Genomic DNA, 106,991 nt, shown 5'->3' with positions numbered 1-106,991 from the left:
CTCCATATTTGTAAGGGAAGCTTCGGCTTCCCTTTTTTCTTGGCGGCGCAGGAAAGGTGGTTTGGCGACCAGCGGCCCTGTGACCAGAGATGCGACAGGGCATTGCGCGCATGCGCTGCCCGGGTTACGCTGCGACGCAGGAGTGCGTTGGGCAGCCGGCGCCCCGATGGTGAAATTGGTAGACACTGCGGACTTAAAATCCGCCGCTTTCCTGAAAAGGGGCGTGCCGGTTCGACCCCGGCTCGGGGCACCACTACGATTCAATCATGTCAAGTTACAACGCTCCCTTTGAAATCCACGTCCACGGACAAGTCCAGCTGCGCGCCGATGCCAGCTTCGACCAGCTCCAGGAGGCGCTCAAACCCTTGTGGAAGTACGCAGGAGCCCGCTCCCTGGCCGACGGCGCCGCCAGCGCCTACGAAGAAGAACCGGGCATCAAGTTCGACACGCAGGAGCACCTGCTGCAGATGTGCTGGACCGTGCGGGGGGATGAGGATTTTCGCCAATCGCTCGACGAGATGTGCATGAGCCTGAACGAGCTGGCCGAGCAGGGTGCCGCCATTGAAGTCACGTTCTACGATGCGGACTTCGACGAGGAAGAGGAAGAGCAGGACGCAGAGTCGCGCGATGATTTCGTCATGCTTTTCGTGGGTCCGACGCCTGCGGCCATCATGCAGGTGCAGCGCGATCTCCTGGTTCAGGACGTGGTGAACATGATGGAGCGCCATTTCGACGGCGCGGAACTCGGCGGCGTGGTGGCCGAGATCGACAAGCTGTTCAGCCAGCGCTTCGATGCCCTGGTGAACTCGCTGGAAATCGGCAGGCCCCCCAGGGGCCCGGGGGGCTCGGGCAGCGGACACGGTGGCGGGGGGGGGCGCCGTCCGCGCCACCTCCACTGAGCGGCCGCCGGCTTCGCATCGCTCCTCTGTTCGTGGGGCCGCAGCGGGCTCGGGCATCAGCGCGCGGTGCAAGCGCTGGCGCTGAACCGGCACCGTAGTAGCCGCCGCTGCCTCTTCGCTGTTCATGAACCATGACATCCGATCTTCCTTACCTGCGCTCCTACCCTGAGTCCCTGCAGGACCAGGCCCGCGACCTGCTCGCGCAAGGGCGCCTGGGGGCGATGCTGTTGCGCAAGTACCCCCGCGCGCATGCGGTGCGCAGCGACAAGGCGCTGTACGACTATGCGCTGGAGCTCAAGGCGCGCCACCTGCGCAACGCAGGCACGGTCAACAAGGTGCTTTTCGACAACAAGATCCATGTGGTGCGCCATGCGCTGGGCTTGCACACGGCCGTGTCGCGCGTGCAGGGCAACCGGCTCGCAGCGAAGCATGAAATCCGCATTGCCGCAATGTTCAAGCAAGCGCCGGACGAGTTTCTGCGCATGATCGTGGTCCACGAGCTGGCGCATCTGCGCGAGAAGAACCACGACAAGGCGTTCTATCAGCTGTGCACCCACATGGAGCCGCAGTACCACCAGTACGAATTCGACCTGCGTCTGTACCTCACGCACGTGGAGCATGCCGGAGAGCGGCTCTGGAGCGCGGAGCCTGCGTGAAGCGGCTCCTGGACGCCAGCGCGATGGCTACGGCCGCGGGCGGTGCGGCTCAGGAGATGATGGGCAGGCCTGCGCTGCGCGCGCTGAGGGCCTCCGAGGCGCCTGGACAAGGCACCGCAACGGTTTCGCAGCAATCCGCGGGCAGGCCCAGCCAGCGCTGCGCCGCCGCCTCGAGCATGGCCACCGGGCCGGTCGTGAGCAGGCGGATGTCCGGCGATTGCGCCGCGGTGGCGCTGGAGGGTGTGTTGAGCAATCCCGCTGTTTCCAGGAGCCGCTGCGTCTGCCGTGCCACAGGCGCGCCGGTTTCGATGAACTGGACGTCAGGCCCCACCAGCGCCCGCAATTCATGCGCCACAAAGATGTAGTGCGTGCAGCCCAGCACCAGCGTGTCGATCTGCCCGGCTGAAGCGCCGAACATGCCCATGGCGTGGATGTAGCGCTCACACAGGGCGCCGGTTTCGGTAGCACCGACGGCGCCGCCAGGTGCTGGCATGGGCTGGGCCACGCCGCGCTCGATGGCATGGGCTAGGCCGTCGCACGGCTGCACCACGAACTCCGCTTGATCCGCCAGCGAACCCAGCAGCTTGCCGAACTTGCTGCTGGTGAGTGTGCCCCGCGTTCCGATCACGCCCACGCGGCCTGTTCTGGTGGCTGCCAGCGCTGGCTTGATGGCGGGCTCCAGGCCCACCAGGGGCAGGTCGGGGTGGTTGCTGCGCACCTCGTGGATGGCCGCCGCCGTGGCGGTGTTGCATGCCACCACCAGGGCCTTGATGTGGTGCTGCCCGCGCAGGTACTGCGTGATGGCGTGGGTGCGCGCGCTCACGTAGGCATCGCCGCGCTCGCCGTAGGGGGCGTTGGCGCTGTCCGCCAGGTACACGAAACGCTCGTGGGGCAGCTCGGCCCGCAGGGCGCGCAGCACGCTCAGGCCGCCGACCCCGCTGTCGAACACGCCGATGGGTTGTTGTGGCTGCGGCGGCGTTGGCTGGATCATGAAAAAATCACTGCGATGCTGGGGGAGATGAAGTCGACAGTGTGCCGCAGTCGCGCGCAAAATGCCGCGCGGCGGGAGGCGCTCCGGGGAGCGCGTGCCTGGCGAGGGCCCGAGGAGGCCACCCACCAGGCTGCGCGGGCCGCCTGTCAGGCGGTGGCGGCGACCCCGATGCCCTTGAACTCCCCGGTGGCGATGCGCTTTTGCCACTCGGCCGGGCCGGTGATGTGCGCGCTGGTGCCGCCGGAATCCACGGCCACGGTCACGGGCATGTCCACCACGTCGAACTCGTAGATGGCTTCCATGCCCAGGTCCTCGAAGCCCACGACCTTGGCGGTCTTGATGGCCTTGCTCACCAGGTAGGCGGCGCCACCCACGGCCATGAGATAGGCACTCTTGTGGTTCTTGATGGACTCGATGGCCACCGGGCCGCGTTCGGCCTTGCCGATCATGGCGATCAGGCCGGTTTTCTCCAGCATCATGTCGGTGAACTTGTCCATGCGGGTGGCGGTGGTGGGGCCGGCGGGGCCCACGGCCTCGTCCTTGACCGGGTCCACGGGGCCCACGTAGTAGATGACGCGGTTCGTGAAGTCCACGGGCAGCTTCTCGCCCTTGGCCAGCATGTCCTGGATGCGCTTGTGCGCGGCGTCGCGGCCGGTGAGCATCTTGCCGTTGAGCAGCAGCGTGTCGCCGGGCTTCCAGCTGGCCACTTCTTCCTTGGTCAGCGTGTCCAGGTTAACCTTCTTGCTCTTGTTGTAGTCGGGTGCCCAGTTCACGTCGGGCCACAGGTCCAGGCTGGGCGGCGTGAGGTAGACGGGCCCCGAGCCGTCCAGAACGAAGTGCGCGTGGCGCGTGGCGGCGCAGTTGGGGATCATCGCGATCGGCTTGCTGGCCGCGTGCGTGGGGTACATCTTGATCTTGACATCCAGCACGGTGGTCAGGCCGCCCAGGCCCTGAGCGCCGATGCCCAGGGCATTGACCTTCTCGAACAGCTCCAGGCGCAGCGCTTCGACCTTGTCGAGCGCGGGGCCGCCGGTCTTGGCGGCTTCGGCCTTGGCCTGCAGCTCGTACATGTCCAGGTCGTCCATCAGGCTTTCCTTGGCCATCAGCACGGCCTTTTCGGCCGTACCGCCGATACCGATGCCCAGCATGCCGGGCGGGCACCAGCCGGCGCCCATGGTGGGCACGGTCTTGAGCACCCAGTCCACCACGCTGTCGCTGGGGTTGAGCATGTACATCTTGGACTTGTTCTCCGAGCCGCCGCCCTTGGCCGCCACGGTGATGTCCAAGGTGTTGCCGGGCACGATCTCGGTGAAGATCACGGCGGGCGTGTTGTCCTTGGTGTTCTTGCGGTCGAACTGCGGGTCGGCCACCACGCTGGCGCGCAGGGTGTTGTCGGGGTGGTTGTAGCCGCGGCGCACGCCTTCGTTGATGGCGTCGTCCAGGCTGCCCGTGAAGCCGTCCCAGCGCACGTCCATGCCCACCTTCAGGAACACGTTGACGATGCCGGTGTCCTGGCAGATGGGGCGCTGGCCGGTGGCGCTCATCTTGCTGTTGGTCAGGATCTGCGCGATCGCGTCCTTGGCCGCCGGGCTTTGCTCGCGCTCGTAGGCGCGGGCCAGGTGGGCGATGTAATCGGTGGGGTGGTAGTAGCTGATGTACTGCAGCGCGGCGGCTACGGATTCGATGAGATCGTCCTGGCGGATGGAGGTGGTCATGGCGGTTCGTGGGGGAGTCTTTTGTGGAGAACGCAAACGCGTTCCTGTCCTGCCCGCCGCACACGCCGCCTGTCGACCAGCGCTGGGCCGCAAACCGCGCTGCCGATGGCAGGCGGACCGTATTTTGACAGACCCCCGCTGGCGCCACCTTGCGCCCGGGCAAAGGCGGGCGCCGCCGGTCGGCCATTAGCGCCTGCACGGGGGCGCCAGATACCCCCATGGGGTGGTGTTCGGTCCGCCGTGTTCACGGCGCGCCTGTTCCCTCCCCGTCCTCCGGTTCTTCGTCGGTGTCGCTGCTGCCCGGCAGGTCGTCCGCGCTCAAGGGGGGCGCGCCGGCCTGCCGGTTGCCGCGCCCCGGCGTCTCGCGCTCGGTATCCACGGCGTCGCGTTCGTCGTCCTGCATCCCTTCATCCGGACCGCCGCCGTCACCGGGACCGCCAGCTTGCATGGTTTCCACATGGTCGGGGAGGATGTCGCGGGCGGTGGGCTGCGGGTCGGGCTCCACGCTGCCGCGCTCGCCCGTTCCAAAGCGGTCGGTGTCGCTGTCCGATTCCGTGCTGTAGGCCCCTGCGCTGTCGCTGCCGGAGTCGGAGGCGTCACTGGGCCCCAGGCTGTCGATGCCGGTGGCACTGTGGGCGGGGGGAAGGTTGTCGGCGTCGATGCCGAGAAGGCTGCTGGTGGCCATGGTCTGCTCCGATGGTTGAGGAGGGGGCGCGGGCTCCATGCGGATCCGCGGCGCGGAGGCGGAAACACCGCCGCAATGCCATCGTCGGCGTGCACGGCGCTGCCCCGCGTCAGGCAGCGCTGACATGGGTGTCGTCCATCTTCGCCGGTACCTTCCCAAGGCCTTGAAAAGGTGCCCGGGCGCTGGTTGCCGCGCTCAGAAGTCCGGCAGCGTCCCGATGACGGACGGGGTGAAATCCGCGCTGCCCACGGGCTTTTCGCCTTGTGACCATGCCAGCAGCGTGTCTGCCGGCATGGGGCGGGCGTAGAAGAAGCCCTGCAACTCGTCACAGCCCATGCCCAGCAGGATGTCGCGCTGGCCGCTGGTCTCCACCCCCTCGGCCACCACGCGCAGGCCCAGGGCATGCGCCAGGCTGACCACGGCGGCCACGACGGCGCGGGCGTCCTCGCTGCTTTCCAGGTCGTTCACGAAGCTGCGGTCGATCTTGAGTTGCTGCGCGGGCAGCTGGCGCAGGTAGTTCAGGCTGGAGTAGCCGGTGCCGAAGTCGTCGATAGAGAGGAACACGCCGATGCGCGCCAGCCCGTCGAAAGTGCGCTGGGTGGCCTTGATGTCTTCCATGGCCACGGATTCGGTGATCTCGCACAGCAGCTGCGAGGCATCCACCCCGTGGCGCAGCAGGGCCTGCCCGATGCGCTCGGCCAGCCCGCTTTCGCGCAGCTGGTGCACCGACAGGTTGATCGCCACGCGCATGCGCATGCCGCTGCGCGCCCACTCGGCGACCTGGCGGCAGGCCTCGTTGATGACCCAGTTGCCCAGCCGCCCGATCAGGCCGAAGCGCTCGGCCAGCGCGATGAACACCACCGGGCTCACCATGCCATGCTTCGGATGGTTCCAGCGCAGCAGGGCCTCCACGCCGCTGATCTGGCCGCGCGTGCCGTCGATCTTGGGCTGGTAGTGCAGGGCCAGTTCGCCCCGGTCCAGCGCCTGGCGCAGGTCGTTCTGCAGCTCCAGCTGCTCGGATGCATCGGAGCCCATGTGGGGTTCGAACAGCGCATAGCAGCCGCCACCCGCGCGCTTGGCGGCGTACATGGCGGCATCGGCGTTGGCCACGAGCTTGTTGCGGTCACCGTGGTCGGGGTGCACCACGACGCCGATGGAGCAGGCGATCTGCACCTGCTTGCCCGACACCTCGAACGGCTGCGACAGGGAGGACAGCACCCGGTTGGCCACTGTCACGCAGTCGGCCACGTCGCTCACGTCCTCCAGCAGGATCAGGAATTCGTCGCCCCCCACGCGCGCCACGGTATCGCCCTCGCGGGCTTCGCGGCGCAGCCGGTCGGCCGCGCTGCGCAGGATCACGTCGCCCGCGGCATGGCCGAACGAATCGTTGATGGGCTTGAAGCCGTCCAGGTCCACGAACAGCACGGCCAGGCGATCCTCCACGCGGTGGTGGTTGGTGCGGTCCAGGCGCAGCAGCGCGTGGATGAGGCGGTCTTCGAACAGCAGCCGGTTGGGCAGGCCGGTGAGGGCATCGGCGAATGCGCGTTTTTGCAGTTCGTCGTTGGCCGCCTGCAGGCGGGTGTTGCTGTCCTGCAGCGACCGCGTCAGACGCTCGGCCGTGGCTTGCAGCCGCGCGTCCAGGATGGAGGTGAACAAGGTGCTCACCAGCAGCATGCCGGTGGCCATGAGCACCATGGCCGTCAGGCCCGGGCCGCCGAGCTCTCCCGCGCTCAGGCACACGGAGCCCATGGCAAAGCTGGCCGCCGCCATGCCGGTGTAGTGCATGCCGCAGATGGCCACGGCCATCACGAACGATGCCGCCAGCTGGTAGGGCAGGCGCTGGCTGGGCCGCACCCGGCGCAGCAGCTTGAAGATCAGCAGGGCCGTGGCCGAGGCCAGCACCGCGATCAGCACCGACAGCGCCACCAGCGGCAGGTTCCACACGATGCCTGGCGCCATTTCCATGGCCGCCATGCCGATGTAGTGCATGCCGCTGATGCCGGCCCCCATCACCAGCGCGCCCAGCGCCAGCTGCATCCGGCCAAAGTGTGTGCGGCTTGCGAGCTGCAGGGCCATGGCGGAGGCGGCCACGGCGGCCAGCCACGACAGCAGCGTGAGCCCGCCGGCGAAGCCGATCTCGATGGGCAGCCGGAAGGCCTGCATGCCCAGGAAATGCATGGACCAGATGCCCGTGCCCATGACGATGGACCCCGCGGCCCACCACGCCAGGCCGACGCGGCGCTGCGCGGTGCGCACCCGCCGCGCCAGGTCGAGCGTCACGTACGACGCGAGCATGGCAATGGCAAAGGAGGCGGCCACCACGAACAGGTTGTAGCTGGAGGGCATGAACGTGTTCATGGTGCGAAAGGTGCTGGGGTTGGAAGGGCAGGGTGCATCGGGCGCGCGGCGCCGTCAAGGGCCTGGGCAGACATGCGGCGAAAGCCTGCAGGGCAGGGGCCGCGCGCGACGGAGTGTAGCCAGGGGCGCGAAGCCGCGCCGGAGTGGGGGTTTGCCCTGGCTGGGCCGGGTCGGGTCGGGGGGCCGGGCGGATGTCCCCAACTGCAGTGGTGGCGGTGCGGGCTGTTTCCTTCCGGGGCAAGGCTTGCCGCACACTGACTGCTCCACGCTCCCGCACGGGCCATACAAGTCTGTAAATGAGAATGGTTTGTTTTTGCATTATGCTGCCGGTCGCACCGACATTCCCCGGTCGCACCCTTTTCCGGCCAGACGCCGGCCCGCCGCCGTGGCCTTCCCGCCACGCCGGGCGTCCGGCGTCCGCCCGCCTGTTGTTTCACTTGGAGAACCACTGCCCATGACCTCCCGTACCGAACGCGACACCTTTGGCCCCATCGAGGTCCCCGCCGACAGGCTCTGGGGCGCGCAGACGCAGCGCTCGCTGCAGAACTTCGACATCTCGGGCGAGCAGCAGCCGCGCGAGATCATCAAGGCCCTGGCGCAGGTCAAGCGCGCCTCGGCCGTGGTCAACCAGGCCCTGGGCCTGCAGGACGCGAAAAAGACCGAGGCCATCGTGGCCGCCGCCGACGAAGTGATCGCCGGCAAGCACCCGGGCGAGTTCCCGCTGGTGGTGTGGCAGACGGGCTCGGGCACGCAGACCAACATGAACGTGAACGAGGTGCTGGCCAACCGCGCCAGCGAGATCCTGGGCGGCGAGCGCGGCGAAGGCCGCCTGGTGCACCCCAATGACGACGTGAACCGCAGCCAGTCGAGCAACGACGTGTTCCCCACCGCCATGCACGTGGCCGCCGTGGAAGCATTCACGCACAGGCTCCTGCCCGCCATCGCCAGGCTGCGCGCCACGCTGGCGAAGAAGGCGCAGGATTTCGACGGCATCGTCAAGATCGGCCGCACCCATTTGCAGGACGCCACCCCGCTCACGCTGGGCCAGGAGTTCTCGGGCTATGTGGCCCAGCTCGACCATGGCGAGCGCCACGTGCGCGCCGCGCTGCCCCACCTTTACGAGCTGGCCCTGGGCGGCACGGCGGTGGGCACGGGCCTGAACGCGCCCAAGGGCTATGCCGAGCAGGCCGCCGCCGAGCTGGCGCGCCTCACGGGCCTGCCCTTTGTCACCGCGCCGAACAAGTTCGAGGCGCTGGCCTCGGTGGATGGCCTGGTGCACGCCCACGGAGCCCTCAAGACCCTGGCCGCCAGCATGATGAAGATCGCCAACGACGTGCGCTGGCTCGCCAGCGGCCCGCGCAGCGGCATCGGCGAGCTGAGCATCCCCGAGAACGAGCCCGGTTCGTCCATCATGCCCGGCAAGGTCAATCCCACGCAGAGCGAGGCCGTGACCATGCTGGCCGCCCAGGTGTTCGGCAACGATGTGGCCATCAACTTCGGAGGTGCCTCGGGCAACTTCGAGCTCAATGTCTTCCGTCCCATGGTGGCGCACAACTTCCTGCAGAGCGTGCGCCTGCTGGCCGACGGCATGGTGAGCTTCAACGACCAGTGCGCCGTGGGCATCGAGCCCAACCGCGACCGCATCACCGAGTTGGTGGACCGCTCGCTCATGCTGGTGACCGCGCTCAACACCCACATCGGCTACGACAAGGCCGCCTACATCGCCAAGAAGGCGCACAAGGAAGGCACCAGCCTGCGCGAAGCTGCTGTCGCCTCGGGCCACGTCACGGGCGAGCAGTTCGACCAGTGGGTGGTGCCGGGCAACATGGTGGGCCGCTGATTCCGCCCGGGTCGGCCTGCACGCCATGGGCACGGGGGCACTGCCGTCATCTCCGCTGCTCGCGAGCTTTCGCGACAGCTACCGCGACCTGCTGCGCTACCTCTCGCACCGCACCGGCAATGCCGATGACGCGCGCGACGTGGCGCACGACACCTGGCTGCGCCTGGCCGACATGGACCTGCGCGGCGAGCAGCCCGCGCTGTGCGAGGCCGAGGCGCGGGCCTATGTATTCGCCATGGCGCGCAATCTCGTCATCGACCGGCAGCGCCACGCGGGCGTGGTGGCCCGCCATGCGCTGGCCCAGGCCCATGCGGACTCGGGCGCCGGCACGGCGGCGCGCCACGGCCCCGATGCCGCCGAGGCCCTGATGTACCGGCAGGCGGTGGACGCGGTCGAAGCCGCGCTCGCCGCCGTGCCCGAGCGCGCGCGCCAGGTCTTCCTGCGCCACCGCATCAACGGCGAAGGCCAGGGCGCGCTCGCGGCCGAATACGGCATCTCGCGCAACATGGTCGAGCGCGACATGATGCTCGCCATGGACCGCGTGCAGGCCGCCATGGAGCAGTGGCACGCGGCGGGCCGCAGCTCTCCTGTGGCACCGGCGTCGCACCACGAAGCCCGCCGCACCGGCCGCCGCCGCTCGCTGGCGGCATTGCTGAGCTTTGCCGCAATGGGCGTGGGTGGCGTGGGGGCCTGGCAATGGTGGCGCAGCGCAGTCGCGCAGTGGCAGCAGGTGGCACGCACCGGCCAGGGGCAGACGCTGCGCCACCCGCTGCCCGACGGCAGCCGCATCACGCTCGACGCGCAAAGCCGCGTGCACATGGCGTACTACGCCGGGCAGCGCCGCGTGAGCCTGCTGGCCGGGGCGGCGTTCTTCGACGTGGTGCGCGACGCGGACCGCCCCTTCGTGGTGGAGGTGCCCGGTGGCGCCGAGGGGGGCGCCGTGCGTGTGACCGTGCTGGGCACGCGCTTCGGCGTGGAGCACGGCGCCAGCGGGGTCGATGTGCAGGTGGAGTCGGGCCGCGTGCGGGTGGAGTCGCTGGGGCCGGATGGCCGGCCCCTGGCGGTGCGGGAAATCGCGGGCGGACAGGCGCTGCGGGTGCGGCCGGGCGAACCGCTCGCCCAGGCCGTCGCCCCGGTGCACGAGGCCGCCGCCTGGCGCCACGGCGTGGTGGCTTTTGCCGATGCGCCGCTGGCCGAGGCCGTGGACCGCCTGCGCCGCTACCTGCCGCGCCCGGTTCAGGTGGAGGCCGGTGCCGCCGCGCTGCGCCTGTCGGGGCAGGTGCGCATTGCACAGGCCGAGGACTTCGTGCGGGCACTGCCTTCCGTCGTGCCGGTGCAGGTGCGGCTCGTGGCGGGGCAATGGCGGGTGGCCGCGCGCTGACGGCCAGGCCGGAGGATGGGGCAGGACGCGCGACTTTGGGGAATGTTGGTGAAAGTGGCCGCCAGCGCTTGCTCCATAAGCGCTGGAAGCTATTGTTTTAATAGCTGTTTGGCCGATCGGGGCGCTGGCAGGCGCGCCGCCATTCAGGAAGTGGGAGGGCCCATTCGTTGTAGCGGGGAAAGGACTTCACCATGAACCGACAACGGCCCCGCACCCCGGCCCCCCGGCCTTCCGGCCCCGCACGCACCTCCCGTCCTGCCCGCCACGCACTCGCCGCCGCCATGCTGGCCATGGCGTCGCTGCAGATGGACATGGCCACCGCCCAGGGCGCATCCGCCCCGGCGGCCTTCGACATTGCCGCCCAGCCCCTGCCTGAGGCGCTGGCGCAATTCGCCCGGCAGTCGGGCGTGCAGCTGATCTACCCGCCCGAGCTGGTGCAGGGCCGGCATGCCCAGCCCGTGCAGGGCGCGCGCAGCCCCGAGGCGGCGCTGGCCGAGCTGCTGCGCGGCAGTGGCCTGCGCATGCGCCGCGACGGCGCCACCCTGGTGGTGGAACGCGCTCCGGCCGACGGCGCCGCCGCGCTGCCCGAGGTGCGCGTGGCCGCCGAGGCCGAGGTCGAAACCGCCACCGGCCCCGTGCGCGGACTGGTGGCCCGGCGCAGCGCCAGCGCCACCAAGACGGACACGCCGCTCATGGAAACGCCGCAGACCATCACCGTGGTCACGGCCGAGCAGATGCAGGTGCAGCGCGTGCGCGACCTGGAGCAGGCGTTCGAATACTCTGCGGGCGTGCGTCCCGTGTCCGGTTACAGCGGTTCGTACGACGCGATCTACAGCCGGGGCTTCTGGGCCGATGCGCGCAATGGCAGCCTGTTTGCCGACGGGCTCAAGGTGTCCGACAACTCCTGGGCCTCGGGCAAGCAGGAGCCGTACGGGCTGGAGCGCGTGGAGCTGGTCAAGGGCGCGGCGTCGGTGCTGTACGGCATGTCGGCGCCCGGCGGCGTGCTGGCCACGGTGAGCAAGCGCCCCACGGCCGATGCCGTGCGCGAGGTGGTGGTGGAGGCGGGCACGTATGCGCACCGGCAGGTCGGCGTGGACCTGGGTGGCGAGGTGGCACCGGGCAGCGACTGGACCTGGCGCCTCACCGCGCTGGCGCGCGACAGCGAGACACCCGTGCGTCCGCTGCAGGATGACGCGGTGTACATCGCGCCCGCGCTGCGCTGGCAGCCGTCGGCCGCCACATCGCTCACCCTGCTGATGCAGCACCAGAAGCGCCGCCTGGGCTATTCGTACCCGCTGCCGCGGGTGGGCACCCTGTTGCCCGGCCCCGGCGGCCAGCGCATCGCGCGCTTTCGCTTCGTGGGCGAGCCTGCCTACGACCGGCAGGATGTGCGGCAGACCACGCTCACCGCCTTGTTCGAGCACCAGGTGAACGAGCATGCCACCCTGCGCCAGGGGCTGCGGTTCTTCGACTCCGAGGCGGACATCTTCTTCACCAACGCCAGCGTGGACCCGGCTGCGCCCACGCGCGTGCAGCGCCGCGCCATCGACGAGTTCGAGCGCGTGCGCGGCTTCTCGTCGGACACGAGCTGGCAGCAGCGCTGGCGCAGTGGCGAGGTGGAGCACACGCTGATCGCCGGCGTGGACTACACCCGCTACCGCTCGGAATCGGAGTGGTACGCGCGCACGCTCGCCCCGCTGGATTTGTACCAGCCGCAGTACGGCGCCGTGCCCGGCGCGCCCGCGCCGATGGCGTTCTCGGACACGTCGCAGCGCTGGCAGGCGGGCCTGTATGCGCAGGACCAGATCAAGCTGGGCGAGCGCTGGGTGGTGCTGGCCGGCCTGCGGCACGACTGGAGCGACGACCGCTCGCGCCCGTTCTTCACGGCCGCGCCGTGGTCGGTGGAGCGCACCGATGCCTTCACCGGCCGCGTGGGCGTGGTCTACCTGGCGCCGGGCGGCTGGGCGCCGTTCGCGGGCTACAGCCAGTCGTTCCAGCCGCAGGGCGGCACGGACGCGCAGGGCCGGCGCTTCAAGCCCACCGAGGGCGAGCAGTTTGAACTGGGGGTGCGGTGGCAGCCCAACGGCAGCGAGGGGATGATGCTGTCGGCCGCCGTGTACGACCTGCGCCAGGACAACGTGCTCACGCCCGATCCCGCCCATCCGCAGTTCAGCGTGCAGACGGGGCAGGCACGCTCGCGCGGGGCCGAGCTGGAGGTGCGCGGGCAGGTGGCGCGCCACCTGGAGGTGGTGGGCGCCTATGCCTACACCGACCGCCGCATCACGCGCAGCAACCTGCCGGACGAAGTGGGCCGCCGTGCGGCCGAGGTGCCCTACCACCAGGCCTCGGTCTGGGGGCACTACCGCCTGGCGGCCTGGGGCCTTCCGGCGTGGACGCTGGGCACGGGCCTGCGCTACACCGGCGACATGGTCGATGGCACGGCCAGCGCCTACCGCATCCCGGGTTATGGACTCGTCGATGCCATGCTCGCCTGGCAGGACGGGCCGTGGCGCGTGGCGCTCAACGTGCGCAACCTGTTCGACAAGGCTTTCCTGATCTGCAACGGCGCCCACTGCCGGGACGGCAGCCCGCGCACGGCCACGCTTTCGGCCGCGTACCGCTGGTGATGCGCTGCGGCGGGCGGGGATGTGCGGGGCCTAGCCGTGGGGCTCGGCCACTTCCTGCTGCGCCAGCGCCTCGAGCTGCTCCTGCTGGTAGACCACGATGCTGCGCTGGTGGATGCCGATGATGCCTTCGCGTTCCATCCACTTGAGCTCCACGTTGATGCGCTGGCGCGAGCCGCCCAGGAGCTGCGCGAGCTCGTCCTGCACCAGCGACAGCCCGATGGCGCCGCGCTGGCCGGGCACGGCGGCGCGCTCGCCGAATCGGCGCAGCACGTGCAGCAGCTGCTTGGCCAGCCGCGCGCGCAGGGGCAGGGTGGCCATGTCTTCCATCATCCAGTACAGGTAGCGCATGCGGCGCGCCTGCAGCGTGAGCAGGGCCTCGCCGAACTCGGGGTGTTCGCGCAGCAGCTGGCGGAACACGCCCTCGGCCACGCTCAGCACCGTGGTGGGGCCGTGGGCATGCGCGTCGTAGGTGTTGGGGCCGCGGTGCAGCACCTCGGCCTCGCCCACCCAGATGCCGGGCTCCACGTAGGCCAGCGTCACCTGCTTGCCCGAGGGCGTGGTGCGCCGAAACCGGATGGCGCCGCTGGCGCAGGCAAACCAGTCCTGCGCCAGGTCGCCCTGCTCGACGATCATCTGGCCGTGCGTGTAGCGCGTGACGCGCCCCAGCCGGAAGATGTCGTGCCGCAGCGACGGCGTGAGCGCGGCGAACCAGCGGCCCCGGTTGATGGCTTCGCGCTCCGGCGGGCTGAGGAAGGGGCGTTGCTGGTGGCGGTCGGCCAGGGGGCTCTCGGACTCTGGCAAGGCGGTGGTGGGCATGGCGGCAGGCTGGCGTTGGGCGGGGCCGGCCTGTGCGCGGGGCCGGGCCGACAGGGCGGAGAAAAAGGCGCAGGCGCCAAGTTTAGCGATGCGCCCCGGCATGCCGGGCGCGGCGCGGCACCTGCGCGACAGCAGGCGCTCCAGGCGGGGCCTTCGCGGGCCGTGGACGGGCGCGCGGCTTGCGCAAGAAGGCCAGGAGCCTGCGCTCGGCCGCGCTCAGCCCCCGGGGCGACGCGCTGCCGCCGATGCGGTCCCACACTTCCTGCAAGCCCGGGCCGGCGTCGGATGCAAGCCGCGAGCCCAGCTCCAGCACGGCAGGATGAACGTATGACTTCTTGCACACCGCTGGGGTGTTGCCCAGCTGGCGCGCCACCTCGGCCAGGATGGTCTTGGCGCTGTAGCGCACGTTTTTGTCGGCCGCGCCGGAGGCATCGGTCTGCGCACATGCCAGGCGGGTCAGCTCCAGCGCCTGCGTGGTGCCATGCCAGGTGCGGAAGTCCTTGGCCGTGAAGTGGTCGCCGCCGGTGGCGGCCGTGCCGTGCGTGATCTCGCGCAGGTAGTCGTTCACGTCGCCCGAGCCCACGGTGCGTGGGGTGCCGTCTCCGTCCTCGTACTGGAAGAGCTCCTGCCCTGGCAGCTGCTGGCAGCGGCGCACCACCCGGGCCACGCGCGGGTCGTTCAGCTCGGCCTCCTGCAGCACGCCGCTCTTGCCCCGAAAGCGCAGCCTGAGCTGGCTGCCGTGAAGCCGCGCATGCCGGGTGCGCAGCGTGGTCAGGCCGTAGGACCGGTTGCTGCTGGCATATTCCTCGTTGCCCACGCGCAGGTAGGTGGTGTCCAGCAGGCGCACCAGCGCGGCCAGCACCAGCGTGCGCGTGAGCGGCTGGCCGCCGCGGTGCGCGGCCAGGTCGCGCGCCACGCGGGCGCGGATGCGCGGCAGCGCGCGGCCAAAGGCCTGCATGTGCTCGAACTTGCCTTCGTCGCGCTGCTGGCGCCACTGCGGGTGGTAGCGGTACTGGCGCCGTCCGCGCGCATCCAGCCCCGTGGCCTGCAGGTGGCCGTGGGGCAGGGGGCAGATCCACACATCGGTGTACGCGGGTGGAATGGCCAGGCGCTGGATGCGGGCAATCTCGTCCGGGTCACGGAGCCATTGGCCGTCGGGCAGGCGGTAGCGAAAAGTCTTGTCGCCGCCGGGCTCCCGCGTGAGGCCTGGCATGGACGGGGTGACGTACACCAGCCCCCCGGGCAGCTTCTGTGGGCGGGGGGTGGGCCGGGGTGGCGCAGGTGCGCGGGGCGATGGGCAGGGGGTGGGCATCGGGGCGAGCAGGTGATAAGGACCAGTGCGTGGCCCCGATCACACCCGTGCCCGGGCGGTGCTGGTGTAGGTGCGCTGCGTGCGCCGGGGTGAGACAGGGACCGAATCGGCAGCGCCGCCGCGCCGCCATTTGGGGTGAATAATGGCCCTTGCGCTTATTTAACAAGCGCCAATAGCTATAAAAAATGTAGCAATCTGCTCGGTCGGGCCGCGCTCAATCGGCCGCAGCCGGTTCCAGCGCAAAACCCACGCCGTACACCGACCGTATCCAGTCGCAGCCGTCGCCGCTGGCGGCCTTGAGCTTCCTGCGCAGGTTCTTGATGTGGCTGTCGATGGCGCGCTCGTTCACGTCCAGCGTGTCGTCGTAGGCCTGGTCCAGCAGCTGCGCGCGCGAGAAGATGCGCCCGCGCTGGCGCGCCAGCACCTGCAGCAGCCGGAACTCGCGCCGCGTGAGGCCCAGCGGCGTGCCGTGCAGCGTGGCCTGCCAATGCGATTCGTCGAGCACCAGCGCCGATCCGGCGGCGGGCGGCGGCTCCTGCGCGGCGGCCGTGCGGCGCAGCACGGCCCTGGCGCGGGCGACCACCTCGCGCGGCGAAAACGGCTTGCAGATGTAGTCGTCCGCGCCCAGCTCCAGGCCGATGAGGCGGTCCACCTCTTCCACGCGGGCGGTCAGCATGATGATGGGGTGCTGCGTGTGGCGCCGCGCCTGGCGCAGGATGGAGAGGCCGTCCATGCCGGGCAGCATGATGTCCAGCAGCGTGAGGTCGGGTGGCGCGGCCAGCAGGCTGGCGAGCGCGGCACGGCCCTCGGCCTGGTGCTCCACGGTGTAGCCCGCGTGGCGCAGGTAGTCGACCACGATGGCGGCGATGTCGGGTTCGTCTTCGACGACGAGGATGCGGTGGCTCATGAAGGGTTGTCCAGCAGGGGCAGTTGCAGGGTGACGCGCAGACCTCCCAGCGGGGAGGCCTCGGCCGCGAGGGTGCCGCCATGGGCCAGCACGATGGCGCGGCAGATGGCCAGGCCCAGGCCGGAGCCGCCGTGGTCGCGGTTGCGCGAGGTTTCGGCACGGTACAGGCGCTCGAAGATGCGCGGCAGCTCGTGCGCGGGCACGCCGGGCGCGCTGTCGTCCAGCTGCACGCGCAGCAGCGGCGCGCCATCGGTGGCCCGTGTTTCCCCGGCCGTGACGCGCAACTGCCCGCCCGCATCGGTGTAGCGCAGGCTGTTTTCCAGCAGGTTCATGAAGACTTGGTGCAGCTGCTGCGCGTCGCCCCGCACCAGTGGCGCGGGGGCTTGCGCGGCCAGGGCCTCCAGGCCCGTGGTGTCCACCTCGATGCTGGCCTGGGCCAGGCGCGGGCGCATGGAGGCCAGCGCCTCGGCCAGCAGCGCGAGCGGGTGCACGGGCACCTGGGCCGATGGCGCACTGGTGCCAGCGGCCTCCAGGCTGGCGCGCAGGTCTCCCACCAGCTGGATGAGGCGCATCACCTGCCGGTGCAGGCGCAGCGCGGTCTTGTCGTCAAAGGGGCGCACGCCGTCCTGCACGGCTTCGATCTCGGCGCGCATGGCGGCCAGGGGCGTGCGCAGCTCGTGGGCCACGTCGCCCAGCCACTGGCGGCGCGAAGACTCGATGCTGCTCAGTTGTTCGGCCATGGTGTTGAAGGTGCGGGCCAGTCGGGCCAGTTCATCGTTGCCGTGCACGGGCACACGGGTGTGCAGGTGGCCCTGTGCAATCTCGCGCGCGCCGGTGGCCAGGGCCTCGACCGGGGCCAGCCAGCGCCGTGCCAGCCAGCCCGACAGCAGCAGCGCCAGCGCCAGGCCGGCCAGGCCCGTCCACGCCACGAAGCCCAGGTGTTGCGCCAGAAAGGCCTGGTCGGCCTCGCTGCGCACGCCCTGCGGGGGCGCCAGCACCAGATGGCCGATGGCCTGGCCGTCGGCGCCGGTCAGGGCCACGCGCGCGCTGCCGGGCTGGGGTGCCGTGCCTGCCACCAGCTTCTGCTGCGCGTCCACCAGGCCCAGGCGGGGAAACAGGTCGTCGGGGTGGCGTTGCGCGGATGGGGGCGGGGGGCCGCTGGTGCCACGCTCGCCCGGGGGCGGGCCGCCATCGGGGGGCGGGGGCGGCGGCTGCTGCTGCATGCCGCGCTCCGACGCCGGGTTGCCGTTCGCCATCCCGGGGGGCATGCCGGGCGGCTGTCCGCTGCGGTCGCTGGGCGGGGCGTCTTCCATGCCCTGGTGGCCACCCCGGCGCGGGCTTGCGCCCGGGTGGCTGAGCTGGCCCCAGAGGCGGGGCTGGCCGCGCAACGTGTCCCAGCCGCCCGTCTGTGTGTGGTGGGCCTGCAGGCGCTCCGCGAGCCAGCCCATGCGGGCCAGTTCGATCTCGGCCACGTAGGGCCCCAGGCCTCGCTGCAACCCCAGGCGGGAGAAGCCCGCAAAGATCAGCAGCAAGGCCAGCAGCAGGGCCGCCAGGGCGATGAAGGCTTTGCGGTGCAGGGTCAGGTGGGGCATCGGTGGGGCTGCAGGTGTCGTCAGCGGGCGGGTGGCGGGCCGCCCGCACCGCCGGGGCCGCCAGGCCCGCCCGCGGGCATGGCCACCAGGGTGCCGCCCATTGTGCGGCATGTGCCCGCGAGCGATTTGCCGTCGGGCATGGTCAACGTCACGCTGGCGCCTTCGGTCTTGCCCTTGCAGGCGGCATAGGCCTCGGGCGGCGGCGCGGGCGGGTCCTGCCGGCCGTGGGGTTGCGCCAGCACGGGGGTGGCGGATATTGCAGCCAGCATGGTCGTGAGCGCCACGCGGGCCAGCCAGCGGGGACGAAGAGAGTGCATAGGCATGGTGTTTTTTCTTTCAGTGTTGTGGAGAAAAGCGTTCGGCGAGTGAGTCGCACCGCTCGCAACCGGCGCCGCCCAGGCCAGTGCACCCGTGGAACCGGCGTGGCCGGGCCACCGGGTGCGTCCCCCACCCGGGGGAAGGCGCCGAAGGCGACTCCGGGGGGCTTTCAGTCAAGCTGCGATCGAGATCGTGATGCTGGCCGAGTACCCGCCGCCGCTGTTGGCCTGCATGGTGGTCATCTCCAGCGTGGTGCCGTCGCTGAAGACGTTGTCCGTGGCGAACGACATGGAGGCCAGGTTGCGCACGCTGGCGCTGTAGCCCGAATTGGCGCTGTAGATGGTGCTGAGCAAGGCCGTGGGGAAGGCCAGCTGCGTGGTCTTGATCTTGTTGCTCGCGCTGCTGGCGGCGGCCAGGCTGCGGTACACCTCCAGGTGCATGTGGGGCATGCGGCCCGCGTAGCAGCCAGGCACGATGGTGGTGAAGGTGACCGTGCCGCTCGCATCGGTGGCCTGCACGCCGCGCAGGTAGTTGTCGGCGATGTTGCTGGAGCTGTACACGGAGTAGTTGCCGTCCTGCGTGCAGTGCCACAGGTAGATGGCGTAGCCGGACAGCGCGGCGCAGCTTGCGTTGGTGTTGGTCAGCGTGATCGTGATGGTGAACGGCACGCCGCTGACCTGTGTGGACGAACCGATGGAGCTGCGGATGTCCGAGCGCACGATACCGCTGAGCGCCAGCACGTTGTAGGTGTTGTTGCTGGCCTTGGAGCCATCGGCAGGGTAGGGGCCGGCGGTTTCCTCGGGAACAACCGAGCAGGTGGTGGTGGTGCCTGTCCCGGTGCCCGTGCCTGTTCCCGTTCCGGTCCCCGTGCCGGCGGTCTCGGTCGTGTCGCTGGCTTCGGTGTCGCTGCCCCCGCCCCCGCAGCCAAGGAGCGTGGCCACGCCCAGCGAACCCAGGGCATTCAGCGCAAGGCGGCGGTTGGAAGGGGCCTGTGCGGCGGCGGCCAGGGGCTCGGGGAAGGGGAGGCGGTCCATGGATGGCTCCTGCAAGTGGGTATGGCCTGCACTGTGCCGTCCGATTGGGGAGAAATTAGGGAGCCGCTGCTTCGTCGGAACGCTATATATTCAATAGCTATCAGCGCTTGTCCCTAAAGCGAAAAAGCGGTTTTTTGCCGGAAACCGTGGGCGCAGGATGCAAGCGCACTGCGCGGCGCCGGGCGGGCTTCGTGGGCTTACTTCGCCGCCCCGGTGGCCTCGTGCCGGCAACTGAAGGACCGGTCGCCACGCACGATGTCGTCGCTGCCGCACTGCCATTTGTGGATGTCCGTCTGCTGCTTGCGGGTGCGCAGCACGGGGGTGTAGACCAGGTGCTTGCCAGCCAGCGCCAGGTCGCCTGAGCTGTCGGCAATGGTCAGCCGCACCACGCCATTGGCCGGATCGATGGCCATGGCCTGGAAGCCGGTGGGAAGCTGCCCGGGCCGGCCCAGGCCGATGGCGGCGGCGCTGGCGGGAAAGGCGCCGGTGCTCCGGTAGTGGTTCTCCACCAGCCCCAGCACCGTGCGCGCGGCGCCGTCCAGCTGGCGCACGGCTTCGCGGCGCGGATTGGCGGGCTCCTCTCCCTGGTGCCACAGCGCCACGGCCACCATGGCCGCAAAGCTCAAGGCGGCCACCCCGCCCAGCATCACCAGCGCCTTGAGGAACCAGCTGGGCCCGCGGACCAGGGCCACGGCCTGCTGGATGGCGGTATCGCTGGCGTGGCGGGAGACCACGAACGTGCCCGTGATCGAACTGTGCAGGCCCCGCTCGCCAAACAGGGCGGTCAGCAGGCGGTGCAGCAGGAACGGCACGGCCAGCGTGAGCGCCAGGGTGAGCGAGTACTTCAGAAAGTGCCGCAGCACGGACCGCGCGATGCCGGGGCGTTCACCCGTGCGGGTCGCCACCCGCATGCCGAGCAGCCGCTTGCCCGCCGAGCCCTGGCCCAGCGCATCCATCAGCGCGGGGAGGAACAGGCCGAGGATGCCCAGCGCCAGCGCGGCCGGGTACGTGGCGCCCGGGGCGCTGTCGAAGGCGGGGCGAGCAAACACCCAGGCCAGCGCCAGCGCGACCGGAAAAGCCGCCATGCATGCGCCGTCGATCAGCGTGGCACCCAGGCGCGCCATGGTGCCCGGAAACACCTCCACCAGCCGCGCCGGCGCGGGTGCCTGGGCGGGCTGCCCCCGGCCTGCCGGGGCCCTCGCGGCGGGCATGTCCGCCACCAGCGGCGCCTGGCAGCTGAAACACTGCGTGTAGGAAGCATGGTTCTGCCAGTTGCAGCGGGGGCATTGCATGGAGGGTGCGCCTGGGGTGGGCAAGAGGCCGCGCCAGGCGGCCTCCTCGCGGGGTGGAGGCTCAGTGCCGTGCGGGCGGCGCGGTGTGCGCCATCAGGCGGTCCGTCAGCGCGATGGCCAGCGCGCTCAGCAGGAACACCACGTGGATGATGGTCTGCCACATCAGCACCTTGAGGTCGTAGTTGGCGGCGTTGATGAAGGTCTTGAGCAGGTGGATCGAACTGATGCCGATGATGGCGGTGGCCAGCTTGACCTTGAGCACCGAGGCGTTCACGTGGCTCAGCCATTCGGGCTGGTCGGGGTGGTCTTCCAGGTGCAGGCGCGAGACGAAGGTCTCGTACCCGCCCACGATCACCATGATCAGCAGGTTGGAGATCATCACCACATCGATCAGCGCCAGCACCACCAGCATGATGATGGTCTCGTTGAGCGCGGTGACCTCGAAATCGCTCTTGTAGCCGATGCTGGAGACCAGCTGCTTGAGCGCGGCGGTGTTGCCGAAGGCTGCCTCGATCAGGTGCACCAGCTCCACCCAGAAGTGGAACACGTACACCGCCTGCGCCAGGATCAGGCCCAGGTACAGGGGCAGCTGCAGCCAGCGGCTGGCAAAGATCAGCGACGGCAAGGGGCGCATGGGCGACGGGGTGGCGGGATTTGGGGGGAGGGACATGGAATGTAGGGTGGGACTTGGGTCGCGCGATTTTAGGGGTGCCGCGTGACAGCCCCTCGCGCACAGGTGCCTTCTTCCCTGCCCGGCACTGGCGATTCTGTAAGCTTCGTGCCAGTCAGTGGCTTGTAAGTGCCGCGTCCGACAGTACCGCCCAATTCCAATTCCATCAGACCCAGGAGACAACACCATGAGTGCGCCCACATCCGCGATCGAGTCCGTATTGGTTGAGAACCGCGTGTTCCCGCCCGCCGATGCGGTCGTCAAGGCTGCCCGCATTTCGGGCATGGCGGGCTACGATGCGCTGTGTGCCGAAGCCGACAAGGACTTCGAAGGCTTCTGGGCCCGCCTGGCCCGCGAGAACGTGCAGTGGACCAAGCCTTTCACGCGCACGCTGGATGAATCCAACGCACCCTTCTTCCAGTGGTTCGCCGATGGGGAACTCAACGCCTCGGCCAACTGCCTGGACCGCCACATCGGCACGCCCACCGAGAACAAGACCGCCATCGTCTTCGAGGCCGACGACGGCACCGTCACCAGGATCACCTACAAGGAGCTGCTGGCCCGCGTGAGCCAGTTCGCCAACGCGCTCAAGGCCCACGGCGTGAACAAGGGCGACCGCGTGCTGATCTACATGCCCATGACCATCGAGGGCGTGATCGCCATGCAGGCCTGCGCGCGCATCGGCGCCACGCACAGCGTGGTGTTTGGCGGCTTCAGCGCCAAGGCGGTGCATGAGCGCATCATCGACGCGGGGGCCGTGGCCGTCATCACGGCCAACTACCAGATGCGCGGCGGCAAGGAACTGCCGCTCAAGGCCATCATCGACGAGGCCCTGGCGACGGGCGGCTGCGACACGCTGCGCCACGTGTTTGTCTATGAACGCACATCCACGGCCTGCAACATGGTGGCGGGGCGCGACAAGACCTTCGCCGAGGCGCTTGCGGGCCAGAGCACCGACTGCCCGCCGGTGGCCGTGGGGGCCGAGCACCCGCTGTTCATCCTGTACACCAGCGGTTCCACCGGCAAGCCCAAGGGCGTGCAGCACAGCACCGGCGGCTACCTGCTGTGGGCCAAGCTCACGATGGACTGGACCTTCGACCTGCGCCCGGACGACGTGTTCTGGTGCACGGCCGACATCGGCTGGATCACCGGCCACACCTACGTGGCCTATGGACCGCTGGCGGCTGGCGCCACGCAGATCATCTTCGAGGGCATTCCCACCTTCCCCAACGCCGGGCGCTTCTGGCAGATGATCGAAAAGCACCGGTGCACGATCTTCTACACCGCGCCCACCGCCATCCGCTCGCTCATCAAGGCGGCCGAGGCCGACGCCGCCGTGCACCCCGCGCGGTCGGACCTGTCGAGCCTGCGCATCCTGGGCAGCGTGGGCGAGCCCATCAACCCCGAGGCCTGGATGTGGTACCACAAGAACGTGGGCGGCGAGCGCTGCCCCATCGTGGACACCTTCTGGCAGACCGAGACCGGCGGCCACGTGATCACCCCGCTGCCCGGCGCCACGCCGCTGGTGCCCGGCAGCTGCACGCTGCCGCTGCCCGGCATCACCGCAGCCATCGTGGACGAGACCGGTAACGATGTGGCCAACGGCGCCGGCGGCATCCTGGTCATCAAGCGCCCGTGGCCCAGCATGATCCGCACCATCTGGAACGATCCCGAGCGCTTCAAGAAGAGCTACTTCCCCGAAGAGCTCAAGGGCTACTACCTGGCTGGCGATGGCGCCGTGCGCAGCGCCGACCGGGGCTATTTCCGCATCACGGGCCGCATCGACGACGTGCTCAACGTGTCGGGCCACCGCATGGGCACGATGGAGATCGAATCGGCACTGGTCTCCAAGACCGACCTGGTGGCGGAGGCCGCCGTGGTGGGCCGCCCCGACGATGTGACCGGCGAGGCCATTTGTGCGTTTGTGGTGCTCAAGCGCTCGCGCCCCACCGGCGACGAGGCCAAGCAGATCGCCAACGAGCTGCGCAACTGGGTTGCCAAGGAGATTGGCCCCATTGCCAAGCCCAAGGACATCCGCTTTGGCGACAACCTGCCCAAGACCCGCAGCGGCAAGATCATGCGCCGCCTGCTGCGCAGCATCGCCAAGGGGGAAGCCATCACGCAGGACACGAGCACGTTGGAAAACCCCGCAATCCTGGATCAGTTGGCCCAGACCAACTGATCCAGGAGGTGCCGTGCATGCGGCGCCAGCGTGCAGCGCCTGCGGGTTTGGGGCCACTCATGTCGCCACAGGCGATGTGACGTGGCCACAGAATCCGGCAATCCTGGACCAGCTGGCCAAGGCCAACTGACCAGAGGGCGGTGCACCGCCGCGGGGCGCGGGCGCGCTGCGCCTGCAAATCAGCGTGGTGGGGGGCCTTGCCTGGGGGCGTGGCTGGCGTTCACCGTTCACGGGAACCTCGCCATCGGCAACGGGGTGCCGTCCAGCCCGAAGGCGTGCGCGGCCCCTTGTAGGACACCGACTGAAACCGCTCCCCCGCGGCGCGGGATGGCCCCTGCATGGGTTACAACGGCGGCATCGTGTCCCAGGCTGCATGCCTGGGCGCTGCATACCGGAGGTTTCCCATGCATCTGCGTTCCATAGTACTTTTGTTGACGGTGCTGGCCATCGCGATACTCGCGGCGCTCAACTGGCCCACCCTGGCCGCTCCCGCCCTGGTCTCCCTGGGGATCGTGGTCTTCGAGGCACCGCTGGGCCTCATCATGCTGGCCCTGACGGCCCTGCTGGGGATATTCTTCCTGGCCTACGTCCTGTCCCTCCAGGGGTCCGTGCTCATGGAGACGCGGCGCCACGGCAAGGAGATGCAAGTCCAGCGTGAACTGGCCGACAAGGCAGAAGCCTCGCGGTTCACGGAATTGCGCACCTTCCTGGATGCCCAGCACCATCAGGCGCACGCCGCCTTGCTGACCCGGCTGGACCAGCTGGAGGCGCGCCTGGCGGCGCGGGTCGCCGAATCCGACAATTCCACCGCGGCCTACGTGGGGCAGCTGGAACACCAGCTGCGCACCCGGGGCCTGGAGCCCGCGCCCGTGGTGCCGCCACTCGTCTGATCCCCGCTTGCGCGAGGCGCGGGCGGCAGGGCCCGGAAACGTTTGCGGCCGTGACAGGGATCTGGCACGGCCGCAAGGGGCGGGGAAGGGCGATGAAGCCCCCCGCCGTAAGTCCATCAAAGGCGCATCACTTTTGCGTCAGCACCCAGGCCGCCAGCTTCTTGGCCTCTGCATCGTTGACCTGCGCGTTGGCAGGCATCGGGACCGGACCCCATACGCCCGCGCCACCCTTGATGATCTTGGCGGCCAGCTTGTCCACGGCATCCTTCTGGCCCGCATACTTGGCGGCCACGTCCTTGTACGAAGGACCCACCAGCTTCTTGTCCACGGCGTGGCAGGCCATGCAGTTCTTCGAGGTCGCCAGGGCCAGATCGGCCATGGCGGGTGCCGCAACCGACAGCGTCATGGCAAGGGTGATCAGGGTACGCTTCATGGTGGGATTTCCTGTGGGTTGGGTTACAGTTCTTTTAATGGAATTGTAGTGAGTTGGGTTGACAGGCATTTGTCTGTCGTCAACCCGGCGTTTTCTGGAGATCGCGATGTACCTGCTGGGTCTTTCACTGGTGCTTCTGGCACTGAAGTATTTCGAGATCGGACCCGTGGCCAACTGGTCCTGGTGGTGGGTGCTGGCACCCTTTGCCGCCACGGCCCTATGGTGGGCCTGGGCGGATTCCACAGGGTATACGAAACGTAAAGCCATGGAAAAGATGGACCAGCGCAAGCAGGACCGGATCAACAAGAACAAGGAAGCCCTGGGCATGCGCCCGCGCAAGCCACGCTAGACAGTCCATTGCGTTTGTTCCTCGCACCGCCAGCGCGGATGTACAAGGCTGCGCCACAAGAAGAACCGATCACCGTTGTACATGACAAAACAGGAACAGCTCTGCCGCATGAGGGTAGAAGCCGATTTGCGACCCGAGTGCCTGATGAGCGACTACGGCATGCTGAGGATCATCCACGTTGAGGTGGTCCAATGAATGTGGCCTTTGGTGTCAGCGTGCTGGCACGTTCTATCCAGCAGGGCGGCGTGGATGGCATTGGCACCTACACTCGGGAGCTGATGGCGGCCATGCCGCAGGCGGCACGGTTGCAGCCCTATGTATTCGACGCGCCGACCAGTGTGTGGCGGGGAGCAACACCCGCGATGCCGTTTGGCTCCTTTGCTTGGCAGGCATTGGCCGCGACGCTGGTAGGGGTGGACTTTGGCCACGCACGCCGCGCACTGGGGAAGGGGACCGATCTCGTGCATGCCACCGACCACCTGGTGCCGCGCCTGCGCGGAATCCCGGTGGTGGCGACGATCTTCGATGCCATACCGCTGTCGAACCCGGAGTGGGTCAGATACCGTTTCAAGAGCCTGAAAAATGAGTTGTGGCGGCGCACGGCCTTCTGGGCGCAGCATGTCATCACGATTTCGGAGTATTCCCGCCAGGAGATCGCCATCCATTTCCGCCTGCCCGAGGAGCGGATCACCGCGATTCCGCTGGGAGTCGGGGCCCAGTGGTTCGTACCTCTGGACGCGGCCCTGCATGAGGCCGTGCGATCGCGGCATGCGCTGCCCGATCACTATTTCGTGAGCGTGGGCACCCTGCAGCCGCGCAAGAATATCGACCGCCTGCTGTCGGCGCACGCGAGCCTTCCAGAGCATCTGCAGCGCGAGTACCCCTTGCTCATCGTCGGCAAGCCGGGCTGGGGGTGCGATGACGTCGTTGCACGCTTCACGGGGGGTGGATTGAAGCATGTGCGGTGGCTTCGGCATCTGCCGGATGCGGAGCTTCAGGTCGTGATCAAGCGGGCCACCGCCCTGGTGTTTCCGTCGCTGCACGAAGGTTTCGGCTTGCCGGTGCTGGAGGCATTCGCTGCCGGCGTGCCGGTGGTGGCGTCCAACACGACATCGATCCCCGAGGTCGCGGGTGACGCGGCCTTGCTGATCGACCCTCTTCGCACCGATGAGATCGCGGATGCGATGCGCCGCATCGCGGAGCAGCCTGAGCTTGCGGCCCGGCTGGTGGCACGGGGGCGTGACCGGGTGCAGGCGTTCAGCTGGCAGGCGTGCGCCGAAAAAACCTTGCGTGTCTACGAGTCGATGGCTTGAAATATTTCTGCGATGACCACAGCGACCCACAGCCCCTCCGTCTCGGCGCGACAGCGCCAGGTTCAGCTGCTGTGGCGCGATATCCGCGGCGCCATGCTCGCATGGAGGTTCTGGTGCTTCATGGGATGGAACGATGTCGCCAAGCAGTACCGGCGCACCTTCCTGGGCCCCGTGTGGATTGCGTTGCACACGGCCTTGTTCATCATCGCTTTCGGCCTGATCGGTGCGCAGCTGTTCAAGTACCCGCCGGACTGGTACTTGCCTTATTTTTGCGCGGGGCATGTGCTGTTCGGGTATTTCAGCGCCTTGATCAATGAGGGCTGCCTGACCTACATCGGCGCGGACGCCTTCTTGAAGCAGACGCCCTATCCCAAGATGGCGTTTGTTTTTCGCACCGTGTTCCGGTGCTCCCTTCTGATGTTGCACAGCGCGGTCATCGTGCTGGCGGTGCTGCTCTGGTCGGGGCGGCTGGGGGACGTGCAGTGGTGGGCCTTGCTCGGCGCGGCTGCCTTGACGCTGGCCGTCGCCTGCTTCGTGGTCGCCATACTGGGGGGCCTAGCCACCCGTTTCCGTGATGTCACGGTGGCCACGGGCAGCCTCATGCAGGTCAGTTTCTTTGTGACGCCCGTGCTGTGGGTGCCGGACCAGTTGACCGAACGGGCCCAGTGGGTGGTGCACCTGAATCCCCTGGCCCTGTTCCTGGACCTGGTGCGCAGTCCCTTGATGGGGACCGTGCCCAGCATGCGGACCTGGGGGGCGGCCGGCGGCATGGTCGTGCTGCTGGCACTGGTTTTTTTCTGGCAGTACGTGGTGATCCGGCGCCGGATCGTGTACTGGCTGTGATGCGGGCGCTTTCGGGGTCGGAGATGGCCTACATCCAGCTGAAAGGCGTGTCGATAGATTTCCCCGTCTTCACGACGCGTTCCCGTGGCCTGCTCAATACCGTGCTGGGGTTTCCCCAGCGCGACAAGGCCCGCGTCGAATCCAGCGGATTGGGCCGGGTCAGCGTGCATGCGTTGCGCGACGTGAACCTGGCGTTGCGCACGGGGGACCGCGTCGGCTTGATCGGCTCCAACGGCGCCGGCAAGACCACGCTGCTGCGCGTGCTGTCCGGCGTGTATGAGCCCATGCAGGGCGATCTGTCTTTCCGCGGCCGTGTGGCCGCCCTCACGGACATCATGCTCGGCATGGACGTGGATGCCACGGGCTACGACAACATCATCATGCGCGGCATCGTGATGGGCCTCACGCGCAGGCAGGCGATGGAACTTGTCCCTTCGGTGGAGGCGTTCACCCAGCTCGGTGAGCACCTGCAGCTGCCGGTAAGGACCTATTCCCAGGGCATGCTGCTGCGCCTGGCGTTCGCGGTGTCCACGAGTGTGGTGCCCGATATCCTGTTGATGGACGAGATGATTGGCGCCGGCGACGCCAAGTTCTTCAGCCAGGCCAAGGAGCGCATCAACGGGCTGATCGAGCAGGTCTCCATCCTGGTGCTGGCATCCCACAACGAGGTCATCCTGCGGAGCTTCTGCAACCGCGCACTCGTACTCAGCGAGGGGCGCGTGGTGATGGATGGCAGCGTCGATGACGCCCTGGCTTTCCACAACCTGCAGCAAGGAGTGCTCCGGTGAGACTGAAATGCACGGGCCCGGCCGAGGTGCTGAAAACCATCGCGGCGCTGGGGCGTACCGAGGACGTGAGCTGGTCGCCCAATGGGCGCCGCATCGCGCTGGCCGGCATCGCGGTGGACAAGCTGCTGATTCTCGGCGTGGATTGCCGCCTGGAGGATGGGCATAAATGCATCCATGTTTCCGATGCCATGCAGGTGGTTTCCTCCAGCCTGAAGCGCCCGCACGGGGTGTGCTGGGTCAGCGACGGGACCGTGGCGGTTGCCAGCCGCGAGGGCAACGTGTCGTTCTTTGATATTCCCGCGGCGCAGCGGCCCGTGTCCGCCTGCAGGCTGCAGCCGCTGGCGACGGTTGGCAAGGGCGATACCGAACTGCTGAAGTCGCCCGGCAGCCTGTGCGCCCGGCCTCTGGGCTCCGGCCTGCTTGAACTCTGGGTGTGCAATGGCTTCGCGCACTACGTGACCCACCACCTGCTGGATGCCCGTTCCGGCTTGACCCATGTGGACGCCCAGGTCCTGATGCGCGAAGGCCTGGAAGTGCCCGATGGCGTGGCACTGGATCCTGCGGGCGATTGGGTCGCCATCAGCAACCATGACCGGCATGTAGTGGCCCTGTATCGCAACGATGCGCGGCTGGAGGCCGCCGCCAGGCCATCGGCCGAACTGCACGGGCTCAGCTATCCCCATGGCGTGTGCTTCGCGGCGGGGGGCAGCGTTTTGCTGGTCGCGGATGCGGGGACTCCGCACATCGCGTTGTTCCGCCGAGCGCCGCAGGGCTGGCCGGATGGTGCGTCCGAGCCCCATGCGCTGGTGCGGGTGCTCGACGATGCCACCTTCCGCAAGGGGCAGCACAACCCCAGGGAGGGCGGGCCCAAGGGGGTGGATGTGCATGAGCCCTGGGGTTTGCTGGTCACCACCTGTGCGGAACAGCCCCTGGCCTTTTTTGATCTTGAGGCCATCTTGCCGCCTGACCTGCGCCAGCAGGACACGCTGGCGCCCGCACAGGCCGCGGGCGAGGGGCTGCGGACCGCGATGCTTCGATTGGCGCGCGGTGTCTCCGCGCGAGAGGCGTTGCTGATGGGCGCGGTGCGCAATGAAGCGGCCCTCATGCGCGCCAGCTGGTCGTGGCGTGTGACGGCCCCGCTCAGAAGCCTGGCGGGAGGATGGCTTCGCTGGATCTCCCGGTTTCGCAAGCACTGAGGCCCCTGCGAACGGGCCGGCACGCACGTTGATGGGCTGGCCAGCGCCTTTCGGGAAACATCCGGGGCGCGTGCCCTGGGCCTCCCTGTGGTGATGCCCGCCAAGGCAAAACGCCCATGCGGGGCAGCATGGGCGCTTGTTTGTCCGGCGCGGCCCCGGGGGCGCGGCGGCCTGCCGCCAGAAAGGGCCATCAATGGCCGCTCATCCGTTCATCAATAGGCGTCCAGCACCGCACCCTTGCTCGCGCTCGATGCATTGAAGGCGAACTTGGCCTGCACGCCGCGGGTGTAGCGGGGGGCAGGGGCCGTCCAGGCGGCGCGGCGCTTGACGATTTCTTCCTCGGGCACGTTCAGCTCCAGCAGCAGCTGGCGCGCGTCGATGGTGATGCTGTCGCCTTCGTTGACGAAGGCGATGGTGCCGCCGGCCGCCGCCTCGGGCGCCACGTGGCCCACCACCATGCCCCAGGTGCCGCCGGAGAAGCGGCCGTCGGTGATCAGTCCCACGCTTTCGCCCAGGCCGGCGCCGATGAGCGCACCGGTGGGGGCCAGCATCTCGGGCATGCCGGGGCCGCCCTTGGGGCCCAGGTAGCGCAGCACCATCACGTCGCCGGCCTTGATCTTGCCGGCCAGGATGGCTTCGAGGGCCGATTGTTCGTCGTCGAACACGCGGGCGGGGCCGGTGATGACGGGGTTCTTCAGGCCCGTGATCTTGGCCACGGCACCCTCGGGGCTCAGGTTGCCCTTGAGGATGGCCAGGTGGCCCTGCGCGTACATCGGGTTGTCGATGCCGCGGATCACGTCCTGGTCGGCGCGGGGCACGTCGGGCACGTCCTGGAGCACTTCGGCAATCGTCTTGCCGCTGATGGTGATGCAGTCGCCATGCAGCAGGCCGGCGTTGAGCAGCACCTTCATCACTTGCGGGATGCCGCCCGCGCGGTGCAGGTCCACGGCCAGGTACTTGCCGCTGGGCTTGAGGTCGCACAGCACGGGGGTCTTCTGGCGCACGCGCTCGAAGTCGTCGATGGTCCATTCCACGCCGGCGGCGTGTGCGATGGCCAGGAAGTGCAGCACCGCGTTGGTGGAGCCGCCGGTGGCCATGATCACGGCCACGGCGTTCTCGATGGCCTTCTTGGTCACGATGTCGCGGGGCTTCAGGTCCATCTTGATGGCCTCGATCAGCACCTTGGCCGATTCCTTGGCCGAATTCATCTTCTCGTCGTGCGGGTTGGCCATGGTGGACGAGTACGGCAGGCTGATGCCCAGGGCCTCGAAGGCGCTGGACATGGTGTTGGCGGTGTACATGCCGCCGCACGAGCCGGTGCCGGGGATGGCGCGCTTCTCGATTTCCTTCAGGTCGAAGTCGCTCATCTTGCCCGCGGCGTTCTCGCCCACGGCCTCGAACACGCTCACGATGTTCAGGTCCTTGCCCTGGTAGTGGCCGGGCAGGATGGTGCCGCCGTAGACGTAGATGGCGGGCACGTTGGCGCGCAGCATGCCCATCAGGCCGCCTGGCATGTTCTTGTCGCAGCCGCCCACCACCAGCACGCCGTCCATCCACTGGCCGCCCACGCAGGTCTCGATGCAGTCGCTGATGACCTCGCGGCTCACCAGGCTGTACTTCATGCCTTCGGTGCCCATCGCCATGCCGTCGCTGATGGTGGGCGTGCCGAACACCTGGGCGTTGCCACCCGCTTCCTCGATGCCGGCGATGGCCGCGTCGGCCAGCTTCTGCAGGCCGCTGTTGCAGGGCGTGATGGTGCTGTGGCCGTTGGCCACGCCGACCATGGGCTTGACGAAGTCGCCTTCCTCGTAGCCCATGGCGTAGTACATGGAGCGGTTGGGCGCGCGCGACTTGCCTTGCGTGATGTTGGCGCTGCGGCGGTTGATGGGCTGGATCGGGATGGTCTTGCTGTCTGCCATGGCGGTTTTCCTGGTGGGGAGTCGTTGTAGTGGGAAGACGCCGCAGAGGGGCGCACGGGTCTTCGGCTGTCGGGGTGCAAGTATGCGAGGTTTGGAGTGGCGTTTCCAATCCCTTTCGCCTGCTTCAGTAATATATAAAACATATCACCGGATCACCACCGCTATGAAAGAAGCATTCATCGACGTGCGCGCCTGGCGCCAGTTCGTGGCCGTGGCCGAGGAGCTGCACTTCGGCCGCGCCGCGCTGCGCCTGCACATGACGCAGCCGCCCCTGACCCAGGCGATCGCGCAGATGGAGCGCTCGCTGGGCGTGGTGCTGTTCGACCGCACGCGCCGGCGCGTGGCGCTGACGCCCGCTGGCGAGGCCCTGCTGCCCGACGTGCGCGACTTTCTGGAGCGTGCGCAGGCCTTGCCGGCCCGCGCCCGCGCGGCGGCGGCCGGTGAGGTGGGGCGCGTGCGCCTGGGATTCGTCTCCACCATCGGGTTCGAGCGCCTGCCTGAATGGGTGCGGGACTTTCGCGTGTTGTGCCCCCAGGTGGCGCTGGAACTGGTAGAGGCCACGGGCGATGTGCAGCGCGAACTGTTTGCGCGCGGTGAACTGGACGCCGGGCTCATGCTGCATTCGCCGGGCTTCGCGCCGCCCGGGCTGGCGCGGCTGGTGGTGGCGCAGGAGCCGCTGGTGCTCGCCTTGCCCGAGCGCCACGCGCTGGCCGGTGCGTCGCGCCTGGACCTGGCGCGGGTGCTGGCCGAACCTTTGGTGATCTTTCCGCGCCGCATCGTGCCTTCGCTGCACGACGCGATCTTTGCGCTGTACCACGCAGCGGGCCGCGTGCCCGTGGTGGCGCAGGAGGCCATCCAGATGCAGACCATCGTCAACCTGGTATGGGGCGGCCTGGGCGTGGCCTGGGTGCCCGAGAGCGTGACCCAGTTCCGCCGCGAGGGCGTGGTCTACCGCGCGGCGGATGCGTTCGGGGCCGCGCCGGCCAGGGCCCCGGCCAGGGCCGCCAAGGCGGCGGCCGCGCCGCCACTGCCCGTGTGCGAAACCAGCCTGGTCTGGCCCGCCGCGCTCAACAACCCCGCGCTGGCGCGCTTCACTGATTTTGTGCGCGAGCGCTCGGCGGCGGGGTGAGTCAGCCCGCCGCGGCCGGCGCGGCGCGCCCGCGCGCGAACAGCAGCCCCACCGCGATGGCCAGCAGTGGCAGCATCACCGCGTTGATCGCCGTCCAGCCCACGCCAGTGAGCAGCGCGCCCGAGGCAAAGGACATGGCCGCCGCCACGGTGCCGTTGGCCAGCTGCATCAGCGCCTGCGCCTGGCCGCGCTCCTCGGGTGCATGGCTTTCGGCGAGCAGCGCTGTGCCCGAGATCACCATCAGGTTCCAGCCCGTGCCCAGCAGGAAGGAGCTGGCCAGGAATTCGGTGAACGCCATGCCCGAGAGCGCCACCGCCGCGCTGGCCGCCAGACAGGCCGCCCCCACGGCCGCCACCGGGCGGCTGCCGAAGCGGTCCACGAGCTGGCCCGCGAACAGCGCCGGGAAGAACATGCCGATCACGTGCCACTGGATCACCTGCGCGGCCGAGGCCGCCGAGAAGCCGCACACCTCCATGGCCAGCGGCGTGGCGTTCATCACCAGGATCATCAGGCCGTGGCCGATGGCCGCCATCACCACGGCGGCGCGCAGCCCGGGCCGGGCGAGCAGGGTGCGCATGGCCGCGATGCCGCCCGCCGCAGGCTGGGGCGCGGCCCCCTCGCGCAGCCGTGCCATCACCGCCCACCCGAGTGCGGACAACACCGCAATGGCCAGGTAGGCGCCCGCCAGCGGCGTGGCCAGCAGGTTGCGCGACCACAGCGCCAGCGGTGGCGCGAACACGGCGGCGCACAGGCCGCCGGCCACCACGCAGGCCGCCGCGCGCCCTTTTTGCTGCGGGTCCACCGCCTCCAGCGCCGCATAGGTGTAGTAGCCCGACGATGCCTGGTACGCGCCGATGGCCAGCGTGCCCGCGCAGAACACGGCAAAGCTGCCCCATTGCACGCCCGCCATGCTCACCAGCCCGCCCGCCACGCCAAGGAGCGCACCGGCCTGCAGCCCCGCGCGCCGCCCCCGGCGCTGCATGAACAGCGACAGCGGCTGCACCGACAGCAGGTTGCCCAGAACCAGCAGCGCCAGCGGCAGCGTGGCGAGGGTGGGCCAGGGCGCCAGCCTTGCCCCCACGATGGAGGTGAGCGTGATGCCGATGATGGAGCAGCCCCAGTAAAGGGCCTGGCCCGCGAACAGCAGGCGAACGGACGCATTGCGCAAGAGCAGCATGGATGGCTTTCGGTGGTGCGCCCCGGTGGGCGCGTAGGAAGGAAAGGGGCCGGGCCGCGGGGCGGTCAGTCCAGCGGCACACCCGCGCCAAAGCGCTGCGCATAGGCCTGCGGGCTCACGGCGCGGTGCTTGTGAAAACTGCGGCGCAGGTTCTCCGGGTGCTCGAACCCGCACAGCCGGGCCACGGTGGAGATCGATGCCTGGGCCTGCGCCAGCAGCGTGGACGCAGCTTCCACGCGCACGCGTTCCACGTAGCGGGCGGGCGTCATGCCCAGCTCGCGCTGGAACACGCGCGAGAGCGTGCGGGTGGGCATGCAGGCACGTTCGGCCAGGGCATCAAGCGACAGGTCGCCGCCCAGCTGCGTGGGAATCCATTCGAGCAGCGCGGCCAGCCGTGGGGCGTGCAGGGTCTCGGGCGCCAGCAGGGGGCTGAACTGGGCCTGCCCGCCCGGGCGGCGCATGAACATCACGAGCCGCCGCGCCACGGCCAGGGCCAGGGGACGGCCCAGGTCCGCCTCCACCAGCGCCAGGGCCAGGTCAATGCCGGCGGTGACGCCCGCCGAAGTGAAGACATGGCTGTCGTGTGGGCTGGCGGCGTCGTACGTGTGCAGGCAGTCGTGCTCCACCAGCACCTTCGGGTGGCTCTGGCGCAGGCGGTCCAGGCGCGACCAGTGGGTGGTGGCGCGCCGTCCGTCCAGCAGCCCCGCCTGTGCCAGCAGCAGCGCGCCGGAGCACACCGACCCCAGCCGCCGCACCCGCGGCTCGGCGTGGCGCAGCCACTCGCACAGGCCGGCATTGGACAGCTGCGCAATCACCCCATCGCCGCCCGCCACCAGCACGGTGTCGAAGCCAGCCGCATCCAGGGTTCCCCAGGCGCCATCGGCCACCAGCGCGAACCCGGCCGATGTGGGCACGGGCCCTGGCGCTTCGGCCAGCAGGTGCAGCGTGTAGGCCGGCGGCAGGCCATGGCCCGTGCGCTCTGCGTTCGCAGAGCCAAACACCTGCATGGGGCCGACCACGTCCAGGCTCATGACGCCGGGGTAGAGGAGGCAGGCGACAGCGCGGGATGGAGGGTGCATGGCGCCAGTGTGAGGGCTCCGTGGGTTGGCTGCAACGACAACATCCCCACAGATCTGGCCACTGGCTGGAGGGCGGCCTGGGGGACAGGGTGCTTCCGGCGGGTCGCCGGCGTTCGCACCGGGGCCGGGGCAGTCGCCAGGCGATTCAGCGCGGGGACGGCGGTGCGCCGATGCCGGGCAGGACGGCGCTCAGATCGACGGCCTCGGCCATCGCGCGGTTGCCTTCGTCGCCCGGATGCAGCCGGTCGCCTGAATCGAAGCGCGCCGCGATGCGGGCAGGGTGGGCCGGGTCGCGCAGCGCCGCATCGAAGTCGATCACCGCATCGAATGCGCCGCCGTGGCGGATCCAGTCGTTCACCTGCCGGCGCAGTGTGTCCTTGTCGGGATGGTGGTAGTTGCTGAGCGGCGTGCCAGGCAAGGCACCCTCGAACGGCGTGAGCGTCGCGCCGATCACCCTCAGTCCGTGGCCGCGTGCCTGCGCGATCAGCTGGCGGTAGCCAGCCGCCAGCGCCTGCAGCGTCGGCCGGGGACTTGCCGGGGCGAACGCGGTGCCCGGCCAGGAGATATCGTTGATGCCCAGCATCACGATGACGCTTTGCACGCCAGGCTGGGCCAACACGTCGCGCTCCAGCCGCGCCAGCGCATTGGCGCCCATGCCGTCGGACAGCAGGCGGGCGCCGGAAATGCCGGCATTGACGACCGCCACCCCGTGCGGCGCCAGGCGGGTGGCCAGGAAATCCGGCCAGCGGCGGTCATTGTCCAGGCTGGCGGTGGCCCCGTCGGTGATGGAGTCCCCGATCACGACGACCGCGCGCGCGGTCGGTGCGGCTTCCACCTGAATGCCCGCCAGCAGCGGGCGCGCCGTAGTGCTCTGCACCGCTGCGCCTCCGGCGACCAGCTCCGGGGCGGTGGCCTGGTCGCCGGGGGCGATCCAGGTGGTCTGCCGTCCGTCCCAATGGAAGGTGCTCACCGGCGTTTCATCGGGGAGGTACAGGCTCACCGCAAGCTGCGCCAGCGCGGGCACGGCCAGCCCCACGGGGTCGCTGACCAGCGACGCGCCGGGCAGGATCGTCGCCGCCTCCTGGCCGCCAAAAGTGACGGTGTGCAGGCTGTCTGCCAGCACGGCCCCACCGGGAGCTGGCCGCGCGACCGTCGCCTTGCCCAGCGCCACCGGCTGCCGGCCGTAGGCGTTGGACAGGACAATGCGCACGCGGGGCCCGCCCAGGCTGACGCGCGCCACCTGCCGCACCGTCTGGCCATGCAGCACCGGCGGAAGGTGGGTGGGGAACAGGAAGTCCGGTCCCCAGGCAGGCTGGGGGCTTGCGCCCCAGGTTGCCACCCAGGTGGACGCACGGACAGGCGCTGGAGCGTGGGGCGCGGCCGCGCCAGCCGAAAGTGCAATGGCCAGCAGCGCCGACGCCGAGAGGGCAGGGAGGGTTTTCATATTGTTGAATTCATTGGCTTTGTAAGATTCAATGATGAATTCAAAGACATGAATAAACTAGACTTCTCCCCGGAAGAACATTTGTGATTTGAATTCACCGAGGAAGCCGCGATGGCCCGTCTGGATGTCAATCGCTCCGGCGAACTGGAGGTATTTGTCCGTGTGATCGAGCTGGGCGGGTTTTCCGCGGCAGCCCGTGCCTGCGGCATGACGCCCTCTGCCGTGAGCAAGCTGGTCGCGCGCATGGAGCAACGCCTGGGCACGCGGCTGGTGAACCGCTCCACGCGGCAGCTCCAGCTCACCCCCGAGGGCTGTGCCTTGTACGAGCGTGGCGTGCGCATCCTGGCCGATCTGGACGAGGCCGAGCGCTGCGCCAATGCGCACGCCGCGCCGCGCGGGCGGCTGCGGGTGAACGCGAACGTGCCGTTCGGGCACCATTTCCTGCTGCCGCTTGCTCCGCAGTTCCTTGAGCGCTGTCCCGATGTCACCCTGGACATCGTGCTGACCGATGAAGTCATCGACATCCTGGAGCAGCGCACCGACGTGGCCGTGCGCGCGGGTCCGCTCAAGAGCTCGAACCTGATGGCGCGCAAGCTCGGTCAGACGCGCATGGTCATCGTTGGCGCGCCCGGCTACCTGGAGCGCAAGGGCATGCCGGCGGCGCCGGATGATCTGCTGCTGCACAACCGGCTGGGCACCAGCTACGTGCGCGCCCAGGCCGGCTGGCCGCTGCGGCACAACGGTGTGGACGTGGTGGTCCCGGTGGCGGGCAATGCCCAGGCCAGCGACGGTGAAGCCCTGCGCCACCTGGCGCTGGCCGGCCTGGGGCTGGCGCGCCTGGCCGCCTTCCAGGTCCGCGACGACCTGGCGGCAGGCCGGTTGCGGCCCGTGCTGGAGGAATCCAATCCGGGCGACCTGGAGGAAGTGCATGCCGTGTTCGTCGGCCAGGGAGGCTACCTGCCGCTGCGCGTGCGCGCCTTCCTGGATTTCCTTGCCGAACGGGTCGACATCGGCGCGCAGTCAGTTCGTTCATGAGGCGCGCCGCATGCTGCGGCCGGGCACAGCCTTGCCGGGATAGCAATCCCTGGAGTTGTTCTAGGCCGAAAAGGCCTTGAACAGGTTCTTACGCCGATGCCTGTGACTGCAGGTAGTTCTGCAGGCCGATCCTGTCGATCAGGCCGATCTGCTTTTCGAGCCAGTAGGCGTGGTCTTCCTCGGTGTCGCGCAACTGGGCCAGCAGCAGGTCGCGGCTCACGTAGTCGCCCACGCTTTCGCACAGGGCCATGCCGTTTTGCAGGGCGGCGCGCACTTCGTACTCGGTGGCCAGGTCCTTGCGCAGCATCTCGGGCACGGTCTCGCCGGGGGTGAATTCCTTGGGGCGCATGTCGGGGCGGCCGCCCAGGAAGAGGATGCGGCGCAGCAGCGCGTCGGCATGCTGGGTTTCTTCCTGCATCTCGTGGTCGAGACGGGTATAGAGCTTGACGAAGCCCTGGTCCTCGTAGATCCGCGAGTGCGCGAAATACTGGTCGCGCGCGGCCAGCTCGCCGCGCAGCAGATCCTTGAAATACTCGACGACTTGTGGGTTTCCCTGCATGTTCTTATCCTTGAATTTCTGGTGGGGAGTATCGCGCGGACCGTGGCCTTTGTGGGCAATGCCCCCGGCTTGCCGCTCTGCATGCGTACCGGGATCAGAAGCGTTCTCATTGGGGCGCAAATGGGGCGCGCGGCCCGCGCCGCGGCTGCCCCCACGCCCCGCGGGGCTGCCGGCTGCCCTCCGCCACGGCGCGCGGGCACAATACCGCCCAAATGCTGATCTACCCCCACATCGATCCCGTCGCCCTGCAAGTGGGCCCGCTGGCCATCCACTGGTATGGCCTGACCTACCTGGCGGCCTTCGGGCTGTTCATGCTGCTGGGCATCGCCCGGCTGCGGCACCCGCCATTCGCGTCCATCACAGGGCCCGGCGCGTGGACGCGCAAGGATGTGGAGGACATCCTGTTCCTCGGCGTGGCAGGCGTGGTGGTCGGTGGGCGCCTGGGCTACTGCCTGTTCTACAAGCCCGGCTACTACCTGAGCCATCCGCTGGAGATCTTCGCGGTGTGGCAGGGGGGCATGGCCTTTCACGGCGGGCTGCTGGGCGTGATCGCGGCGATGCTGTGGTTTGCCCATTCGCGCAAGCGTCCGTGGCTGCAGGTGGCCGACTTCGTGGCGCCCTGCGTGCCCACGGGGCTGGCGGCGGGGCGGGTCGGCAACTTCATCAACGGCGAGCTGTGGGGCCGCTTTTCCAGCCCCGACCTGCCGTGGGGCATGGTCTTCGCGCACAGCGGCTCCATGCAGCCACGCCACCCGTCGCAGATCTATCAGTTCCTGTTGGAAGGGCTGCTGCTGTTCATCCTGCTGTGGCTCTATGCGCGCAAGGAGCGCCGCCAGGGCCAGGTGGCGGCGGCGTTCCTTGTGGGCTACGGCACGTTCCGCTTCATCGCCGAGTATTTCCGGGAGCCCGACGCCTTCCTGGGCGTCCTGTCGCTGGGCATGAGCATGGGCCAATGGCTCTGCGTGCCCATGATCGTCGCCGGCGTCGCGCTGTGGCTGTGGGCACAGCGGCAGCCGGCCCCCGTGCCCGGTTTCAAGTAAAAAATACTTCTGACGCTTGATGATCAAGCGCTGGCAGCTATTGAAAATATAGCAAACAGCGGGTTGTGGCCGACTGCTCATCCCGCTGCCTGTATCGCGGGGTGGCGGGCTTGCGCACGCGGCTTCTTCCGCTGCCTTCCTCAGGGCGCTCCTTCGCGGCGGGGCCCTGGCTGGCGCCGAACCCGAACCCGTGCCATGCGCGCGGCGCGTCCTGCAGGGCCTGGGGCACCGGTTTTCCAGTGAGTCCGGCGGCCGTGCAGGCCTTGCCACTGGGGGCGGGCAGCCCCGCCAACGTCATCCCGTCGTGCGCGAAGCGCCTGGCTTCTCCGTAACCTCTTCCAGCGTGCCCCCATGGCCCGCTGAGTGCGCGCGGATGTGGTGTGGGAGCCACCGGCCCGCATTTTTTTGCGAAATTCAACGAATTGGGCGTTCCAGGCCTTGTAATTTTTCATAATTATGAGAAATTACGTAGAAATCAGAGAAAGCCCGGTATTTGTGAGCTTTTGGCGGCGTGTTGGCGGCCAAAGGCGTCAGAGAATCTGACTGTTCCGCCTCTGCCACTGGAGTTCACCCGCACCATGCGCCCGATTCCCAACTCATTGCACGACGAAGCTGCCTCGCGGCTGCGCGAGCAGATCTTCGCCGGGGCCTTGCCGCCGGGGAGTTTTCTGGACGAGGCGGCGCTGTGCGAGCGGCTGGCCATTTCGCGCACGCCGCTGCGCGAGGCGCTCAAGGTGCTGGTGGCCGAGGGCCTGCTGCGCCACGAGCCGCGCCGGGGGTGCTTCGTGGCAGAGATCTCCGAACGCGACCTGGACGACCTGTTCCCGGTGATCGCCTTGCTGGAGGGGCGGGCCGCGCACGAGGCCACCCGCAAGGCGGGCGCCGCCGACGTCGCGGCGCTGGAGGTGCTGCACGAGCGCCTGCAGCAGTGCGCCTCGGACGGACTCCTTACCGACTACTACGAAGCCAACTACGCGATCCATGAGGCCTTCATCACGCTGGCGGACAACCGCTGGCTGGCGCAGGTGATCGGCGACCTGCGCAAGATCCTGCGGCTGGCGCGGCTGCAGACGCTGCATGCGCCGGGCCGCCTGCAGCAAAGCCTGGCCGAGCACCTGGCCGTGTTCGCCGCGCTCAAGGCGCGCGACTGCGACGCTGCCGAGGAGGCCATGCGCACCCACCTGTTGCGCCAGCGCGATGCGCTGCGCGACGTTGCCCGCAACCAGCAATCGAGGCTGACACCATGATGAACAGTACCCCCGAATGGATCGCCCGCAGCGTGTCCCGCCTGCGCACCGCCGCGCCTGCCACGGACAAGGCGGCCGACAAGTCCGGCGAGAAGCCCGCGAGGGCCGCCATCGACAAGTCGGTGACGGATGTGGTGGCCAAGGTGGCCGTGCCGCGCTCCACGCACGAACGTCTGCAGGCGACGCTGCGCCGCGGGCAGGAGGCGCTGTCGCCGCGCGCGCTGCGCCGCCTGCTGGCGGACCTGCAGGAGGTGGTGGCCCCGCAGGTGAGTGAGCTCGAGGGCGGGCGCCGCGCCCAGGCGGTGGCCGAGTGGTATGCCAGGGCCGAGCCCGAGGAGCGGCGCGACATGTGGCTCCTGATGTGCGAGCAGTTCGCGCCCGACGCCACGCGCTTCAAGTCGGCCCGCCAGCGCTACGAGGCCGCGGCGGGCACGGCCGAGGAGGGGCAGGCCGAGATCAGCCTGCGCCGCGCGCTGGTGTCGCCGCGCACCCGGCTGCTGCAGCGCTTTTCCGTGTTTCCCGAGGGCATGCGCTTCCTGGTGGACATGCGGGCCGAGCTGCTGCCGCTGCTCAAGGCCGACAAGCGCCTGCTGGCGCTGGACGCGGAGCTGGAACACCTGTTCTCCACCTGGTTCGACGTGGCCTTCCTGGAGCTGCGCCGCCTGTCGTGGGATTCGCCGGCCTCGCTGATCGAAAAGCTCATCAAGTACGAGGCCGTGCATGACATCCGCAGCTGGGCGGACCTCAAGAACCGGCTCGACAGCGACCGGCGCTGCTACGGCTTCTTTCACCCGCGCCTGCCCAACGAGCCGCTGATCTTCGTGGAGGTGGCGCTGGTGGACAAGATTTCTGCCAGCATCACGCCCTTGCTGGACGAGGCGGCCGCACCGGTGGACATCTCCCGGGCCACCACGGCGATCTTCTACTCGATCAGCAACACACAGACGGGCCTGCGCGGCGTGAGCTTCGGCGATTCGCTCATCAAGCACGTGGTGGAGACGCTCACCGCGGAGTTCCCGCGGCTGCGCACCTTTGCCACGCTGTCGCCCATTCCGGGCTTCCGCTCGTGGCTGGGCAAGCACGCGGGCGCGATGCTCGAGCGCCTGGATGACAAGCGCCGCGCCGAGCTGGGTCGCGCGGTGGGCTTCGAGCCCCCGCAGCCCACGCACCTGCTGGCCGCCATCGACAAGGCCCTGGAGCTTGACGCCAAATCGCCCGTGCGCCAGATGCTGCTGGAATGCGCCGCCCGCTACCTGGGGCGCGAACTGCACGAAGGCAAGCCGGTCGACCCGGTGGCACGCTTTCACCTGGGCAACGGCGCGCGGGTTGAACGGCTGAACTGGGCGGGCGATCCTTCCGGCAAGGGGCTCAAACAGTCGTACGGGCTGATGGTGAACTATCTGTATGACCTCAAGCGCATCGACAAGCACCGCAGCCTGCTTGCGCAGGGCAAGGTGCCGGTGTCGGGGGACATCGACAGCCTGTGCCGTGGTGATTGATCCGTGCCGCCCGCGCGGCGGGCGGCACTGTTTTGGCCCTGGGCCGGTGGGCCGGGGGCCGAAAGGCGGCTGACCTGCCCGCCTGGCAGGCGTGGCGCCCGGGGGCGCGGCGTCTTCTGGTAGAAGTGCAGGCAGCAACCGGTGGCCGATGGCCGATCGCACGCCACGGACCGGTTTCCATTTTTACAACGACGACAGGAGACAAGGAAATGACAGACAACATGCGAATCGACGACCGAGCGGTGCAGCGCCGCAGCCTGCTGGCCGCAGCGGCGGCAGCGGGCCTGGGCCTGGGCAGCGGCGGCAGCTGGGCGCAGGCCTCCGCCTGGCCCTCCAAGCCCGTGAACCTGGTCGTCCCCTTTCCGGCCGGAGGCGGCACCGATGCGTTCGCGCGGCCGCTGGCCGCGCAGTTTTCCCGCGCCACCGGCAAGACGCTGGTGATCGACAACCGGGGCGGGGCGGGGGGCACCGTGGGGGCCAGTTTTGCCGCCAAGGCCGCGCCCGACGGGTACACGCTGTTCATGGGCGCGGTGCACCACGCCATCGCCCCGTCGATGTACCCCAAGCTCGACTACGACATCGAGAAGGATTTCATTCCGCTGTACCTGCTGGCCAACGTGCCGCAGGTGGTGGTGGTCAACCCGAAGAACGTGCCGGTGGGCAACTTCCAGCAGTTCATGGACCATGTCAAGCGCAACCCCGCCAAGCTCAACTACGGCTCGGCGGGCGCGGGCACATCGCACCATCTGGCGGGCGAGCTGTTCAAGCAGCAGACCAACACCTTCATCACGCACATCCCCTACCGTGGCGCGGGCCCTGCGCTGCAGGACCTGATCGGCGGGCAGGTGGACATGATGTTCGATGGCCTGGGTTCGTCGGCCGCGCATATCAAGGCGGGGCGCATCAAGGCGCTGATGGTGTCCGGCTCCAAGCGCAACGCGGCCTTCCCGGACGTGCCCTGCGCTTCCGAAGTGGGCCTGCCCGACTACACCGTGACCACCTGGTATGGCCTGTGGGCGCCCAAGGGAACGCCGGCCGATGTCCAGGCGCGCATCGTCGAGGAGATCCGCAAGCTCGGCGCGGCCGACGAGCTCAAGACCATCTGGGCCAGCAATGGCGCCGAATACGGCGGCCTCACGCAGCAGCAGTTCGCCGGCATGGTCAGCAGCGAGGTCAAGCGCTGGGCGGCGGTGGTGAAGGCTTCTGGCGCAAAACTTGATTGACCCCCTGAGGCGCTTCGCGCCATCCCCCTGAGGGGGACGCCACCCGTGGCCTGGCAGAGCCAGTTCCACGGTGGCACTGGCGATGGCGTTGCGCCAGTTGTTGTGGGGCGTGGACTTTGCAAACGTGATGGGCAACGAATATGTCAGGTGAAGTGTTGATGGATGCCGGTGAGCGTGGCGTGGTGCATGTCACCTTGCGCCATGCCGGGCGGCTGAACGCGATGTCGCGGGGCATGTGGCGGCAACTGCGCGAGGTGTTTCAAGACATCCAGCGGCGCAGCGATGTGCGCTGCGTGCTCATCGCCGGCGAGGGCGATGCCTTCTGCGCGGGGGGCGACATTTCGGAGTACCCGGGCTTTCGCTTCGACACCGCGGCCTTGCGCGATTTCCATGAGAACGACGTCTGGGGCGGGCTGAGCGCCATGCTCCTGTGCGACGTCCCCATCGTGGCCCAGATCAGCGGGGCCTGCATGGGTGCCGGGGTGGAGATCGCCAGCTGCTGCGACATCCGCATCGCGGGCGGTACGGCCCGCTTTGGTGCCCCCATCGCCAAGCTCGGCTTCCCCATGGCCCCCCGCGAGGCGCAGCTGGTGGCCGGCGCCGTGGGCGATGTGACGGCCCGGCAGATGCTGCTGGAAGCCGCCACCTTCAGCGCCGCCGACATGCTGGCGCGCGGTTTCCTGAGCCGCGTGGTGGCCGACGACAGGACGGCCACCGAGGCGGTGGGCAGCGCGCAGCGCATTGCCGCGCTGGCACCCCAGGCCGCCCGCATGAACAAACAGACATTTCGGGCATTGAAAGTGCCTGTGGCGCCTGCTGTAAATGCGCAATCAGCTATTAAATATATAGCAAACGATGTGCCTGACCCCTATGCGTACGCGGACAGCGCCGAGCACCGCGAAGGCATCACCGCGTTCCTTGAAAAACGCGCCCCCATGTTTTGATGGGCCTTGCCCATTTCCATTCCTCTTGTGGATCTGACCATTTGCAACCCCGCCCAACTGCCATGAGCCAACACAACCTCTTCAGCGCCCTGCGCGCAGCCTTTCCCTCCGACCTGGGCAGCACCGCCGTGGAAACCACGGCGCCCGACGGCACCCCGCTGCACTACAGCTGGGCCGACCTGGACCATGCCAGCGCGCGCATCGCCAACCTGCTGGCCTCGCTCAAGCTGCCCGAGGGCAGCCGCGTGGCCGTGCAGGTGGAAAAGTCGGTCGAAGCCATGCTGCTGTACCTCGCCACCTTGCGCGCGGGCTACGTGTTCCTGCCGCTCAACACGGCCTACCAGAGCGCCGAGATCGAGTACTTCATCGGCAACGCCGAGCCTGCGGTGGTGGTGTGCAGCCCGGGCAACTTCGGCTGGGTGTCGAAGATCGCCTTCACGCTGGGCACGCAGCACGTCTTTACCCTGGGCGACGACCGCACCGGCAGCCTGCTGGAGCGCGCGGCGCACCATGGCGACAGCCACACGCCCGTGCAGCGCGCGGCCGATGACCTGGCCGCCATCCTGTACACCAGCGGCACCACGGGCCGCAGCAAGGGCGCCATGCTCACGCACGGCAACCTGCTGTCGAACGCGCAGGTGCTCAAGGAGTACTGGGGCTGGACGGCTACCGGAGGGCCTGATGGCCGTGGCGACGTGCTGATCCACGCCCTGCCCATCTTCCACGTGCACGGCCTGTTCGTGGCCATCCACGGCGCGCTGATCAATGGCAGCAAGATGATCTGGTTCAGCAAATTCGACCCCAAGGCCGTGCTCGCCGCCATGCCGCGCGCCACCGTCTTCATGGGCGTGCCCACGCTCTACGTGCGCCTGCTGGGCGAGGCCGGCCTCACCAAGGAGGCGGCGAAGAACATGCGCCTGTTCGTCGCGGGCTCGGCGCCGCTGCTCATCGAGACCTTCAACGAATGGCAGCAGCGCACCGGCCACACCATCCTGGAGCGCTACGGCATGAGCGAGACCATCATGCTCACATCCAACCCCTACGCGGCCGACGCGCGCCATGCCGGCCAGACCGAGCGGCGTGGCGCCACCGTGGGCTTCCCGCTGCCCGGCGTGGGCCTGCGCGTGGTGGACGATGCCAACAAGCCGCTGCCCGTGGGCGAGATCGGCAACATCCAGGTGCAAGGCCCCAACGTGTTCAAGGGCTACTGGCGCATGCCCGAGAAGACGGCCGAGGAGTTCACGCCTGACGGCTGGTTCAAGACCGGCGACGTGGGCAAGGTGGACGAGCGCGGCTACGTGAGCATCGTGGGCCGCAGCAAGGACCTGATCATCAGCGGCGGCTACAACGTCTACCCCGCCGAGATCGAGGGCTACATCAACGACATGCCCGGCGTGGCCGAAAGCGCGCTGGTCGGCGTGCCCCACCCGGACTTCGGCGAAGTGGGCGTGGCCGTGGTCATCGCCAAGCCGGGCGTGAAGCTCGACGGCGAGGCCATCGTGGCGCGGCTCAAGTCGCAGCTGGCCAACTTCAAGATCCCCAAGCGCTGCTTCGTGGCCGACGAGTTGCCGCGCAACACCATGGGCAAGGTGCAGAAGAACCTTCTGCGCGAGCAGCACAAGGCACTGTTTTCCTGACCCCGTGGGCTGGCGGCTGCCGCAGGCGCGGCCTGCTGGCACCTGCCCGCCGCAGTCAGTGCCCGCCGCCGACCAGGGCGCGTCCGGCCGCCCGCAGGGCCTTGGCCGCGCTGTCGCCCAGCAGCAGCGCCCCGCTGCTGAACGCGCCATCCACGAGCAGCGAGAGCTGGGCGGCGGTCACGTCCGGCTTTTTCACACCGAGCCGCCGGCACAGCGCCGAAAGCCGCTTGCGCTGCTCCAGCCTGTGGCGGGCCGAGATGGCGCGGGCAGGGTGCGCGGGGTCCGCGAATTCCGCGGCCACGTTCAGCTGGGGGCATCCCCGGTAGCCCGGGCGGGCCACCCGCTCGCCCACCCACTGGAGCAGGGCGTCGAGCTCCGCCGCGGGATCGGGGCCGTGCGTTGAGACAACGTCGTCCCATTGCTGCCAGAACTCGCGGTCTTCGCGCTCCAGGAAGGCCGCGATCAGGTCATCCTTGGTGCGGTAGTAGCGGTAGAGGCTGGTCTTGGCGATCTTCGCGCGCTCGATGATCAGGTCGATGCCCACCGCGCGAACGCCCTCGTTGTAGAAAAGCTGGGAAGCGGTGTCGAGGATGCGTTGCTGCACATCGCCGGGCGGCATGGCCGCGGGCGTGGCGGAGGAGGCAGCTCGCGAGGACGGGGTGCCGTCACGGGTTCCAGGTGGTCTCATGCGCAGATTTTCCCACATCGCACGGAGATGTGATACAGACCTGTATGTTGCCGGCAGGCCTGCATGCGCCGCGTGCCTTCAGCCCGCTCCGCGGGGGCGGCCACGGCCGTGGCTCCGCCCCTGCCGTTGGGCAGGGCCCGCGTGGCGGGGCCTCTGCCCTGTGCTCAGCGCAGCACCAGCACGGGGATGTGCGAGTGCGTGAGCACATGCTGGGTTTCGCTGCCCAGCAGCAGGCGCTTGAGCCCCTTGCGGCCGTGCGATGCCATGACGATCAGGTCGCACTTGTGTTTCTTGGCGGCGGAGATCACCGCTTCCGCGACGAGATCGGATTTGGCGATGACGGCCTTCACGGCAACGCCCTGGGCGATGCCTTCGGTCTTGACGCCATCGACCATGGCCTGCGCGGCGTCGCCCCACTGTTTCTCGATGCGCTTGACGTCGCTCATGTCGACCGGCATGCCGCCTTCAAAGTAGCTGCGGGGATAGCGTGGCACGACCTTGAGGGCCACCACCGTGGCGCCCGACAGGGCTGCAAGGGACAGGCCGTGCTCCACCGCTTTGTCCGACAGGGCCGAACCGTCCGTGGCAATCAGGATGCGTTTGTACATAAAGGGCTCCTCAAAGTGATGGAACAAGCTTAGGATCAATCATGTTCCGGGGCTTGATCCAGGTCAATGTACCTGCCGGGCCCTCACGATAGGCTTGAACCATGTCAATGTTTGGACCCGGTGCGCCGGCCTCATCCCCGGTGCATCAGACAGATGCCGGGACGGACGCGTGGCCGGCGGCCGCGCCCGCTCCGCAGGCCGTGCTGCTGGACGACCCGCAGGAATGGTCGGCATTCGGCCGCCCGTGTGCTCAGGCGGGTGGTGCTCCCGCGGACCTTGCCGCGTGCGCCTGGGAATCCCAGGTGGTGCTGGAGGGCATGCACTGCGCGGCCTGCGCGCTCACCATCGAAGACGCGCTGCGCGCCGTGCCGGGCGTGCAGCAGGCCGATGTGAGCGCCGCCACGCGGCGCGCGCGCGTGGTCTGGCACCCGGCGCAGGTGCGCCCCTCGCAGTGGATGCAAGCAGTGCACAAGGCCGGCTACCGCGCCATGCCCGCCATGGACGCCTTTGCACGCGAGCAGCGCCTGCGCGAGAGCCGCCGCGCGCTGTGGCGCTGGCTGGTGGCGGGTTTTTGCATGATGCAGGTCATGATGTACGCGTGGCCGGCCTATGTGGCACAGCCGGGCGACCTCACGCAGGAGATGGAGCAGCTGCTGCGCTGGGCTTCCTGGGTCATTACCTTGCCGATGGTGGTCTTTGCGTGCGGACCCTTCTTCTCCAGCGCGCTGCGCGATATCCGGTTGCGCCGCGTGAGCATGGACCTGCCCGTGGCGCTGGGCATGGCCATCACTTTCGCGGTGAGCACGGCCGGGACCTTCGACCCCACGGGCATCTTCGGGAAAGAGGTGTACTACGACTCGCTGACCATGTTCGTCTTTTTCCTGCTCACGGGGCGCTGGCTCGAACTGCGCCTGCGCGACCGCACTGCCGGCGCGCTGGAAGCCGTGATGAACCGCCTGCCCGACAGCGTGGAGCTGCGCTCGGCGGATGGCAGTTTCGTGCGCGTGGCCACACGCCGCTTGGCCGTGGGGGACACGATCCGCGTGCTGCCGGGCGAGGCCTTTCCGGCCGATGGGCGCATCACCCGGGGCAGCACCCAGGCCGACGAATCCCTTCTGACGGGAGAGTCCACCCCGGTGGCGCGGCCCGTGGGCAGCGTGGTCACGGCCGGCAGCTACAACCTGCAGGCGCCGGTGGAGGTGCAGGTGGAGGGCACGGGCGGGCAGACGCGCTTCGCGCAGATCGTGGCCTTGATGGAAAGCGCTTCGCTGCAGAAACCCCGGCTGGCACAGCTGGCCGACCGCATCGCGCGGCCGTTCCTGGTGGCGGTGCTCGCGGCCGCGGCCCTGGCGGCCGCGTATTGGTGGCCCTCCGATCCTGGCCATGCGCTGATGGTGGCGGTGGCGGTCCTCATCGTGACCTGCCCCTGTGCACTGTCCCTGGCCACACCGGTCGCCATGCTCACGGCGGCGGGCACGCTGGCGCGCCATGGCGTGCTGGTGCGCAACCTGCAGGGCCTGGAGGCCTTGGCCCGTGTGGATACCGTGGTGTTTGACAAGACCGGCACGCTCACGCGGGACGGCATGGCATTGCAAGCCGTGCATGCCATCGAAGGATGGACGGCACGGGGCGCGCTGGCGCTGGCGTCCGCCTTGGCGCGCCAATCGATGCATCCCGCATCGCGCGCCGTGGTGGCCGCCGCTGGCGCGCAGGACGACGGGCGCTGGATCGTGAGCGGCCTGCAGGAGGAAGCCGGGCTCGGCCTGGTGGCCGTGGCGCGGGATGGCCTGGGCGCGGAGCCTGCCCGCACGTTCCGGCTGGGCTCCGCCCGCCATGCGGGCGTGGCGCCGCAGGACGGCGCCGCACTGCAGGTGGTGCTGTCGGAACAGCGCCCCGACGGGCGGGTGCTGGAACTGGCGCGCTTCGACCTGGTGGAGGCTCTGCGCGCCGAGGCCCCGGCCGTGGTGACGACGTTGGCGGATGCCGGCCTGGCGGTGCAGTTGCTGTCCGGTGACCGGGCCGTGTCGGTGCGGCGCGTGGCTGCGCAGGCGGGCATAGCGCAGGCGGCGGGGGAGTGCACGCCCCAGGGCAAGCTGGCCGCGTTGCAGGCGCTGCAGGCCGGCGGCCACCACGTGGCCATGGTGGGCGATGGCATGAACGATGGCCCGGTGCTGGCAGGCGCCCATGTGTCCTTCGCGTTTGGCCGCGCCGTGCCGCTGGCGCAGGCGCAGGCCGATTTTGTCGTGCTGGGCGACAGCCTGGCGCTGGTGCCGCAAACGGTGCTGCTGGCGCGGCGCACCCTGCGTGTGGTGCGCCAGAACCTGTGGTGGGCCGCGGGCTACAACGCCCTGTGTGTTCCATTGGCCGTGGCGGGTTTCATGCCCGCCTGGCTCGCCGGGCTGGGAATGGCGCTGAGTTCGCTGCTGGTGGTCCTCAATGCCGCGCGCCTTGCACGAGATCTTCCGCCGTTGTCTTCCTCGGGCGCAGCGCCGCTGCCGCCAGAGGGTGCTCCGGCCATTGAAATCACCAAGACAACGCTGAAGGCCGCCTGATGGACATTCTGTACCTGCTGATTCCGCTGTCCGTGGTGCTGGTCTTGATGGTTCTTGCAGGACTGTGGTGGGCGGTTCATCACGGCCAGTTCGAGAGCGTCGAGCAAGAAGGTGAACGGATTCTCCGAGACGATTGACTTGTGTCAATGCCCTGAAAAGCTGGCTGCAACAAACTCTTACTGCAATACAAAGAGGTGCCCGATGGATTCTCCAAAAACAAATGCTGCGCACTACAACGACACGGTGGTGCGGCAGTTTTCTATCATGGCCGTGGTATGGGGGGTGGTTGGCATGCTGGTGGGCGTCATCATCGCCGCCCAGCTGGCCTGGCCTGAACTCAACTTTGGCATACCCTGGCTCAGCTACGGGCGCTTGCGCCCCCTGCACACCAACGCGGTGATTTTTGCGTTTGGCGGCTGCGCGCTGTTCGCCACAAGCTACTACGTGGTGCAGCGCACCAGCCAGGTCCGGTTGTTCGCCGGGCCGCTGGCGGCGTTCACGTTCTGGGGCTGGCAGCTGGTCATCGTGGCCGCCGCCATCAGCCTGCCGCTGGGCTACACCTCCGGCAAGGAGTACGCCGAGCTTGAATGGCCCATCGACATCCTGATCACGCTGGTCTGGGTGTCCTACGCCATCGTGTTCTTCGGCACCATCGGTGTGCGCAAGGTCAAGCACATCTATGTGGCCAACTGGTTCTTCGGTGCGTTCATCCTGGCCGTGGCATTGCTGCATGTGGTCAACAGCGCAGCGATTCCCGCCGGCTTCATGAAGAGCTACTCGGCCTATGCGGGCGTGCAGGATGCGATGGTGCAGTGGTGGTATGGCCACAATGCCGTGGGCTTCTTCCTCACGGCGGGCTTCCTCGGGATGATGTACTACTTCATCCCCAAGCAGGCAGGCCGTCCGGTGTACAGCTACCGCCTGTCCATCGTCCACTTCTGGGCGCTGATCTTCACCTACATGTGGGCCGGTCCCCACCACCTGCACTACACCGCGCTGCCCGACTGGACGCAATCGGTGGGCATGGTGTTCTCGCTGATCCTGCTGGCCCCCAGCTGGGGCGGGATGATCAACGGCGTGATGACGCTGTCCGGCGCCTGGCACAAGCTGCGCGACGACCCGATCCTGCGTTTCCTGATCGTGTCGCTGTCGTTCTACGGCATGTCCACGTTCGAGGGCCCGATGATGTCCATCAAGACCGTCAATGCCCTGAGCCACTACACCGACTGGACCGTGGGCCACGTGCACTCCGGCGCCCTGGGCTGGGTGGGCCTGATCTCGATGGGGTCGCTGTACTACCTGGTTCCCCGCCTGTTCGGCCGCGAGAAGATGCACTCCATCAAGGCGATCGAGCTGCACTTCTGGATGGCCACCATCGGCATCGTCCTGTACATCGCCGCCATGTGGATCGCCGGCGTGATGCAGGGCCTGATGTGGCGCGCCATCAATCCCGATGGCACGCTCACCTACACCTTCGTCGAGAGCGTGAAGGCCACGTACCCCTTCTATGTGATCCGTGTGGCTGGCGGCCTGCTGTATCTGGGGGGCATGGTGGTCATGGCCTGGAACGTGTGGGTGACAGCGATCTCGGGCCGTTCGGTCAAGGTTGCCATTCCCGCCGTGAATGCTGCGCACGCCTGAGCCGAAGGAGATAACCCATGTCCAACAACAATCCATCTTCTTCGACCGGCTTCTCCCACGAGAAAGTCGAGACCAACAACTTCCTGATGATCGTGCTGATCCTGCTCGTGATCGCCATTGGCGGCCTGGTGGAGATCGTGCCGCTGTTCTTCCAGAAGTCCACGACCGAGGCGGTCAAGGGTGTGGAGCCCTACAACGCCATGCAACTGGTGGGCCGCGACATCTATATCCGCGAGGGCTGCTACAACTGCCATTCGCAGATGATCCGCCCCTTCCGCGCCGAGACGCTGCGCTACGGCCACTACTCGGTAGCGGGCGAGTTCGTGTACGACCATCCCTTCCAGTGGGGCAGCAAGCGCACCGGACCCGACCTGCACCGCGTGGGCGGCAAGTACAGCGATGAGTGGCACCGCATCCACCTGAACAACCCGCGCGACGTGGTGCCTGAGTCGAACATGCCCGCCTATCCCTGGCTGGAAAAGAACGCGGTGGACCCCGCGAGCGTTGCGCCGCGCATGAAGGCGCTGCGCACCGTCGGCGTGCCCTACACGGACGAGCAGATCGCGGCATCCGCGGCCGACGTCAAGGGCAAGACCGAGATGGAGGCGCTGGTCGCCTACCTGCAAGTCATGGGCCGTGCGCTCAAGTAAAGGAGGTTCGCAATGGACATCACCACCATGCGCATCGTCGCCACGCTGGCCTCGATGGCCTGCTTCGTCGGCATCTGGGTCTGGGCCTACCGGGGCCGCAACAAGGCCCGGTTTGACGAGGCCGCTCGGCTGCCCTTTGAACAAGATTGACCCCCACCAGAACGAGAACACCCCATGAGTGACTTCACCAGCAATTTCTGGTCGGTCTTTGTGACCACGCTGACCCTGGTCGGCATCATCGCCTGCGGCATCCTGCTATGGATGGCAGGCCGCAAGAAGGTGATGGCCACGGCCGACAACACCACGGGCCACGTCTGGGACGAGGACCTGGTCGAAATGAACAACCCCCTGCCGCGTTGGTGGGTCTGGCTGTTCGTCATCACCATCGTCTTCGGCTTCGGCTACCTGGCCGCCTACCCAGGCCTTGGCAGTTTCACCGGCAAGCTGAACTGGACGCAGAAGGGCGAATACGAAGCCGAGATGGCCAAGGCCAAGGCTGAACTGGAGCCGCTGTATGCCCGTTTCGCCTCGATGAAGCCGGAAGACGTGGCCAGGGACCCGCAGGCCCAGGCCATTGGCGAGCGCCTGTTCATGAACAACTGCGCTCAGTGCCATGGTTCCGACGCGCGCGGCAGCAAGGGTTTCCCCAATCTGGCGGACGGTGACTGGCTCCATGGCGGGGCGCCCGAGAAGATCCGTGAAACGATCGAGAAGGGCCGTGTGGGCAACATGCCTCCCATGGCGGCCGCAGTGGGCACGCCCGAAGACGTGCGCAACCTGTCGCACTATGTGCTGAGCCTGTCGGGCAGCCCGCACGATTCGCTGCGTGCTTCGCTGGGCAAGTCCAAGTTCACGGCATGCGCGGCCTGCCATGGCATGGACGGCAAGGGCAACCAGGCGCTGGGTGCCCCCAATCTGACCGACGACGTCTGGCTGCATGGCTGGGGCGAGGCGGCCATTACCGCCATGGTCAACAACGGCAAGGTCAACCAGATGCCGGCCCAGGCCGACAAGTTGACGGAAGCGCAGATCGGCGTGCTGTCTGCGTACGTATGGGGCCTGTCCAACGGCAAGCAGGCTGCCGCGGTGCGCTGATCCGGGCCGGGTGGTGCGCCCCCTGGCGCTGCCCCCGGTTTTTTGCCCCATTGCTGAAGACACACCAAGCCAATAGGTCGACACCACCATGAAGCCACCCAGCGGGCCAGCCCGCAAGGTCATTCCGATTGCACCGGTTGCATCCGATGCCTCGTCCGAGGGCGAGATCGTCTCCTTGTACGAAGCGCAGAAGAAGATTTACCCGCGCTCCATCAGTGGCCTGTTCGCACGCTGGCGCTGGGGCATGGTGTTTCTCACGCAACTGGTCTTTTACGGCCTTCCCTGGTTCGAGTGGGGGCAGCGCCAGATGGTGCTGTTCGACCTGGGGGCACGGCGGTTCTATATTTTCGGGCTGGTGCTCTATCCGCAGGACTTCATCTATCTCACGGGCCTGCTCATCATCTCGGCGCTGTCGCTTTTCCTGTTCACGGCCGTGGCGGGGCGGCTGTGGTGCGGTTTCGCCTGTCCCCAGACGGTCTACACCGAAATGTTCATGTGGATCGAGCACAAGATCGAAGGCGATCGCAGTGCCCGGCTGCGGCTGGACAACGGGCCCTGGACCTTCGAGAAGATCCGCAAGAAGTTTCTCAAACAGGTGGTATGGATCACCGTGGCGCTGTGGACGGGGTTCACGTTCGTGGGCTATTTCGTGCCCATCCGCGAGCTCGGCGCGGAACTGCTGGCGCTGCAGGGCAACTGGCAGATATTCTGGGTGCTGTTCTACGGCTTTGCCACGTATGGCAATGCGGGCTACATGCGCGAGCAGGTGTGCAAGTACATGTGCCCCTACGCGCGCTTTCAGAGCGCGATGTTCGACCGGGACACCCTGATCGTGAGCTATGACGTGGAACGCGGCGAGCCGCGCGGCCCGCGCAACAAGACGATCGACCACAAGGCCAAGGGCCTGGGTGACTGCATTGACTGCACCCTGTGCGTGCAGGTGTGTCCCGTGGGCATCGATATCCGCAAGGGCCTGCAGTACGAGTGCATTGGCTGCGGACTGTGCGTGGATGCGTGCAACACGGTGATGGACAAGATGCACTACCCCCGGGGGCTGATCCGCTTTTCCACGCAGAACGGCGTGGCGCAGCGCTGGAGCCAGTCGCAGATCCTGCGGCGCGTCCTGCGGCCTCGCGTGCTGATCTACACCGCCGTGCTGGTGGCACTGTGCGTGGGCATGATGGCCAGCCTGGTCACCCGCACGCCGCTCAAGGTGGATGTGGTGCGCGACCGCGCGGCCCTGTCGCGCATCGTGGCGGGCGGCAAGCTGGAGAATATCTACCGCCTGCAGATCATGAACGCCACCGAAGGCCCCCAGCGCTACCGCATCGGCGCCCGCGGCCTGGACGGGCTGGAGGTGGCCTCTGAAGCCGAGGTGGACATTGGCCCCGCGGAGTCCCGGTGGGTGGCCGTGCGCCTGCAGATACCGTATGGCTCCGCGCCCCCGGGCTCCCATGCCGTGCAGTTCGATGTGCAGGCGGTGGGCGCTGCGGCCCATGTGACCGAGAAGTCCGTATTCCTGGTGCCCCGATGAGGCGACGTGCACCCCGGTGCACGGCCCCGGGGACGTTGTATGACCGAGAAGATTTTTGAGGAGCAAGCACCCATGCCATCCAATCCAGCCATCGGCTCCGCCCCCGCCACCGCTGCGCCCTGGTGGAAATTCGGCCACGTCTGGCTGATCATCGCCGGCCCTGCCATCGTCATCGTGGCGGGCTTTGTCACGCTGTGGCTGGCGATTTCGCGGCCAGACCCCGTGGTCGCCGAGGACTACTACCGCCAGGGCATCGAAATCAACAAGACGCTGGAGGCTCCGGAGAAGAGCCTGGCCCCGGCCATGAAGGGCCGCAACCACGCGGCGACACCGGTTCAGGACCAGCCACGCTGAAACCCCTGGCCGAGCAGCGGGTCTGCGCGGCCTTACCAGGAGACAACCCCGATGTGGACGCAACGCCTGATGTGGATTGCATGGCCCGCCTTTCTGATGGCGGGCGCGATGGAGATGCTGGTTTTTGCGATGGTGGACCCGCAGGACCTGCATTGGTTCGGGCAGCCGCTGGCCCTGTCGCGCCAGGGCGTCTACACGCTCGCGTTCTTTGCGTTCTGGGCCATCACCATGGCCTCCAGCGCGTTGACCACGCTGCTGGCAATGTCGCCCTTTGAACTCAACCGCTGCCCCGTGCCCGAAGGCGAGCGCCCTGATGATTGCCGAAAGACATCATCCTGCCCTTGAACAGCGCACCGGCCGGGCTCCGGTGGCAAGGCGTTGCCGGGACGGGCGGACCTGGCTCGCCTTGCTCAGTGGCAGGCGGACTGGTTGTTCACGATGCGCTTGAGCGCGTCGGTCTCGAGGATGCGGACATGGCGCTGCTTGACTTCGACAATGCCTTCTTCCACAAACTTGGAGAAGGTGCGGCTCACGGTCTCGAGCTTGAGGCCCAGGTAGCTGCCGATCTCCTCGCGCGTCATGCGCAGCACCAGCTCGGACTGCGAGAATCCGCGGGCGTGCAGGCGCTGCACCAGATTGAGCAGGAACGCTGCCAGGCGCTCCTCGGCACGCATGCTGCCCAGCAGCAGCATCACGCCGTGTTCGCGCACGATCTCGCGGCTCATGATCTTGTGCACGTGGTGCTGCAGCGCGGTGACCTCGCGGGACAGTTCCTCGATGCGGTCAAACGGCATGACGCAGACCTCGGCGTCTTCCAGGGCCACCGCATCGCAGGTGTGGTGGTCATTCACGATGCCGTCCAGGCCGATGATCTCGCCCGCCATCTGGAACCCCGTGACCTGGTCGCGCCCGTCCTCGGTGGCCACGCAGGTCTTGAAAAAGCCGGTGCGGATGGCATAAAGCGAGGTGAACGACTCACCATTGCGAAACAGCGTGCCGCCGCGCTTCACCTTGCGGCGAACTGCAACGACCTCGTCGATGCGGTGCAGTTGCTCTTCGCTCAGGCCCACCGGCATGCACAGCTCGCGCAGGTTGCAATTGGAACAGGCGACTTTGATGGTGAGCGGGTTCATAGGCACAGGGCGGAGTTAGGTTTCGAGCATACCGCCCGATGGCCGAAGAGGGAGTCTCTTGGAGGGCGGGCAGGCGACTGACATGCATCAAATTGTCGCTGTTCCGGCCACTCCATCACTTGATTCATGTCAAGGACATGGGGGGCAGCTTACGGCACAGTCAAGGTGTACGCAAGGATTCGCCCCATGACCGCTGTTTCGCCTGACCTGCTGCGCCGTTTTGACGTACCAGGCCCCCGCTATACCTCCTATCCGACGGCCGACCGGTTTGTGGAAGCCTTCGGCCAGGAGGACTACGCCCTCGCCCTCGAGCAGCGCCGCATGGGCACCCTGACCAAGGCGCTGCCCTTGTCCCTGTATGTGCACATCCCCTTTTGCGAGTCGCTGTGCTACTACTGCGCCTGCAACAAGATCATCACCAAGCACCACGACCGGGCTGAAGTCTATCTGCGCTATCTCAGCCGCGAGATCGATCTGCACACGGCGCACTGCGGCACGGGCCAGGTGGTGAGCCAGCTGCACCTGGGCGGCGGCACCCCCACCTTCCTGTCGGACGATGGCTTGCGGGAACTCATGGCGATGCTCCAGCGCAGCTTCACCCTGGCGCCGGGCGGGGAGTACTCTATCGAGGTGGACCCCCGTACCGTCAATGCCGACCGGCTTGCCGTGCTCGCGGAGCTTGGATTCAACCGGCTGAGTTTTGGCGTGCAGGATTTTGACCCCGAGGTCCAGAAGGCGGTGCACCGCATCCAGCCCGCCGAACAGGTGTTTTCGCTGGTGGAATCCGCGCGCTCGCTCGGCTTCGAATCGATCAATGTGGACCTGATCTACGGGTTGCCGCGCCAGACGCCGGAGTCGTTCGACCGCACGCTGGCGCAGGTGGTTCAGTTGCGGCCTGATCGCATTGCGCTGTATGCCTATGCCCACCTGCCGGAGCGGTTCAAGCCCCAGCGCCGCATCCTCTCCGCCGAACTGCCCGCAGCCTCCGGCAAGGTGTCGATGCTCTCCCGTTCGCTCGACGCGTTCATGGGCGCCGGCTATGTGTATGTGGGGATGGACCACTTCGCGCTGCCGGAGGACTCGCTGGCCGTCGCCAAGCGGCAGGGCCGCCTGCACCGTAACTTCCAGGGCTACAGCACCCAGCCCGACTGCGACCTGATCGGCCTGGGCGTGTCGGCCATTGGCAGGGTCGGCGCCACCTACAGCCAGAACGCCAAGACCCTGGATGAGTACTACGACCTGCTGAACCAGGGGCGTCTGCCTGTGGTGCGTGGCCTGGCCCTGACGCGGGACGACCTCGTGCGCCGCGCCGTCATCATGTCCTTGATGTGCCAGGGAGAACTGCTGTTCGAGCCCATGGAACAGGCCTGGCTCCTCGATTTTCGGCACTATTTCTCCGCCGAACTGGCGCAACTCGACACCATGGCCGAGCAGGGGCTGGTCAAGGTGAGGCCCGACGGTGTCGAGGTCACGGCCATGGGCTGGTTCTTCGTGCGCGGCATCGCCATGGTTTTCGACCGATATCTGCAGGCAGACCGCAACCGAGCGCGTTTTTCACGCATCATCTGAATCCCATGCTTGCAACGGTTGCCTCGACTGCCTTGTTGATGGGGCTCGTTGGCGGGTCCCATTGCCTGGCCATGTGCTCGGCACCTTGTGGCGCCGTGGTGGGGCAGGGGAGCGCGGGCTGCGCATCCGCCCCGGGCGCCGGGGCGCCGGCGGAGGGGGCTCCCCCGAAGGTGCAGGCGGTGCGGTGGGCACCGCGCGGTGGCGTGGCCCGGCGGGCCGTGGCCTTTCATGCGGGCCGCCTGACGGGATATGCGCTGGCGGGCGGGCTGGCCGCCCTGGCCATGGACAGCCTGGCGTGGCTCACTCAGCAGACCATGGCACTGCGCCCGGCGTGGACCTTGATGCACGTCGCGGTGATGGCGTGGGGGCTGATGCTGATGGTCCAGGCGCGGCAGCCGCTCTGGGTGGAGCAGGCGGGCCGTGGCGTGTGGGAGCGCGTGCGGCCTCTGGTCCGTGCCCCGGGAGGCATTCTTGCCGCGGGGTTTCTCTGGGCGCTGATGCCCTGTGGCTTGCTGTATTCGGCGCTGCTGGTGGCTGCCTTGAGCGGAGGGCCCCTGGAGGGCGCATTGTCCATGGCGCTTTTTGGCATTGGCAGCGGCGTCTGGCTGGTCGGCGGGCCCTGGGCCTGGACGCGGTTGCGGGCCCGGCTCAACACCGTGCGCGCGGACTGGGGGACGCGCGCCGCCGGTGGCCTGCTCTGCGCGGTGGCAAGCTGGGCACTGTGGATGGACCTCGTCTACAAACCCTCGCTGTGGTGCCGCTAGCGTGCATTCGGGCCGCGGCGGCCTGAGGGCGCGGCGGTTTCGGTAACCCACATCCCCATGAGGGGGATTGCCCCGCCCCGCGCCTTCGGGCAGGCAAGTGTTGCCGTGCCGCCGCGGCGCGGGTGGGCTCCTTCGACAAGGCCTTCGAACTGGCGATAATCTGTGTAACTATTGGTGGCATTCACGTCTCCATGTTTCGCGCGCCCCGAAGTGAACTCCTCCATCCTCATCGATATCAGCCAACTGCGCGTCGGCATGTACATCCAGCTCGATGTGGGCTGGATGCACCATCCGTTCCCGGTGAGCAGTTTCCGGGTGGCATCGGCGGACCAGATCGCGACGTTGCGGGAACTGGGGCTCACCGAGGTGCGATACGTCCCCAAGAAAAGCGATCCGGAGCAACGGGAGCTGGTTCCGGCCGCCTGGAGCGTGCCGGAGATGACGGTGCCCTCGGCCCAGGGACCGGATGCCCCCGGCGCCACGGCCACCGTGGACCCGGAGGCGCAGCGCCGGCGCGAATTGCTGGAGGCGCAGAACCGCACCTTGGCGGCCTGCAACCAGCGGTTCGGAGAGGCCACCCGGCAGTACCAGGCACTCGAACGCGTTGCGTCCGAGCACCCGGACCAGGCCCGCACCAAGGGCGATGCGCTGGTGGCTGGCTGCGTATCGGAACTCCTCGAGAACGGTGACTCCGTCATCCGGTTGCTGTCGGAGGGCGTTGGCGAGCGCAATGCCCTGCACCCCATCAACGTGATGGTGATCTCCCTGCTGCTGGGCCGTGCCCTGGGCATGAAGAGCTCCGAGCTGCATGATCTCGGCATCGCGGCCCTGATCCATGACCTGGGCAAGCTCAAGCTGCCGCCGAACCTGCGCCAGCCCACGCCCTCGATGATCCCCATGGAGCGAACGCGCTACGAGTCCCACGTGGGCGAGTCCGTGGCATTCGCCACGCGCATGGGGCTGCCCGAAGCGGTGCTGACGGCCATTGCGCGGCATCACGAAATGGCCGATGGCAGCGGGTTCCCCCTGCGGCTGTCGGGGCCTGACCTGGGACGGGCGGGGCAGGTGCTGGCGCTGGTCAACCGGTACGACCGCATGTGCAACCCGGCCAACGGCGTGGATGCGCTCACGCCCCACGAGGCGTTGTCCGTCATCTTCGCGCAGCTCAAGGCGCGCTTCGATTCCGTGGTTCTGGGGGCATTCATCCGCATGATGGGGGTGTACCCGCCGGGCTCCATTGTCCAGTTGGTCAATGACCGCTATGCGATCGTTGCCTCGGTCAACTCGTCGCGGCCCCTGCGGCCCAAGGTCATCGTGCACGATTCCCGTGTGCCCAAGGACGAAGCACCGATCCTGGACCTGGAAACGGTGCCCGAGCTGGGCATCCGGCGCAGCCTCAAGCCCGCGCAGTTGCCGCGCGATGCGCTGGACTATCTCTCTCCCCGTCAGCGCATCTGTTACTTTTTCGAGCGTGCGGTCAGTCCCGGCAATGAAGAGGCAGGTTCGTGAGGGTTTCGCAATCCCACGGCTGGCTTGACGCGCTACAGGAAGCCGTCTGGCTTGTCGATGAGGCCAGCCTGCTCATCCTGCACGCGAATGCCGCCGCGCAGCGGCTGGTAGGGACCCCCGTGTCCGCCATGGTCGGTGCATCGGTGCTCGGCTTGGCCACCACGCCGCAGGACCAGGCGTTCTGGGGGGAGCCCGCCGAGGTGGTGGCGGGCGGCATCCATTCCCACACCCGTCTTCTGCGTGCGGATGGCACGCTGGTGCCCGTGGACCGGCAGGTAAGCCGCGTGCCCTGGGGCGCGGCGGGCGGCGATACGGTGTACATGCTGAGCATGCTGGACCGCAGTGCCCAGGAGGCCACCGAGCGCGAGCTGGAAACCCTGCTGTCCGAACTGCGCGCCACCCTGGACTCCGCGGCCGACGGCATGCTCGTCTGCAGCCTTGATGGCCGGGTGCGGGCGTTCAATCAGCGCCTTGCACAGCTGTGGAACATTCCGCGCGACCTGCTCCTTGAGCGTGACGATGGGGCGGTGTATGCCCACATGGCCACGCAGGTGAACGATGCGGCGGCCTATTCGGAGCGCCTGGCCGCGATTGCGCGCGAGCCGATGCAGGAGAGCACCGACATCCTGGTGCTGCGCAACGGCGCGGTGCTGGAGCTGCGCACGGTCCCCCAGTTCAGCCAGGGGCGGCCGGTGGGGCGTGTGTACTCGTTCCGGGACATCACCCGGCAGACCGAGATACAAGCCAGCCTGCGCCTTGCCGCCAGGGTGTTCGAATCCAGCCTGGACGCGATCTTCATCGCCGACAGCCAGCACCGGGTCCTGCGCATGAACCCGGGATGCGAGCGCCTCGTGGGCCCGTCGGCCAAGTCGTTCGAGGGCAACACGGCGGCCTCTCTCTTTGGCGGCGGCCCCGATGCGGCGTTCATGGAACAGGTGCTGCAAGGCTGGTCCAGAGAAGGCTTCTGGGAAGGCGAGCTGTGGCTTCCCCGGGACAACGGGACCTATTGCGCGGTGCAGCTGTCGTGGGTGGCGTTGCGCGACGACGAGGGGCGGCTGGTGCAGAGCATCGGCTTCATGCGCGACCTGACGCTGCAGCATGCGGCCCAGAAGCGCATCGAAGAGCTGGCGTACAGCGATGTGCTCACAGGGCTGCCCAACCGGCTGCTTCTGTCGCAGCGGGTGGACACGGCCATCCAGGGCGCCCGCCAGAGCGACACCGGTTTCGCGATCCTGTTCCTGGACCTCGACCGTTTCAAGATCATCAATGACTCGCTGGGCCATCCCTTTGGCGACCGGGTGCTGCAGCTGGTGGCCGAGCGATTGCAGGCCTGCCTGCGCCAGACGGACATGCTGTGCCGGCTGGGCGGGGATGAGTTCGTCATCTATCTGCACGGTGGGGATGCCGTGGTGGCCGAGAGCGTGGCGCGCCGCATCCTGGACGACATGCTCAAGCCCTTCATGCTCGACGGCATGGGTTTCTCCATCCAGTGCAGCATCGGCATGGCGCTGTACCCGCAGGACGGGGCCACGCTGGACGACCTCATCAAGCAGGCCGATACCGCCATGTACCGCGTCAAGGAGCGCGGCCGGGGCAGCTATGGCTTCTACCAGCCGCAAATGAACGCCAACCTGCTGTCGCGCATGCAGATGGAGCATGCGATGCGCCAGGCGCTGGGTCTGGACCGCATGGCGGTGCACTACCAGCCGCAGGTCAACATGGCCACGGGGCGCATCACGGGCGCCGAGGCCCTGATCCGCTGGACCGACCCTGAATTCGGCGCGGTCTCGCCCGGGCAGTTCATCCCCCTCGCGGAGGAGTCCGGCTACATCGTCACGCTGGGTGCCTGGGTCATGGAGCAGGCCGTGCGCGAGGCGGCGGTGTGGATGCACAGCGGCATGCCCATCATGATCTCGGTGAACGTGTCCGCGCTGGAGTTCCGCCAGCCCGATTTCGTGGACCGGATCACGCGCCTGCTGGCGGTGCACCAGCTGCCGCCCACGCTGCTGGAGCTGGAGCTGACCGAAACCATCCTGCTGCAGGATGCGCAGGAGATGGAGCAGCGCCTGCGCGTGCTGGCCGGCCTGGGCATTGGCCTCGCCATCGATGATTTCGGCACGGGCTATTCCAGCCTGGCGTACCTGAAGAAGCTGCCGATCCACAAGCTCAAGATCGACCAGTCGTTCGTGCGCGGGCTGCCCGACGACGATGGCGACCGGGCCATCGTGAGCGCGATCATCAGCATGGGGCGCGCCATGCATGTGGAGGTGGTGGCGGAGGGCGTGGAAACCGAAACCCAGCAGGCGGTGCTGCTTCAGATGCAATGCGACCACTACCAGGGTTTTCTGTGCGCGCCCGGGCTTCCTGCCCACGAGTTTCGTGCCCTGCTGGGCAAGCCGCTGCCCTTGAAGGCGCAGGGCCGGCGCAATTCCGTCCAGACCTAGGCGCGCGAGGCCAAGGGCTTCGCACCACCGCCTTGGCCACCATCTCCGCTGCCCTTGCGCCGTGGCCCCACGGCAGAGCCTCAGGAGGCCGCGATGCCCTTCCAGAGCATGTAGGCCGCCAGGCCGAAGAGCAGGGATGCGAACACGCGCTTGAGTTGCTTGACCGGCAGGCTGTGCGCCGCCCTGGCGCCCAGGGGCGCGGTGAGCACGCTGCAGGTCGCGATCACCGCCAGGGCGGGAAGCCAGATGTAGCCCAGCGATGCCGGGGGCAATCCGCTCACGTTCTGGCCGCCAATCACGTAGCCCACCACGTTGGCGAGGGCGATGGGGAAGCCGAGCGCGGCGCTGGTGGCCACGGCATTGTGGATGGGCACGTTGCACCACGTCATGAACGGCACGCTCACGAAGCCGCCGCCGGCACCCACCAGCCCCGACAGGAACCCGATCACGCCGCCCGCCGCCACCTGCCCCGCGCCGGCAGGCATCTGGCGCGAGGGGGCGGGCTTCTTGTCCAGGAACATCTGAGAGGCCGAAAAACTCACGAACAGCGCGAAGAAGATCGCCAGGAACGAGCCCTTGAGGAGCGCGAACACGCCCAGGCTGGCGATGAATCCACCGAGCACGATGCCGGGCGCCAGGCGCTTGACGATGTCCCAGCGCACCGCCCCACGCTGGTGGTGCGCGCGCACGCTGGAGATCGAGGTGAACATGATCGTCGCCATGGAGGTCGCGATGGCCATCTTCACCGCGAGGTCCGGTGCCACCTTCTGGGCACCCAGGATGTACGTCATGAACGGCACCAGCAGCATGCCGCCGCCGATGCCGAGCAGGCCGGCCAGAAAGCCGGTTGCCAGGCCCAGTACACCGAGTTCAACGATCAGGAGAGGATCCAGCATGGGGCAAAAAGGGAGAAGGGGAGGGAACAGGGGGCGGGGAGGCGGCGCCCGGTCGGCCGTTCAGCGGGAAGGTGAGGCGGTGGCGACAGCGGCATGGGGAAGGAAGAAGGTGTCTGCGATTGCCACCGGACTCTCATCCTGAACCGGGGGTTCAGGTGGGCGAGGGCAGCCAGGCGTTGGGTTCATCTGACGCGAGATGATCACGCTCACCGGGCAATGTACCAAGCCCGAGCTCGTTGAGCATTGGTTCAAGGAAATATAAAGCCCGACAGCATCGCAGACAGCCTGATTGTAGGCGCTGGCGGAGTCCGACGCCGGCGCCAGGACATGTAAAGACCGCAGGGCGGCGCGCCGGGTTCAGAGGTGCCGGGGGGCGCCGCGTCAGAGCAGGCGCCCGTCCTCGCCCAATGCCTCGTCGAGCCGCTGGACCAGGACCTTGAGGTGGTCCTCGTCCCGCTCGGGCAGGGGCAAGGCGGCCTGCGCTCCGGGCTGTGCCGCAGGCGGCGGGGAGGACTTGGCAGCCGCGCCCGCCGCCAGGTCGGCCGCCTCGCGGTCCGCAATCTCGAAAGCCAGGTTCAGCGCGGCCAGCACCGCGATGCGTTCACGGGCGCGCACCTTGCCGGCGTCGCGGATGCGGGTCATGGCCGTGTCGACGCGTTCAACGGCATCCAGCAAGCGGCTTTCATGCCCCTCGGGGCAGGTCAGCAGGTAGCTTTGCTGCAGGATCTGCACCTCGATTTGCTTCATTCGGATTCTTTCGTGACAGGGGCCGCCGCGGGCAGCCGCTCCAGCAGCGCGTCAACCCGGGCGCGGGCCGCGCTCAGGCGCGATTTGAGCGAATCCCGCTCCTGCGCGAGGGCGGCCACCTGATCGGCGAGCAGCGCGTTGGTGCGTTGCAGTTCCGCGTGCCGCAGCAGCAGGCGTTCGACGCGCTCGGCGATCTGGTCGGTGGTGGACGGTGTTGCCATACAGCTGTCGATTGTAGGGTTGGCGGTTGTAAACGGTCGTAAAATCCCATTGTTGGTGCTCGCGGTGTGGTTCACATGCCGCAGTTCAACGGGAAGCAGGGAGGTGCCGCCAACCATGGTGCGCCCAGCCTGCGCTGCCCCCGCAACGGTCAGCGGACGAATCGTTCCGATTCCCCCTTCATACACATGCCACTGGGTGCCTTGAACAAGCCCCTGGGAAGGCTTTGAAGGGTGTTCCGCCAGCCCGGATACCGGCCAACACGGTGGTTGCACGCGCCCGATCAGGGTGCGCGCAGCCGTATCACCCATTTGCTGGCGGGGAGGCCGGCGCGGGTTTTGTTTGTTGACGATGTTCCCCATGAAAATCCGTACCTCTCGTGCGCGCCTTGCTGCGCCGCTGTGCCTGCGTCCCGCGCTGGTGGCGCTGGCCGTTGTGGGCGCCTGCTCCGTGCAGGCCCAGCAGGCCGATGCCGGCGGCCCCGTGCTGCTGGCGCAGAACCTGCGCGCGCCCTCGCTGACCGAAACCGTGGTGACCGCCACGCGCACGCCCCAGCCCTTGTCCGACCTGGTGGCCGATGTGACCGTCCTGGATCGCGAGACCATCGAAACCAGTGGCGCCACCGGCCTGGCCGACGTGCTCGCCCGTGTCCCCGGCATCGAGTTCTCGCGCAACGGCGGCCCCGGCACGACCACGGGCGTGTTCCTGCGCGGCGCTGAGTCGCGCTTCACGGCCGTGTACATCGACGGCGTGCGCATCGATTCCCAATCCACCGGCGGCGCGGCATGGGAGTCGATCCCGCTGGCGCAGATCGACCGCATCGAAGTGCTGCGCGGCCCGGCGGGCGCGGTCTATGGCTCCGACGCCATGGGTGGGGTGGTGCAGATCTTCACCAAGCGCGGCGAAAACGGCACCGCGCCCTATGTGGGCGTGGGGTTCGGCAGCCACGGCACGCGCAAGATCGAAGCCGGTGTGAGCGGTGCCAGCGGCACGATCGACTACGCGCTGGGCATTGCACGCGAGGAAAGCAAGGGCTTCAACGCGCGCACCGTCGCCACGCAGAACCCCGACCGCGACGGGTATGAAAGCACCTCTGCCAACGCGCGGGTGGGCCTGCAGGTCAACGCCATGCACCGGCTGGAAGGCACGCTGCTGGTCAACGACCTCGACAGTGGCTACGACAGCGGCCTGGGCAAGGATGACCGCAACAAGCACAGGCTGCATGCCCTGGGCCTGAACTGGCAGGCGCAATGGACCCCGCAGTACAAGACGCGCCTGCAGCTGACCGATTCGCGCGACAGGTACGAAACCAAGCCCTCGGTGTACCTGAGCGATACCCACCTGCGCGGCTACCTGTTCCAGAATGAATGGCGCGAGGGTGCGCACCTGTTGACCGCCGCGCTGGAGCGCCGCGAAGACAATCTGGAAAACAAGCCCATCGACCGCAAGCGCTCGCAGGACGCCGTTGCGCTGGGCTATGGCTACAGCGCGGGCGGCCACACGGTGCAGGCCAATGTGCGGCACGACTCGGACAGCGAGTTCGGCGGCAAGGGCACGGGCAGCCTGGCCTACGGCTACGCCTTTGCACCCCAGTGGCGCGCGACGGCATCGGTGGGCACGGCCTTCCGGGCCCCCACGCTGTACCACCGCTTCAGCGAGTACGGCACGGGGTCGCTCAATCCCGAGAGCAGCCGCAATGTCGAGGTGGGCCTGCGCTGGGCCGAGGGCGGCAGCAGCTTCTCCGCCACCGCCTACCGTAACCGGGTGCAGGATCTGATCACGTTCGGGGCCGCAGGGCCTTGTCCGTCGGATTTCGGCTGCTACGTGAACACCGCGCGGGCCGAGTACAAGGGAGTGACGCTGGCGGGTTCGTACCGCCTCGGCGGCGTGCAGCTGCGCGGCTCGCTCGATCTGCAGAACCCGCGCGACCTGGCCACGGGCAAGCTGCTGGCCCGCCGCTCCAAGCGCCACGGCACACTGGGAGCCGACACGCAACTCGTTGGCTGGACGGTGGGCGCCGAGGTGCAGGCCTCTGGCCGCCGCTTCGACAACGCCGCCAACACCACGGTGCTGGGCGGCTACACGCTGGTCAGCCTGTATGCCAGCACGCGGGTTGCTCGCGATTTCACCCTGGTGGCGCGCGTGGACAACCTGGCCGACAAGCACTATGAGCTGGCCCGCACCTACGCCACCGCGGGCCGCACCGCCTACGTCGGCGTGAAGTGGGCCCCGCAGTGAAGCGCCCCCTGAGGCGCTGCGCGCCTTCCCCCCGCGGGGGGATGCCACCCGGGGCCTGGCGGAGCCAGTTCCACGGTGGCACTGGCTTCGTGCGTGCCAGTTTCATCGGCATGCCGGGAATGTGTCCCACAGGGTTGCTGAAATGACCAGGTGCCCCGCGCTGCTGATCGCCGCCCCGGCCTCCGGGCAGGGCAAGACCACCGTCACCGCCGCCCTGGCGCGCCTGCATGCGCGCCAGGGGCGGCGGGTGCGGGTGTTCAAGTGCGGCCCGGATTTTCTGGACCCGCACTGGCACCAGCTGGCCAGCGGAGCGCCGGTGCACCAGCTCGACCTGTGGATGAACGGCGAGGCGGACTGTGCCCAGCGCCTGCACGACGCCGCCCGGGCGTCGGACCTGGTCCTGATCGAAGGCGTGATGGGGCTGTTTGACGGCACCCCCAGCGCGGCCGATCTGGCGCGGCACTTCGGCGTGCCGGTGCTGGCCGTGGTCGATGCCTCGGCCATGGCGGGCACCTTTGGCGCGCTGGCCTACGGCTTGCGCCACTACCGGCCGGGCCTGCCCTGGGCCGGTGTGCTGGCCAACCGCGTGGGCAGTGCCCGCCATGCCGACATGCTGCAGGGTGGCTTGCACGACGCCGACGACTGGATGGGAGCGCTGATGCGGGTGCAGTCTGGCACTGCGCCCGCTGCGGGCAAGGCCGGTGCGGCGCTGCTGCCCGAACGCCACCTGGGTCTGGTCGCGGCGCATGAGCTGCCCGACAGCCTGCAGCGTCTGGACGCCGCCGCCGATGCCCTTGCGGCCACGCCCCTGGGCCAGATGACGCTGGAGGACCTGCAGCGCTGGGCCGTGGACTTTCCGGCTCCCGCAGTGGCAGCCGCCGTGCCGCCGTTGCTGGCGGGCCGCACCGTGGCCGTGGGACGCGACGCCGCGTTCTGTTTCATCTACGCCGCCAATGTGCAATGCCTTGAACAGATGGGCGCGCGCGTGGTGTTCTTCTCGCCGCTGCACGATGCCGCGCTGCCCGACTGCGATGCCGTGTGGCTGCCCGGCGGCTACCCCGAGCTGCACACCGCGCAGATAGCGGCCAACACCGGCATGCAGGCCAGCCTGCGCGCCCATGGGGCCGCGGGCAAACCCCTGTGGGCCGAGTGCGGCGGCATGATGGCGCTGTTTGAATCCATCACGCTGGCCGACGGCAGCACGGCCCCGCTGTGGAGTCTGCTGCCCGGCCGCGTGACCATGCAAAAACGCCTGGCGGCGCTCGGGCCGCAGCAACTGGCGGTGGCGGGGCACACCCTGCGCGGCCACACCTTCCACTACTCGACCAGCGACAGCAGCGCCCCCGTGGTGGCCCGCACCGCCCGCCCCCATGAAGCGGTTGCGCCGGATGCGGGCGAGGCGCTGTACCAGCAGGGCAGCCTCCACGCCAGCTACTTCCATGCGTGGTTTCCGTCCAGCCCCGAGGCCGTGGCGCATCTGCTGGGAGGCGTCTCGGCATGACTCCCACCCCGCACCCCATCACCACCGAACTCATCCTGGGTGGCCAGAAAAGCGGCAAATCCCGCCGCGCCGAGTTGCTGGCGCGCGACTGGCTGGCGCAATCCAGCGACCACCGCGCCGTGCTCATCGCCACGGGGCAAGCCTGGGACGACGAGATGCGTGAGCGCATCGCCCGCCACCAGCGGGACCGCGCCGAACGGGTGCCGGGTCTGCAGACGGTGGAAGAGCCACACGATGTGGCCGCTGCCGTGGCGTTGCACAGCACATCGCAGACCCTACTGGTGGTGGACTGCCTCACGCTGTGGCTCACCCACTGGACCATGCCCATGGGTGTGGAAACCATGAGTTTTGAACAAAAACAGGCTCTAGCGCTTGATTGGAAAGCGCAGGCAGCTATGTTTTTGATAGCGGTTCGGAAATCCCCCGGCCCCGTTGTTCTGGTGGGCAACGAAATTGGCCTGGGGGTCATCCCGATGGGGCGCGAGGTGCGCGCCTTCGTGGATGCGCTGGGCACGCTGAACCAGCAGGTGGCCCAGGTGTGCCCGCGCGTCACGCTGATGGCCGCCGGGCTGCCATTGACCTTGAAATGAAACTATGAAACCAACCCCCGTGCGCCGCATCCTGTGGGTGATCGCCATCCTGTTGCTGCTGGGCCTGCTCATGGCCGGGCTGGCGCGGGCGCAGCCTGTGCAGATCACCGACGACAAGGGCCGCAAGATCGCGTTGCCCCGCCCGCCCGAGCGCATCGTGAGTCTGCTGCCCTCGTTGACCGAAAGCGTGTGCGAGCTGGAGCAGTGCCACCGGCTCGTGGGGGTGGACCGCTATTCCAACTGGCCCGAGGCCGTGGTCGGCAAGCTGCCCAAGGTGGGCGGCGGGATCGATCCGAGCATCGAGGCCATCGTGGCGCTCAAGCCGGACCTGGTGCTCATGTCCGTCAGCTCGCGCGCCAGCGACCGGCTGGAGGCACTGGGCCTCACCGTCGTGCAGCTGGAGCCCAAGACCCATGCCGACGTGCGCCGCGTGCTGGGCACCGTGAGCGACCTGCTGGGCGTGCCCCGCGCGCAGGGCTCCGACCGCCTCTGGCGCGTGATCGATGCGGGTGTGCTGGCGGCGGCGCAGTCCCTGCCACCCAAGGCCAAAAATGCGCGCGTGTACTTCGAGGTGAGCCGGGGGCCATACGCGGCGGGCGAGGCGTCGTTCATCGGCGAGTCGCTCACCCGGCTGGGGGTGCGCAACGTGGTTCCTGCGTCGCTCGGTCCGTTCCCGCGCCTGAACCCCGAGTTTGTCGTGCGCGCCAACCCCGACATCATCATGATCGGCAACCGCAGCATGCAGGCCATGGTGCCGTACCCCGGCTGGGCCAGTATGCGTGCGATTCGCGACAACCGGCTGTGCGTGTTTGGCCCCGGTGATTCGGATGTGGTGGTGCGACCTGGCCCGCGCATGGCCGAGGCCGCCCGCATCATGGCGCGCTGCCTGGTGGAGAAAGCTCCATGACCAGCCTTGCCATGGATTTGCCAACAGGTTCCGCCAGCCGCCGCGCGGCATGGTGTGCCGCCTGGCTGCTGCTGGCCAGTGTTGTGCTGACCGTGTGTGGCGCCAGCGTGGGCAGCACGGGTTTTGACAGCGTGCTGCGCATGCACGGCGACCCCGTCGCCTGGCAGATCGTGTGGGACATCCGCCTGCCGCGCACGCTGGGCGCGTGGCTGGCGGGCGCGCTGCTGGGCCTGTCGGGCGCGGTGGCGCAGGGGCTGTTCCGCAACCCGCTGGCCGACCCGTACCTGCTGGGCAGCGCCTCGGGCGCCGCGCTGGGCGGGGCGGTGGCGATGGCGCTGTTCGGTGTGTCGCCGGTGGCGGCGCAGTGGCTGGCGCGCATCGGCATCACGGGCATGGCTTTCCTGGGCGCGGCGGGGGCGGTGGTGCTCACGCTGCTGCTCGCCAAAGGTGTGCAGCACACGCTGCGCCTGCTGCTGGCGGGCGTGATTGTGGGCGTGGTGCTTGGCGCGATGCGCGACCTGGTGGAGCTGGCCTCGCCCGACATCCTGCAGGCCATGCAGGCGTTCACGCTGGGCAGCACCGCCTTTGTGGGCTGGATGGCTTGTGTGCTGATGGCCGTGGCCTGGGGGCTGTGCTCGGTGGTCGCCTGGATGCTGGCGCGCGCGCTCGATGGCCTCACGCTGGGCGAGGCCACGGCGGCCAGCCTGGGCCTGCCGCTCATGCCCATGCGTGTCGGGCTGGTGGCCGCCATGGCGCTGGCCACGGGCACGGCCGTGGCGCAAACGGGGCTCATCGCGTTTGTGGGGCTGGCCGCGCCACACCTGGTGCGCTCCATCGTGCGCGTGACGCACGAGCGGCACATCGTGCTCGCAAGCCTGATGGGTGCGGTGCTGCTGCTGGCGGCCGACATCCTGGCGCGCTGGCTGCTGGCGCCGCAGGAGCTGCCCGTGGGCGTGCTCACGGCGGCGCTGGGTGGAACCTACCTGCTGTGGCTCATGCACCGGCGTACATCGCAAGGTGGTTCGCTATGAATTCAGTAGCTATCAGTGCTTGCCAGATAAGCGCCAGCATCGGAAATCGCTTGATATTGCAGGGCATTGACCTGCAACTGCCTGCCGGGCGCTGGACCAGCATCGTCGGCCCCAACGGCGCGGGCAAGTCCACCCTGCTCAAGGTGCTGGCGGGACTGTTGCCGCGCGCTGCGGTGCAGGGCGAAGTATTGCTGCTGGGCCGCCCACTCGCGCAGATCCCCGCACGCGAACGTGCCCGGCAGCTCGCCTGGCTGGGGCAGAACGAAGGCTCGGCCGACGACCTCACGAGCTACGACGTGGCCATGTTGGGCCGCCTGCCGCACCAGGCCTGGCTGGCGCCGCCGGGTGCGGCCGACCACGCAGCGGTCGAGCAGGCGCTGCGCACCACGCAGGCCTGGGACTGGCGCCACCGCCCGCTGGCGCAGCTGTCGGGCGGCGAGCGCCAGCGCGTGCTGCTGGCCCGCGCCCTGGCCGTGCAGGCGCAGGTGCTGCTGATGGATGAGCCCCTGGCCAACCTCGACCCGCCCCACCAGACCGACTGGCTGCACACCATGCGCGCGCTGGTGGACGCGGGCGGCACGGTGGTCAGCGTGCTGCACGAGGTGTCGCTCGCGCTGCAGGCCGACGACATGGTGGTGATGGCGGAGGGCCGCGTGCTGCACCAGGGCGCCTGCGATGCGCCCGATACCCACGCCGCGCTGGAGAGCGTGTTTGACCACCGCATCCATGTGCGGCATCTGGATGGCATGTGGATGGCGCTGCCCTCCCTGCAACGCAAGAACAACAACCAAGGAATGAAGGAAGTGCAAGCATGAACATCGAATCGGGTTTTTCGCAGGTCGCGCAGTCGCTGCTGTGGCCGGTGCTGGTGCTGGTGGGGCTGGCGTTTGTCTACGCGCTGTGGTCGGGCGGCGCCACGCTGATGGAAGCCTGGCAGCGCTGGCGCCAGCCGCAGTACCGCTCGCTGCGGGTGGCCCCTGGCTTGTCGATGGAAGAGCTGGAGCTGCAGCTGGTGCGCCAGGTGGAGCCCGTGCGCCTGCTCAGCCGCCTGTCGCCCATGCTGGGGCTGATCGCCACGATGATCCCGCTCGGCCCTGCGCTGCAAAGCGTGGCGGCGGGCAACGGCCAGCAGGCGCTGGCGGTGTTCAGCGGCGCCTTTGCCGGTGTGGTGCTGGCGCTGGCCGCCGCGTCGGTGGGCCTGGTGGTGTATTCGGTGCGCCGCCGCTGGCTGCTGGCCGAACTGCTGGTGGTGCGCAAGGAGCGCGGGGTGGCGCAATGACCTTGAAGCACCTGAATGTGCTGGCCGAGGACGACGACGACCCGATGCTGTCGGCCGTGAACCTGGTGGACGTGTTCCTGGTGCTCGTGGTGGCGCTGCTCACGGCCGTGGCCGTGCAGACCCAGACCAGCGCCAACGAGAGCGTCACCATCATCCGCAACCCCGGCCAGCCCGACATGGAAGTGGTGGTGCGCGAGCAGGGCAAGGAAGTGCGCTTCAAGGGCGCGGGCAGCGCGGCGCAAGGGCAGGGCGTGCGCGCGGGCGTGGCCTACAAGCTCGAAGACGGCAACATCGTCTACATCCCTGAAACGGGCGCTGCTCCTGCCGGCGCTTCGGCCGGTGGCGCGGGTGGCGCCGCCACGCCGGCACCCGCCAAGCCATGAAGGCGCTGATCCTGCGCGCGGCACTCTGGTGCCTGCTGCTGGCTGCGCCGCTGGTGCATGCCGTGCAGGCGGACAAGGCCCAGTGCGCAGCTGGCGCCAACAAGGCCGCACCCGTGCTGCTGTGGCTTACCTCCGACATCACCACAGCCACGCGCACGGCCATGGTGCAGCGCCTGGCCACCGAGGCGGGTCTGGGCTTTGTGCATATCGACTACACGTTGGGTGGCCCGGCGGTGCTGGACGCGGCCCAGGCCCAGAAGCTGGAGCGCGCGCTGGCGGGCGCTGCGCTGGTGTGGGTGGATGCGCCGCACGCCAGCGTGGAGGCACGCCTGCGCCGCATGGCGGGGGCGCAGCTCGATGCCCGTGCCACACGTTCACCCGGCCGCGTGGTCTGGGTGCCTGCGGGCACCCCCGCCGCCGACTTGACCGCGCTCGATGCGCCCGCCCGCATGGTGGCCTACCTGCAGGCCGGCGGCCCGCGCAACCTGAAGAGCGCCATCGCCCTGGCGCGTGCCACCGTGGCGGGTGTGGCCATGCCCGTTTTGCCCGCGCCGGAGATCCTGCCCACCCGGGGCATCTACCACCCCGACGCGCCCCGGCTGCTGCCCAACGCCATGGCGCTCGAGGCATGGCGCCAGGGCCAGCCCGCGTCGCTGCGCGGCCTGCCGGCGGTGGCCGTGCTGGTGCACCGCCACCATTTTGTCGATGGCAGCACCGAATGGCTCGATGCCTGGCTGCGCACCTTCCGCCAGCAGGGCCTGTTCGCCTATGCGGCCTTTGGCCAGCAGGTCACGGCGCAGACGCTGGCCGAGGTGCTGGAGCTGCCCCCCGAGAGCGGCACTGGACCCGGCCGCCTGCATGCCTCGGCCCTGGTGCTGCACCAGCTCGTGCCCCAGGCCGCCGCGCTGCAGCCGCTGCTGGCCCGCTGGGGCGCACCCCTGCTGGGCACGCAGCCCTACCGCGCGGGCGATGCCGCTGCGTGGGAGGCCAACGACACGGGCCTGTCGCTGTCCGATGTGCCGTTCTATCTGGCGCAGCCTGAGGCGGCGGGTGCCATCGACCCGGTCCTGGTCGCCGCCCACGGCGCCGAGGGCCGGGACTTCCGCCTCATCGACCGCCAGGCCCAGGCCGTGGCCGCCAAGGCGCGGCGGCTGATCGCGCTGCAGACCAAACCGGCAGCAGACAAGCGCCTGGTGGCCATGGTCTACAACTACCCGCCGGGCGGCACCAACTTCGGCGCATCGTTCCTCAACGTGCCGCGCAGCCTGGAGCAGGTGTCGGGCGGCCTGGCCCAGGCGGGCTACCGCACCGAGCGTGTGCCCGAGCAGGGCTGGATCGACGGGCTCAAGCCGCTGCTCGCCGTTTACTACCCCGGCGCCGATGTGCGCGCGCTGCTGCAAAACGGCCAGGCCGCCGCGCTGCCACTGGCGCGCTATGAGCAGCACTTGGCCACGCTGCCGAAGGCCGTGCGCGAGCGCATGAACGCGCACTGGGGCCCGCCCGAAAAGAGCCGCTACGTGGTCGAGTGGCAGGGCGAAAAAGTGTTCGCCATCCCACGCCTGCAGGTGGGCCAGCTGGCCGTGCTGCCCCAGCCCCCGCGTGAGGAAACCCTGCGCCTGGGCCAGAACCCCTTCATGCACAAGAGCAAGGCGCCGCTGTCGCACCATTACCTGGCGGTGTACCTGTGGGCGCAGCTGGAGGCCGATGCGCTCATCCACTTCGGCACGCACGGCACGCAGGAATGGGCCGGTGGCAAGGCGCGTGCGCTGGATGTGCACGACGACGCGCTGCTGCCACTCGGTGACCTGCCCGTGGTCTACCCCTACATCGTGGACAACCTGGGCGAGGCCCTCACGGCCAAGCGCCGGGGCCGCGCCGTGCTGGTAAGCCACCGCACGCCCGTGTTCGCGCCTGCAGGCTTCGAGGCGCGCATGGCCCACATGCACGAGGTGATGCACGAATGGGAAACCGTGGATGAAGGCCCCACGCGCCGCGCGCTCGAAAAGCAGCTGGTGGCGCAGTTTGTGGAGCACCAGCTGCACCGCGACCTGGGCTGGAGCGCCGAGCGCATCGCGGCCGACTTCAGCGGCTTCCTGGAAATCCTGCACCCCTATCTGGACCAGCTCGCGCAAAGCTCGCAGCCCAAGGGCCTGGCCGTGTTCGGCCGCGTGCCCGCGCCCGAGCAGCGGCGCGAGACCATCCTGCAGGCGCTGCGCAAGCCGCTGATCGAGGCACTGGGCGAAGACATCGACGAAGCCTTCCTCATCAAGCACGATGCCGTGCTGGCCGCGCGCCCCGCACGCTGGCTGGAGGTGGCGCTGACCGACGCGCAGGCCGCCAGCGTGCTGGACCTGCGCCCCGTGCTGCCAGCGCAGGTGGCAACGCCGGGTGCGGCGGGCGCATCCGACGTGGTGCGCGCCGAAGACCATGTGCCCAACCGCGCCGCGCGCAAGCCCATCGACACGCCCGCGCTGCTGCAACTGGCCCAGCGCGCACAGGAGCTGGAGCGCCTGCTGGCCACCGAAGGTGAAATGCCCGGCCTGCTGGCGGGGCTGGAGGGCCGTTTCCTCACCGCTGCGTACGGCGGCGACCCGATCCGCAACCCCGAGAGCCTGCCCACGGGCCGCAACCTCACGGGGCTGGACCCGAGCCGCCTGCCCACGCGCCAGGCCTATGCCGTGGCGCAGACGCTGTTCAACGACTGGTTCAAGGACTACCAGGCGCGCCATGGCGGCCAGGTGCCGCAGCGCATGGCGTTGTCGCTGTGGGCGGGCGAAACACTGCGCCACCAGGGGATCATGGAAGCGCAGGCCCTCGTGGCGTTGGGCATGCGCCCGGTGTGGGACGACGCGGGCCGCCCGGTGCGTGTGGAGGCCATTGCCGCAGAAGAACTCAAACGCCCGCGCGTCGATGTGCTCATGAGCATCACCGGCTCGTACCGCGACCAGTTCCCCGCGCTGATGGCGCTCCTCGACCGCGCCGTGGCCCAGGCCGCGACGGCCGAGCCCGGCAATGTGATTGCGCGCAATACCGAGCAGATCGGCCAGGAGCTGCGCAAGCAGGGTGTGCCCCGCGCGCAGGCCGAGCAACTGGCGCGCGTGCGCTCGTTCGGCAACGCGGTGGGCGACTATGGCACCGGCCTGTCCGACGCGGTGCAGAGCGACGGCCTGCAAACCAACGATGCGCGCCTGGGCCAGATGTTCCTCGAGCGGATGAGCCAGCCCTATCTGGAGGGCGAACCGGTGACGGGGGTTGCGGGCGGCACGGCCGCGAAGGCGCTGGGGGCCCACCTGCGCCGTACCGACGCCGCCATCCTGTCGCGCAGCTCGAACCTGTACGCCATGGTCAGCTCGGATGACCCGTTCCAGTACCTGGGCGGCCTGTCGGCCGCAGCCCGCGTGGCCGGCCGGTCGCAGGGGCTGGAGCTGCACGTGGCCCAGCTGCAGGATGTGAGCGAGCCCACCACCGAAACCGCGCAGCGCGCCATTGCGCTGGAGATGCAGTCGCGCTACCTGCACCCGGGCTGGCTCAAGGCGCAGAAGGCCGAGGGCTATTCGGGCACGCTGCAGGTGCTCAAGGCCGTGCAGTTCGCCTGGGGCTGGCAGGCCGTGGCGCCCGACACGGTGCGCAGCGACCATTGGCAGAGTTTCTACGACGTGCTGGTGCGCGACAAGCACCAGCTGGGCCTGCCCGAATGGCTCAAAGAGCATCCGCAGGCCTATGCCCAGTCGCTGGAGCGCCTGGTGCAGGCGCAGCGCCAGGGCTATTGGCAGGCCGATGCCGCCACGCAAAAGCAACTCGCGCAGATGTACCAGGAGCTCACGCGCGCGGCCCCGCTGGCGGCCGAGCTGCCCAGCGTGCGGCGCTGGGTGGAGCAGGCCGCGCAGGGTGTGCAAGCAGTAGAGTCCGTGCCCGCCGGGATGGCCGTGGCCACGCCGCAGTCGCCTGCCGCGCAGGCGCCACGGCCCGTGCCGCCTGCTGCCGACCTGCCTGCGCCACCCGCCCAGGCAGAAGCCTTGCCCGCCGCACCCACCGTGCCCGCCATGGGCGTGCTGCTGGAGCGCCAGCCCGAGCGCGATGCCCCCGACACCGCCCAAGAACCCAGCCCCGTGGAGCGCATGGCCGGCATCGTGGCCCTGCTGGTCATGGCCCTGGTGGTGCTGGCGGGCGCTGCGTGGCAGGCGCGCCGTCCGTTCTCACTGTCCGCCGCGCCCGGCCTGGCCCGCGCGTGAATCGACCCTTCTTGAAAGTACCCCCACCATGCAGATCGAAACCCCACCCACCGAGAAGCGCTATGAAAAGCCCGAGGGCGAGCGCCGCGGCATCGTCATCGTCAACACCGGCGATGGCAAGGGCAAAAGCACGGCGGCCTTTGGCCTGGCGCTGCGCGCCCACGGCCGGGGCAAGGCCGTGAAGATCTTCCAGTTCATGAAGGTGCCCACCTCGCGCTTCGGCGAGCACCGCATGTTCGAGCAGCTCGGCCTGCCCATCGAGGGCCTGGGCGACGGCTTCAGCTGGAAGAGCAAGGACCTGGAGCACTCGGCCCAGCTGGCGCGCGACGGCTGGGAGAAGGCGCGCGCCGCCATCCTGTCGGGTGAGCACTTCCTGGTGGTGCTCGATGAGATCACCTACCCGCTGATCTACGGCTGGCTCCCGCTGGAGGGTGTGCTGCAGACGCTGCGCGAGCGGCCCAAGGAGGTGCATGTGTGCCTCACCGGCCGCCGCTGCCCGCCCGAGATCATCGAGCTGGCCGACACGGTGACCGAGATGCAGATGGTCAAGCACGCGTTCAAGGCGGGCATTCCCGCGCAGCGCGGCATCGAGGACTGAGCACGTTCAAAGTCGCTTTGCGTCAATAATGCAACTTGGTTGCGTTATGCTTTCGCCCTTCCGCTTTTCCAAGGTCCTGTTCCATGCGCGTTTCCCTGACTTCCATTTCCCTGTGCCTCTGGTCTTTTGGCATGCAGTCACCGGCTGCGGCCGAGTCCGCCACCCTGTTGCCGGTGGAGGTGACGGCGCCGCGTGAGACGGCCGGCAGCACGCTGGGGCTCGACCTGCCTGGCACCACCGGCTCACGCCTGGGCCTCACCGCACGCGAGACGCCCGCCAGCGTGAGCAGCCTGGGCGCGGCCGACATCGCCGAGCGCAGCCTGACCCGCGCGCAGGACGTGGCCGTGCGCATGCCCGGCATCACCGAGGCGCCGGCCCCCGGCAACGGCGGCACCAGCCTGGTGGCGCGCGGCTTTGCGGGCCACAGCTCGGTGGCGCAGATGGTGGACGGCACGCGCCTCATCGTGGCCTCGGGCACCATCACCTACCCGTTCTCGACCTGGCCCATGGAGTCGGTCGAGGTGCTGCGCGGCCCGGCCTCGGTGCTCTATGGCGACGGGGCGATCGGCGCGGCCGTGAACTACGTGACCAAGCGCCCGGTCTTCGGAACGCCGCAGCGCGAGGCGTTCCTGAGCGTGGGTTCGTTCGGCAGCGTGCAGGGCGGCGTGGGCCTGCGCGGCCCCATCAACGATGTGCTGGCCTACTCGGTCTACCTCGATGCCGAAAAGAGCGACGGCTACCGCCAGTTCATGGACACGCAGCGCCACAACTACGCGCTGGCCCTGGCCGTGCGCGCCAGCCCCGACCTGAATGTGACCCTGTCGCTGGACGGTGGCGTGAACGACGATGCGCGCTACTTCGGCACCCCGCTGCGCAATGGCGTGCTCGACGAGCGCCTGCGCCGCACCAATTTCAACGTGGCCGACTCGGTGGTCCAGTACGACGACCGCATCTGGCGCGCCAAGGTGGATTACCAGGCCGCCGCCGGCGTGCGCCTGCGCAACGAGACCTACCACCTGACCACCGACCGCCACTGGCGCAATGCCGAGGCCTATGCCTTCAACGCCGCCGGCACGGCCGTGAACCGCAGCGACTACCTGGAGATCCTGCACGACCAGCAGCAGACCGGCAACCGCCTCGACGCCGCGTTCGACGGCCACCTCGGCGGCATGAAGAACCGCTTCATCGTGGGCCTGGACTGGTACCGCACCAGGCTGCTGCACACCAACAACTCCCCGTACGGCGGCGCGAGCACGGTGGACCCGTTCAATTTCGCCCCGGGCGGCTTCATCAGCCCCGTGCCCACCCTCCCGGGCCGCGCGTCCGAACTCCAGACCACCGCGCTGTTCGCTGAGAACGCGCTCGACCTCACCAAGGAATGGAAGCTCGTGGCCGGCCTGCGCAGCGACCGCATGGAGCTTGACACCACCGATCTGCGCACGGGTGTGAACCTGGTCAAGAAGTATTCGCCCGTCACCGGCCGCCTGGGCGCCGTGTGGTCGCCCAGCGAGGCGCTGTCGCTCTACGGCCAGTTCGGCACCGGCACCGACCCTCTGTCCGGCGCGCTGTCGCTGCCGGGCGGCGGCAACACCTTCGACCTCACCAAGGGCCGCCAGGTCGAGGTCGGCGCCAAGGGCGCGGTGCCCGCCGTGCGCGGGGAGTGGACCGTGGCGCTGTACAAGATCGAAAAACGCAACCTGCTGTCGCGCGACGCCGGCAATCCCAACCTCTCGCAGCAGGTGGGCCAGCAGTCCTCCACCGGCATCGAGCTGGCCTTCGCGGCCGAGCCCGTGCGCGGCTGGACCATCGACGCCAATGCCGCCTTGCTGCGTGCGCGTTACGACGCATTCAAGGAACTGGTCTCCGGCGCCCTGGTCTCGCGCGATGGCAACACGCCCACCGGCGTGCCCGAGCGCACCGCCAGCATCTGGACCACCTACCGCTTCCTGCCGCAGTGGCAGGCGGGTTTTGGCGCGCGCTACGTGGGTGCGCGCCAGGGCAACACCGCCAACACCACGCAACTGCCGTCGTATGTGGTGCTGGATGCCTCGCTGGCCTACGACCATTCGCGCAACCTCAAGCTCGGCCTGGCCGTGAAGAACCTGGCCGACCGCGACTATGCGCTGGCCGGCACGGCCAACGCGCGCTGGCTGCTGGGTGCGCCGCGCACCGTGCAGCTGACCGCGCGCGCAACGTTCTGATCGCGGCGAACCGGGCAAGGCGCGGCGCATGCTGAAGAAGCTCGTCATCTTCGTGCACAAGTGGCTGGGCGTGGTGCTGGCGCTGTTCTTCCTCATGTGGTTCGTGAGCGGGGTGGTGCTGTACTTCGTGCCGTTCCCCAGCCTCACGGCGGCGGAGCGGCTGGCCGCCTTGCCCGCCCTGACGCTGGAAGGCCCGGGATGCTGCCTTGCGGCGCAGGATGCCGCCCAGCGCGCGGGCCTGCGGCCTGCGGTGGGCGGCGAGGCGCGCCTGGGCATGCTGGGCGATGCGCCGGTGTGGCGCCTGCTGGCCACGGAAGACGCGGTGCCGGCACGCGCCGTGGCGCGTGCGCCGCAGCCCGATGCCAGGCCGCGCTGGCGCACCGTGGACGCGCGCAGCGGGACGCTGCTCGCGCCGCTGTCGCCGGACGCGGCCGCCCGGGTGGCCGAGGCCTTCAGCGGCCGCCGCGCCACGGGCACCGAGTGGGTCGAGCGCGACCAGTGGACGGTGCCGCAGGGCCTGGATGTGCACCGTCCCCTCATCAAGGTGCTGCTGGACGGCGATGACGGACTGCAGCTGTACGTCTCGCCCGGCGCGGCCGAGGTGGTGCGCGACACGCGCCGCGCCGAACGCTTCTGGAACTGGGTGGGCGCCGTGCCGCACTGGATCTACCCCACCGTGCTGCGGCAGTTCCCCAGGGCCTGGCACCACGTGGTGGTGTGGCTTTCCATCCCCGGGGTGCTGCTGGTCGCCACGGGCATCGTGCTCGGCGTCTGGCAGCTGTTCCTGAACCGCCAGCGGTGGATTCCGTACCGCAGGTTCTGGATGCGCTGGCACCACATCCTGGGCCTGGTGGCCGCGGTGTTCACGCTCACCTGGATGTTCTCGGGGTTGATGTCGATGAACCCGTTTGGCGTGTTCGGCGGCGCGGCCGTGGGGCCCCAGGCGCGGGCGCAGTGGGCCGGTGAGCCCGCCCCGCTCAGCCGGGGGCCACGGGATGCGGTGGTGCAGGCGGCGGCGCAGGGCATGGTCGTGCAGGAGCTGGATCTGCTGCGCATCGCGGGCCAGGCCTGGTACCGGGTGCGCGGCTGGGAATCCGCGGGCATTCCTTCACAATGGCTGGTGCGGGCGGATGGTCCGTCTGCCACCATGGCGCGGGCACTGCCCGACGCCATGCTGCGCGCGCGGCTGCAGATGCTGCGCCCCGAAGCACCGGCACCTGCCGTGGAGAAGATGGAGCACTACGACGACCTTTACTATGCGCGGCGCCAGGACGGCGCTGCCCTGCACACGCGGCCGCTGCCGGTGTGGCGTGCGCGCTGGGCCGATGACGGGGTGGCGGTGTATGCCGACCCGGCGTCGGGCCGCATCGTGCTGCGCACCGACGCGGGCACGGCGTGGCAGCGCGTGCTGTACCACGGCCTGCACAGCCTGGATTTCGCGCCGCTGCTCGCGCGCCCTGTGCTGCGCACCTGGCTGATCGTCGGGCTTTCGCTGCTGGGTGTCGCGCTGTGTGCCACTTCGTGCGTGATCGCGTGGCGGGTGCTGGTGCCCCGGCGGCGCGCCGCCCGCGCCCAGGGGCCGGCCCGCGATGCGGGAGGCGCATGGACGGCGTAGTCGCGGGGCTGGTTCCCGGCGCGGGCTGGGCCGCATGGCGCGTGCTCGTGTGGGTACCCGCGCTGGCCCTGGTGATCGACTGGTGGCTGGGCGAGCCGCCCGCGGCCTGGCACCCCGTGGTGTGGATGGGCAAGGCGCTGCAGCGCGGGGGCGAGCGGCTGGCCCCCACGGTGCCCGTGGCGCAGGATTGGAGATGTTTTTGGCTTGCAGCGCTTGTCTGGTGTGCGCTGGCAGCTATTGTTTTGATAGTTTCCGCGGTGTTGCAGCATGCGGCGTTCGCACTGCATGAACTGCTTGCCGCGGCCGTGCTGGCCTTTCTGCTCAAGCCCTTGCTCGCCTGGCGCATGCTGCGCGACGAGGTGCTGGCGGTGGAGGTGGCGCTGGGCCAGTCGCTGCCCGAAGGGCGCGCGCGCCTGTCGCGGCTGGTGAGTCGGGACGTGAGCGCCCTGAGCGCTGTCGAGGTGCGGGAATCGGCCATCGAATCGCTGGCCGAGAACCTCAACGATTCGGTGGTGGCGCCCCTGTTCTGGTTCGTGCTGCTGGGCCTGCCCGGTGCCGCGCTGTACCGGTTTGCCAACACGGCCGATGCCATGTGGGGCTACCCCGGCATGCGCGGGGGGCGCTACTGGCAGTGGGCGGGCAAATGGGCCGCGCGTGTCGATGATGTCCTGTCGTGGCTGCCGGCGCGCATCACCGCCTTGCTGCTGGTGGCCGGCGCACGCGGCATGCGGCTGCGCACGCTGGCGCGCCAGGCCCGCAAGACGCCTTCGCCCAACAGCGGCTGGCCGATGGCGGCCATGGCGCTGGCGCTCGGGGTGCGGCTGGCCAAGCCCGGCGTGTACACGCTGCATGGCGCGGGCCGCGCGGCCGGTCCGCTGGATACGCGGCGCGCGGCGCGCCTGGGCGGCAACGCGGTGCTGGCGCTGGTTCCGCTGCTGGCGGCCGCCCAGTTGCTGCTGGTGATGGTGTGCACGGCATGAGCGGGCCCCTGCGCTGGAGCGCGGCCGCCCCCGAGCACGGCGGGCCGGATGCGATGGGCGCCGCGCTCCATGACTTCTCCACCAACAGCAATGCCTGCGGGCCATGCCCGGGAGCGCTGCATGCCGTGCGGGCGGCCGACGCCACCCGCTACCCCGACCCGGCCTACACCGCCCTGCGCGAGGGCCTGGGGGCATTCCACGGCGTGGCCCCCCGGCGCATCGTGCTGGCGGGCGGCGCCAGCGAGTTCATCCACCGCATCACTGCGCTGGCCGTGCAGCAGGGCTGCGTGCAGGTCGCGTTGCCCGCGCACAGCTATGGCGACTACGCCCAGGCCGCGCAGGCGCGGGGCCTGGCACTGGCGCGCGCAGGCGAAGCGGGCGCGGGCCTGGCGGGCTTGCAATGGGCCTGCGACCCTTCCAGTCCCCTGGGCCGGCCAGACCCTGCCGCGCATGTTTGGCATGCGCCGGCCGATGGCGGCGTCCCCGGCGTCCTGCGCGTGCTCGACTGCGCCTATGCGCCCCTGCGGCTGGAGGGCCCGGGCGCCTGGACCGGCCGGCCCGCCACCACCCCGGCCCATTGCTGGCAGGTGTGGACGCCGAACAAGGCACTGGGCCTCACCGGCGTGCGTGCGGCCTATGCCGTGGCGCCCGCGGGTACCGAAGGGCAGGTGGACACACTGGTTGCGCTGGCTCCCTCGTGGCCGCTGGGCGCGCACGGCGTGGCCCTGCTGCAGGCCTGGCTGGACCCCGCCGTGCAGCAGTGGGTGGTGGGCAGCCTTGCCACCCTGCGCGACTGGAAAGCGCACCAGCTGGCGCTGTGCGCGGGCCTGGGCTGGGCGGTGCGGGCGGGCAGCCAGGCCAACTACTTCTGCGCCCGGCCTGACGGCGGGCCCGATCCCCAGTCCCTGGCCGAACGGCTGGCCGGGCTGCGCGGCCAGGGCATCAAGCTGCGCGACTGCACCTCGTTCGGCCTGCCGGGCCATGTGCGGCTGGGGGTGCTGCCGCCAGCGTCGCAACAGGCTTTGCTGCAGGCATGGGGGCGCTGATCCCGCGCCGCGCGGGCGCTACCATGCCGGATTCATCCATGCATCTTCCTCTCCCTATCTCTTCAGGAGGCCCGGCCCCCGTGCGAACCATCACCGTCACCCGCTACGTCACGCCGCTGCGTGAAGGCGGATCCATGCCCGCCGTGGTCGAAGGCGACGACCTCGGGCTGTACGTGCTCAAGTTCCGGGGGGCGGGGCAGGGCGTGCGCGCCCTCCTGGCCGAGCTCATTTCCGGGGGCTTGGCGCGGGCCCTGGGCTTGCCCGTGCCCGAGATCGTGCTCGCCCAGCTGGACACGGGCCTGGCCCAGACCGAGCCCGACCCCGAGATCCAGGACCTGGTGCGCGCCAGCGGCGGTCTCAACGTGGGGCTCGACTACCTGTCGGGCGCGCTCAACTTCGACCCCGCGGTGGACGAGGTTTCCGAGGACTTCGCCTCGCGCCTGGTCTGGTTCGATGCCCTGGTGGCCAATGTGGACCGCACGGCGCGCAACACCAACCTGCTCGTGTGGCACCGCAAGCCCTGGCTCATCGACCATGGCGCCTCGCTCACCTTCCACCATGCGTGGAATGGCGCGGTGGCGCAGCCCGCCAGGCCTTTCGCGCCGATTGCCGACCATGTGCTGCTGCACCGCGCCACGGCCATTGGCGAGGTGGACGGCGAACTGGCGGCGCTGCTCACGCGCGAGGTGCTCACGGGCATCCTGGCGGATGTGCCCGATGAATTCCTGGCCTTGGCCGGCGCCGAGCATGCCGAGGGCCCGCTGTCGGCCCCGGCCAGCCATCGCCAGGCCTATGTGGACCATTTCGCGGCGCGCATCGCGGGGCGCGAGGCCTGGGTGAAGGGGGCCATCGATGCACGCGGCTGAGGTGTACGACTACGCCATCGTGCGTGTGGTGCCGCGCGTGGAGCGCGAGGAGTTCATCAACGCGGGCGTGATCCTCTCGTGCCAGCGCAGCGGCTTCCTGCAGGCCGCCATCGCGCTCGACGAGGCGCGCCTGCTGGCCATCGACCCGCGGGCCGACATCGACACCGTGCGCCGCCACCTGGCGGCCATCGTGGCCATTTGCGCCGGGGACGAGGGCTGCGGGCCGATTGCGCGGCTGCCCTACCGCTCGCGCTTTCACTGGCTCACCGCCAGGCGCAGTGCCGTCATCCAGACATCGCCCGTGCACACCGGCCGCTGCACCGACGCGGCGGCGGCGCTCGACCACATCATGGACCGTATGGTGAGGCCCCTGCCTTGAACGCATCCACTTCTCCGCGCATGGCGCGCTGCGTGATGGTGCTGGGCACCACCAGCGGCGCCGGCAAGAGCTGGCTCACCACCGCGCTGTGCCGCCACTACAGCAACCTGGGCCTGAAGGTCGCGCCGTTCAAGGCGCAGAACATGAGCAACAACGCGCGCGTCGTGCCCGGCCCCGGCGGGTTGCTGGGCGAGATCGGCAGCGCGCAGTACTTCCAGGCCCTCGCGGCCCGCGCCGGGCCCGAGGTGCGCATGAACCCACTGCTGCTCAAGCCCGAGGCCGACACGCACAGCCAGGTCGTGCTGATGGGGCAGGTGAGCGCGGAGCTCACGGCCATGCCCTGGCGCGGCCGCAGCGAAAAGGTGTGGCCGCAGATCGCCGCCGCGCTCGATGCGCTGCGCGCCGAAAACGACGTGGTGGTGATCGAAGGCGCGGGCTCGCCCGCCGAGATCAACCTGCACGCGAGCGACATCGTGAACATGCGCGTCGCGCGCCATGCCGGCGCCCGCTGCCTGCTGGTGACCGACATCGACCGGGGCGGCGCCTTTGCGCACCTGTACGGCACCTGGGCGCTGCTGCCCGAGGACGAGCGCGCACTGATCCATGGATTCGTGCTCAACAAGTTCCGCGGCGATGCCCGCCTGCTGGCGCCCGCGCCGCAGATGCTGCAGGACCTGACCGGCGTGCCCACCGTGGCGACGGTGCCGATGCACTGGCGCCACGGCCTGCCCGAGGAGGATGGCGTGTTCGACGACCGCAGCACCTCGGCCGGCACCGTGCACACCACCGTGGCCGTGGTGGCCTATCCGCGCATCAGCAACCTCGACGAGTTCCAGCCCCTGAAGAACGTGCCCGGCGTGCGCCTGCTGTGGGCGCGCAGCCCGGCCGACCTGGGCGGCCTGAAGCCCACGGACTGGGTGGTGCTGCCCGGTTCCAAGGCGACGGCCGCCGACCTGGCCTGGCTGCGCGCGCAGGGGCTGGACCAGTCCATCGCGGCCCATGCCGCGCGCGGCGGGGCCGTCCTGGGGGTGTGTGGCGGCCTGCAGATGCTGGGCGAGGCGCTGATCGATACCGAGGGCATCGACGGCAATGCGCCCGGCCTGGGCCTGCTGCCGCTGGTCACCGCCTTCGCGCGCGACAAGACGGTGCGGCTCACGCGCGCGCGTTGCGGTGCGCTGCCGGGCGCCTGGGGGGCGCTGTCGGGGGTGGAGGTGGCGGGCTATGAAATCCACCACGGCCAGACCGCGCAGCACCCGGCCATGGCGGCCAAGGGCGATGTGGCGCACGAGGTGATGCCAGGCCTGGCCTGGAGCAATGCGGCGGGCAATGTGCTGGGGGTGTACCTGCACGGCCTGTTCGAGGACGGGGCGGCGCTCCAGGCGCTGTTCGGTGCGCGGCTCGCCGCGCCGGTGCCCACGCTCGACAGCGTGTTCGACGGCCTGGCGCACGCCATCGGCCCCTGTTTCACGCCCGGGGTGCTGGATGCGCTGGTGGCCGCGTAGGGCTGCCGCGGTGGCGGGCCTCGGCGCTTTACACCCGTTCGCAGTGGTATGCGAGCGTGGTGTACGGGAAGCGCACGGTGCCCTGCCCGCGCAGCGCGGGGTGGTGGGCGATGAGTGCCTCGATCCGTGCGCGCACCTGGGCCCGCTCGCTGTCGGGCAGGGCGGCGATGAAGCTCACCGACATGAAGCGGTCCATGATGACCTGCTGTGGCGGCCCCACATGTTCATGTGGCAGCCGGGTCTCGGCCAGTGGGCTGAAGCCGGGGTGCGGGAAGGGCCGGCGCCAGTCGCCCTTGTAGAAGCGCGGCGCATCGCCCTCGAAGGGCGTGATGATGTCCGTGAGTTCCGCCACCCAGTCCACCGACTCGTCGCGCACATTCCACACCAGGCCAAGCCGGCCGCCGGGGCGCAGCACGCGGTGGAATTCATCCAGAGACTCGTTCGTGGCAAACCAGTGGAAGGCCTGCGCACAGACCACGGCATCGAGCGCGCCGGACGGCAGCGGAATGGCCTGGGCCGTGCCCGCCACGGCGCGCACCGTGGGCAATTGCAGGGCATCGATCCTGGCGCGCATCGCATCCACGGGCTCCACGCCCACCACGCCGGCCCCGGTGGCCGCGAGCAGCGCGGTGAACTTGCCCGTGCCCGCGCCCACATCGGCCACCTGGCGGCCGGGGCCCAGGCCCAGGGTCTGCCCCAGCCAGGCCGACAGCGCCGCCGGGTAGTCGGGTCGGCCGCGCGCGTATGTCTGGGCCTCATTCGCATATCCCCGCTGTGCCGCTGCGTGCACGGCATCTTTCTTCGTGTTCTCTACCACCATGACCGCACCTTTCATTCTTCCACCCGTTGATGACCTCCATGATGCCGCGTTGGCCAGCCGCCTGCAGCACGTGATCGATTACAAGACCAAGCCGCTCGGCTCCTTGGGGCTGCTGGAGCGCCTGGCGCTGCGCCTGGGGCTCATCCTGGGCACCGAGACGCCCGCACTGCATGCGCCGCAGATGCTGGTGTGCGCGGGCGACCACGGCCTGGCAGCGCGGGGCGTGTCGGCGTTTCCGAGCGATGTGACCTGGCAGATGGTCGAGAACTTCCTGGCCGGTGGCGCCGCCGTGAGCGTGCTCGCGCGCCAGCACGGCCTGGGCCTGACGGTGGTGGACTGCGGCGTGGCCAAGCCCATCGCCGCGCGCGAGGCAGCGCCCGGCCAGCCGCAGTTGCTGCTGCGCAAGGTGGCGCTGGGCACGCAGGACGCTTCCGTCGGGCCAGCGATGACGGCGGCGCAGTGCGCTGGGGCCCTGGCGAACGGCGCGGAGGTGGTGCGCGGCCTGCCCGGCAATGCGCTGCTGCTGGGCGAGATGGGCATCGGCAACACGTCCGTGGCCTCGCTGCTGCTGGCACGGCTGGCCGGCCTGCCGCTGGCCGAGGTGACGGGCGCCGGCACGGGGCTGGATGCGGTCGGCATCGAGCGCAAGCGCGCGGTGCTGCAGCAGGCGCTGGACGTGAACGCCGGGGCCACCGGCCCGCTGGATGCGCTGGCCGCCCTGGGCGGCTTCGAGGTCGCCACGCTGGTGGGCGCGGTGCTGCAGGCCGCAGCCGAGCGCCGCGTGATCGTGGTGGATGGCTTCATCACCAGCGCCGCCGTGCTGGTGGCCAGCCGCCTGCAGCCGGCCATGCTGCAGCGCTGCGTGTTCGCCCACCGATCGGGCGAGCGCGGCCACAGCCTCATGCTCGCGCAGATGCAGGCCGAGCCGCTGCTGGACCTGGGCCTGCGCCTGGGCGAGGGCTCGGGCGCTGCGCTCGCCTGGCCGCTGCTGCAGTCGGCGTGCGCGGTGCTCAGCGAGATGGCGAGCTTCGAGTCGGCCGGGGTTGCCACCCAGACCGCCTGAACCAGGGGGCGGCGCCCCTGCGGCGCAGCCTTCCACCGCCTGGCGCCCGGCGGCGTGCGATTTGTCTCTCAGGCCTCGACCGTCTGGTTGCGCCCCTGCTCCTTGGCGCGGTACAGCGCGGCATCGGCGCGCGAGAGCATGCCGTCCAGCGTCTCGCCGGGGCCTGCCCAGCTGGTGAGCCCGATGCTGACCTCGCAGTCGAGCGGGTGGCCCGTCGCCAGCGCGGCGTGGATGCGCTGCGCCACGCTCCGGGCCGCCACTCCCTGCGTGCCTGGCAGCAGCACCATGAATTCCTCTCCGCCATACCGCCCCAGGCGGTCCGCGCGGCGCAGTACCTGGCGCGTCCGTTCGGCGAAATGCACGAGCACGGCATCTCCGTGCTGGTGTCCATGGGTGTCGTTCACGGACTTGAAGTTGTCCAGGTCCAGCATCATGATCGAGGGGCCGTTGCCGTAGCGCTGTGCGCGCTCCAGCTCGTCCTCGCAGCGCTGCAGCAGCGCGCGCCGGTTCAGTGTCTGGGTGAGCGAGTCGTGCGTCGCCAGATGTTCCAGCTCGGTGCGCAGGCGGTCGGTGGCCATGAGCACCGCGCCGATGGACAGCATGAGCACCGTCAGCACGTAGGCGCCGATGTACAGGGTCTGGAACAGCGAAGGTTCCATCAGGTCCGCGCCGGCGCGCCCGGCCATGATGGAGCCCAGGCGCACGGCAAGGACGCCCATGTGCAGCGCCAGGACGACCTCCACCAGTCGCACGGGGAAGTTGCGCCCGCCGTGCCGCAGCATGAAGCGCAATTGCGCGGCATAGACGATGCCCATGGCCACCGTGAAGAACCCGACGCGCAGGCCGTAGTGCGGCATCCAGTAGGTCAGCCAGATGAACACGAGGGTGGTGCCCGCCATGACCCAGGACCAAGTGCGCCAGGTGGAGGGCCTGCCCATGAAGCTGCGCGTGCCCATGTAGTAGGTCACGGTGCCCAGCACCAGCAGCTGGTTGGCCAGCACCAGACTCAGCCAGTCCGGGATGAAGCCGCGCGCGCTGAAAAGCACCGTGGACGCCAGCCACAGCAGCGGCGCCAGCGCCCAGGCGCCCACCCCCTGGATCGACGGCGGGTAGTAGCGCCTCATGAAAAGCAGGACGATGGCCATGACGGCGGACATGAAGCCCGCCATGGCGATCATGGAGCGCGGGTCGAGGTTCGTCATCCAGCGTGAATGGGAAGAGGGCGCGCTACGTAAGAAATTGTTTCTGCTGCGATTTCAGTATAGCCATACGGATATGTTTCAGGTGTGTGCCATGGGCCCCGCAAACGTTTCCGTGCACCAGAAAAAGGAGCCTAAGCGGCAAGGATGGTGCGCGCAGCACGGGGGCCGGCACAGGCCGGGCACAAGGATGGTGCAATTTGTACGCAAACTCAATGAAAAATTGTGTACAAAGTTGGCATGGGCCTTGCGTTCATGGGTGCCATGCAAGCTCCCATCCCTGCCCAGCCCCCGGTTGCCATTGAAATCGTCGCGCTCACCAAGCGCTACGCCAGCGGCAAGCCCGCCGTGGACGCCATCGACCTGCGCATCGCCAGCGGCAGCTACTGCTGCCTGCTGGGCCCCTCGGGATGTGGCAAGAGCACCACCTTGCGCATGATCGCCGGGCACGAGTCGGTGACCAGCGGCGACATCCTGCTGGAGAACCGCAACATCACCGACCTGCCCGCCGCCGCGCGCGGCACGGCCATGATGTTCCAGAGCTTCGCGCTGTTCCCGCACCTCTCGGCGCTGGACAACGTGGCCTTCAGCCTCAAGATGAAGGGCGTCGCCAAGGCCGAGCGGCAAGCCAAGGCGCGCGATCTGCTGGAGCGCGTGGCCATGGGCCACCTGGCCGAGCGCAAGCCCGCCGAACTCTCGGGCGGGCAGCAACAGCGGGTGGCGCTGGCGCGGGCCCTCATCACCCAGCCGCGTGTCTTGCTGCTGGACGAACCCCTTTCGGCACTCGACCCCTTCCTGCGCATCCAGATGCGCGCCGAGCTGCGCCGCTGGCAGAAGGAACTGGGCCTGACATTCATCCACGTGACCCACTCGCAGGAAGAGGCCATGGCCCTGGCCGACACCATGGTGGTGATGAACCACGGCGTGATCGAGCAGGTGGGTTCGCCGCACGAGGTCTACAACCGCCCGGCCAGCGAATTCGTGGCGCGCTTCATGGGCGGCCACAACGTGATCGACACGCCCGAGGGCAAGGTCGGCGTGCGCACCGATCACCTGCAGATAACCCCCGCCATCGCCGAGCTGCCCTGGGGTGCCCAGCGCATGCAGGCCGTGGTGACCGACGTGGAATACCAGGGCACCTACGTGCTGCTGGGCCTGCAAAAGCAGGGCGTGGCGCTGTCGGCCAACGCCACGGCGGCGTACTCGGTGATGGTGTCCGAGGCCGCTTTTGCCGCGCAGCCCTACCAGGTGGGGCAGGCGGTGCAATTGCACTGGACGCCGGAGCAGGCGCACCCGCTGTCCAAGCCTGCTGCCGCATCACCGGCGGTGCCATCTCCAGCCGTGGCCGTTGCCGCCTGATGGCGCTGCCACGCATCTTCCCTTTTTCCACCCGTCCCCTTCCGCAACCCAAGGAGTTTTCCCATGTCCGATGATTCCCGTGCCGATTCCCCCGCTGTTGTCGTTACCGAGGCTGCAGGTGTGCAGCGCCGCTCGCTGCTCAAGGGCACGGCGGGCATCCTGGCCGCTGGCGTATTCCCGGCCGTCCATTCGCAGGAAAAGATCGTGCTGCGCTACCTGGGCACGGCGGTGAACCAGGACAAGGCGATTGCCGAGAAGTTCAAGGCCGACACCGGCATCGAGATCCAGTACGTGGCCGTGACCACCGACGACGTGACCAAGCGCGCCGTGACCGCGCCCAACAGCTTCGATCTGATCGACACCGAGTACTTCTCGCTCAAGAAGATCGTGCCCACGGGCAACCTGAAGGGCATCGACACCAAGCGCATCAAGAATGCCGACAAGATCACCACGCTGTTCACGACCGGCCAGGTGGCTGGCAAGGCCGTGGGCGACCAGGGCACCGCGCCCAAGAAGGTCATCTACCTGGAGGGCGAAAAATCCAAGAAGTTTGCAACCGCGCCCACGCAGTACATGTCGCTCATCCCCACCGTGTACAACGCCGACACGCTGGGCATCCGCCCCGACCTGATCAAGCGCCCCATCAACTCCTGGGCCGAGCTGCTCAACGCCGAGTTCAAGGGCAAGACCGCGATCCTGAACATTCCTTCGATCGGCATCATGGACGCCGCCATGGTGGTCGAGGCCATGGGCATCTACAAGTACCCCGACAAGGGCAACATGACCAAGAAGGAGATTGATCTCACGATCAAGACCCTGATCGAAGCCAAGAAGCAGGGCCAGTTCCGCGCGCTGTGGAAGGACTTCAACGAGTCGGTGAACCTGATGGCATCGGGCGAAGTGGTGATCCAGTCGATGTGGAGCCCGGCCGTCACGGCCGTGCGCACCAAGGGCATCGCCTGCAACTTCCAGCCGCTCAAGGAAGGCTACCGCGCCTGGGCCGCCGGCTTCGGCCTGCCGGCCACGCTGTCGGGCAGGAAGCTCGACGGCGCCTACGAGTTCATCAATTGGTTCCTCGACGGCTGGGCTGGTGCCTACCTGAACCGCCAGGGCTACTACAGCGCCGTGCTGGAGACCGCCAAGTCCAAGATGGAAGCCTACGAGTGGGCCTACTGGATGGAAGGCAAGCCCGCCACGCAGGACATCAAGAGCCCCAATGGCGACGTGCTGGCCAAGGCCGGTGCAGTGCGCGACGGCGGCAGTTATGAGTCGCGCATGGGCGGCATCGCCTGCTGGAACGCGTTGATGGACGAGAACAACTACATGGTGCAGAAGTGGAATGAGTTCGTAGCAGCGTAACTCCCCCTGAGGCGCTTCGCGCCTTCCCCCTCTCTCGACCCGCTGCGCGGGTCGGGAGGGGGACGCCCCCGGTGCGGCGGGGCGGCCCTTGCACGGGGGCACTGGCCTTTGGCCGCGCCAGTTTCAAGGATTAAGACGAAACGCCGAGCTGCGGATATCTGATACCGATTGTTTGCAAACACCATGAGCACAACCCACACACCGACCTTGCCTGCTGCTGCCGTCCCCGGCCGCAGCATTGCCGCCTGGTGGCAGGCTGCGCCGTTCACGCTGGTGTTCGCGCTGTTTTTCCTGATTCCGCTGGCGCTGATCGTGATGGTCAGCTTCTGGGACTTCAACGAGTACGAGTTGCTGCCGGGCTTCACGTTCAAGAACTACGTGTCGATCTTCGCGGGGTGCGGTGATGCGTCAGACGGCCTGTGCGTCACGCTCAAGACGTACTGGTCCACGCTCAAGTTCAGTTTTCTGGTGTGGCTGATCACGCTGGTGATCGGTTTCACCGTGGCCTATTTCCTGGCCTTCCATGTGCGCTCCTCGGGCATGCAGACGCTGCTGTTCGTGCTGTGCACCATTCCGTTCTGGACGTCGAACGTGATCCGCATGATCTCCTGGGTGCCGCTGCTGGGGCGCAACGGGCTGGTGAACCAGACCCTGGTGGGGGCCGGGCTGGTCGATCAGCCCATCGAATGGCTGCTGTTCTCGGACTTCTCGGTGGTGCTGGCCTTCGTGCACCTGTACACCATGTTCATGATCGTGCCCATCTTCAACAGCATGATGCGCATCGACCGCAGCCTCATCGAGGCGGCCAGCGACAGCGGGGCCAGCGGCTGGCAGACGCTGTGGAACGTGATCATCCCGCTGTCGCGCACCGGCATCATCATCGGCTCCATCTTCGTGATCACCATCGTCATGGGCGACTTCGTGACCATCGGCGTGATGGGCGGGCAGCAGATCGCATCGATTGGCAAGATCATCCAGGTGCAGACCTCGTACCTGCAGTTCCCGCTGGCCGCGGCCAATGCCGTGATCCTGCTCGCGGTGGTGCTGATGATCATCTGGTGCTTGACGCGCCTGGTCGACATCCGAAAGGAACTCTGACATGTCCATGCGCGATTCCCGCCCCGCGAGCTTCTGGCCCCTGGCCCTCGTGTTTGCCCTGTTCGTGCTGTTCATGTACGGGCCCATGCTGGTCATCTTCATCCTGAGCTTCCAGGGCCCCGAAGGCGGGCTGACCTTTCCCATGCGCGGCGTGTCGCTGCACTGGTTCCACAAGCTGGCCGAAGGCCTGGGCGTGGTGGACATCGGCGCGGCGCTGTGGCGCTCGCTGGGCCTGGGCGTGGCGGTGATGCTGTGCACGGTGGTGCTGTCGGTGCTGGCCGGCCTGGCCTTCCGCAAGCGGCTGGCGGGGGGCAACACGCTGTTCTTCATCGTCGTGGCCAGCCTGATCATGCCGTCCATCATCGTCTCGCTGGGCATCGGGCTGGAGTTCCGGCTCATCGACAACGGTATCAAGGCGGCCCTGGAATGGCTGGGCATGGAGAGCACGCTAGAGGGCTACGGTACGTCGCTGGGCCTGTTCACCTCGGCCCTGGGCGCGCACCTGACCTGGACGCTGCCGTTCGGCCTGCTCATCATGTTCGCGGTGTTCAACCGCTTCAACCCATCCTACGAAGAAGCCGCGCGCGACCTGGGCGCCACGCCCTGGCAGGGCTTCGCCCATGTCGTGCTGCCGCTGATCGCGCCCTCGGTCGTGGGCATCGGCATGTTCGGCTTCACCCTGAGCTGGGACGAGATCGCCCGCACCTCGCAGGCCATCGGCGACGTGAACACGCTGCCGCTGGAGCTGCAGGGTCTGACCAGCACGGTGACCACGCCGTCCATCTACGCGCTGGGCACGCTGACCACCGTGGTGTCGTTCATCGTCATGGGCATCACGCTGGCGTTGGTATGGGCCTTGGGGCGCAGGCGCAAGGGCCGTCCGGGTTAAAAACGGCACCCTTATGACGACCATCAACCCCAAGCCCCGGCGCACACGCGCTGCGGTCACCGAGCCGCCCGTGCAGCCCGGCGCGACCGGCCAGCTCAGCGACAACGACATGTACGACCGCATGGTGTCGGCCATCCTCGACCACCGGCTGCCCCCCGGCACCAAGCTGGTGGAGGACAAGCTGGCGGCGGCCTTTGGCGTGTCGCGCACGCGCGTGCGGCCGGTGCTGGTGCGGCTGGCCAATGAACAGGTTGTCACGCTCACGCCCAACCGGGGCGCATCCATTGCCCAGCCCACGCCGCAAGAGGCGCTGGAGGTGTTCGAGGCCCGCCGCCTGCTGGAGCCGCGCCTGGTGGAGCTGTTCATCGCCAACGCGACCGATGCCGACATTGCCGTGCTGCGCGCCTGCATCGACCACGAAGAGTCGGCCCGCGCCAGTGGCGACATGCGCCGCGCCATTCGCCTGTCGGGCGATTTTCATCTGCACATCGCGCAGGCCGCCGGGCACCAGACGCTGGGGCGCATCCTGCGGGAGCTGGTCTCGCGCACCTCGCTGATCCTCATGACCTACAGCCCGAGCCACGCGCGCGAACGCGAGGAGGCCACGGCCTGCGGCTGCCGCGAGCACCGGGCGTTGATCGATGCCATCCGCCTGCGCGACGCGCGCGAGGCGGCGCGCCTCATGCTGACGCACCTGGCCCGCATCGAAACGCAGCTGGAGTTCACCCCACCTGCCAGCGATGTGCCCGATCTGGCGCAATTGCTGGGCGTCTGAATCCCGACACCTTGCCATGCGCCAGCTGCTCGTCCTCAACCCCAACACCTCGGCCAGCGTCAGCACCTTGCTGCAGCGGCATGTGCAGGCAGCCGCAGGTTCGCATGTGGCGGTGCGCACGGCCACGGCACGTTTTGGCGCCCCCTACATCGCCTGCGAGGCCAGCTATGCCGTGGCAGCCCATGCCGCATTGGACGCCTGGGCCCGTGAGCTGGCGCAACCCCGGCCCCGGCCCGATGCCGTGCTGATCGGCTGCTTTGGCGACCCGGGCCTGATGGCGCTGCGCGAAAGCTGCCCCGTGCCTGTGACGGGCCTGGCCGAAGCCTCCTTCATCGAAGCCGCCCGCCATGGGCGCTATGCCATCGTCACGGGCGGCGAGCGCTGGGGCCCCATGCTGCAGCGCCTGGCGCAGGCGCTGGGGCATTCGCACGGGCTCGCGGGTATTCACACGGTGGCGCCCACGGGGGCCCAGCTGGCGGCAGACCCTGAAGCCGCCCGTGCCTTGCTGGTGGAGGCCTGCCGCGACGTGGTGCGGCAGATGGGGGTGCAGGCTGTCATCCTGGGCGGGGCAGGGCTTGCCGGCATGGCCGCTGCGGTGCAACCCCAGGTGGGGGTGCCGGTGATCGACAGCGTGGTGGCCGGTGCGACCTGGGCCCTGCGTGCGCACCCCGTGCCGCCGGAGCGGAAAGTGGCGGGGTTTGAGGTGGCGTGGGTGGGGGTGTCGGGGGAAATGGCGGCCTTGGGCACAGCCGGGGTTGTTTGACACTCCTGGGCAGACCACCTGGCCTACGACGGCACTGGGAGGGCCGTTGGCTCTCAAGTTACACGTATTATTGGCATCTGGCGCTTATCCAGTAAGCGCGAGTAGCTATAAAAATAGAAGCAGCCTGCGTTCAAGGCGCCAGCGTCTTTGGCTGGTAGTCGCAATACTCGCTCACCACACATTCCCAGCAGCGCGGCTTGCGCGCCTGGCACACATAGCGGCCCAGCAGGATGAGCCAGTGGTGCGAGTCCACCGCGTAGGCGGCGGGCACGCGCTTCATCAGCTGCAATTCCACCGCCAGCGGGTTCCTGCCGGGCGCCAGGCCCGTGCGGTTGCTCACGCGAAAGATGTGCGTGTCGACCGCCATGGTGGGCTCGCCGAAGGCCACGTTCAGCACCACATTGGCCGTCTTGCGGCCCACGCCAGGCAGGGCTTCCAGGGCTTCGCGCGTGCGGGGCACCACGCTGCCGTGCTGCTCCACCAGAATGCGGCAGGTTTCCAGCAGGTTTTTGGCCTTGGTGCGGTACAGGCCGATGGTCTTGATGTAGCCCTCCAGCCCTTCCAGCCCCAGGTCCAGGATGGCCTGGGGTGTGCCCGCCACCGGGAACAGCTTGCGCGTGGCCTTGTTCACGCCCACATCGGTGGCCTGGGCCGACAGCAGCACGGCGGCCAGCAGCTCGAACGGGGTGGTGTATTCCAGCTCCGTGTTGGGCATGGGGTTGGCCGCCTTCAGGGTGGCGAAGAAGGGTTCGATCTGCGCGGTTTTCATGGGGGAGAGTTTGTTCTGGAGGAATGCGTGGGTTCTGCATTGTCCCGTAGCTGTGTGCGCAAGAACTCCAGGAACATGCGCACGGCCGCCGGCAGGGTGCGGCCGCTCAGCGTCTGCAGTTCGGCGGCGCGTGCGTTCATGCCGGGCTCGCGGATCTGTGCCGCATGCAGCTCGCCGCGCCGCACGCGGTCGCGCACCGTCACTTCGCCCGATATCGACAGCCCGCCGCCGTGCAGCACGAAGTGGGTCAGCGTCTCGAAGTGGTTGCACACCAGCACGGGCTCGAACACCAGGCCACGCTGGCTGCAGCCGATGTCGAACAGCTGGCGCACGGTGTTGTCGCGTTCGGGCAGGGCGATGGGGCAGGGGTGCATCTGCGCCAGCGTCACGCTGGGGAAGCGCGCCAGCGCGTGGTCGGGCCGCATGATCGCGATGACCGGCGAGGCCTCGCGGTGCTGCACGGTGATGTCCCGCTCGGCCGAGCGGCTGTAGGTGAGGCCGATGTCCGCGTCGCCGTTGAGCACGGCCGTGGTCACCGCCGCCGGGCTGACCACGCGCAGGTGGAACTGGATACCCGGGTACTGCGTGCGGAACTGCGCCATCACGCGTGGCAAAAATTCGATGGCAAAACCGGCTGAACTGCACAGCCGCACCCGCCCCGTGTGCAGCCCCTGCAGCGCCTGGATGTCCGAGACCACGCGGTCGGCCTCCAGCGCGCCGCGCCGCGCGTGCGCGGCCAGCAGCTCGCCCGCCGCGCTGGGCGCCATGCCACGCGGACGGCGGTCGAACAGCGGCACGCCCAGCAGGTCTTCGAGCGCCGCCACCTGCCGGCTCACGGCCGAGGGCGACACATGCAGGCGCGTGGCGGCTTCGCTCACCGAGCCGCTGCGCACCACCTCCAGAAAGTAGCGCAGGGCCGTGTCCTGCAGGCGGCTTGAGAGCATGGGAGGCCTGGGTGTGTGGTTTGCGTAAAACGCAACGATAACCTCAGAAATCGTCGATTGTCGAAACGCAAGCGGCTGCTTATGCTGACTTCCCAATGACACATTCGCCCGCAACCCCCTTGCACCCCCAGACCAGCACCCCGCCCGGCGGCATCGTGGCCCGCACGGCCGTGGGCCTGTCACACGCCATCCATGCCCGCGAGGTGTCGTGCGTCGAGGTGCTCGATGCCTACCTGGCCCAGATCGACCGGCTGAACCCGGTGGTCAATGCCGTGGTGGCCCTGGCCGACCGCGATGCGCTGCACACCCTGGCTGCTGAACGCGATGCGCAACTGGCGCGCGGCGAGAGCCTGGGGCCGCTGCACGGCTTTCCGCAGGCGCCCAAGGACATCATGCCCGCCGCCGGCATGGTCACCACACGCGGCTCGCCCATTTTCGCGGGCCAGGTCTCTGCCACCGACGCCGTGGTGTTCGAGCGCATGCGTGCCAGCGGCGCGCTCTTCGTGGGCCGAACCAACTCGCCCGAGTTCGGCCTGGGCGGGCACACCTACAACCCGGTGTATGGCACCACGCGCAATGCCTTCGACCCAGCCGTGTCGGCGGGCGGCAGCAGCGGCGGGGCGGCGGTGGCCGTGGCGCTGCACATGCTGCCGGTGGCCGACGGCTCGGACATGATGGGATCGCTGCGCACGCCGGCGGCGTTCAACAACGTGTACGGGCTGCGCACCTCGTTCGGCCTGGTGCCGCACGGCCCGACGGAGGAGGTGTTCTTCCAGCAGTTCAGCGTGGCGGGCCCCATGGCCCGCGACATCCCGGACCTGGCGCTGCTGCTGTCGGTGCAGGCGGGCTTCGATGCGCGGCTGCCGCTCACCCGCCGGCACGAGGACGTGGCCTTGCTGGGCCAGCCGCTGGAGCGTGACTTCCACGGCGCGCGCATCGGCTGGCTGGGCGACCTGGGCGGGCACCTGCCCACCGAGCCCGGCGTGCTGGCCACCTGCGAGCAGGCGCTGGCGCACTTTCGCACGGTGGGCTGCACGGTGGAAGCCGTGGTGCCCGCGTTCGACATGGAGCAGCTGTGGAATGCCTGGATCGACCTGCGCAGCTTCAGCGTGGCGGGTGCCAACGCAGGCCTGTACCGCAACCCCGCCACGCACTCGCTGCTCAAGCCTGAGGCGGTGTGGGAGATCGAGCGCGGCATGCGCCTCACGGCGCTGCAGGTGTACGACGCAGCCCGCGTACGCAGTGCCTGGTATCAGATGCTGCGCGGCCTGTTCGAGCAATTCGATTTTCTGGTGCTGCCCGCCGCGCAGGTTTTTCCGTTCAACGCCGGGCTGGACTGGCCGCACGATGTGGCAGGCCGCACCATGGACACCTACCACCGCTGGATGGAAACCGTGGTGCCCGCCACCATGGCCGGCCTGCCTGCACTGGCAGCACCCGCCGGCTTCGGGCCTGGTGGACTGCCTGCCGGGCTGCAGATCATCGGCCCGGCGCAGGCCGATGCCGCCGTGCTGCAGATAGGGCACGCATACGACCGGGCCAGTGGCTACGCCCGTGTGGCGAGCCCCTTGCTGGGTTGATGGGCCCCGTTCCGTTCCACGTTTTATATGCCTTCCCCTGCCGCCTTTCCCGCATTTTCTTGACCGGAGAACTTCCCCATGCCCTTGCCGCGCTCCCGCTTCATCTCGTGCCTTCTGGCCAGCGCGTTCGCGCTGGCCGCGCCCGCCGTGGCGTTGGCGCAGACCTATCCCGACCGCCCTGTGAAGCTGGTCGTTCCGTTCGCACCCGGCGGCGCCACGGACATCCTGGGGCGCCTGCTGGCCACGGCGATGGGCGAGCGGCTGGGGCAGCCCATGGTGGTGGAGAACAAGCCCGGCGCGGGCACGGTGGTGGCCGCGTCGCTGGTGGCCAAGGCGCCGGCCGATGGCTACACCCTGCTGCTGGGCGCCAACACCACGCTCACCATGAACCCCGCCATCCGCACCAACCTGCCGTACGACCCCGTGCGCAGCTTCACGCCCATCGGCATGGTGGCGGACATGGGGCTGCTGCTGGTGGCCCACAACGATGTGCAGGGCAGCACGCTCAAGGACATCGTGGCCCAGGCCAAGGCCGCGCCGGACAAGTTCTCGTACGGCTCCTACGGCACGGGCTCGTCGGTGCACTTCGGCGCCGAGATGCTCAAGGCCACCGCGGGCTTCCCGATGATGCACGTGCCCTTCAACGGCAGCTCGCCCAATCTCACGGCGCTGATGGGCGGGCAGGTGCAGCTGGCGGTGGACACGGTGGTGGCCTCCACCCCGCTCATCAAGGCCGGCAAGATCAAGCCCATCGCCGTGCTGAGCCCGCAGCGCCTGCCGCTGCTGCCCAACGTGCCCACGGTGGCCGAGAGCGGTTACCCGGGCTTTGACATGGGGTCGTGGTTCGCGTTCGTCGCGCCCGCCGGCCTGCCCGCACCGGTGCAGAAAAAGCTGGAGAAGGCCCTGGCCGACACCATGGCCTCCGCCGAGTTCAAGAAGAAGCTGGTGGACATCGGCATGACCCCGGCCTGGGGCAACGGCGACGCGCTGCGCGCCCGCATCGAGCGCGAGCTGCCGCTGATGCGCGCCGTGGCGGCGCGGGCGGACATCCGCGTCGACTGAGGGCGAGGGTTTCAGGCGGTGCGCTGCACCGCCAGGCACAGCCAGCAGGGAAACGCGCCCGTGGCGGGGTTGACGGCGAAGTGCTCGTCATAGACCTCGACGGCGGGCCGCGCGGCCACTTCCCAGCCTGCGGGGATCTGCCCCGGGGCCATCATTCCCGCCCAGGCCGCGCCGATCTCGGGCCCGGTGCCGACGAACTGCAAACAGGCGTAGTCGCCGCCCGGAAAGTCCTGTACCAGCGCCTCGGTGCCCGTGCGCAACCCGACGCCCACCTGGACGCAAGCGTCGTAGCGGCATTGCGCGGGCGGTGTGCAGGCGGGGTTGTCCAGGCTGATGCCGTAGTACCTGGGGCGTGGCTCGGCGAGGCCATGGGCCGCGCACCATTGGCCAAAGCGATCCCACAGCTGCGTGAGCGACGGGCCGTAGGGGCCGGTCTGGCGCATGTAGGCAAGGCGCATCGGGGGCAACTGGCGGATGTCGAGGGGCATGGGTGGTCCTGGATGGGGTTGCGGTAGGGAGGGCGCTTTTGTGCCTTGCAGTCTAAGCCGCAGGAAACCTGCTCGGCAATTGGCGACAATGCGGGAATCCTTTGCCACCCATTTTTGTCCACGCCATGCAATTCGCCGACCGCCTGAACAATGTAGAAACCTCCGCCATCCGTGAGCTTTTCAAGCTGCTGGGCAAGCCCGGCATCATCAGCTTCGCGGGTGGCTTCCCCGACAGCGCGATGTTCGACGTGGAAGGCATCCGCGCTGCCAGCAACGCCGCCCTGGCCGAAGAACCCGGCGCCGCGCTGCAGTACGGCGCCACCGAGGGCTACAACCCCCTGCGCGAGCAACTGGCCGCCTTCATGGCCAGCAAGGGCGCCCAGGACGTGGCGGCCGACAACCTCATCGTCACCACCGGCAGCCAGCAGGCGCTGGACCTGCTGGGCAAGACGCTCATCAGTCCCGGCGACAAGGTGATCGTGGAAGGCCCGACCTTCCTGGCCACCATCCAGTGCTTTCGCCTGTACGGCGCCGAACTCATCAGCGCGCCCATCGACGGCAACGGCGTGAAGACCGACGAGCTGGAAAAGCTCATCGCCGAACACAAGCCCAAGTTCGTCTACCTCATCCCCACCTTCGGCAACCCCAGCGGCGCCATGCTGAGTCTGGAGCGCCGCAAGGCCGTGCTGGAGATGGCCGTGAAGCACAACACCCTGATCGTCGAGGACGACCCCTACGGCGACCTGTACTTCGGCGACGCACCGCCCCCCAGCCTGCTCAACCTGTCGGCCAGCGTGCCCGGCAGCCGCGAGCTGCTGGTGCACTGCGGCAGCTTGAGCAAGGTGCTGTCACCCGGCCTGCGCGTGGGCTGGATGATTGCCCCGGCCGAGCTGCTGGCCAAGGCCACCATGTGCAAGCAGTTCAGCGATGCGCACACCAGCACCTTCGCCCAGGCCACGGCCGCCCAGTACCTCAAGGCCGGCCGCATGCCCGGCACGCTGGCGAACGTGCGCAAGGTGTATGCCGAACGCGCCCAGGCCATGGGCGATGCGCTGCGCAAGGAGCTGGGCGGCGCCATCGAGTTCGTGCAGCCCCAGGGCGGCCTGTTCGTGTGGGCGCGCCTCACGGGCGCGGGTGGCAAGGTGGCCGACGGCAACGTGCTGGCCCAGCGCGCCATCGAAAAGGGTGTGGCCTTCGTGCCCGGCACGCCGTTCTTCTGCGCCAACCCCGACCACGCCACGCTGCGCCTGTCGTTCGCGACGGCCGACGTGGAAAAGATCCGCGAAGGCGTGGCGCGCCTGGGCCAGGCCCTCTGAAGCGTCGATGTCGGACGCCAACGATCTCGCCCAGATTCTCCAGCGCCTGGAAAGCCTGGAGATCAAGGCCAGCTTCACCGAAGACCTGCTGGACCAGTTGAACATGACCATCTACCAGCAGCAGCAACTGATCGACCGGTTGACGCACGAGGTCATCCAGCTGCGCCAGCAGGCGCCCGAGGGCGGCTCGAACGGCCCGCGCAACCTGCGCGACGAGCTGCCGCCGCATTACTGATCTAGCGATCTAGGCTTTCACGGACCGCCAGGCCGCATCCGCCAACTCCGTGCGGTACGTGGTGGGCGAGGGCAGGCCGCCCTGGGCAGCGTTGCCCGACAGCCACGCCCTGCAATAGCTTTGCACCGGGCCCATGACCAGCGACGGCATCAGTTCGCAAGGCAGGTCGCGCAGCGCGCCCGATTGGCGGTGCGGCTCGAACCAGGCCACCAGCGCCTGGTTGCGGCCCCGCGCCGCCTCGGCCAGGTCGGCGGTGCGCGGGCCTGCGGCCACGGCGCCGCGCGCCTGGAACAGGAAACGTGCCCGCTCGGGTTGTGCCACCACCCAGTCCAGATAGCCCGTGACCAGGGCAGACACGCCCGCCTCGACGCCCTGGGCGGCATCCAGCTGCGCCTGCACGCTGCGCGACTGGTCGTGAAAGATGTCGAAGAACAGCGCCGCCACGATGCCGTCGCGGTTGCCGAAGTGGTGATAAATGCTGCCCACGCTGGCCCCGCAGCGGGCGCGCACCCCGTCGATGGTGACGGCATCCACGCCGCCTTCGGCCGCGCAGGCGAGGGCGGCGTTCAGGATGTCCTGGCGGCGGTCGGTGGCGGCCTCGGCCGGGGATGAGGTGGAGGGCGGGGAATTGCGGCTTGCCATGGAATGCGATTCTAAAATAAAGTTCTAGAAAATACTTCTAGTCCACGATTTCCATGCATCCTTTCCCCATTGCCGCCCCTGCAGCCGTTGCATCCATGCCCGGTGCCGCCTTGTACCCGCACTTGCTCGCGCCGCTTGACCTGGGTTTCACCACCCTCAAAAACCGCGTGTTGATGGGCTCCATGCACACCGGCCTGGAGGACGGGCGCGACCTCACGCGCATGGCGGCGTACTTCCGCGAGCGGGCCGAGGGGGATGTGGGACTGATCGTGACGGGCGGCTTTGCTCCCAACATCGCGGGCTGGGCCAAGCCCTTCGCGGGCACGCTGGCGACCTCGGGTGCCGCCCGGCGCCACCGGGTGGTGACCGACGCGGTGCACGGCGCCGGCGGCAAGATCGCGCTGCAGATCCTGCACACCGGCCGCTATGCCTACCACCCGCTGGCCGTGGCACCCTCGCGCCTGCAGTCGCCCATCTCGCCGTTCACGCCGTTCGCGCTGTCGGCGCGCGGGGTGGAGCGCCAGATCCGCGCGTTCGTCAACTGCGCCGTGAAGGCGCGCGAGGCAGGCTACGACGGCGTGGAGGTGATGGGCTCGGAGGGCTACTTCATCAACCAGTTCCTGTCGCAGACCACCAACCTGCGCCAGGACGCCTGGGGCGGCGACTACAGCCACCGCATGCGCCTGCCGGTGGAGATCCTGGCCCGCATGCGCGAGGCCGTGGGGCCGGACTTCATCATCATCTACCGCCTGTCGATGATCGACCTGGTGCCCGGCGGCAGCGCCTGGGACGAGATCGTCACCTTGGGCAAGGCCGTGGCCACCGGTGGCGCGAACATCGTCAATACCGGCATTGGCTGGCACGAAGCGCGCGTGCCCACGATTGCCACCAGCGTGCCGCGCGCGGCGTTCGCCTGGGTCACGCAGAAGATGAAGGCCGAGTTCGCGGCGGCAGGCATCACCACGCCACTGGTCACCTCCAACCGCATCAACACGCCCGAGGTGGCCGAGCAGGTGCTGGCCGATGGCTGCGCCGACATGGTGTCGATGGCGCGTCCGCTGCTGGCCGACGCCGCCTTCGTGAAGAAGGCGGCAGAGGGCCGGGCCGACCGCATCAACACCTGCATTGCCTGCAACCAGGCCTGCCTGGACCATGTGTTCCAGAACAAGACCAGCAGCTGCCTGGTGAACCCGCGCGCCTGCCACGAGACGGAACTGGTCTACCGGCCCATCGCCACACCGTCCGCACGCAAGCGCATCGCCGTGGTGGGCGCCGGGCCCGCCGGCCTGACCGCCGCCACCGTGGCCGCCGAGCGCGGGCACGAGGTGCACCTGTTCGACGCCGCGCCCGCCATCGGCGGCCAGCTCAACATGGCCAAGGTGGTGCCGGGCAAGGAGGAGTTCCACGAGATGCTGCGCTACCTGGCCACGCGGGTGGAGGACACGGGCGTGCAGCTGCACCTGAACCGCGTGGTGCAGGCTTGCGATCTGGCGGGCTTCGACGAGGTGGTGATCGCCACGGGCGTGCTGCCGCGCGACCCGCAGATCCCTGGCCAGGACCACGCCAAGGTACTCAGCTACATCGACGTGCTGCGCCACGGCAAGCCGGTGGGCGAGCGCGTGGCCATCATCGGCGCGGGGGGCATCGGCTTTGACGTGGCCGAGTACCTCACGCATGGCGAGCACCCTTCCACCACGCTCGACCTGCCGGCCTGGAAGGCCGAGTGGGGCATCACCGACCCCGCCGAGGCGCGCGGTGGCCTGGCCCCCTCGGGCCCGCGCGCCACGCCCCCCGCGCGGCAGGTGACGCTGCTGCAGCGCAAGAAGGGCAAGCTGGGCGCGGGCCTGGGCAAGACCACGGGCTGGATCCACCGCACCACGCTCAAGATGAAAGAAGTGCAGATGGTGAGCGGCGTGAACTACGAGCGCATCGCCGACGAGGGGCTGCTGGTGTCCTACGGCGACAAGCGCGAGGACCCGACCTGGATCCCTTGCGACACCGTGGTGCTGTGCGCGGGACAGGTGCCCCTTTTCAGCCTGGCGCAGGCGCTGGAGGCCACGGGCCGCAAGCCGCACCGCATCGGCGGCGCGCTGGATGCGGGCGAGCTGGATGCCAAGCGCGCCATCGACCAGGCGGCGCGGCTGGCGGCGCGCTTGTAAGGCGAGTGAAGCCGGTTTTTAAGCAAAACAGGCCGCCAGCGCTGGATAGGAAAGCGCTGGCAGCTATTGTTTTGATAGTGTCTGGCCGACGGCCGATGTCCCCCGCTGCGCGGCAGAACTCTCGAGTGCGTTGAACACCCGCAGCGCGGCCCACGCATCGTTGGCCGCGTAGACCAGCTGGGCCTCCGTCAGCCGGGCGTTGGCCCAGTTCGAGGTGGCGGCCTTCTTGGACTTGATGAAGCGCCGGTTGAACAGCACGGCCACCGCGCCCTTCACACCCATGTCCTTGCGATAGCCGCGCTGGCGGAACACGGTGTTGAGTTCCAGCACATCGGCCGGCTGCACGCCCAGCTTGTGCTGGATGCGTTTGGTGTCGTCCCCCAGGCCAAAGCCCGCCTTGGTCACGCCGCACAGGGCCAGCAGCTCGGCCACGCGCGCGCGGCAGCCGGGGTCGTGCAGCTGGAAGACCCAGGCGGTGTCGAGCGTGGCCAGCTGCACGATGTGGGGCCCGTCGGACTGTTCGCCCTGCACGAAGGTGGGCTTGGATTCTGTGTCGAACCCCCACGCGCTGGCCGCCGCCAGGGCATCGCAGGCCTTGTCGGCCTGCTCCGGGGTGGAGACGAGGGCGATGCGGTCGGTGCCCAGGCGCTCGAAGGGTTCCAGCAGGGCGATCTGGTCTTTGCCGGGAGTGGCGTGGTGGGCGGCGCGCGAAGGCGGGTGGGGGTGCCGGGGAGGGGGTGGTGCCGTCATGGGCCCATTGTGCCGTGCGGACCCTGGAGCCCCGACGTGCCCGCGCCCAGAGGCCAGGCCCATCCGCCTGCGTGCCGGCCTCTCAGCGCTTGCCTGTCTTGTGCAGGCGGGGCGTCCCGGCAATGTGGCCCAGGGCCTCGTCGCAGGCCGCCACGGTCAGTGCCTGCCGCGCAGCCAGCCAGCCCACGCCAAACCAGGCCTTCGGGTCGGTGGCGGCGATGTCGCCATACAGCACGCTGGCCACGCGTTCATCGTTCAGCCGGCCCAGGGCCGCCAGCGCGGGCTGCAGGCTGTCGAGGAAAGAGTCCCCTTCGGCGTCCAGCGCAGGCGCCACGAACTCCGTGAGATAGCGCAAGCGCTTGAGGCGCTTGCGCAGGCGGTGTTGCTCGTCCACCGGCAGGGCTGCAAAGCCCTGGGCCCCCTGGCGCACCCTGGCGTGCAGGCGGTGCAATCGCTTTTGCAGCAGGCGGCGGGTGTCCCGGGCCTCCAGGCCTTGGTCCCCGGCCGCCGACGCGTCATCGCGGCCCCGGGCCGTGAACGCCATGAGGGCGATGAGTGCCGCCTGGAACGCGGGCGTGCGCACGATGATGGCGGCGGCGGGGCCGGGAGCCTGGTCCGCCGCCGCACGCACCTCCAGCGCAGGCGCGCCCGCATCGCGCATGTCGGCGACGATGGCCTGCAGCGCCTGGCCCCGGTCGCGCAGCTGGCCCAGGCGCTGGAACACCTCCACCAGCGGTGGCTCCCAGGCGGGGTCGAACGCGCCGGGGGCCAACGGCGCCAACTCGCGCAAGGCCGTGCGCAGCCGGCGGATGCCGATGCGCAGCTGGTGCACATGTTCCTCGTCGCCCCCGCCTTCCACGATCTCGCTGGCATTGCCCAGGATCTGCTGGAGGCAGTGCGCCACCACCACGCGCTGCAGGCCGCGCCCCTGCAAAAAGTGCTTGCGCTGGCCGCTGGCACGCAGGGGGGCGGCTTTGGTGGCGGGCCGGGCCCATTGCGCGGCCAGCAGCCGCTCGCCGCGCTCCGCCTTGGACACCGTGCTCAGAAACAGCCCGTGCCGTGTGGCCCACCGGGCGGCGATGGCCGCCAGGCCTGATACCGGCCCGGCCTTGAGTTCCAGCTCCAGCTCGCAGATGCGCGCCTCTTTCTGCTGCGGCGTGCCACGGTGGGCGATGACCCGCCCGGTGTCCAGGGCCAGCTCCACCACGCCGCCCTTGAAGGCGATGTCCCGCGTCACGCGGTCCATGGCGGTGCCATAGGTTTCGGCCAGGGGGCCGCTGGCGCCCTGCAGCGCGTGCAGCAGCCGGGTGCCCGCCAGGGTGCCGGCATGCAGTGCGGGGTGGGGCTCGGGGGCGGGGCCCGCGGCGTGGGCCGGGCCCCGGTCCACGTTGTGCTCCTCCCGGTCCAGGGGGCCGTCACCCAGGGCCTTGACGGTCTGCACCCACAGGTCGCCTTCGCGGCGCAGCCGCAGCGCGATGCCGCGGGCCGCCAGCGCGCCATCGGGCGTGTCGAAGTAGCGGGCCTCCATGCGGATGGACGCGCACGGGCCCCGGCGCGCGGCCGCCTGCACGGCCGCCAGGCGCTCGGGAGGAATGCAGAACTTGAATTCGATTTCCATGGGTTTTATTTTGCCTGCGCGTGGAGGTGTTTTTATTTTTGCAGAGAGAAAATGCAGTGGTGAATAATGTGTGGAGATAATCGGAAATATCCAAGAATGATCATCATGATAATTTATTGAATGACCCCGGTGGCATCAAGCGTACCCGTGCCTTGCACCGAATTCCCGGTTGGCTGCCGGATGTGGCGGGGATTCGGCGGATTATAGGGTGGCCATGAATATCCGTGTTCGAATTGCCCTGTTCTTCGGTGGAGGATGTGTCAATACTTCCCTTTCGGCTTGGATTATCGATTGGTCACGGTTCTGTCATTTGAAACAATTAGTATCTTCTGGGTACCCGGGGTCGTCTCCGGTGGCCATTCAAGAGGATTCCAGATGCTTCAGAAAATGAAAATTGGCACCAGGCTGGCCCTGGCATTTGCAGTGCTTCTGCTGCTGATCTCCGCGCTGGCGGCTGGCGGCATCAGTGGCGCCAAGCGCCTGACGGAGCGCAGCGCGGCGCTGTATGGGGACCGCACGGTGCCCATGGGCGTGCTGGCCGAGATCAGCCACCTGACCCAGCGCAACCGCGTGCTCGTGATGGACATGCTGATGGACCCCGGCACCAGCAATCTGCAGGCAAGCCATGCGGCGCTGTCCGCGAACGTGGAGCGGATCCGGGCCCTGTGGAAGTCCTACACCGCCAAACCCCTCGGCGAGCAGGAGCAGGCGCTGGCCCGGGCCTTCGCGCAGGCCAATGCCGCGTACCTGGACAAGGGGCTGACTCCCGCGGCCGCGGCGCTGGTGGCGGGCAAGTACGACGATGGCTCCGAGCTCTACATCAGCCAGATCCGGCCCCAGGCCGCGAAGGTGCAGGATGCCGTGGAACAGCTGGTGGCGTTGCAGATCAGCCTGGCGGACGCGGAGTTCGGTGCGGCCCGGCAGATGAGCGAAACCATCCATGTGTGGATGCTGGCGGCCACCGTGCTGGCGCTGCTGGCGGGCACGGCGATGGCATGGGTCATCACCCGGTCGATCTCGCATCCGCTGCGGCAGGCCGTGGCGTTGGCGCGGACGGTGGCCGGAGGCGACCTGAGCGCGCAGATCGAGGTGCGCGGTGCCGACGAGACGGCGGAGCTTCTGGGGGCGCTGCGCGAGATGAACCAGCAGCTGGTGCGCGTCATCACCGAAGTGCGCGAGAGCACCGAGTCGGTGGCGCAGGAGGCCGTGCTGATCGCGGGGGGCACCGAAGACCTGGCCCGCCGCACGGAGACGCAGGCCTCCAATCTGCAGGAGACGGCTGCCTCCATGGAGCAGCTCACCATCACGGTGCAGCACAACACCGACAACGCCC

95 protein-coding genes, 1 tRNA gene, 1 other RNA gene and 1 riboswitch (1 of these 98 running past the window's edge) are annotated in these 106,991 nt (G+C 68.8%); of the genes, 64 read left to right on the top strand and 33 right to left on the bottom strand.

What is annotated here, in order from left to right; all coding sequences use genetic code 11:
• Window positions 1-160 precede the first annotated feature (160 nt).
• The 3 genes from AC07PV_RS06070 (at window position 161) to AC07PV_RS06060 (ending at window position 1,555) form a co-directional block, all read left to right on the top strand.
• Window positions 161-253: transfer RNA gene (locus tag AC07PV_RS06070), tRNA-Leu, on the top strand.
• A gap of 13 nt (window positions 254-266) precedes the next feature.
• Window positions 267-899 carry a DUF6806 family protein gene (locus AC07PV_RS06065; protein WP_494629714.1) on the top strand — a complete coding sequence of 211 codons (633 nt, stop codon included), beginning with the start codon at window positions 267-269 and terminating at the stop codon, window positions 897-899.
• Between the two features lie 131 nt (window positions 900-1,030).
• Complete coding sequence (locus tag AC07PV_RS06060; protein WP_218294107.1) at window positions 1,031-1,555, top strand: M48 metallopeptidase family protein; 525 nt, start codon at window positions 1,031-1,033, stop codon at window positions 1,553-1,555.
• Between the two features lie 49 nt (window positions 1,556-1,604).
• On the opposite strand, the gene AC07PV_RS06055 is transcribed toward AC07PV_RS06060, so the two are convergent.
• From AC07PV_RS06055 to AC07PV_RS06040, 4 genes are all read right to left on the bottom strand, one after another.
• Window positions 1,605-2,546, bottom strand: coding sequence for a glutamate racemase (locus tag AC07PV_RS06055; protein WP_494629713.1), 942 nt, complete (start codon window positions 2,544-2,546; stop codon window positions 1,605-1,607).
• Window positions 2,547-2,692: 146 nt separating this feature from the next.
• Window positions 2,693-4,261, bottom strand: a complete 1,569-nt coding sequence (locus AC07PV_RS06050) for a fumarate hydratase (protein ID WP_494629711.1) — start codon at window positions 4,259-4,261, stop codon at window positions 2,693-2,695.
• A 244-nt stretch (window positions 4,262-4,505) separates the two neighbouring features.
• On the bottom strand, window positions 4,506-4,946 hold the full coding sequence (locus tag AC07PV_RS06045; protein ID WP_369642164.1) for a hypothetical protein: 441 nt from the start codon (window positions 4,944-4,946) through the stop codon (window positions 4,506-4,508).
• 195 nt (window positions 4,947-5,141) lie between these two features.
• Window positions 5,142-7,304, bottom strand: coding sequence for a putative bifunctional diguanylate cyclase/phosphodiesterase (locus tag AC07PV_RS06040; protein ID WP_218294111.1), 2,163 nt, complete (start codon window positions 7,302-7,304; stop codon window positions 5,142-5,144).
• Between the two features lie 454 nt (window positions 7,305-7,758).
• On the opposite strand from AC07PV_RS06040, the gene fumC reads away from it, so the two are divergent.
• From fumC to AC07PV_RS06025, 3 genes are all read left to right on the top strand, one after another.
• On the top strand, window positions 7,759-9,144 hold the full coding sequence (gene fumC, locus AC07PV_RS06035; RefSeq protein WP_494629709.1) for a class II fumarate hydratase: 1,386 nt from the start codon (window positions 7,759-7,761) through the stop codon (window positions 9,142-9,144).
• 25 nt (window positions 9,145-9,169) lie between these two features.
• Window positions 9,170-10,525 (top strand): sigma-70 family RNA polymerase sigma factor, encoded by a 1,356-nt coding sequence (locus AC07PV_RS06030; protein ID WP_494629708.1) that lies wholly within the window; start codon window positions 9,170-9,172, stop codon window positions 10,523-10,525.
• Window positions 10,526-10,716: 191 nt separating this feature from the next.
• Window positions 10,717-13,152: a TonB-dependent siderophore receptor gene (locus AC07PV_RS06025; protein WP_494629706.1), complete on the top strand. Its 2,436-nt coding sequence runs from the start codon at window positions 10,717-10,719 to the stop codon at window positions 13,150-13,152.
• A 30-nt stretch (window positions 13,153-13,182) separates the two neighbouring features.
• Here the strand turns inward: AC07PV_RS06025 and AC07PV_RS06020 are convergent, their stop codons facing one another.
• The 8 genes from AC07PV_RS06020 to AC07PV_RS05985 form a co-directional block, all read right to left on the bottom strand.
• Complete coding sequence (locus tag AC07PV_RS06020) at window positions 13,183-13,968, bottom strand: Crp/Fnr family transcriptional regulator (RefSeq protein ID WP_492246048.1); 786 nt, start codon at window positions 13,966-13,968, stop codon at window positions 13,183-13,185.
• Window positions 13,969-14,050: 82 nt separating this feature from the next.
• Window positions 14,051-15,280, bottom strand: a complete 1,230-nt coding sequence (locus AC07PV_RS06015) for a DNA topoisomerase IB (RefSeq protein ID WP_494629704.1) — start codon at window positions 15,278-15,280, stop codon at window positions 14,051-14,053.
• A gap of 214 nt (window positions 15,281-15,494) precedes the next feature.
• Entirely contained in the window at window positions 15,495-16,187 is a 693-nt protein-coding gene (locus tag AC07PV_RS06010; protein WP_218340787.1) for a response regulator, read from the bottom strand.
• Window positions 16,184-17,779, bottom strand: a complete 1,596-nt coding sequence (locus tag AC07PV_RS06005) for an ATP-binding protein (RefSeq protein ID WP_494629702.1) — start codon at window positions 17,777-17,779, stop codon at window positions 16,184-16,186. The genes AC07PV_RS06010 and AC07PV_RS06005 overlap by 4 nt, the downstream gene beginning before the upstream one ends.
• Before the next feature lie 20 nt (window positions 17,780-17,799).
• On the bottom strand, window positions 17,800-18,102 hold the full coding sequence (locus tag AC07PV_RS06000) for a hypothetical protein (protein ID WP_494629700.1): 303 nt from the start codon (window positions 18,100-18,102) through the stop codon (window positions 17,800-17,802).
• A gap of 168 nt (window positions 18,103-18,270) precedes the next feature.
• Window positions 18,271-19,131, bottom strand: coding sequence for a dioxygenase family protein (locus tag AC07PV_RS05995; protein WP_218340789.1), 861 nt, complete (start codon window positions 19,129-19,131; stop codon window positions 18,271-18,273).
• A 197-nt stretch (window positions 19,132-19,328) separates the two neighbouring features.
• Window positions 19,329-20,423 (bottom strand): RDD family protein, encoded by a 1,095-nt coding sequence (locus tag AC07PV_RS05990; protein ID WP_218340790.1) that lies wholly within the window; start codon window positions 20,421-20,423, stop codon window positions 19,329-19,331.
• A gap of 61 nt (window positions 20,424-20,484) precedes the next feature.
• Window positions 20,485-21,093: a TIGR00645 family protein gene (locus AC07PV_RS05985; RefSeq protein ID WP_255591377.1), complete on the bottom strand. Its 609-nt coding sequence runs from the start codon at window positions 21,091-21,093 to the stop codon at window positions 20,485-20,487.
• Between the two features lie 187 nt (window positions 21,094-21,280).
• On the opposite strand from AC07PV_RS05985, the gene acs reads away from it, so the two are divergent.
• Together acs and AC07PV_RS05975 are read left to right on the top strand one after the other, a co-directional pair.
• Complete coding sequence (acs, locus tag AC07PV_RS05980) at window positions 21,281-23,275, top strand: acetate--CoA ligase (RefSeq protein ID WP_218340791.1); 1,995 nt, start codon at window positions 21,281-21,283, stop codon at window positions 23,273-23,275.
• A 404-nt stretch (window positions 23,276-23,679) separates the two neighbouring features.
• Complete coding sequence (locus AC07PV_RS05975; protein ID WP_218294121.1) at window positions 23,680-24,165, top strand: LapA family protein; 486 nt, start codon at window positions 23,680-23,682, stop codon at window positions 24,163-24,165.
• Window positions 24,166-24,292: 127 nt separating this feature from the next.
• Here AC07PV_RS05975 and AC07PV_RS05970 read toward each other — a convergent pair whose 3' ends face one another.
• Window positions 24,293-24,598 carry a c-type cytochrome gene (locus AC07PV_RS05970; RefSeq protein WP_218294122.1) on the bottom strand — a complete coding sequence of 102 codons (306 nt, stop codon included), beginning with the start codon at window positions 24,596-24,598 and terminating at the stop codon, window positions 24,293-24,295.
• Between the two features lie 106 nt (window positions 24,599-24,704).
• Here AC07PV_RS05970 and AC07PV_RS05965 point away from each other — a divergent pair, with 106 nt between their 5' ends.
• The 5 genes from AC07PV_RS05965 (at window position 24,705) to AC07PV_RS05945 (ending at window position 29,087) form a co-directional block, all read left to right on the top strand.
• Complete coding sequence (locus AC07PV_RS05965; RefSeq protein ID WP_218294123.1) at window positions 24,705-24,947, top strand: TIGR04438 family Trp-rich protein; 243 nt, start codon at window positions 24,705-24,707, stop codon at window positions 24,945-24,947.
• A 191-nt stretch (window positions 24,948-25,138) separates the two neighbouring features.
• Window positions 25,139-26,260, top strand: coding sequence for a glycosyltransferase family 4 protein (locus tag AC07PV_RS05960; RefSeq protein WP_218294124.1), 1,122 nt, complete (start codon window positions 25,139-25,141; stop codon window positions 26,258-26,260).
• A gap of 12 nt (window positions 26,261-26,272) precedes the next feature.
• On the top strand, window positions 26,273-27,103 hold the full coding sequence (locus AC07PV_RS05955) for an ABC transporter permease (protein WP_494629699.1): 831 nt from the start codon (window positions 26,273-26,275) through the stop codon (window positions 27,101-27,103).
• A gap of 23 nt (window positions 27,104-27,126) precedes the next feature.
• Window positions 27,127-27,891, top strand: coding sequence for an ABC transporter ATP-binding protein (locus AC07PV_RS05950; RefSeq protein ID WP_494629698.1), 765 nt, complete (start codon window positions 27,127-27,129; stop codon window positions 27,889-27,891).
• Window positions 27,888-29,087 carry a hypothetical protein gene (locus AC07PV_RS05945; RefSeq protein ID WP_494594788.1) on the top strand — a complete coding sequence of 400 codons (1,200 nt, stop codon included), beginning with the start codon at window positions 27,888-27,890 and terminating at the stop codon, window positions 29,085-29,087. The genes AC07PV_RS05950 and AC07PV_RS05945 overlap by 4 nt, the downstream gene beginning before the upstream one ends.
• 212 nt (window positions 29,088-29,299) lie before the next feature.
• On the opposite strand, the gene ilvD is transcribed toward AC07PV_RS05945, so the two are convergent.
• A complete protein-coding gene (ilvD, locus tag AC07PV_RS05940; protein ID WP_218294128.1) occupies window positions 29,300-31,006 on the bottom strand; it encodes a dihydroxy-acid dehydratase in 1,707 nt (568 codons plus the stop codon).
• Window positions 31,007-31,169: 163 nt separating this feature from the next.
• Between ilvD and AC07PV_RS05935 the strand changes: the two genes are divergently transcribed.
• Window positions 31,170-32,135, top strand: coding sequence for a LysR family transcriptional regulator (locus tag AC07PV_RS05935; RefSeq protein WP_218294129.1), 966 nt, complete (start codon window positions 31,170-31,172; stop codon window positions 32,133-32,135).
• Window position 32,136: 1 nt separating this feature from the next.
• Here AC07PV_RS05935 and AC07PV_RS05930 read toward each other — a convergent pair whose 3' ends face one another.
• The 3 genes from AC07PV_RS05930 to AC07PV_RS05920 form a co-directional block, all read right to left on the bottom strand.
• Window positions 32,137-33,312: an MFS transporter gene (locus AC07PV_RS05930; protein ID WP_492806309.1), complete on the bottom strand. Its 1,176-nt coding sequence runs from the start codon at window positions 33,310-33,312 to the stop codon at window positions 32,137-32,139.
• 65 nt (window positions 33,313-33,377) lie between these two features.
• A complete protein-coding gene (locus AC07PV_RS05925) occupies window positions 33,378-34,391 on the bottom strand; it encodes a GlxA family transcriptional regulator (RefSeq protein WP_218294131.1) in 1,014 nt (337 codons plus the stop codon).
• 145 nt (window positions 34,392-34,536) lie between these two features.
• On the bottom strand, window positions 34,537-35,835 hold the full coding sequence (locus tag AC07PV_RS05920; protein WP_494629696.1) for an SGNH/GDSL hydrolase family protein: 1,299 nt from the start codon (window positions 35,833-35,835) through the stop codon (window positions 34,537-34,539).
• A gap of 111 nt (window positions 35,836-35,946) precedes the next feature.
• Between AC07PV_RS05920 and AC07PV_RS05915 the strand changes: the two genes are divergently transcribed.
• Window positions 35,947-36,870, top strand: a complete 924-nt coding sequence (locus AC07PV_RS05915) for a LysR family transcriptional regulator (RefSeq protein WP_492254994.1) — start codon at window positions 35,947-35,949, stop codon at window positions 36,868-36,870.
• A gap of 88 nt (window positions 36,871-36,958) precedes the next feature.
• Here AC07PV_RS05915 and bfr read toward each other — a convergent pair whose 3' ends face one another.
• The gene (gene bfr, locus AC07PV_RS05910) at window positions 36,959-37,429 is read right to left on the bottom strand and encodes a bacterioferritin (protein ID WP_218294134.1); all 471 of its coding nucleotides are present in this window, start codon (window positions 37,427-37,429) and stop codon (window positions 36,959-36,961) included.
• A 212-nt stretch (window positions 37,430-37,641) separates the two neighbouring features.
• Here bfr and lgt point away from each other — a divergent pair, with 212 nt between their 5' ends.
• From lgt to AC07PV_RS05880, 6 genes are all read left to right on the top strand, one after another.
• Window positions 37,642-38,469, top strand: a complete 828-nt coding sequence (gene lgt, locus AC07PV_RS05905) for a prolipoprotein diacylglyceryl transferase (protein ID WP_494629694.1) — start codon at window positions 37,642-37,644, stop codon at window positions 38,467-38,469.
• A gap of 578 nt (window positions 38,470-39,047) precedes the next feature.
• Window positions 39,048-39,716: a GntR family transcriptional regulator gene (locus AC07PV_RS05900; protein WP_218294136.1), complete on the top strand. Its 669-nt coding sequence runs from the start codon at window positions 39,048-39,050 to the stop codon at window positions 39,714-39,716.
• Entirely contained in the window at window positions 39,716-41,215 is a 1,500-nt protein-coding gene (locus tag AC07PV_RS05895; RefSeq protein ID WP_494629859.1) for a malonyl-CoA decarboxylase, read from the top strand. Before AC07PV_RS05900 ends, AC07PV_RS05895 begins: the two co-directional genes overlap by 1 nt.
• Before the next feature lie 209 nt (window positions 41,216-41,424).
• Window positions 41,425-42,438 (top strand): Bug family tripartite tricarboxylate transporter substrate binding protein, encoded by a 1,014-nt coding sequence (locus AC07PV_RS05890; protein ID WP_218294137.1) that lies wholly within the window; start codon window positions 41,425-41,427, stop codon window positions 42,436-42,438.
• A 140-nt stretch (window positions 42,439-42,578) separates the two neighbouring features.
• A complete protein-coding gene (locus AC07PV_RS05885) occupies window positions 42,579-43,382 on the top strand; it encodes an enoyl-CoA hydratase/isomerase family protein (RefSeq protein ID WP_494629692.1) in 804 nt (267 codons plus the stop codon).
• Window positions 43,383-43,444: 62 nt separating this feature from the next.
• On the top strand, window positions 43,445-45,019 hold the full coding sequence (locus AC07PV_RS05880) for a malonate--CoA ligase (protein ID WP_494629690.1): 1,575 nt from the start codon (window positions 43,445-43,447) through the stop codon (window positions 45,017-45,019).
• A gap of 55 nt (window positions 45,020-45,074) precedes the next feature.
• Here AC07PV_RS05880 and AC07PV_RS05875 read toward each other — a convergent pair whose 3' ends face one another.
• Together AC07PV_RS05875 and AC07PV_RS05870 are read right to left on the bottom strand one after the other, a co-directional pair.
• Window positions 45,075-45,707, bottom strand: a complete 633-nt coding sequence (locus AC07PV_RS05875; RefSeq protein WP_492806317.1) for a TetR/AcrR family transcriptional regulator — start codon at window positions 45,705-45,707, stop codon at window positions 45,075-45,077.
• Window positions 45,708-45,871: 164 nt separating this feature from the next.
• Entirely contained in the window at window positions 45,872-46,315 is a 444-nt protein-coding gene (locus tag AC07PV_RS05870) for a universal stress protein (RefSeq protein WP_218294141.1), read from the bottom strand.
• Window positions 46,316-46,422: 107 nt separating this feature from the next.
• Here AC07PV_RS05870 and AC07PV_RS05865 point away from each other — a divergent pair, with 107 nt between their 5' ends.
• The 9 genes from AC07PV_RS05865 (at window position 46,423) to AC07PV_RS05825 (ending at window position 54,486) form a co-directional block, all read left to right on the top strand.
• Window positions 46,423-48,867 carry a heavy metal translocating P-type ATPase gene (locus tag AC07PV_RS05865; RefSeq protein WP_492255372.1) on the top strand — a complete coding sequence of 815 codons (2,445 nt, stop codon included), beginning with the start codon at window positions 46,423-46,425 and terminating at the stop codon, window positions 48,865-48,867.
• Complete coding sequence (gene ccoS, locus AC07PV_RS05860) at window positions 48,867-49,004, top strand: cbb3-type cytochrome oxidase assembly protein CcoS (protein ID WP_056169616.1); 138 nt, start codon at window positions 48,867-48,869, stop codon at window positions 49,002-49,004. The genes AC07PV_RS05865 and ccoS overlap by 1 nt, the downstream gene beginning before the upstream one ends.
• 64 nt (window positions 49,005-49,068) lie before the next feature.
• Window positions 49,069-50,508 (top strand): cytochrome-c oxidase, cbb3-type subunit I, encoded by a 1,440-nt coding sequence (gene ccoN, locus AC07PV_RS05855; RefSeq protein ID WP_218294142.1) that lies wholly within the window; start codon window positions 49,069-49,071, stop codon window positions 50,506-50,508.
• Between the two features lie 17 nt (window positions 50,509-50,525).
• Entirely contained in the window at window positions 50,526-51,158 is a 633-nt protein-coding gene (ccoO, locus tag AC07PV_RS05850; RefSeq protein WP_218294143.1) for a cytochrome-c oxidase, cbb3-type subunit II, read from the top strand.
• 12 nt (window positions 51,159-51,170) lie between these two features.
• Window positions 51,171-51,308, top strand: a complete 138-nt coding sequence (locus AC07PV_RS05845; protein WP_010460656.1) for a cbb3-type cytochrome oxidase subunit 3 — start codon at window positions 51,171-51,173, stop codon at window positions 51,306-51,308.
• A gap of 24 nt (window positions 51,309-51,332) precedes the next feature.
• Window positions 51,333-52,253, top strand: coding sequence for a cytochrome-c oxidase, cbb3-type subunit III (ccoP, locus tag AC07PV_RS05840; protein WP_218294144.1), 921 nt, complete (start codon window positions 51,333-51,335; stop codon window positions 52,251-52,253).
• Between the two features lie 88 nt (window positions 52,254-52,341).
• Window positions 52,342-53,787, top strand: a complete 1,446-nt coding sequence (gene ccoG, locus AC07PV_RS05835; RefSeq protein WP_492806321.1) for a cytochrome c oxidase accessory protein CcoG — start codon at window positions 52,342-52,344, stop codon at window positions 53,785-53,787.
• A 72-nt stretch (window positions 53,788-53,859) separates the two neighbouring features.
• Window positions 53,860-54,141: a FixH family protein gene (locus AC07PV_RS05830; protein WP_218294146.1), complete on the top strand. Its 282-nt coding sequence runs from the start codon at window positions 53,860-53,862 to the stop codon at window positions 54,139-54,141.
• Between the two features lie 51 nt (window positions 54,142-54,192).
• A complete protein-coding gene (locus tag AC07PV_RS05825; RefSeq protein ID WP_218294147.1) occupies window positions 54,193-54,486 on the top strand; it encodes a hypothetical protein in 294 nt (97 codons plus the stop codon).
• 65 nt (window positions 54,487-54,551) lie between these two features.
• Here the strand turns inward: AC07PV_RS05825 and fnr are convergent, their stop codons facing one another.
• The gene (gene fnr / locus AC07PV_RS05820) at window positions 54,552-55,274 is read right to left on the bottom strand and encodes a fumarate/nitrate reduction transcriptional regulator Fnr (protein ID WP_218294148.1); all 723 of its coding nucleotides are present in this window, start codon (window positions 55,272-55,274) and stop codon (window positions 54,552-54,554) included.
• 186 nt (window positions 55,275-55,460) lie between these two features.
• Between fnr and hemN the strand changes: the two genes are divergently transcribed.
• The 4 genes from hemN to AC07PV_RS05800 all read left to right on the top strand — a co-directional run bounded on the left by hemN (window position 55,461) and on the right by AC07PV_RS05800 (window position 61,560).
• Window positions 55,461-56,843, top strand: coding sequence for an oxygen-independent coproporphyrinogen III oxidase (gene hemN, locus AC07PV_RS05815; RefSeq protein WP_218294149.1), 1,383 nt, complete (start codon window positions 55,461-55,463; stop codon window positions 56,841-56,843).
• Window positions 56,844-56,848: 5 nt separating this feature from the next.
• Window positions 56,849-57,607 (top strand): sulfite exporter TauE/SafE family protein, encoded by a 759-nt coding sequence (locus AC07PV_RS05810; protein ID WP_218294150.1) that lies wholly within the window; start codon window positions 56,849-56,851, stop codon window positions 57,605-57,607.
• A gap of 210 nt (window positions 57,608-57,817) precedes the next feature.
• On the top strand, window positions 57,818-59,116 hold the full coding sequence (locus tag AC07PV_RS05805; RefSeq protein ID WP_218294151.1) for a cyclic di-GMP phosphodiesterase: 1,299 nt from the start codon (window positions 57,818-57,820) through the stop codon (window positions 59,114-59,116).
• On the top strand, window positions 59,113-61,560 hold the full coding sequence (locus AC07PV_RS05800) for a sensor domain-containing protein (RefSeq protein ID WP_494629688.1): 2,448 nt from the start codon (window positions 59,113-59,115) through the stop codon (window positions 61,558-61,560). The genes AC07PV_RS05805 and AC07PV_RS05800 overlap by 4 nt, the downstream gene beginning before the upstream one ends.
• 80 nt (window positions 61,561-61,640) lie before the next feature.
• On the opposite strand, the gene AC07PV_RS05795 is transcribed toward AC07PV_RS05800, so the two are convergent.
• The 4 genes from AC07PV_RS05795 to AC07PV_RS05780 all read right to left on the bottom strand — a co-directional run bounded on the left by AC07PV_RS05795 (window position 61,641) and on the right by AC07PV_RS05780 (window position 63,424).
• Window positions 61,641-62,456 (bottom strand): sulfite exporter TauE/SafE family protein, encoded by an 816-nt coding sequence (locus AC07PV_RS05795; RefSeq protein WP_218294153.1) that lies wholly within the window; start codon window positions 62,454-62,456, stop codon window positions 61,641-61,643.
• A 106-nt stretch (window positions 62,457-62,562) separates the two neighbouring features.
• A non-coding RNA gene (ssrS, locus tag AC07PV_RS05790) (6S RNA) lies at window positions 62,563-62,742 on the bottom strand.
• Window positions 62,743-62,837: 95 nt separating this feature from the next.
• Window positions 62,838-63,203, bottom strand: a complete 366-nt coding sequence (locus AC07PV_RS05785) for a cell division protein ZapA (RefSeq protein ID WP_218294154.1) — start codon at window positions 63,201-63,203, stop codon at window positions 62,838-62,840.
• Complete coding sequence (locus AC07PV_RS05780) at window positions 63,200-63,424, bottom strand: DUF904 domain-containing protein (RefSeq protein ID WP_218294155.1); 225 nt, start codon at window positions 63,422-63,424, stop codon at window positions 63,200-63,202. The genes AC07PV_RS05785 and AC07PV_RS05780 overlap by 4 nt, the downstream gene beginning before the upstream one ends.
• Before the next feature lie 36 nt (window positions 63,425-63,460).
• A riboswitch (cobalamin riboswitch) is annotated at window positions 63,461-63,698 on the top strand.
• 84 nt (window positions 63,699-63,782) lie between these two features.
• Here AC07PV_RS05780 and AC07PV_RS05775 point away from each other — a divergent pair.
• From AC07PV_RS05775 to AC07PV_RS05695, 17 genes are all read left to right on the top strand, one after another.
• The gene (locus AC07PV_RS05775; protein WP_494629686.1) at window positions 63,783-65,660 is read left to right on the top strand and encodes a TonB-dependent receptor domain-containing protein; all 1,878 of its coding nucleotides are present in this window, start codon (window positions 63,783-63,785) and stop codon (window positions 65,658-65,660) included.
• A gap of 142 nt (window positions 65,661-65,802) precedes the next feature.
• Window positions 65,803-67,161 carry a cobyrinic acid a,c-diamide synthase CobB gene (locus AC07PV_RS05770; RefSeq protein ID WP_494629684.1) on the top strand — a complete coding sequence of 453 codons (1,359 nt, stop codon included), beginning with the start codon at window positions 65,803-65,805 and terminating at the stop codon, window positions 67,159-67,161.
• Window positions 67,158-67,751 carry a bifunctional adenosylcobinamide kinase/adenosylcobinamide-phosphate guanylyltransferase gene (locus AC07PV_RS05765; RefSeq protein WP_494629682.1) on the top strand — a complete coding sequence of 198 codons (594 nt, stop codon included), beginning with the start codon at window positions 67,158-67,160 and terminating at the stop codon, window positions 67,749-67,751. The genes AC07PV_RS05770 and AC07PV_RS05765 overlap by 4 nt, the downstream gene beginning before the upstream one ends.
• Window positions 67,752-67,755: 4 nt before the next feature.
• A complete protein-coding gene (locus AC07PV_RS05760) occupies window positions 67,756-68,658 on the top strand; it encodes an ABC transporter substrate-binding protein (RefSeq protein WP_192428617.1) in 903 nt (300 codons plus the stop codon).
• A complete protein-coding gene (locus AC07PV_RS05755) occupies window positions 68,655-69,689 on the top strand; it encodes a FecCD family ABC transporter permease (RefSeq protein ID WP_494629681.1) in 1,035 nt (344 codons plus the stop codon). Before AC07PV_RS05760 ends, AC07PV_RS05755 begins: the two co-directional genes overlap by 4 nt.
• A complete protein-coding gene (locus AC07PV_RS05750; protein WP_494629680.1) occupies window positions 69,686-70,504 on the top strand; it encodes an ABC transporter ATP-binding protein in 819 nt (272 codons plus the stop codon). Before AC07PV_RS05755 ends, AC07PV_RS05750 begins: the two co-directional genes overlap by 4 nt.
• Window positions 70,501-70,968 carry a hypothetical protein gene (locus tag AC07PV_RS05745; protein ID WP_008906167.1) on the top strand — a complete coding sequence of 156 codons (468 nt, stop codon included), beginning with the start codon at window positions 70,501-70,503 and terminating at the stop codon, window positions 70,966-70,968. Before AC07PV_RS05750 ends, AC07PV_RS05745 begins: the two co-directional genes overlap by 4 nt.
• On the top strand, window positions 70,965-71,351 hold the full coding sequence (locus AC07PV_RS05740) for a DUF2149 domain-containing protein (RefSeq protein WP_192428614.1): 387 nt from the start codon (window positions 70,965-70,967) through the stop codon (window positions 71,349-71,351). Before AC07PV_RS05745 ends, AC07PV_RS05740 begins: the two co-directional genes overlap by 4 nt.
• Complete coding sequence (gene cobN, locus AC07PV_RS05735; RefSeq protein ID WP_494629678.1) at window positions 71,348-75,583, top strand: cobaltochelatase subunit CobN; 4,236 nt, start codon at window positions 71,348-71,350, stop codon at window positions 75,581-75,583. The genes AC07PV_RS05740 and cobN overlap by 4 nt, the downstream gene beginning before the upstream one ends.
• A gap of 28 nt (window positions 75,584-75,611) precedes the next feature.
• The gene (cobO, locus tag AC07PV_RS05730) at window positions 75,612-76,181 is read left to right on the top strand and encodes a cob(I)yrinic acid a,c-diamide adenosyltransferase (protein ID WP_494629677.1); all 570 of its coding nucleotides are present in this window, start codon (window positions 75,612-75,614) and stop codon (window positions 76,179-76,181) included.
• 131 nt (window positions 76,182-76,312) lie between these two features.
• Window positions 76,313-78,382, top strand: a complete 2,070-nt coding sequence (locus AC07PV_RS05725) for a TonB-dependent receptor (protein ID WP_494629676.1) — start codon at window positions 76,313-76,315, stop codon at window positions 78,380-78,382.
• Between the two features lie 28 nt (window positions 78,383-78,410).
• Complete coding sequence (locus AC07PV_RS05720) at window positions 78,411-79,997, top strand: PepSY domain-containing protein (protein ID WP_494629674.1); 1,587 nt, start codon at window positions 78,411-78,413, stop codon at window positions 79,995-79,997.
• Window positions 79,985-80,977 (top strand): adenosylcobinamide-phosphate synthase CbiB, encoded by a 993-nt coding sequence (gene cbiB / locus AC07PV_RS05715; RefSeq protein WP_494629673.1) that lies wholly within the window; start codon window positions 79,985-79,987, stop codon window positions 80,975-80,977. Before AC07PV_RS05720 ends, cbiB begins: the two co-directional genes overlap by 13 nt.
• The gene (locus AC07PV_RS05710; protein ID WP_494629672.1) at window positions 80,974-82,023 is read left to right on the top strand and encodes an aminotransferase class I/II-fold pyridoxal phosphate-dependent enzyme; all 1,050 of its coding nucleotides are present in this window, start codon (window positions 80,974-80,976) and stop codon (window positions 82,021-82,023) included. The genes cbiB and AC07PV_RS05710 overlap by 4 nt, the downstream gene beginning before the upstream one ends.
• 80 nt (window positions 82,024-82,103) lie before the next feature.
• A complete protein-coding gene (locus AC07PV_RS05705) occupies window positions 82,104-82,889 on the top strand; it encodes a HipA family kinase (RefSeq protein ID WP_218294168.1) in 786 nt (261 codons plus the stop codon).
• On the top strand, window positions 82,876-83,268 hold the full coding sequence (locus AC07PV_RS05700) for a DUF3037 domain-containing protein (protein WP_218294169.1): 393 nt from the start codon (window positions 82,876-82,878) through the stop codon (window positions 83,266-83,268). The genes AC07PV_RS05705 and AC07PV_RS05700 overlap by 14 nt, the downstream gene beginning before the upstream one ends.
• 35 nt (window positions 83,269-83,303) lie before the next feature.
• Window positions 83,304-84,770: a cobyric acid synthase gene (locus AC07PV_RS05695; protein ID WP_218294474.1), complete on the top strand. Its 1,467-nt coding sequence runs from the start codon at window positions 83,304-83,306 to the stop codon at window positions 84,768-84,770.
• Window positions 84,771-84,798: 28 nt separating this feature from the next.
• On the opposite strand, the gene AC07PV_RS05690 is transcribed toward AC07PV_RS05695, so the two are convergent.
• Window positions 84,799-85,590 (bottom strand): class I SAM-dependent methyltransferase, encoded by a 792-nt coding sequence (locus AC07PV_RS05690; RefSeq protein WP_218340813.1) that lies wholly within the window; start codon window positions 85,588-85,590, stop codon window positions 84,799-84,801.
• Here AC07PV_RS05690 and cobT point away from each other — a divergent pair.
• Window positions 85,589-86,653, top strand: a complete 1,065-nt coding sequence (cobT, locus tag AC07PV_RS05685) for a nicotinate-nucleotide--dimethylbenzimidazole phosphoribosyltransferase (RefSeq protein WP_494629670.1) — start codon at window positions 85,589-85,591, stop codon at window positions 86,651-86,653. The genes AC07PV_RS05690 and cobT overlap by 2 nt on opposite strands.
• Before the next feature lie 68 nt (window positions 86,654-86,721).
• Here cobT and AC07PV_RS05680 read toward each other — a convergent pair whose 3' ends face one another.
• Window positions 86,722-87,855, bottom strand: a complete 1,134-nt coding sequence (locus AC07PV_RS05680) for a GGDEF domain-containing protein (RefSeq protein ID WP_255591397.1) — start codon at window positions 87,853-87,855, stop codon at window positions 86,722-86,724.
• Between the two features lie 261 nt (window positions 87,856-88,116).
• On the opposite strand from AC07PV_RS05680, the gene AC07PV_RS05675 reads away from it, so the two are divergent.
• The 6 genes from AC07PV_RS05675 (at window position 88,117) to AC07PV_RS05650 (ending at window position 94,095) form a co-directional block, all read left to right on the top strand.
• Window positions 88,117-89,211 carry an ABC transporter ATP-binding protein gene (locus AC07PV_RS05675; RefSeq protein WP_492806344.1) on the top strand — a complete coding sequence of 365 codons (1,095 nt, stop codon included), beginning with the start codon at window positions 88,117-88,119 and terminating at the stop codon, window positions 89,209-89,211.
• A gap of 63 nt (window positions 89,212-89,274) precedes the next feature.
• Window positions 89,275-90,570: an ABC transporter substrate-binding protein gene (locus AC07PV_RS05670; RefSeq protein ID WP_494629668.1), complete on the top strand. Its 1,296-nt coding sequence runs from the start codon at window positions 89,275-89,277 to the stop codon at window positions 90,568-90,570.
• Between the two features lie 183 nt (window positions 90,571-90,753).
• Window positions 90,754-91,668, top strand: coding sequence for an ABC transporter permease (locus AC07PV_RS05665; protein ID WP_218340816.1), 915 nt, complete (start codon window positions 90,754-90,756; stop codon window positions 91,666-91,668).
• A gap of 1 nt (window position 91,669) precedes the next feature.
• Entirely contained in the window at window positions 91,670-92,557 is an 888-nt protein-coding gene (locus AC07PV_RS05660; RefSeq protein ID WP_218294174.1) for an ABC transporter permease, read from the top strand.
• A gap of 13 nt (window positions 92,558-92,570) precedes the next feature.
• Window positions 92,571-93,332 carry a GntR family transcriptional regulator gene (locus AC07PV_RS05655; protein ID WP_494629666.1) on the top strand — a complete coding sequence of 254 codons (762 nt, stop codon included), beginning with the start codon at window positions 92,571-92,573 and terminating at the stop codon, window positions 93,330-93,332.
• A 16-nt stretch (window positions 93,333-93,348) separates the two neighbouring features.
• Window positions 93,349-94,095 (top strand): aspartate/glutamate racemase family protein, encoded by a 747-nt coding sequence (locus AC07PV_RS05650; protein ID WP_494629664.1) that lies wholly within the window; start codon window positions 93,349-93,351, stop codon window positions 94,093-94,095.
• 130 nt (window positions 94,096-94,225) lie between these two features.
• Here AC07PV_RS05650 and nth read toward each other — a convergent pair whose 3' ends face one another.
• Together nth and AC07PV_RS05640 are read right to left on the bottom strand one after the other, a co-directional pair.
• Window positions 94,226-94,864, bottom strand: a complete 639-nt coding sequence (gene nth / locus AC07PV_RS05645) for an endonuclease III (protein ID WP_218294177.1) — start codon at window positions 94,862-94,864, stop codon at window positions 94,226-94,228.
• Window positions 94,861-95,808, bottom strand: a complete 948-nt coding sequence (locus tag AC07PV_RS05640) for a LysR family transcriptional regulator (RefSeq protein ID WP_218294178.1) — start codon at window positions 95,806-95,808, stop codon at window positions 94,861-94,863. The genes nth and AC07PV_RS05640 overlap by 4 nt, the downstream gene beginning before the upstream one ends.
• Window positions 95,809-95,903: 95 nt before the next feature.
• Here AC07PV_RS05640 and AC07PV_RS05635 point away from each other — a divergent pair, with 95 nt between their 5' ends.
• Complete coding sequence (locus AC07PV_RS05635; protein WP_494629662.1) at window positions 95,904-97,388, top strand: amidase; 1,485 nt, start codon at window positions 95,904-95,906, stop codon at window positions 97,386-97,388.
• A 78-nt stretch (window positions 97,389-97,466) separates the two neighbouring features.
• The gene (locus AC07PV_RS05630; protein ID WP_218340822.1) at window positions 97,467-98,450 is read left to right on the top strand and encodes a Bug family tripartite tricarboxylate transporter substrate binding protein; all 984 of its coding nucleotides are present in this window, start codon (window positions 97,467-97,469) and stop codon (window positions 98,448-98,450) included.
• A gap of 11 nt (window positions 98,451-98,461) precedes the next feature.
• On the opposite strand, the gene AC07PV_RS05625 is transcribed toward AC07PV_RS05630, so the two are convergent.
• On the bottom strand, window positions 98,462-98,938 hold the full coding sequence (locus AC07PV_RS05625) for an AraC family transcriptional regulator (protein ID WP_218340823.1): 477 nt from the start codon (window positions 98,936-98,938) through the stop codon (window positions 98,462-98,464).
• A 125-nt stretch (window positions 98,939-99,063) separates the two neighbouring features.
• Here AC07PV_RS05625 and AC07PV_RS05620 point away from each other — a divergent pair, with 125 nt between their 5' ends.
• Window positions 99,064-100,254, top strand: a complete 1,191-nt coding sequence (locus AC07PV_RS05620) for an aminotransferase-like domain-containing protein (RefSeq protein WP_218294182.1) — start codon at window positions 99,064-99,066, stop codon at window positions 100,252-100,254.
• 7 nt (window positions 100,255-100,261) lie between these two features.
• Entirely contained in the window at window positions 100,262-100,489 is a 228-nt protein-coding gene (locus AC07PV_RS05615; RefSeq protein ID WP_369642211.1) for a SlyX family protein, read from the top strand.
• Between the two features lie 9 nt (window positions 100,490-100,498).
• Here AC07PV_RS05615 and AC07PV_RS05610 read toward each other — a convergent pair whose 3' ends face one another.
• Window positions 100,499-101,131, bottom strand: coding sequence for a TetR/AcrR family transcriptional regulator (locus AC07PV_RS05610; protein ID WP_494629661.1), 633 nt, complete (start codon window positions 101,129-101,131; stop codon window positions 100,499-100,501).
• A 95-nt stretch (window positions 101,132-101,226) separates the two neighbouring features.
• Here AC07PV_RS05610 and AC07PV_RS05605 point away from each other — a divergent pair, with 95 nt between their 5' ends.
• Complete coding sequence (locus tag AC07PV_RS05605) at window positions 101,227-103,290, top strand: NADPH-dependent 2,4-dienoyl-CoA reductase (protein WP_218340948.1); 2,064 nt, start codon at window positions 101,227-101,229, stop codon at window positions 103,288-103,290.
• Window positions 103,291-103,353: 63 nt separating this feature from the next.
• Here AC07PV_RS05605 and AC07PV_RS05600 read toward each other — a convergent pair whose 3' ends face one another.
• Both AC07PV_RS05600 and AC07PV_RS05595 read right to left on the bottom strand, forming a co-directional pair.
• Window positions 103,354-104,040, bottom strand: coding sequence for a 3'-5' exonuclease (locus tag AC07PV_RS05600; RefSeq protein ID WP_218340826.1), 687 nt, complete (start codon window positions 104,038-104,040; stop codon window positions 103,354-103,356).
• Window positions 104,041-104,122: 82 nt separating this feature from the next.
• Complete coding sequence (locus AC07PV_RS05595; RefSeq protein WP_494629659.1) at window positions 104,123-105,658, bottom strand: CYTH and CHAD domain-containing protein; 1,536 nt, start codon at window positions 105,656-105,658, stop codon at window positions 104,123-104,125.
• Window positions 105,659-106,045: 387 nt separating this feature from the next.
• Between AC07PV_RS05595 and AC07PV_RS05590 the strand changes: the two genes are divergently transcribed.
• Window positions 106,046-106,991, top strand: the 5' portion of a protein-coding gene (locus tag AC07PV_RS05590) for a methyl-accepting chemotaxis protein (RefSeq protein WP_494629658.1). 710 nt of this gene lie beyond the right edge of the window; the window shows 946 of its 1,656 coding nt (coding positions 1-946); its start codon is at window positions 106,046-106,048; its stop codon lies beyond the right edge, outside the window.

The organism is Acidovorax sp. GW821-FHT09A11 (assembly GCF_059418365.1).
Note: the sequence above shows the minus strand (reverse complement) of the source record. Positions and strands in the feature narration are given on the sequence as shown.

Coding starts and splice junctions, on each gene's coding strand:
- AC07PV_RS06065 (WP_494629714.1), top strand. CDS start 267: ATGTCAAGTTACAACGCTCCCTTTGAAATCCACGTCCACGGACAAGTC.
- AC07PV_RS06060 (WP_218294107.1), top strand. CDS start 1,031: ATGACATCCGATCTTCCTTACCTGCGCTCCTACCCTGAGTCCCTGCAG.
- AC07PV_RS06055 (WP_494629713.1), bottom strand. CDS start 2,546: ATGATCCAGCCAACGCCGCCGCAGCCACAACAACCCATCGGCGTGTTC.
- AC07PV_RS06050 (WP_494629711.1), bottom strand. CDS start 4,261: ATGACCACCTCCATCCGCCAGGACGATCTCATCGAATCCGTAGCCGCC.
- AC07PV_RS06045 (WP_369642164.1), bottom strand. CDS start 4,946: ATGGCCACCAGCAGCCTTCTCGGCATCGACGCCGACAACCTTCCCCCC.
- AC07PV_RS06040 (WP_218294111.1), bottom strand. CDS start 7,304: ATGAACACGTTCATGCCCTCCAGCTACAACCTGTTCGTGGTGGCCGCC.
- fumC (WP_494629709.1), top strand. CDS start 7,759: ATGACCTCCCGTACCGAACGCGACACCTTTGGCCCCATCGAGGTCCCC.
- AC07PV_RS06030 (WP_494629708.1), top strand. CDS start 9,170: ATGGGCACGGGGGCACTGCCGTCATCTCCGCTGCTCGCGAGCTTTCGC.
- AC07PV_RS06025 (WP_494629706.1), top strand. CDS start 10,717: ATGAACCGACAACGGCCCCGCACCCCGGCCCCCCGGCCTTCCGGCCCC.
- AC07PV_RS06020 (WP_492246048.1), bottom strand. CDS start 13,968: ATGCCCACCACCGCCTTGCCAGAGTCCGAGAGCCCCCTGGCCGACCGC.
- AC07PV_RS06015 (WP_494629704.1), bottom strand. CDS start 15,280: ATGCCCACCCCCTGCCCATCGCCCCGCGCACCTGCGCCACCCCGGCCC.
- AC07PV_RS06010 (WP_218340787.1), bottom strand. CDS start 16,187: ATGAGCCACCGCATCCTCGTCGTCGAAGACGAACCCGACATCGCCGCC.
- AC07PV_RS06005 (WP_494629702.1), bottom strand. CDS start 17,779: ATGCCCCACCTGACCCTGCACCGCAAAGCCTTCATCGCCCTGGCGGCC.
- AC07PV_RS06000 (WP_494629700.1), bottom strand. CDS start 18,102: ATGCCTATGCACTCTCTTCGTCCCCGCTGGCTGGCCCGCGTGGCGCTC.
- AC07PV_RS05995 (WP_218340789.1), bottom strand. CDS start 19,131: ATGGACCGCCTCCCCTTCCCCGAGCCCCTGGCCGCCGCCGCACAGGCC.
- AC07PV_RS05990 (WP_218340790.1), bottom strand. CDS start 20,423: ATGCAATGCCCCCGCTGCAACTGGCAGAACCATGCTTCCTACACGCAG.
- AC07PV_RS05985 (WP_255591377.1), bottom strand. CDS start 21,093: ATGTCCCTCCCCCCAAATCCCGCCACCCCGTCGCCCATGCGCCCCTTG.
- acs (WP_218340791.1), top strand. CDS start 21,281: ATGAGTGCGCCCACATCCGCGATCGAGTCCGTATTGGTTGAGAACCGC.
- AC07PV_RS05975 (WP_218294121.1), top strand. CDS start 23,680: ATGCATCTGCGTTCCATAGTACTTTTGTTGACGGTGCTGGCCATCGCG.
- AC07PV_RS05970 (WP_218294122.1), bottom strand. CDS start 24,598: ATGAAGCGTACCCTGATCACCCTTGCCATGACGCTGTCGGTTGCGGCA.
- AC07PV_RS05965 (WP_218294123.1), top strand. CDS start 24,705: ATGTACCTGCTGGGTCTTTCACTGGTGCTTCTGGCACTGAAGTATTTC.
- AC07PV_RS05960 (WP_218294124.1), top strand. CDS start 25,139: ATGAATGTGGCCTTTGGTGTCAGCGTGCTGGCACGTTCTATCCAGCAG.
- AC07PV_RS05955 (WP_494629699.1), top strand. CDS start 26,273: ATGACCACAGCGACCCACAGCCCCTCCGTCTCGGCGCGACAGCGCCAG.
- AC07PV_RS05950 (WP_494629698.1), top strand. CDS start 27,127: ATGGCCTACATCCAGCTGAAAGGCGTGTCGATAGATTTCCCCGTCTTC.
- ilvD (WP_218294128.1), bottom strand. CDS start 31,006: ATGGCAGACAGCAAGACCATCCCGATCCAGCCCATCAACCGCCGCAGC.
- AC07PV_RS05935 (WP_218294129.1), top strand. CDS start 31,170: ATGAAAGAAGCATTCATCGACGTGCGCGCCTGGCGCCAGTTCGTGGCC.
- AC07PV_RS05930 (WP_492806309.1), bottom strand. CDS start 33,312: ATGCTGCTCTTGCGCAATGCGTCCGTTCGCCTGCTGTTCGCGGGCCAG.
- AC07PV_RS05925 (WP_218294131.1), bottom strand. CDS start 34,391: ATGCACCCTCCATCCCGCGCTGTCGCCTGCCTCCTCTACCCCGGCGTC.
- AC07PV_RS05920 (WP_494629696.1), bottom strand. CDS start 35,835: ATGAAAACCCTCCCTGCCCTCTCGGCGTCGGCGCTGCTGGCCATTGCA.
- AC07PV_RS05915 (WP_492254994.1), top strand. CDS start 35,947: ATGGCCCGTCTGGATGTCAATCGCTCCGGCGAACTGGAGGTATTTGTC.
- bfr (WP_218294134.1), bottom strand. CDS start 37,429: ATGCAGGGAAACCCACAAGTCGTCGAGTATTTCAAGGATCTGCTGCGC.
- lgt (WP_494629694.1), top strand. CDS start 37,642: ATGCTGATCTACCCCCACATCGATCCCGTCGCCCTGCAAGTGGGCCCG.
- AC07PV_RS05900 (WP_218294136.1), top strand. CDS start 39,048: ATGCGCCCGATTCCCAACTCATTGCACGACGAAGCTGCCTCGCGGCTG.
- AC07PV_RS05895 (WP_494629859.1), top strand. CDS start 39,716: ATGAACAGTACCCCCGAATGGATCGCCCGCAGCGTGTCCCGCCTGCGC.
- AC07PV_RS05890 (WP_218294137.1), top strand. CDS start 41,425: ATGACAGACAACATGCGAATCGACGACCGAGCGGTGCAGCGCCGCAGC.
- AC07PV_RS05885 (WP_494629692.1), top strand. CDS start 42,579: ATGTCAGGTGAAGTGTTGATGGATGCCGGTGAGCGTGGCGTGGTGCAT.
- AC07PV_RS05880 (WP_494629690.1), top strand. CDS start 43,445: ATGAGCCAACACAACCTCTTCAGCGCCCTGCGCGCAGCCTTTCCCTCC.
- AC07PV_RS05875 (WP_492806317.1), bottom strand. CDS start 45,707: ATGAGACCACCTGGAACCCGTGACGGCACCCCGTCCTCGCGAGCTGCC.
- AC07PV_RS05870 (WP_218294141.1), bottom strand. CDS start 46,315: ATGTACAAACGCATCCTGATTGCCACGGACGGTTCGGCCCTGTCGGAC.
- AC07PV_RS05865 (WP_492255372.1), top strand. CDS start 46,423: ATGTTTGGACCCGGTGCGCCGGCCTCATCCCCGGTGCATCAGACAGAT.
- ccoS (WP_056169616.1), top strand. CDS start 48,867: ATGGACATTCTGTACCTGCTGATTCCGCTGTCCGTGGTGCTGGTCTTG.
- ccoN (WP_218294142.1), top strand. CDS start 49,069: ATGGATTCTCCAAAAACAAATGCTGCGCACTACAACGACACGGTGGTG.
- ccoO (WP_218294143.1), top strand. CDS start 50,526: ATGTCCAACAACAATCCATCTTCTTCGACCGGCTTCTCCCACGAGAAA.
- AC07PV_RS05845 (WP_010460656.1), top strand. CDS start 51,171: ATGGACATCACCACCATGCGCATCGTCGCCACGCTGGCCTCGATGGCC.
- ccoP (WP_218294144.1), top strand. CDS start 51,333: ATGAGTGACTTCACCAGCAATTTCTGGTCGGTCTTTGTGACCACGCTG.
- ccoG (WP_492806321.1), top strand. CDS start 52,342: ATGAAGCCACCCAGCGGGCCAGCCCGCAAGGTCATTCCGATTGCACCG.
- AC07PV_RS05830 (WP_218294146.1), top strand. CDS start 53,860: ATGCCATCCAATCCAGCCATCGGCTCCGCCCCCGCCACCGCTGCGCCC.
- AC07PV_RS05825 (WP_218294147.1), top strand. CDS start 54,193: ATGTGGACGCAACGCCTGATGTGGATTGCATGGCCCGCCTTTCTGATG.
- fnr (WP_218294148.1), bottom strand. CDS start 55,274: ATGAACCCGCTCACCATCAAAGTCGCCTGTTCCAATTGCAACCTGCGC.
- hemN (WP_218294149.1), top strand. CDS start 55,461: ATGACCGCTGTTTCGCCTGACCTGCTGCGCCGTTTTGACGTACCAGGC.
- AC07PV_RS05810 (WP_218294150.1), top strand. CDS start 56,849: ATGCTTGCAACGGTTGCCTCGACTGCCTTGTTGATGGGGCTCGTTGGC.
- AC07PV_RS05795 (WP_218294153.1), bottom strand. CDS start 62,456: ATGCTGGATCCTCTCCTGATCGTTGAACTCGGTGTACTGGGCCTGGCA.
- AC07PV_RS05785 (WP_218294154.1), bottom strand. CDS start 63,203: ATGAAGCAAATCGAGGTGCAGATCCTGCAGCAAAGCTACCTGCTGACC.
- AC07PV_RS05780 (WP_218294155.1), bottom strand. CDS start 63,424: ATGGCAACACCGTCCACCACCGACCAGATCGCCGAGCGCGTCGAACGC.
- AC07PV_RS05775 (WP_494629686.1), top strand. CDS start 63,783: ATGAAAATCCGTACCTCTCGTGCGCGCCTTGCTGCGCCGCTGTGCCTG.
- AC07PV_RS05770 (WP_494629684.1), top strand. CDS start 65,803: ATGACCAGGTGCCCCGCGCTGCTGATCGCCGCCCCGGCCTCCGGGCAG.
- AC07PV_RS05765 (WP_494629682.1), top strand. CDS start 67,158: ATGACTCCCACCCCGCACCCCATCACCACCGAACTCATCCTGGGTGGC.
- AC07PV_RS05760 (WP_192428617.1), top strand. CDS start 67,756: ATGAAACCAACCCCCGTGCGCCGCATCCTGTGGGTGATCGCCATCCTG.
- AC07PV_RS05755 (WP_494629681.1), top strand. CDS start 68,655: ATGACCAGCCTTGCCATGGATTTGCCAACAGGTTCCGCCAGCCGCCGC.
- AC07PV_RS05750 (WP_494629680.1), top strand. CDS start 69,686: ATGAATTCAGTAGCTATCAGTGCTTGCCAGATAAGCGCCAGCATCGGA.
- AC07PV_RS05745 (WP_008906167.1), top strand. CDS start 70,501: ATGAACATCGAATCGGGTTTTTCGCAGGTCGCGCAGTCGCTGCTGTGG.
- AC07PV_RS05740 (WP_192428614.1), top strand. CDS start 70,965: ATGACCTTGAAGCACCTGAATGTGCTGGCCGAGGACGACGACGACCCG.
- cobN (WP_494629678.1), top strand. CDS start 71,348: ATGAAGGCGCTGATCCTGCGCGCGGCACTCTGGTGCCTGCTGCTGGCT.
- cobO (WP_494629677.1), top strand. CDS start 75,612: ATGCAGATCGAAACCCCACCCACCGAGAAGCGCTATGAAAAGCCCGAG.
- AC07PV_RS05725 (WP_494629676.1), top strand. CDS start 76,313: ATGCAGTCACCGGCTGCGGCCGAGTCCGCCACCCTGTTGCCGGTGGAG.
- AC07PV_RS05720 (WP_494629674.1), top strand. CDS start 78,411: ATGCTGAAGAAGCTCGTCATCTTCGTGCACAAGTGGCTGGGCGTGGTG.
- cbiB (WP_494629673.1), top strand. CDS start 79,985: ATGGACGGCGTAGTCGCGGGGCTGGTTCCCGGCGCGGGCTGGGCCGCA.
- AC07PV_RS05710 (WP_494629672.1), top strand. CDS start 80,974: ATGAGCGGGCCCCTGCGCTGGAGCGCGGCCGCCCCCGAGCACGGCGGG.
- AC07PV_RS05700 (WP_218294169.1), top strand. CDS start 82,876: ATGCACGCGGCTGAGGTGTACGACTACGCCATCGTGCGTGTGGTGCCG.
- AC07PV_RS05695 (WP_218294474.1), top strand. CDS start 83,304: ATGGTGCTGGGCACCACCAGCGGCGCCGGCAAGAGCTGGCTCACCACC.
- cobT (WP_494629670.1), top strand. CDS start 85,589: ATGACCGCACCTTTCATTCTTCCACCCGTTGATGACCTCCATGATGCC.
- AC07PV_RS05690 (WP_218340813.1), bottom strand. CDS start 85,590: ATGGTGGTAGAGAACACGAAGAAAGATGCCGTGCACGCAGCGGCACAG.
- AC07PV_RS05680 (WP_255591397.1), bottom strand. CDS start 87,855: ATGACGAACCTCGACCCGCGCTCCATGATCGCCATGGCGGGCTTCATG.
- AC07PV_RS05675 (WP_492806344.1), top strand. CDS start 88,117: ATGCAAGCTCCCATCCCTGCCCAGCCCCCGGTTGCCATTGAAATCGTC.
- AC07PV_RS05670 (WP_494629668.1), top strand. CDS start 89,275: ATGTCCGATGATTCCCGTGCCGATTCCCCCGCTGTTGTCGTTACCGAG.
- AC07PV_RS05665 (WP_218340816.1), top strand. CDS start 90,754: ATGAGCACAACCCACACACCGACCTTGCCTGCTGCTGCCGTCCCCGGC.
- AC07PV_RS05660 (WP_218294174.1), top strand. CDS start 91,670: ATGTCCATGCGCGATTCCCGCCCCGCGAGCTTCTGGCCCCTGGCCCTC.
- AC07PV_RS05655 (WP_494629666.1), top strand. CDS start 92,571: ATGACGACCATCAACCCCAAGCCCCGGCGCACACGCGCTGCGGTCACC.
- AC07PV_RS05650 (WP_494629664.1), top strand. CDS start 93,349: ATGCGCCAGCTGCTCGTCCTCAACCCCAACACCTCGGCCAGCGTCAGC.
- nth (WP_218294177.1), bottom strand. CDS start 94,864: ATGAAAACCGCGCAGATCGAACCCTTCTTCGCCACCCTGAAGGCGGCC.
- AC07PV_RS05640 (WP_218294178.1), bottom strand. CDS start 95,808: ATGCTCTCAAGCCGCCTGCAGGACACGGCCCTGCGCTACTTTCTGGAG.
- AC07PV_RS05635 (WP_494629662.1), top strand. CDS start 95,904: ATGACACATTCGCCCGCAACCCCCTTGCACCCCCAGACCAGCACCCCG.
- AC07PV_RS05630 (WP_218340822.1), top strand. CDS start 97,467: ATGCCCTTGCCGCGCTCCCGCTTCATCTCGTGCCTTCTGGCCAGCGCG.
- AC07PV_RS05625 (WP_218340823.1), bottom strand. CDS start 98,938: ATGCCCCTCGACATCCGCCAGTTGCCCCCGATGCGCCTTGCCTACATG.
- AC07PV_RS05620 (WP_218294182.1), top strand. CDS start 99,064: ATGCAATTCGCCGACCGCCTGAACAATGTAGAAACCTCCGCCATCCGT.
- AC07PV_RS05615 (WP_369642211.1), top strand. CDS start 100,262: ATGTCGGACGCCAACGATCTCGCCCAGATTCTCCAGCGCCTGGAAAGC.
- AC07PV_RS05610 (WP_494629661.1), bottom strand. CDS start 101,131: ATGGCAAGCCGCAATTCCCCGCCCTCCACCTCATCCCCGGCCGAGGCC.
- AC07PV_RS05605 (WP_218340948.1), top strand. CDS start 101,227: ATGCCCGGTGCCGCCTTGTACCCGCACTTGCTCGCGCCGCTTGACCTG.
- AC07PV_RS05600 (WP_218340826.1), bottom strand. CDS start 104,040: ATGACGGCACCACCCCCTCCCCGGCACCCCCACCCGCCTTCGCGCGCC.
- AC07PV_RS05595 (WP_494629659.1), bottom strand. CDS start 105,658: ATGGAAATCGAATTCAAGTTCTGCATTCCTCCCGAGCGCCTGGCGGCC.